General features: G+C 36.3%; 98 protein-coding genes and 4 tRNA genes (2 of these 102 cut by a window edge). 23 read left to right on the top strand and 79 right to left on the bottom strand.

The window, feature by feature from the left end; all coding sequences use genetic code 11:
- The 4 genes from LNQ34_RS00950 to LNQ34_RS00935 form a co-directional block, all read left to right on the top strand.
- Positions 1-364, top strand: partial view of a chorismate-binding protein gene (locus LNQ34_RS00950; protein WP_229998363.1) — the 3' portion only. 716 nt of this gene lie to the left of the window's left edge; 364 of the gene's 1,080 nt are visible here — the last part of the coding sequence; the start codon falls outside the window, past its left edge; the stop codon is at positions 362-364.
- Positions 365-586: 222 nt separating this feature from the next.
- On the top strand, positions 587-1,303 hold the full coding sequence (gene bshB1 / locus LNQ34_RS00945; RefSeq protein WP_017496065.1) for a bacillithiol biosynthesis deacetylase BshB1: 717 nt from the start codon (positions 587-589) through the stop codon (positions 1,301-1,303).
- An 84-nt stretch (positions 1,304-1,387) separates the two neighbouring features.
- Positions 1,388-1,461 (top strand) — tRNA-His (locus LNQ34_RS00940).
- 1,064 nt (positions 1,462-2,525) lie between these two features.
- Complete coding sequence (locus tag LNQ34_RS00935; RefSeq protein WP_202702047.1) at positions 2,526-2,696, top strand: hypothetical protein; 171 nt, start codon at positions 2,526-2,528, stop codon at positions 2,694-2,696.
- Positions 2,697-2,839: 143 nt separating this feature from the next.
- Here the strand turns inward: LNQ34_RS00935 and ypfJ are convergent, their stop codons facing one another.
- From ypfJ to LNQ34_RS00890, 9 genes are all read right to left on the bottom strand, one after another.
- The gene (gene ypfJ / locus LNQ34_RS00930) at positions 2,840-3,688 is read right to left on the bottom strand and encodes a KPN_02809 family neutral zinc metallopeptidase (protein ID WP_202702046.1); all 849 of its coding nucleotides are present in this window, start codon (positions 3,686-3,688) and stop codon (positions 2,840-2,842) included.
- A gap of 91 nt (positions 3,689-3,779) precedes the next feature.
- Positions 3,780-7,832, bottom strand: coding sequence for a PAS domain S-box protein (locus tag LNQ34_RS00925; RefSeq protein WP_229998362.1), 4,053 nt, complete (start codon positions 7,830-7,832; stop codon positions 3,780-3,782).
- 95 nt (positions 7,833-7,927) lie between these two features.
- Positions 7,928-8,716: a hypothetical protein gene (locus LNQ34_RS00920; RefSeq protein WP_202702044.1), complete on the bottom strand. Its 789-nt coding sequence runs from the start codon at positions 8,714-8,716 to the stop codon at positions 7,928-7,930.
- Between the two features lie 125 nt (positions 8,717-8,841).
- Entirely contained in the window at positions 8,842-10,170 is a 1,329-nt protein-coding gene (locus tag LNQ34_RS00915; RefSeq protein WP_202702043.1) for an aldehyde dehydrogenase, read from the bottom strand.
- A 77-nt stretch (positions 10,171-10,247) separates the two neighbouring features.
- A complete protein-coding gene (locus LNQ34_RS00910; protein WP_229998361.1) occupies positions 10,248-10,937 on the bottom strand; it encodes an RluA family pseudouridine synthase in 690 nt (229 codons plus the stop codon).
- A gap of 44 nt (positions 10,938-10,981) precedes the next feature.
- On the bottom strand, positions 10,982-11,332 hold the full coding sequence (locus LNQ34_RS00905; protein ID WP_202702041.1) for a four helix bundle protein: 351 nt from the start codon (positions 11,330-11,332) through the stop codon (positions 10,982-10,984).
- A 340-nt stretch (positions 11,333-11,672) separates the two neighbouring features.
- Positions 11,673-12,491 carry a 3-methyl-2-oxobutanoate hydroxymethyltransferase gene (panB, locus tag LNQ34_RS00900; RefSeq protein WP_202702040.1) on the bottom strand — a complete coding sequence of 273 codons (819 nt, stop codon included), beginning with the start codon at positions 12,489-12,491 and terminating at the stop codon, positions 11,673-11,675.
- 50 nt (positions 12,492-12,541) lie between these two features.
- A complete protein-coding gene (locus LNQ34_RS00895) occupies positions 12,542-13,741 on the bottom strand; it encodes an SH3 domain-containing protein (protein ID WP_229998360.1) in 1,200 nt (399 codons plus the stop codon).
- Between the two features lie 108 nt (positions 13,742-13,849).
- Positions 13,850-15,277: an L-serine ammonia-lyase gene (locus tag LNQ34_RS00890; protein ID WP_202702038.1), complete on the bottom strand. Its 1,428-nt coding sequence runs from the start codon at positions 15,275-15,277 to the stop codon at positions 13,850-13,852.
- Between the two features lie 317 nt (positions 15,278-15,594).
- On the opposite strand from LNQ34_RS00890, the gene LNQ34_RS00885 reads away from it, so the two are divergent.
- The 3 genes from LNQ34_RS00885 to LNQ34_RS00875 are packed head-to-tail and all read left to right on the top strand — an operon-like array spanning position 15,595 to position 18,908.
- The gene (locus tag LNQ34_RS00885) at positions 15,595-17,742 is read left to right on the top strand and encodes a cation:proton antiporter (RefSeq protein WP_202702037.1); all 2,148 of its coding nucleotides are present in this window, start codon (positions 15,595-15,597) and stop codon (positions 17,740-17,742) included.
- 25 nt (positions 17,743-17,767) lie between these two features.
- The gene (locus tag LNQ34_RS00880; protein WP_202702036.1) at positions 17,768-18,511 is read left to right on the top strand and encodes a DUF2625 domain-containing protein; all 744 of its coding nucleotides are present in this window, start codon (positions 17,768-17,770) and stop codon (positions 18,509-18,511) included.
- Between the two features lie 34 nt (positions 18,512-18,545).
- On the top strand, positions 18,546-18,908 hold the full coding sequence (locus tag LNQ34_RS00875; RefSeq protein WP_202702035.1) for a VOC family protein: 363 nt from the start codon (positions 18,546-18,548) through the stop codon (positions 18,906-18,908).
- A 27-nt stretch (positions 18,909-18,935) separates the two neighbouring features.
- Here the strand turns inward: LNQ34_RS00875 and LNQ34_RS00870 are convergent, their stop codons facing one another.
- From LNQ34_RS00870 to LNQ34_RS00810, 13 genes are all read right to left on the bottom strand, one after another.
- On the bottom strand, positions 18,936-19,304 hold the full coding sequence (locus LNQ34_RS00870; protein ID WP_229998358.1) for an iron chaperone: 369 nt from the start codon (positions 19,302-19,304) through the stop codon (positions 18,936-18,938).
- A 49-nt stretch (positions 19,305-19,353) separates the two neighbouring features.
- Positions 19,354-19,821, bottom strand: a complete 468-nt coding sequence (locus LNQ34_RS00865; protein WP_202702033.1) for an SRPBCC family protein — start codon at positions 19,819-19,821, stop codon at positions 19,354-19,356.
- Between the two features lie 85 nt (positions 19,822-19,906).
- Positions 19,907-20,413, bottom strand: coding sequence for an anthrone oxygenase family protein (locus LNQ34_RS00860; protein WP_229998357.1), 507 nt, complete (start codon positions 20,411-20,413; stop codon positions 19,907-19,909).
- Positions 20,414-20,526: 113 nt separating this feature from the next.
- On the bottom strand, positions 20,527-21,108 hold the full coding sequence (locus tag LNQ34_RS00855; RefSeq protein WP_229998356.1) for an LOG family protein: 582 nt from the start codon (positions 21,106-21,108) through the stop codon (positions 20,527-20,529).
- Positions 21,108-21,635 (bottom strand): GNAT family N-acetyltransferase, encoded by a 528-nt coding sequence (locus tag LNQ34_RS00850; protein ID WP_202702030.1) that lies wholly within the window; start codon positions 21,633-21,635, stop codon positions 21,108-21,110. Before LNQ34_RS00850 ends, LNQ34_RS00855 begins: the two co-directional genes overlap by 1 nt.
- 32 nt (positions 21,636-21,667) lie before the next feature.
- Entirely contained in the window at positions 21,668-22,198 is a 531-nt protein-coding gene (locus LNQ34_RS00845; protein WP_202702029.1) for a GNAT family N-acetyltransferase, read from the bottom strand.
- A 29-nt stretch (positions 22,199-22,227) separates the two neighbouring features.
- Positions 22,228-23,334, bottom strand: coding sequence for an MBL fold metallo-hydrolase (locus tag LNQ34_RS00840; protein ID WP_229998355.1), 1,107 nt, complete (start codon positions 23,332-23,334; stop codon positions 22,228-22,230).
- Between the two features lie 2 nt (positions 23,335-23,336).
- Positions 23,337-23,759 carry a DUF1801 domain-containing protein gene (locus LNQ34_RS00835; protein WP_202702027.1) on the bottom strand — a complete coding sequence of 141 codons (423 nt, stop codon included), beginning with the start codon at positions 23,757-23,759 and terminating at the stop codon, positions 23,337-23,339.
- A 71-nt stretch (positions 23,760-23,830) separates the two neighbouring features.
- On the bottom strand, positions 23,831-24,199 hold the full coding sequence (locus tag LNQ34_RS00830) for a nuclear transport factor 2 family protein (protein WP_202702026.1): 369 nt from the start codon (positions 24,197-24,199) through the stop codon (positions 23,831-23,833).
- 69 nt (positions 24,200-24,268) lie between these two features.
- Positions 24,269-24,949 (bottom strand): aspartate/glutamate racemase family protein, encoded by a 681-nt coding sequence (locus tag LNQ34_RS00825; RefSeq protein ID WP_229998354.1) that lies wholly within the window; start codon positions 24,947-24,949, stop codon positions 24,269-24,271.
- A 19-nt stretch (positions 24,950-24,968) separates the two neighbouring features.
- On the bottom strand, positions 24,969-25,391 hold the full coding sequence (locus LNQ34_RS00820) for a hypothetical protein (protein ID WP_229998353.1): 423 nt from the start codon (positions 25,389-25,391) through the stop codon (positions 24,969-24,971).
- Positions 25,392-25,468: 77 nt separating this feature from the next.
- Positions 25,469-25,957 (bottom strand): SRPBCC family protein, encoded by a 489-nt coding sequence (locus LNQ34_RS00815; RefSeq protein ID WP_229998352.1) that lies wholly within the window; start codon positions 25,955-25,957, stop codon positions 25,469-25,471.
- A 248-nt stretch (positions 25,958-26,205) separates the two neighbouring features.
- Positions 26,206-26,991, bottom strand: a complete 786-nt coding sequence (locus tag LNQ34_RS00810) for a hypothetical protein (protein WP_229998351.1) — start codon at positions 26,989-26,991, stop codon at positions 26,206-26,208.
- A gap of 376 nt (positions 26,992-27,367) precedes the next feature.
- On the opposite strand from LNQ34_RS00810, the gene LNQ34_RS00805 reads away from it, so the two are divergent.
- Complete coding sequence (locus LNQ34_RS00805; RefSeq protein WP_229998350.1) at positions 27,368-29,875, top strand: M14 family zinc carboxypeptidase; 2,508 nt, start codon at positions 27,368-27,370, stop codon at positions 29,873-29,875.
- A 102-nt stretch (positions 29,876-29,977) separates the two neighbouring features.
- On the opposite strand, the gene LNQ34_RS00800 is transcribed toward LNQ34_RS00805, so the two are convergent.
- The 6 genes from LNQ34_RS00800 to LNQ34_RS00775 form a co-directional block, all read right to left on the bottom strand.
- Positions 29,978-30,409 carry a GNAT family N-acetyltransferase gene (locus LNQ34_RS00800; RefSeq protein ID WP_229998349.1) on the bottom strand — a complete coding sequence of 144 codons (432 nt, stop codon included), beginning with the start codon at positions 30,407-30,409 and terminating at the stop codon, positions 29,978-29,980.
- A gap of 39 nt (positions 30,410-30,448) precedes the next feature.
- On the bottom strand, positions 30,449-31,351 hold the full coding sequence (locus LNQ34_RS00795; RefSeq protein WP_202702020.1) for a PhzF family isomerase: 903 nt from the start codon (positions 31,349-31,351) through the stop codon (positions 30,449-30,451).
- A gap of 65 nt (positions 31,352-31,416) precedes the next feature.
- The gene (locus LNQ34_RS00790; RefSeq protein WP_229998348.1) at positions 31,417-32,070 is read right to left on the bottom strand and encodes a DUF2306 domain-containing protein; all 654 of its coding nucleotides are present in this window, start codon (positions 32,068-32,070) and stop codon (positions 31,417-31,419) included.
- Between the two features lie 66 nt (positions 32,071-32,136).
- Entirely contained in the window at positions 32,137-32,526 is a 390-nt protein-coding gene (locus LNQ34_RS00785) for a DUF1801 domain-containing protein (RefSeq protein WP_229998347.1), read from the bottom strand.
- 62 nt (positions 32,527-32,588) lie between these two features.
- Positions 32,589-33,497, bottom strand: coding sequence for an arginase family protein (locus LNQ34_RS00780; RefSeq protein ID WP_229998346.1), 909 nt, complete (start codon positions 33,495-33,497; stop codon positions 32,589-32,591).
- Between the two features lie 136 nt (positions 33,498-33,633).
- Positions 33,634-33,819, bottom strand: a complete 186-nt coding sequence (locus tag LNQ34_RS00775) for a type I toxin-antitoxin system SymE family toxin (RefSeq protein WP_229998345.1) — start codon at positions 33,817-33,819, stop codon at positions 33,634-33,636.
- A 95-nt stretch (positions 33,820-33,914) separates the two neighbouring features.
- On the opposite strand from LNQ34_RS00775, the gene LNQ34_RS00770 reads away from it, so the two are divergent.
- Entirely contained in the window at positions 33,915-34,130 is a 216-nt protein-coding gene (locus LNQ34_RS00770) for a helix-turn-helix domain-containing protein (protein WP_173964979.1), read from the top strand.
- Positions 34,131-34,375: 245 nt separating this feature from the next.
- Here the strand turns inward: LNQ34_RS00770 and LNQ34_RS00765 are convergent, their stop codons facing one another.
- The 12 genes from LNQ34_RS00765 to truA form a co-directional block, all read right to left on the bottom strand.
- Positions 34,376-34,867, bottom strand: coding sequence for a TPM domain-containing protein (locus tag LNQ34_RS00765; protein ID WP_089076528.1), 492 nt, complete (start codon positions 34,865-34,867; stop codon positions 34,376-34,378).
- A 149-nt stretch (positions 34,868-35,016) separates the two neighbouring features.
- Entirely contained in the window at positions 35,017-35,763 is a 747-nt protein-coding gene (locus LNQ34_RS00760; RefSeq protein ID WP_229998344.1) for a DUF2314 domain-containing protein, read from the bottom strand.
- Positions 35,764-35,867: 104 nt separating this feature from the next.
- Entirely contained in the window at positions 35,868-36,827 is a 960-nt protein-coding gene (locus LNQ34_RS00755; RefSeq protein WP_202702013.1) for a DUF6620 family protein, read from the bottom strand.
- A gap of 27 nt (positions 36,828-36,854) precedes the next feature.
- Positions 36,855-37,787 carry a hypothetical protein gene (locus tag LNQ34_RS00750; RefSeq protein ID WP_202702012.1) on the bottom strand — a complete coding sequence of 311 codons (933 nt, stop codon included), beginning with the start codon at positions 37,785-37,787 and terminating at the stop codon, positions 36,855-36,857.
- Between the two features lie 12 nt (positions 37,788-37,799).
- Positions 37,800-38,042 carry an Rcat domain-containing protein gene (locus LNQ34_RS00745; RefSeq protein ID WP_202702011.1) on the bottom strand — a complete coding sequence of 81 codons (243 nt, stop codon included), beginning with the start codon at positions 38,040-38,042 and terminating at the stop codon, positions 37,800-37,802.
- Complete coding sequence (locus LNQ34_RS00740) at positions 38,042-38,995, bottom strand: SPFH domain-containing protein (protein ID WP_229998343.1); 954 nt, start codon at positions 38,993-38,995, stop codon at positions 38,042-38,044. The genes LNQ34_RS00745 and LNQ34_RS00740 overlap by 1 nt, the downstream gene beginning before the upstream one ends.
- Before the next feature lie 294 nt (positions 38,996-39,289).
- On the bottom strand, positions 39,290-40,270 hold the full coding sequence (locus LNQ34_RS00735) for a hypothetical protein (protein WP_229998342.1): 981 nt from the start codon (positions 40,268-40,270) through the stop codon (positions 39,290-39,292).
- A 178-nt stretch (positions 40,271-40,448) separates the two neighbouring features.
- Positions 40,449-41,837: a dihydrolipoyl dehydrogenase gene (gene lpdA / locus LNQ34_RS00730; protein ID WP_202704458.1), complete on the bottom strand. Its 1,389-nt coding sequence runs from the start codon at positions 41,835-41,837 to the stop codon at positions 40,449-40,451.
- 312 nt (positions 41,838-42,149) lie between these two features.
- Entirely contained in the window at positions 42,150-49,919 is a 7,770-nt protein-coding gene (locus LNQ34_RS00725) for a T9SS type A sorting domain-containing protein (RefSeq protein ID WP_229998341.1), read from the bottom strand.
- 217 nt (positions 49,920-50,136) lie between these two features.
- A complete protein-coding gene (locus tag LNQ34_RS00720) occupies positions 50,137-50,721 on the bottom strand; it encodes an NUMOD4 domain-containing protein (protein WP_229998340.1) in 585 nt (194 codons plus the stop codon).
- 143 nt (positions 50,722-50,864) lie between these two features.
- On the bottom strand, positions 50,865-52,619 hold the full coding sequence (locus tag LNQ34_RS00715; RefSeq protein WP_229998339.1) for an ABC transporter ATP-binding protein: 1,755 nt from the start codon (positions 52,617-52,619) through the stop codon (positions 50,865-50,867).
- A gap of 70 nt (positions 52,620-52,689) precedes the next feature.
- Positions 52,690-53,430, bottom strand: a complete 741-nt coding sequence (gene truA, locus LNQ34_RS00710; RefSeq protein WP_229998338.1) for a tRNA pseudouridine(38-40) synthase TruA — start codon at positions 53,428-53,430, stop codon at positions 52,690-52,692.
- Positions 53,431-53,784: 354 nt separating this feature from the next.
- On the opposite strand from truA, the gene LNQ34_RS00705 reads away from it, so the two are divergent.
- Complete coding sequence (locus tag LNQ34_RS00705; protein WP_202703302.1) at positions 53,785-54,279, top strand: metallophosphoesterase family protein; 495 nt, start codon at positions 53,785-53,787, stop codon at positions 54,277-54,279.
- Between the two features lie 5 nt (positions 54,280-54,284).
- Here the strand turns inward: LNQ34_RS00705 and LNQ34_RS00700 are convergent, their stop codons facing one another.
- The 3 genes from LNQ34_RS00700 to LNQ34_RS00690 all read right to left on the bottom strand — a co-directional run bounded on the left by LNQ34_RS00700 (position 54,285) and on the right by LNQ34_RS00690 (position 56,467).
- Positions 54,285-55,196 (bottom strand): sensor histidine kinase, encoded by a 912-nt coding sequence (locus tag LNQ34_RS00700; RefSeq protein ID WP_229998337.1) that lies wholly within the window; start codon positions 55,194-55,196, stop codon positions 54,285-54,287.
- A 25-nt stretch (positions 55,197-55,221) separates the two neighbouring features.
- Complete coding sequence (locus LNQ34_RS00695; protein ID WP_229998336.1) at positions 55,222-55,884, bottom strand: response regulator; 663 nt, start codon at positions 55,882-55,884, stop codon at positions 55,222-55,224.
- 166 nt (positions 55,885-56,050) lie between these two features.
- The gene (locus tag LNQ34_RS00690) at positions 56,051-56,467 is read right to left on the bottom strand and encodes a DUF4293 domain-containing protein (RefSeq protein WP_070907200.1); all 417 of its coding nucleotides are present in this window, start codon (positions 56,465-56,467) and stop codon (positions 56,051-56,053) included.
- A 183-nt stretch (positions 56,468-56,650) separates the two neighbouring features.
- Here LNQ34_RS00690 and rho point away from each other — a divergent pair, with 183 nt between their 5' ends.
- The 3 genes from rho to LNQ34_RS00675 all read left to right on the top strand — a co-directional run bounded on the left by rho (position 56,651) and on the right by LNQ34_RS00675 (position 59,910).
- Positions 56,651-58,561, top strand: a complete 1,911-nt coding sequence (rho, locus tag LNQ34_RS00685; protein ID WP_229998335.1) for a transcription termination factor Rho — start codon at positions 56,651-56,653, stop codon at positions 58,559-58,561.
- A 223-nt stretch (positions 58,562-58,784) separates the two neighbouring features.
- Complete coding sequence (locus tag LNQ34_RS00680; protein WP_229998334.1) at positions 58,785-59,366, top strand: TetR/AcrR family transcriptional regulator; 582 nt, start codon at positions 58,785-58,787, stop codon at positions 59,364-59,366.
- 52 nt (positions 59,367-59,418) lie between these two features.
- A complete protein-coding gene (locus LNQ34_RS00675; RefSeq protein ID WP_202703297.1) occupies positions 59,419-59,910 on the top strand; it encodes an acyl-CoA thioesterase in 492 nt (163 codons plus the stop codon).
- A 669-nt stretch (positions 59,911-60,579) separates the two neighbouring features.
- Here the strand turns inward: LNQ34_RS00675 and LNQ34_RS00670 are convergent.
- The 7 genes from LNQ34_RS00670 to LNQ34_RS00640 all read right to left on the bottom strand — a co-directional run bounded on the left by LNQ34_RS00670 (position 60,580) and on the right by LNQ34_RS00640 (position 68,721).
- A complete protein-coding gene (locus LNQ34_RS00670; protein ID WP_070907197.1) occupies positions 60,580-61,602 on the bottom strand; it encodes a M28 family peptidase in 1,023 nt (340 codons plus the stop codon).
- A 7-nt stretch (positions 61,603-61,609) separates the two neighbouring features.
- Positions 61,610-62,587 carry a DUF3667 domain-containing protein gene (locus tag LNQ34_RS00665; RefSeq protein WP_202703296.1) on the bottom strand — a complete coding sequence of 326 codons (978 nt, stop codon included), beginning with the start codon at positions 62,585-62,587 and terminating at the stop codon, positions 61,610-61,612.
- A 221-nt stretch (positions 62,588-62,808) separates the two neighbouring features.
- Positions 62,809-63,582, bottom strand: a complete 774-nt coding sequence (locus tag LNQ34_RS00660) for a dienelactone hydrolase family protein (protein ID WP_229998333.1) — start codon at positions 63,580-63,582, stop codon at positions 62,809-62,811.
- A gap of 102 nt (positions 63,583-63,684) precedes the next feature.
- Entirely contained in the window at positions 63,685-65,871 is a 2,187-nt protein-coding gene (locus LNQ34_RS00655; RefSeq protein ID WP_229998332.1) for a penicillin acylase family protein, read from the bottom strand.
- A 2-nt stretch (positions 65,872-65,873) separates the two neighbouring features.
- Positions 65,874-66,737: a cyanophycinase gene (locus LNQ34_RS00650; protein WP_202703293.1), complete on the bottom strand. Its 864-nt coding sequence runs from the start codon at positions 66,735-66,737 to the stop codon at positions 65,874-65,876.
- A 16-nt stretch (positions 66,738-66,753) separates the two neighbouring features.
- Positions 66,754-68,247: a M20/M25/M40 family metallo-hydrolase gene (locus tag LNQ34_RS00645; RefSeq protein WP_229998331.1), complete on the bottom strand. Its 1,494-nt coding sequence runs from the start codon at positions 68,245-68,247 to the stop codon at positions 66,754-66,756.
- A gap of 21 nt (positions 68,248-68,268) precedes the next feature.
- Entirely contained in the window at positions 68,269-68,721 is a 453-nt protein-coding gene (locus tag LNQ34_RS00640; protein WP_173964999.1) for an Lrp/AsnC family transcriptional regulator, read from the bottom strand.
- Positions 68,722-69,007: 286 nt separating this feature from the next.
- Between LNQ34_RS00640 and rocD the strand changes: the two genes are divergently transcribed.
- Positions 69,008-70,261 carry an ornithine--oxo-acid transaminase gene (gene rocD, locus LNQ34_RS00635; RefSeq protein ID WP_202703291.1) on the top strand — a complete coding sequence of 418 codons (1,254 nt, stop codon included), beginning with the start codon at positions 69,008-69,010 and terminating at the stop codon, positions 70,259-70,261.
- Between the two features lie 243 nt (positions 70,262-70,504).
- On the opposite strand, the gene LNQ34_RS00630 is transcribed toward rocD, so the two are convergent.
- The 12 genes from LNQ34_RS00630 to LNQ34_RS00575 form a co-directional block, all read right to left on the bottom strand.
- Positions 70,505-71,902 carry a RagB/SusD family nutrient uptake outer membrane protein gene (locus LNQ34_RS00630; protein ID WP_229998330.1) on the bottom strand — a complete coding sequence of 466 codons (1,398 nt, stop codon included), beginning with the start codon at positions 71,900-71,902 and terminating at the stop codon, positions 70,505-70,507.
- A 10-nt stretch (positions 71,903-71,912) separates the two neighbouring features.
- Positions 71,913-74,921: a SusC/RagA family TonB-linked outer membrane protein gene (locus LNQ34_RS00625; RefSeq protein ID WP_202703289.1), complete on the bottom strand. Its 3,009-nt coding sequence runs from the start codon at positions 74,919-74,921 to the stop codon at positions 71,913-71,915.
- Between the two features lie 394 nt (positions 74,922-75,315).
- Entirely contained in the window at positions 75,316-77,253 is a 1,938-nt protein-coding gene (locus LNQ34_RS00620; RefSeq protein WP_229998329.1) for a family 2A encapsulin nanocompartment cargo protein cysteine desulfurase, read from the bottom strand.
- Positions 77,237-78,157 (bottom strand): family 2A encapsulin nanocompartment shell protein, encoded by a 921-nt coding sequence (locus LNQ34_RS00615; protein ID WP_202703368.1) that lies wholly within the window; start codon positions 78,155-78,157, stop codon positions 77,237-77,239. Before LNQ34_RS00615 ends, LNQ34_RS00620 begins: the two co-directional genes overlap by 17 nt.
- A 655-nt stretch (positions 78,158-78,812) precedes the next feature.
- The gene (locus tag LNQ34_RS00610) at positions 78,813-80,468 is read right to left on the bottom strand and encodes an arylsulfatase (protein ID WP_229998328.1); all 1,656 of its coding nucleotides are present in this window, start codon (positions 80,466-80,468) and stop codon (positions 78,813-78,815) included.
- 188 nt (positions 80,469-80,656) lie between these two features.
- Complete coding sequence (locus LNQ34_RS00605) at positions 80,657-81,919, bottom strand: YeiH family protein (protein ID WP_202703366.1); 1,263 nt, start codon at positions 81,917-81,919, stop codon at positions 80,657-80,659.
- A gap of 33 nt (positions 81,920-81,952) precedes the next feature.
- The gene (locus LNQ34_RS00600) at positions 81,953-82,672 is read right to left on the bottom strand and encodes a thioredoxin domain-containing protein (protein ID WP_229998327.1); all 720 of its coding nucleotides are present in this window, start codon (positions 82,670-82,672) and stop codon (positions 81,953-81,955) included.
- A gap of 5 nt (positions 82,673-82,677) precedes the next feature.
- Positions 82,678-83,538 (bottom strand): sterol desaturase family protein, encoded by an 861-nt coding sequence (locus tag LNQ34_RS00595; RefSeq protein ID WP_229998326.1) that lies wholly within the window; start codon positions 83,536-83,538, stop codon positions 82,678-82,680.
- A 15-nt stretch (positions 83,539-83,553) separates the two neighbouring features.
- The gene (locus LNQ34_RS00590) at positions 83,554-83,748 is read right to left on the bottom strand and encodes a hypothetical protein (RefSeq protein WP_229998325.1); all 195 of its coding nucleotides are present in this window, start codon (positions 83,746-83,748) and stop codon (positions 83,554-83,556) included.
- A gap of 195 nt (positions 83,749-83,943) precedes the next feature.
- Positions 83,944-85,863: an arylsulfatase gene (locus LNQ34_RS00585; protein ID WP_229998324.1), complete on the bottom strand. Its 1,920-nt coding sequence runs from the start codon at positions 85,861-85,863 to the stop codon at positions 83,944-83,946.
- Between the two features lie 28 nt (positions 85,864-85,891).
- Positions 85,892-87,364, bottom strand: coding sequence for a RagB/SusD family nutrient uptake outer membrane protein (locus tag LNQ34_RS00580; protein ID WP_229998323.1), 1,473 nt, complete (start codon positions 87,362-87,364; stop codon positions 85,892-85,894).
- Between the two features lie 15 nt (positions 87,365-87,379).
- The gene (locus LNQ34_RS00575; protein WP_229998322.1) at positions 87,380-90,511 is read right to left on the bottom strand and encodes a SusC/RagA family TonB-linked outer membrane protein; all 3,132 of its coding nucleotides are present in this window, start codon (positions 90,509-90,511) and stop codon (positions 87,380-87,382) included.
- A gap of 1,169 nt (positions 90,512-91,680) precedes the next feature.
- On the opposite strand from LNQ34_RS00575, the gene LNQ34_RS00570 reads away from it, so the two are divergent.
- A complete protein-coding gene (locus LNQ34_RS00570; protein WP_202703360.1) occupies positions 91,681-92,253 on the top strand; it encodes a molybdenum cofactor guanylyltransferase in 573 nt (190 codons plus the stop codon).
- Positions 92,254-92,259: 6 nt separating this feature from the next.
- A complete protein-coding gene (gene cobA, locus LNQ34_RS00565; protein WP_202703359.1) occupies positions 92,260-93,048 on the top strand; it encodes a uroporphyrinogen-III C-methyltransferase in 789 nt (262 codons plus the stop codon).
- 527 nt (positions 93,049-93,575) lie between these two features.
- Here the strand turns inward: cobA and LNQ34_RS00560 are convergent.
- The 5 genes from LNQ34_RS00560 to LNQ34_RS00540 form a co-directional block, all read right to left on the bottom strand.
- Positions 93,576-94,235 (bottom strand): hypothetical protein, encoded by a 660-nt coding sequence (locus tag LNQ34_RS00560; RefSeq protein WP_229998321.1) that lies wholly within the window; start codon positions 94,233-94,235, stop codon positions 93,576-93,578.
- Between the two features lie 525 nt (positions 94,236-94,760).
- On the bottom strand, positions 94,761-95,384 hold the full coding sequence (locus LNQ34_RS00555) for a class I SAM-dependent methyltransferase (RefSeq protein ID WP_202703357.1): 624 nt from the start codon (positions 95,382-95,384) through the stop codon (positions 94,761-94,763).
- A gap of 3 nt (positions 95,385-95,387) precedes the next feature.
- Positions 95,388-96,101: an endonuclease/exonuclease/phosphatase family protein gene (locus LNQ34_RS00550; protein ID WP_229998320.1), complete on the bottom strand. Its 714-nt coding sequence runs from the start codon at positions 96,099-96,101 to the stop codon at positions 95,388-95,390.
- Positions 96,102-96,264: 163 nt separating this feature from the next.
- Positions 96,265-96,924: a response regulator transcription factor gene (locus LNQ34_RS00545; RefSeq protein ID WP_026109934.1), complete on the bottom strand. Its 660-nt coding sequence runs from the start codon at positions 96,922-96,924 to the stop codon at positions 96,265-96,267.
- Between the two features lie 127 nt (positions 96,925-97,051).
- Positions 97,052-97,636, bottom strand: coding sequence for a DUF4202 domain-containing protein (locus tag LNQ34_RS00540; RefSeq protein ID WP_202703355.1), 585 nt, complete (start codon positions 97,634-97,636; stop codon positions 97,052-97,054).
- A 268-nt stretch (positions 97,637-97,904) separates the two neighbouring features.
- Between LNQ34_RS00540 and LNQ34_RS00535 the strand changes: the two genes are divergently transcribed.
- Positions 97,905-98,669: an META domain-containing protein gene (locus LNQ34_RS00535; protein ID WP_229998319.1), complete on the top strand. Its 765-nt coding sequence runs from the start codon at positions 97,905-97,907 to the stop codon at positions 98,667-98,669.
- Between the two features lie 270 nt (positions 98,670-98,939).
- On the opposite strand, the gene LNQ34_RS00530 is transcribed toward LNQ34_RS00535, so the two are convergent.
- Complete coding sequence (locus LNQ34_RS00530) at positions 98,940-100,220, bottom strand: DUF2130 domain-containing protein (RefSeq protein ID WP_017495971.1); 1,281 nt, start codon at positions 100,218-100,220, stop codon at positions 98,940-98,942.
- 554 nt (positions 100,221-100,774) lie between these two features.
- Between LNQ34_RS00530 and LNQ34_RS00525 the strand changes: the two genes are divergently transcribed.
- The gene (locus LNQ34_RS00525) at positions 100,775-104,458 is read left to right on the top strand and encodes a PKD domain-containing protein (protein ID WP_229998318.1); all 3,684 of its coding nucleotides are present in this window, start codon (positions 100,775-100,777) and stop codon (positions 104,456-104,458) included.
- A 111-nt stretch (positions 104,459-104,569) separates the two neighbouring features.
- Here LNQ34_RS00525 and LNQ34_RS00520 read toward each other — a convergent pair whose 3' ends face one another.
- From LNQ34_RS00520 to LNQ34_RS00510, 3 genes are read right to left on the bottom strand one after another with little or no spacing between them, the layout of a single operon-like run.
- Positions 104,570-105,550, bottom strand: a complete 981-nt coding sequence (locus LNQ34_RS00520; protein ID WP_229998317.1) for a zinc-dependent alcohol dehydrogenase family protein — start codon at positions 105,548-105,550, stop codon at positions 104,570-104,572.
- A 12-nt stretch (positions 105,551-105,562) separates the two neighbouring features.
- Complete coding sequence (locus tag LNQ34_RS00515) at positions 105,563-105,841, bottom strand: putative quinol monooxygenase (RefSeq protein WP_202704474.1); 279 nt, start codon at positions 105,839-105,841, stop codon at positions 105,563-105,565.
- A 2-nt stretch (positions 105,842-105,843) separates the two neighbouring features.
- On the bottom strand, positions 105,844-106,449 hold the full coding sequence (locus LNQ34_RS00510) for an NAD(P)H-dependent oxidoreductase (protein WP_202704473.1): 606 nt from the start codon (positions 106,447-106,449) through the stop codon (positions 105,844-105,846).
- A gap of 189 nt (positions 106,450-106,638) precedes the next feature.
- Between LNQ34_RS00510 and LNQ34_RS00505 the strand changes: the two genes are divergently transcribed.
- Positions 106,639-107,484, top strand: coding sequence for an AraC family transcriptional regulator (locus LNQ34_RS00505; protein WP_202704472.1), 846 nt, complete (start codon positions 106,639-106,641; stop codon positions 107,482-107,484).
- Positions 107,485-108,426: 942 nt separating this feature from the next.
- Here the strand turns inward: LNQ34_RS00505 and LNQ34_RS00500 are convergent.
- The 4 genes from LNQ34_RS00500 to LNQ34_RS00485 form a co-directional block, all read right to left on the bottom strand.
- Complete coding sequence (locus tag LNQ34_RS00500; RefSeq protein WP_202704467.1) at positions 108,427-108,900, bottom strand: RES family NAD+ phosphorylase; 474 nt, start codon at positions 108,898-108,900, stop codon at positions 108,427-108,429.
- Positions 108,900-109,400, bottom strand: coding sequence for a type II RES/Xre toxin-antitoxin system antitoxin (parS, locus tag LNQ34_RS00495; RefSeq protein WP_017495965.1), 501 nt, complete (start codon positions 109,398-109,400; stop codon positions 108,900-108,902). Before parS ends, LNQ34_RS00500 begins: the two co-directional genes overlap by 1 nt.
- Positions 109,401-109,487: 87 nt before the next feature.
- Positions 109,488-110,249, bottom strand: coding sequence for a C40 family peptidase (locus tag LNQ34_RS00490; protein ID WP_202704469.1), 762 nt, complete (start codon positions 110,247-110,249; stop codon positions 109,488-109,490).
- Positions 110,250-110,316: 67 nt separating this feature from the next.
- On the bottom strand, positions 110,317-111,495 hold the full coding sequence (locus LNQ34_RS00485; protein ID WP_202704470.1) for an acetyl-CoA C-acyltransferase: 1,179 nt from the start codon (positions 111,493-111,495) through the stop codon (positions 110,317-110,319).
- A gap of 239 nt (positions 111,496-111,734) precedes the next feature.
- Between LNQ34_RS00485 and LNQ34_RS00480 the strand changes: the two genes are divergently transcribed.
- From LNQ34_RS00480 to LNQ34_RS00465, 4 genes are all read left to right on the top strand, one after another.
- Positions 111,735-111,818 (top strand) — tRNA-Ser (locus tag LNQ34_RS00480).
- Between the two features lie 14 nt (positions 111,819-111,832).
- A tRNA-Pro gene (locus LNQ34_RS00475) sits at positions 111,833-111,907 on the top strand.
- 30 nt (positions 111,908-111,937) lie between these two features.
- A tRNA-Arg gene (locus LNQ34_RS00470) sits at positions 111,938-112,011 on the top strand.
- Positions 112,012-112,964: 953 nt separating this feature from the next.
- Complete coding sequence (locus LNQ34_RS00465) at positions 112,965-113,405, top strand: DUF3592 domain-containing protein (protein ID WP_229998316.1); 441 nt, start codon at positions 112,965-112,967, stop codon at positions 113,403-113,405.
- Positions 113,406-113,490: 85 nt separating this feature from the next.
- Here LNQ34_RS00465 and LNQ34_RS00460 read toward each other — a convergent pair whose 3' ends face one another.
- The 4 genes from LNQ34_RS00460 to LNQ34_RS00445 form a co-directional block, all read right to left on the bottom strand.
- Complete coding sequence (locus LNQ34_RS00460; protein WP_229998315.1) at positions 113,491-113,907, bottom strand: hypothetical protein; 417 nt, start codon at positions 113,905-113,907, stop codon at positions 113,491-113,493.
- Positions 113,908-114,070: 163 nt separating this feature from the next.
- On the bottom strand, positions 114,071-114,625 hold the full coding sequence (locus tag LNQ34_RS00455; protein ID WP_229998314.1) for a YceI family protein: 555 nt from the start codon (positions 114,623-114,625) through the stop codon (positions 114,071-114,073).
- 5 nt (positions 114,626-114,630) lie between these two features.
- Complete coding sequence (locus LNQ34_RS00450) at positions 114,631-115,026, bottom strand: c-type cytochrome (RefSeq protein ID WP_229998313.1); 396 nt, start codon at positions 115,024-115,026, stop codon at positions 114,631-114,633.
- A 20-nt stretch (positions 115,027-115,046) separates the two neighbouring features.
- Positions 115,047-115,343 carry the final stretch of a DUF5777 family beta-barrel protein gene (locus LNQ34_RS00445; protein WP_229998312.1) on the bottom strand. The gene runs 546 nt beyond the window's last position, so 297 of the gene's 843 nt are visible here — the last part of the coding sequence; its start codon lies beyond the right edge, outside the window — the gene reads right to left on this strand; it ends in the stop codon at positions 115,047-115,049.

Genomic DNA, 115,343 nt, shown 5'->3' with positions numbered 1-115,343 from the left:
TATTTCGGGAGTATTGAATGAGAATTCGACGCTTGAGGAAGTAATCGATACATTGCATCCGACACCCGCAGTTTGCGGTCTGCCAAAGAAAAAGGCAAAGGCATTTATTATTGAAAATGAAAATTACGACAGGACTTTTTATACGGGATTTCTCGGGGAGTTAAACAGCAGTTTTGCTCATGATGAGATCAGTTCTGATTTCTACGTAAATTTACGCAGCATGCAAATTCAGGAGAATAAGGTGATTCTTTACATGGGGTGTGGTATTACAAGGGAAAGCGTTCCGGAAAAGGAGTGGGAGGAAAGCGTGAACAAGTCGATGACAATGAAAAGAGTGTTGAGAGTTATGAGTTATGAGTTATGAGTTATGAGTTTTCAGTCGCAGTCGCAGTTTTCAGTTACTGAGACTATATACTGCGACTGCGACTAAACTTGAAACTTGAAACCTGAAACCTGAAACTTCAAACCTGAAACTTGAAACTTGAAACAAAAAAAAAGAGAATAGAGTAAAGAGAATAGACAAAACATCAATTTTGATTTTCAGTATTGTAATTGAAATTGATTTTTGAAACAGATATTAAAAATTATGAAACTAGACATATTAGCATTTGGTGCACATCCTGATGATGTAGAATTGGGTTGCGCGGGAACAATTTTAAAAGAAGTATCACTGGGTAAAAAAGTGGGTATTGTCGATTTGACACGTGGAGAGTTAGGAACGCGTGGTACGGCGGAAATCAGAGATGAAGAAGCGAAAGAGGCAGCAAAGATATTAGGAGTTTTGGTTCGTGAAAATCTGGGCATGCGTGATGGCTTTTTTACGAATGATGAAAAACACCAGCTGGAGGTCATTAAAATGATTCGAAAGTACAAACCAGAGATTGTATTGTGTAATGCAATTGACGACCGCCATATTGATCACGGGAAAGGCAGTAAATTAGTTTCGGATGCCTGCTTCTTGTCTGGATTGGCAAAAATCGAAACCTCGATCGACGGAGAGCGTCAGGAAGCCTGGCGACCAAAGGTGGTGTACCATTATATACAGTGGAAAAACATCGTGCCGGACTTTGTAGTGGATATTACAGGTTTTGAAAAGAAAAAGGTTGAAGCGGTTTCGGCATATAAAACTCAGTTTTATGACCCAAATTCAAAAGAACCAGCTACACCAATTACGAGTAAAAACTTCTTTGAAAGTTTAGATTATCGTGCGAAGGATTTAGGAAGGCTTGTTGGTAAAGATTTTGCTGAAGGTTTTACTGTTGAAAGGTGTTTGGCTGTCAATAGTTTAGAAAATTTACTGTAAATTTTTCATTTTTTTCTTTGTAGAACTCAACATTAGTTATATATTTGCACTCGCTAAGCAGAAATGCAGAAGCAAAAAAAAATGGTGGTTGTAGCTCAGTTGGTTAGAGTAGCGGTTTGTGGTGCCGCGGGTCGCCGGTTCGAACCCGGTCAGCCACCCAGAAATCAAAGCCTTGAAGAAATTCAAGGCTTTTTTTGTGTTTATACAAAAACGAAGCCTTGAGGATTTGATAAATTCAGGTTTGAAGTTTCAGGTTTGAAGTTTCGGGTTCTAGGTTTCAAGTTTCAAGTTTCGGGTTTCAAGTTTCGGGTTTCAAGTTTCGAGTTTTGGGTTTTAAGTTTCAGGTTTCAGGTTTCAGGTTTCAAATTCCGAATTCCAAGTTTCAGGCTTCCGTTTCGAGCTTTGTGGGTAATATAGTAAGTAGTTGCTCTGAAAGAGCCTTAGCAACAGCATAGTGTAAAGCACTATGATTTAAGTTATAGGGTAGTATCGTCCAGAAGAGCAAAGAGCAGATCAGCTACAGAATTTCATGATCAAATAAAAAAAATAATCTCCTATGATTTTAATCATGTAATAGGTTGAAATTCAGTGCTACCTTTACAGTGTAAAAAAAAATAAGTACTTAACCTATAAGAGTATGGTTTAATAAAGTAAAAATGGTAGCACTGTAAGGTAGATCCTAGCATTTCTCCTGAATCGAATTTAAAATTTGGAATTTGAATAATTTGTAATAAACCCCAATAATTACAAAAAAATCTAAAGGACAATTTCGATTCAGGGGTTTTTATTTATATTCATTACTCTGAATGATAAAAGGATATTGTGTTATTTGTTATGTAGGTAATAGACCAGAACAGCAAGAAAATGTTTGTTTTGATCTTTATGGAGAACTCGCTAAGTATGCTACAACATTTAAGGTTTCAAAATAATCAACATAAGTTCGGATCGTTTTTAACCAAAAAAAGAATGATTGAGAAATCACGCTTTTTTTTGTTGTTGTAATTGGGTTTTCGATTTTTGTGTTTAAAATCTCAAGCTCAAAAATGGGTATTGATTTGAAATTTAACTTTTAAATATTAGTACTTATTTTTTTTAAGTAAAAACTTATTGTTATTGCATTGTTATAAGGATAAAGTCTTATATTTGAAACAGTAGTCTATCTGGTAAAGTCATAAGATGTTCTTGTTAGATTATTGATTTATTAATACTAAAAATTTAACCAATGAAAAAAACAATTAAAAAAATGGATTTGAGTTCTGTAAAAACTCTTTCTGGTAAGGAAATGAAAACTGTGGTAGGTGGTATGAAATGGAAAGGTAGAAGACAAAGCACAAATGTTATAGACTTAAGAGGGTTTCCTCATATAGACTCTCTTTATGAAAGTTTAACGTAAATTAAGATTATATAAAGTTTTACAGTTATAAATTAAAAAAAAATACTCTTGTCTTAATAAAAGTACTTTTTTTGATATTTTGAAAAAAAAGCATGATTCAAAAAAAATCATGCTTTTTTGTTTATTATAATTTAGTTTGTGAACTATCTTATTTCATCAAAGGTATTACCTTGTTTGATGTCTCCGGTTTGGAAACCTTTTTTGAACCAGAACATTCTCTGTGCGGATGTACCGTGAGTAAAGGAATCCGGAACCACTTGTCCCTGCATTTTGCTTTGAATGGCGTCGTCTCCAACGGCGTTGGCTGCACTTAAAGCTTCTTCGATATCGCCAGCTTCTATATATTGTTGGTTGTCATGAGCCCATACTCCGGCATAAAAGTCGGCTTGTAATTCCAGGGCTACAGACAGTTTATTGGCTTCTGCTTCACTTTTTCCTTCCTGTGCCTGTCGCATTTTTGCCGAGGTTCCCAGCAGTGTTTGTATGTGATGGCCTATTTCGTGTGCTATAACGTACGCAATAGCGAAATCCCCACCTTGGGCACCAAATTTAGTTTTTAGTTCTTCAAAGAAGCCTAAATCCATATATACTTTTTGGTCTCCCGGGCAATAAAACGGCCCGGATGCAGATGAAGCTCCACCACATGCAGTTTGTTCAGAGCCTTTAAAGAGAACCAATTTAGGTTTTTTATAAGTAAGTCCTTCTGCTGCGAATTTTTTCTCCCAGGTGTCTTCCGTTTTAGCCAGAACAGATCTTACGAAATGTCCCATTTCTTCATCTTCTTTACTCAATGGGGCAGCAGTTTCAGTGGTTTGTTGTCCGCCTTGCATTTGCTCTAATACATTACCTACAGTTTGGCCGGTTTCACCACCAAAAACATTTAATAATAGAATAATTATACCGATAACTCCACCGCCAATGGCAACTTTTCCGCCAGAAATTGATCTTCGGTCTTCAACATTATCGCTTTCTCGCGTTCCTTTCCATTTCATAGTAATTGAATTTTAGTTCGTAAAGGTTTGTGTTGTACGAATTTATATTTTTTTTAGGAATAATGACGTAATAGCCGAATTTAGTTTTGCGTTATTTTAACCATTTTACCAAAGCTTCTTCTACACTACCTTTCATTATGGGCTTAGAGATGTAGTCATTCATTCCCGCAGAAAGGCATTTGTTGCGTTCCTCTTTTTCGGCACCAGCTGTCACGGCAATGATCGGAATGTCTTTTCCTGTAATGGTATTTCTGATAGCTCTTGTGGTTTCATAACCGTTCATAATAGGCATCTGAATGTCCATGAAAACCAAATCAGGATTGATGTTTTCAAATTGACTTACGGCCTCGTAACCATTTTCGCATTCGTGTATGTAGGCACCGCTATACAAATTTTTGATGATGGTTTTTAAAAGCAGCATGTTGACCTTGTTGTCTTCAACAATCAAAAAGGTAATGTTTTTTTGATTTGAAACCGGGTCGTCAGAATTTAGTTCGAGACCGATAGTTTGAAGTTCGGTATTGTATTTCTCGCTAATGCTTTGATTGCTAGTTTTTAAGTTCAGGTCGAAATAAAAATTACTTCCTACGTCGATTTTACTTTCTAACTGTAAGCGGCTTTCCATTAAAGCGAGCAATTGATTTGAAATAGTGAGTCCTAATCCCGTACCTCCAAATTTTCTCGTCGTAGAGCTATCCTCCTGAGAAAAGGCTTTGAAGATTTTCTTCTGATTTTTTTCGAGAATTCCAATTCCGGTATCCACCACCGAAAATCGGATTATGCAATCGTTGTTGTTGCTTTTTTCCAGAACTGAAACATTAAGTTTGATAGAACCTTCGTTGGTAAACTTAACAGCATTTGAAAGCAGATTAATTAAGATTTGTTTGATACGCACAATATCTGTCCAGATGTATTTAGGGACATCGGGTGCGACATTTAATTCTAACTGCAGATTTTTTTGATTGGATTCGTAGACGATTAAATCAAAAACTTGTCCGAGTACTTTTTTGATGTCGTATAGATCGATAAAAAGTTCCAGTTTTCCCGCTTCGATTTTAGAAAAGTCAAGAATGTCATTGATGATATCCAGTAGTGAATGCGCCGATTGGTTGATCGTGGTCATGTATTTTTCCTGAATTTCTTCAAGGCCGGTATTCATCAGTAAATGTGTGAAACCAATAATACCATTCAAAGGAGTTCTGATTTCATGCGACATATTGGCCAGGAAATCTGATTTAGATTTATTGGCTGCCTCGGCAAGCTGTTTGGCTTTTATGGCATCTTCACTTTCTTTTTTGTTGGTAATGTCGAAATAAATTCCACCCACAAATTCAATTTCATCCCCTTTTTTAATCACGTCTCCAAATTCTTCTACCCAGATAAATTCACCGGTTTTCCGTCGGATGCGATATACATTGTGCAGTGGCATTCCACTTTGTAAATTATCGATTTGGTTGTTGACCACTTCGTCTTTGTCATCAGGATGAATAAGAGATAAAAAGGATAAATTATTCTCAATAAATTCTGATTTGGAATAACCGGTAAGGTTTAAAATTTCATCATTAAGAAATATCTTAGTGGAGAAAGCATCAAATTTGGACAAGTATACCGTGCCGGGAATGTTGTTGGCGATTAATTTGAATTTTTCCTCACTTTCGAGAATTTTGGTTTCGTTTCGGTTTCTTTCCAGTGCCGATGAGATGTTATTTGCCAGGACCTGAAAGATATAAATTTCTTCTTCAGACCATTTTCGTTCTTTGGTGCAATCGTCGAAGCCTATGAATCCGGTAAAAATATCGTTGATGTACAGCGGTAGTATCAGAATCGATTTGATTTCATTGGCAATCAGTAGTTGTTTAAAAAAAGTATCGTCGAGTTTGCGGGTAAGGGTGTTGACGATTTTTTTGTTCTGAGCAGCCTCATAAATTTCTTGCAATTGATCTTTTGTTAATCGTTGTAATTTTGTGATCTGATGCTCAATACCCTGTCTGGACCATTTGTATTTCTGGCTTACAGTATTTGTTGTGAAATCTTTTTCGTAGTAGTACATATGGTCTACTTTGGCTGCTTTTCCAATTAAATTGTAGGTTTCCTGAAACATTTCCTGAGTAGATTTACTCATCAGAAATTTCTCGGTACACAGGGAAAGTGCAGACAATAGCTGGCTTTTGAATTCTAATTTTTTTTCAGCTTCCAAACGCATTTGTGAGGAGATTGCCAATGAGATTACATCCGAAATGGTACGGGCGTAATTGATGTCCTCGTTGTCCCAGTTTCTTTTTTCTTCGGTGCTTTCAAAACAAACAACTCCAACAAGCTGTCCGTTTAAAAAGATAGGTACATCCAGCATCGATTTGATGTGGTTTTTGGTAAAGTACAATTTTTGAAATTCGGATGTTTCGAGTTTATTGAAAACATCTGGGGCATTTATGATTGCTTTGTTTTTAAGTGTTTCAAAGTAAATTGGATAAGATTGTTTGTCCAATATATTTTTGTCATTAAGATGTTGTTTGTCAATGCTGAAAAGATTCTTGCAGCTGATTAAGTCTTTATGACATTTCCAGAAGCTCACCCGATTGGTTTTGGTTACAATTGCGGCTTCTTTTATGATGTAATCAATAACCGTATTTAAATTGTTGTATTGACTAAAATCTGTAGTCGAGAGTTTGTTAATCGAATTGTTATACGACTCGATTTTCTTGAGACGTTTTCTTTTGTCGTTCTCAATATTTCTAATTTCAGTAATATCGCGGGCTATTCCGGCAAAGCCAATTGTTTGTCCTAGATCATTTTTTCGCACAATAATCTTTTGCGAAATCCAAAGCTTTTTTCCGTTTTTCTTCAGAATAGGAATCTCTATAGTTGGGAAATTATTTTCATTCATTTCCAGGTTTTCGTAGAAATCTACAGCATTACGCTGATAGTTTTCATGGATGAAATTAGAATAATGCTGTGCGATAATTTCGTTCTCAGCATATCCTAATATCGAAAATCCAAAGTCATTGATGAAAGTAAAATAACCATCAGAATCAATTTCAAAAATGATATCTGTGGCAGTCTGAATCAGATTTTTGTATTGATCGCGAACCGTGATTTGTTCCGTAACATCCTGGCCGATACTAATAATCAGACATTGAGAGAATCTTTTGTCTTTCCATTGTATGTATTTGTATTCCCCGTTTTTACTTTTTAGTTTCCGGATGTAGAGTTTGTCTTCCTCATGACTTATATTGCTGAGGTTTTCAGGATAGTCTGTTTCATTCGTTAATTTCCAAAATTTAGCCCCCATAACTTCGTCCGGTAAATATCCCAGAATAGAAGTGATCGTCTCACTGCAAAACAAGACTTCGTTTTTTTCGTTTGTAGCAATAGTCAGTGAGTTTCCTTTGTGTACAATTTCATTGGTGAATCTGAAATTATCACTGTTGTTTAGTAAAACGACATATTTAACCTGATTAAGAATGAAGATCAGTACGCAGTAGTTGATTAAGATAATGGATGATTTTACGGGAATTAACTGATAAACAACTGTTGTAATCAGAAAGGTAAAAACTAATCCAACAAAGAACCAGTATAATTTTATGGGTTTTAGGATGCTGTAGGAGAAGTAGAAGAAGATTAAAAAAGCAATTATAGGAATAATATCGTTGGTGCGATGGACGATGTTGTATCCAACATAAAAGAGATAAACAAAGAAGGATAAAATAAATATGGACTGTACCCGCTCTCTTAAAAATTCAATTTTTCCAATTATGAAATAAAACAAAAGCATCGCGAAGCCAATACTTACATTTACGAAAAGTAAACTCTTTGGCCTGATTTTAAAAATTTCATTGATGATTTCGATTACAATCAATGCAATACCAAAGAACAAAATATAGAGATGATACTCTCTGTTTACTGTTTCTGTTTCTGGTTTTCTTTCGATGAAGTAGCCAATTCTGCTCTTGATCCGGAAGAATTGGTATACGAGAAGGGTCAGAAAGGCAATCATCGACAAACCTAACATGATGAGTTTAGGATTGTTGTAAAATATGATGTCTGAATTGATGACATACCACTTCGTAATAATTGATTTCAGGGCATTACCAAGTATGGCAACTCCTGGGATCAACGAATTGAAGAGACTATAGTTTGCTACCATAGAATTCGGGGGTATGTTTGGTTTAGTAAATCTTTTATTTTGAAAAATTCAACAGAGCAGGTTAGACTCTTTTTTGGTTGAAATTTTATATTTTTTTAAAAATCAGACTGACCGATAGAGTCAATAGGATCTTCTTTATCCGTTTTTACAATAGCACAATATATGGCATAAGTCATGGAATAGCTAAAAGGGATCGTAAAAAGTACTCCAATACAAAATGCACAAAGGCCAACCAGTACAGCTCCAACTATAGTAATTATCAGTCCTAATAATATCAAAGGCTGTTTACTTATCAAGATAAGACTTGATTTAATAGCATCAACGGCTTTTAAGTTCCCAAATACGATAAGCGGAATGGTTAAGAAGGTAAAAAAAGATAATGTCAGTGAGAAAACTAATCCTAAGGCATTTAATTTTTGAACTTCTAAAAAGGTAGTAACGATAACACTAAACAATGAAATCAAAAAGGTTGCTGCAAAAATTTGTGCGAAATGGCGGCTTTTGTAATAGGAAAAAATTGTAGAGACATTAAATTCCTGATCTTTTTCTGCACAATCGGCCATTTTTAGAAATCCGGCAGTAAAAGGACTCATAATTGCCGATACTAAGGCTGTTCCAATAATATAAAGGACCAGATAAATTTGAGATAGATTTTGAGGCTGTATGTTCAGAAAGTTTGCATTGGTTAATTTGTCGATACCAAAAAATGCAACTAGTATGAGATAAGCAATAATGCCAAAGAATACCGAAAAAACCAACAGCATTAATCCGGCATAGACGGCTATTTTCTTGTAATTTTCAAAAGCATGATTGAAAACAGTTGAAAAATCTAAGGTATAGCCATGATTTTTAATGTCTTTGATCTGATCGGATGTAGATTTCATTTTTATTGGAGTAGAATTATTTTATATCGACGAAATTTTAAATAATTAATGTGCCGTAAATATAATATTTTTAATCAATTTGATATGAAAATCTTGAAAACATTGCGAAATTGTTTTTTTTAACCTTACAACCAGTTCAGTAAACGTTTTAGGGATATCAGTTTGTCTTTGTAGGGAGCGTAACGCATAGGTAAATCAAGCCAGTTTCCTTTTTTTACGACAGCTTTGTGATGTGAAAAAATATCAAAACTCAACTGTCCGTGATAAGCGCCAATCCCACTATGACCAACTCCTCCGAATGGTAATCTTTTGTTTGAGAAATGAACCACGGTATCATTGATACAGCCTCCTCCAAAAGAATGGGAAGTAATTAGTTTTTTAGCAAAATTTTTATTTTCACTGAAAACATAAAAGGCAAGAGGTTTTTCATAACGACTGATTACGTTGTGAATATCAGCCTCAGTTTCGTAAGTCAGAATGGGAAGGATAGGACCAAATATTTCCTCCTTCATGACGGGACTGTCCAAAGCAGGTTCTTCAATTAAAGTAGGAGAGATATAGTTTTTTTCAGCAGCTGTTTCTCCTCCAAAAATAACCTTTTCACGTTCGATCATACTGTCTAGTCGGACCCAGTTTTTGGTATTGATAATTCGGGCAAAATCAGGAGATTTGTCTATTTTTTTGCCGTAAGCTTTGAGAATTTCTTCTATCAGAAAAGATATAAAATTGACTTTCATATTTTTCTGTACCAGTATGTAATCCGGTGCAATGCAGGTTTGTCCGGCATTGATGAATTTTCCCCATACGATTCGTTTTGCCGCCAGTTTTAAATTGGCAGTTTCGTCAATAATACACGGGTTTTTTCCACCTAGTTCTAAAGTTACGGGAGTTAAATTTTCGGCAGCAGCTTTGGCTACAATTTTTCCAACAGCAACACTTCCGGTAAAGAAAATGTAATCCCAGCGCTGTGCCAGTAATTGGTTAGAAACTTCAACACCGCCTTCTATAACTTCTACATGTTTGACGTGAAAGGTCTTCTCAATAATTTTAGCAATCACTGCTGAGGTATGAGGTGTCAGTTCTGAAGGTTTTAAAACCACTCTGTTGCCTGCTGCTACAGCTGAAATTAAAGGACATAAAGCCAATTGAAACGGATAATTCCAGGGAGCAATTACCAAAACATTTCCGTAAGGTTCTTTAAAAATATAATCGGTAGAAGGGAAATTGAGCAGGGAAGGCAAAACACGTTTTGGTTTCGCCCATTTATTGATGTTTCTAATGGTATCTTTTAGATCCGAAATTACATAGTTGGTTTCGGTTAAAACAGCTTCAAATTCAGGCTTTTTAAAATCATCGTACAACGCTTTTACAATCAAATCTTCGCTTTTCTGAATGTTGTACAACAGTTTCTTTAACGTTTCTTTCCTGTAGGCAATGTTGTTTTTATAGTCCATAGTATATAATCCGATTGATTTTTTGCTTCTGCAAGTTAATCGATAAAACTTGAAATTTTAACAATTAAATCATAAAATCATAGCGCATTCCAGATCGTCTCGTCGGGAGTAGGAGCAATTATCGTGATATTTTCTTTAGAAACCGGATGTACAAAAACTAATTTTCGCGCATGAAGATGTATTCCGCCGTCAGGATTACTTCGGTCAAAACCATATTTTAAATCTCCTTTTATGGGAGAACCAATCGCTGCCAGCTGGGCACGAATCTGATGATGGCGGCCGGTATGCAAATTGATTTCGAGTGCCACATAATTTTGAAGCTCTTTGAAAACGGTATAATCCAGACTGGCCAGTTTACTGTCCGGAACTTCCTTTAAATGTGCTTTTGAAGTATTGTTTTTCTCGTTTCTTTTGAGATAATGAACGAGCTTCGCAGCGTTTTGTTGCGGTTTATTTTTAACAACAGCCCAATACGTCTTTTGAGTTTCACGATTACTGAACATTTCGTTCATTCGTGACAATGCTTTACTGGTTCTGGCAAAAACAACAATTCCTGTCGTAGGCCTGTCCAGACGATGAATGACGCCCAGAAAAACATCTCCGGGTTTATTGTATTTGTCTTTGATGTATTCTTTTACAATATCAGATAAAGGTTTATCCCCGGTTTTATCTCCTTGTACAATATCACCCACACGTTTGTTGACCACAATGATGTGATTGTCTTCGTGTAGGATTTGGAGGTTGTTTTTGTTGGAAACGACTTTCATTTTGGACTTTCTTAGACTTCTTAGATTTTAGACTTACTTAGATTTTATAATAAGGTAGTTCTAAATTTTGATGTCATTTTAATTATTTCTTCTAAAAGCAGTATTAATTCAGTTATGCCTTCTTCGTTTATAAAACCTAAATCTGATGAGATAAGAAGCTGTGTTTCTACTTCGTATGCTGAACCAATTGCGATTTCTAAAAATCGCGCAAATTCTTTATTAGAATTTCTTGAAGAACCTTCGGCTATATTTGAAGCAATAGAAACGGAAGCCCTTCGCAATTGATTTGTGATGCCAAATTTCTCTTCACTTGGAAAATCAGCAGTTACATTGTAAATTTTAGAACAGAATAACCTGCTTTTCTTCCAAATTAGCAGCTCTTTAAATTGATGCATCTTTTAGATTAATTAGATTTTTAGACTTGCTTAGACTTCTTAGACTTAGTTAGATTTGTTTTTTTTAAGACAAATAAAATCATAAATTCTACGAAGTCTACCATCTACGAAGTCTACCATCTAAGAATTCTAACGTCTAAGAAGTCTACCATCTAAGAAGTCTACCATCTAAGAAGTCTACCATCTAAGAAGTCTAACATCTAAGAAGTCTAACATCTAAGAAGTCTAACATCTAAGAAGTCTAACATCTACGAAGTCTACCATCTAAGAAGTCTACCATCTAAGAAGTCTACCATCTAAGAAGTCTAAGCAAGTCTAAGCAAGTCTAAGCAAGTCTAAATTAATACTGTTCCCCTGAATTCGGAAAATCCATTGATTTTACATCGGCGGCATATTGGCTGATAGCCTGAGTCATTTCTTCGTATAAATTTAAATAACGACGTAAGAAACGAGGGCTGAATTCGTTGTTCATTCCCAACATATCATGAATTACCAGAACCTGTCCGTCTACACCACCGCCGGCTCCGATTCCGATTACCGGAATGGAAATGCTTTTGGCAACCTGCTCGGCTAAATGTGCCGGGATTTTTTCTAAGACAATACCAAAACAGCCAATTTTTTCGAGAAGTTTAGCGTCTTCAATTAACTTTTCGGCTTCTTCCTCTTCTTTTGCACGAACGCTGTAGGTTCCGAATTTATAGATGGATTGAGGTGTTAAACCCAAATGTCCCATAACCGGAATTCCTGCGTTTAATATTTTTTTGATCGATTCTTTAATTTCTTTTCCTCCTTCAAGTTTTACAGCATGTCCGCCGCTTTCTTTCATGATTCTGATCGCAGAGCGCAAAGCTTCTTTTGGATCTGACTGGTAACTTCCGAAAGGTAAATCTACCACTACTAAGGCTCTGTCTACAGCGCGAACTACAGACGAGGCATGGTAAATCATTTGATCTAAAGTAATAGGCAATGTCGTTTCATGACCTGCCATAACGTTTGATGCAGAGTCGCCTACCAGAATGACATCGATTCCTGCGGTATCAACAATTTTTGCCATTGTAAAATCGTAAGCGGTAAGCATTGAGATTTTTTCTCCATTGCTTTTCATTTCGATTAATGACTTTGTGGTGATCTTTTTATAATCTTTTTTTGCTACTGACATTTTTGAGTTTTTTTGAATGTGTAAAAGTATTGAATAATTATAGATTGAAATCAGCAATAGAAGATTATTTCAATCGTAAATAATTTTCCGTCTCTGAATTCTATTCTAAATTCACTGTCTTCCAGCTGAATAGCATACAGATGCGGATTTTTCATGGAAGCACCGATATAAGTCCCGTATTTTTCAATAAATGCTTTTTCGGTCAGACTGTGATCGAGAGAAGCCGTCGGACTGAAAACAAGTTTGTTGTTTTCGTTGATAAAAACCTTTGTTATTTCAGCCTGATTTTGTTTTTCATCTACTGAAACTTCAAAATCCGGATAGTAGTAAAAAAGCTCGCTGAGGTAAATACCACATTCGTCGCTTACTGTTCCTTTTTTAGGAGGTTTACCAAAGTTTTTGACTAAATCTTTTTGCGAAAAAAAGAGTGATTTTGTTTTTACTCCTTTTAAAAGAAATTCGGCTTTTTTACTGAAAGCGGTAATTTCTTCCGGTTTTTTGGTTTTAGCTAATCCTTTGGCAATAGCGATATTCAGTTCAGTATCGGCCAGAAGTTTTGGGTCGTTTAATTGTTTTACAACTTCATAATATCTTTGATAAGCGGGTGCCAGTTTTGCATTTTCACTGTTCCAGGCCAATTCTACAATTCTTTCGCCAATCGTTTTGCGTTCTGTGATGGCATTGATATTCAGCTTATCAAAATCTTTGAGTAACGAATTAAAATCGGGTCTTTTTCCAAGGAATTTTCCAAGTGTAAATTGTGCGTATTCAGGATCACTATGACCTTGTATGTTTACCCATTCGCCCGGGTTTTTGGGAAGATAATTAACCGCTACGGGATCACCGGTGAAGAGAATGGCTCTGATTTTTGAGTTTTTATCCGGTAGTGCTCTTGCTTTTAAACCGGCGACTAAAACAAATAGATGGCTGCTGCCATAGTAATTGTCGTTACCTTCAATAATTGGATTTTCGGGATCCTTTGTTTGAACATCTTTTGCGTTTAACCTTTTTGCAATAAATTGCTCAGGCACATAACCTTCAGAGAAGTTGTCAGATCTTACTTTGTACCAGCCATTTTTACTTTCCGAAAGAAGCCGAACTTCTGCTCCATATTTAAAATAACCCAGAAAGTCGCCTGCGGTATTAGTTGAGGTATAGAGACGAGTATCAGAATTAAGAAAGTAACGTTCCTGTGAATGAATCAGAGCAGAGCAAAACAGTATTGCTATAAGTAAGAAGTGCTTTTTCATGAAGTGGTTTTTTCGCCACAGATTAAAAGGATTGAAAAAGAGCTTTAATAAGCTTAATTCAAACGTATTTAATCTGTGCAAATCTTTTTAATCTGTGGCAAATGTTCTTTAGCAATCCGCCATGTTTACGGCAATGGCCAATCCGCCTTCAGAGGTTTCTTTGTATTTGGAATTCATGTCTTTGGCTGTTTGCCACATGGTATTGATGACTTTGTCTAAAGGCACTTTTGCATTTTTAGAATCGGTTTCAAGCGCCAGTTCAGCCGCATTGATCGCTTTTATGGCTCCCATTGTATTTCTTTCGATACACGGAATCTGAACCAAACCGCCAATTGGGTCACAGGTAAGACCTAAGTGATGTTCCATGGCAATTTCGGCAGCCATTAAAACCTGAGCAGGAGATCCACCCATTAATTCACAAAGTGCTGCAGCAGCCATTGATGAGGATACACCAATTTCGGCCTGACAGCCTCCCATTGCAGCAGAAATGGTTGATCCTTTCTTGAAGATACTGCCAATCTCTCCGGCAACCATTAGGAATTGTTTGATTTCTTTTTCGCCTGCATTATGGTTTTCAATTACCAGATAATACATCAAAACAGCCGGGATTACACCTGCACTTCCGTTTGTAGGAGCAGTAACTACACGACCTAAAGAAGCATTTACCTCATTCACGGCAAGTGCAAAACAGCTTACCCATTTCAGGATTTGACGAAATTTAACCTCCGTTTTTCTGATTTCTTCCAGCCAGCTTTGCGGATCTGAATAGTTAGATAAACCGATTAAATTCTGATGCATGTCAAAAGCACGTCTGCGAACATTCAGACCGCCCGGCAGAATTCCTTCTGAATGGCAGCCAATGTACATGCATTCTAACATGGTATGCCAAATGCGCATTAATTCGGAGTGAATCTCGGCTTCCGGACGCATTGATTTTTCGTTTTCATAAACAATTTCAGAAATCGATTTGTTTTCGGTCACTGTATAATTTAAAAGCTCAACGGCATTTTGAATCGGGAAAGGGAAGGCACATTTGATCTCTTCTTTGATTTTAGCATTGGTGCGTTCTTCTTTAACGACAAAACCTCCGCCAATCGAATAAAAAGTAGATTCATATTCAGAATCGTCAGCTTTATACGCTGTGAATTTTAATCCATTAGCATGAAAAGGAAGGAAATTTTTATTGAAAACAATGTCCTGAAGAAAGTAAAACGGAATTTTATATTCATTAGCCAGAATAATTTCGTGCTGTTCTTCAATGTTTTTAATAATTCCGGCAATATTTTCAACCGGAATATACTCGGGATCCTGCCCGCTTAATCCCAGCATCACCGACAAATCAGTAGCATGACCTTTTCCGGTTAAGGAAAGAGATCCGTATAAATCGACTTTTACACGTTTAGTCTGGTCTAAAATTGATTCGTTTTTCAGCTCCTCCAAAAAACGTTCAGCGGCTCTCCATGGCCCTAAAGTGTGTGAACTTGAGGGACCAACGCCAATTTTAAGCATATCAAAAACAGAGATACATTCTTCCATTGTGCAATTTTTATGAAGACAAAGATAATTGAATAATGCAATCCCGCTCAATTTTCTATTGTTAATGTTGCAGTTTTGTTAAAATAAATATTAAATATTAATAATTTGGCAACGAAACAAAATTAATTGCTTAATATGCCATTTTCGTAGAAAGTTCGCATTTTTTTTAGGTATTTTTGTAATGAAACAATCACTAAAGAAGCCGTTTTTTCTGCTTTTCGAAGAAACGACAAATAATAACTTCTGAGATTTTATTTTGCTTTTGGCGCTTTTTTCTGCGGAAAATTAAAATACTGTTAAGAAGATAAAATTACATTATGATAGAATTTTTCAGGCATTTTTTACAAGAATTCGAATTACCACTCAGTAATCCGGTATTGATTTTTTCTTTGATCCTTTTCATCATCCTCTTGTCACCGATTTTACTAAAAAAAATTAATATCCCGGGAATTATCGGGCTTATCATTTCGGGAGTCATTATTGGACCGCACGGATTGAATATTCTGGCCAAGAACTCTGCTGTTGATTTGTTTTCGACAATCGGACTTTTGTATATCATGTTTATTGCGGGTCTGGAATTGGATATGAATGAGTTTAAAGCCAATAGAAATAAGAGTTTATTGTTTGGTTTTTTTACTTTTATTTTTCCATTAACGATTGGTTTTCCGGTTTGTTTTTATCTGCTGAAATATGATTTTAATGCGAGTTTTTTAACAGCCAGTATGTTTGCCACCCACACATTGGTGGCATATCCGATTGTGAGTAAACTGGGAATCGCAAAAAATCAGGCAGTGGCTATTACGGTTGGGGGAACTATTTTAACAGATACTGCCGTTTTGATTATTTTGGCGGTGATTATGGGAAGCAGTCAGGGAAGTTTGAATCAGGCTTTCTGGATTAAATTGACGGTTTCGCTGGCCATTTTCTCAGCCATCATGTTTTTGGTTATTCCAAGAATAGCGAAATGGTTCTTTAAAAAATTAGAAAGCGAGAAACACGCCCATTATATATTTGTACTTTCAGTGGTGTTTTTTGCTGCGTTTTTAGCAGAGGTAGCAGGAGTAGAGCCTATTATTGGAGCGTTCGTTGCCGGTTTAGCGCTAAACCCTTTAATTCCGCATTCATCAGCTTTGATGAACAGAATTGAGTTTATTGGGAATTCACTATTCATTCCTTTTTTCCTGATTTCAGTGGGAATGCTGGTAGACATCAGCGTGATCCTGAGCGGACCAACCGCTTTAATTGTAGCAGGAACTTTGAGTGTGGTGGCTATTTTTGGAAAATGGATCGCAGCCTTTTTTACGCAGATTGTATTTAGGTATACCAAAACCGAAAGACAGCTTATTTTTGGATTGAGCAGTGCGCATGCTGCGGCAACTTTAGCCGTTATTCTGGTTGGATTTAAAGCAAAAATTTTAGACGAAAATATCCTGAACGGAACAATTATTTTAATTCTGATTACTTGTATTGTGGCTTCTTTCGCGACAGAAAAAGCAGCTAAAAAGATTGCTATTTGTGAAGAAGAAGTTTCAAATGAAGATGCCAATGGTGATCAGATTCTGGACGAACATATCCTGATTCCGTTAGCCAAAACGTCGGCTACGGAAAGTTTACTGGATTTCGCACTTTTGATAAAAGATAAAAAATCATCTAATCCGGTGACGCTATTAACGATTGTACCGAATAACGATCAGGCTGAAATTAATATCTTAAAATACCGAAAAGCCGTTGATAAATTTGTTATTCAGGGGTCTGCTTCAGAAGTAAAAATCAATACGATTGCCAGAATCGACCATAATCCGGCAAGTGGAATTGCGAGAACGTCCAAAGAAATCATGTCCGATATTGTGATCGTGGGATGGCCTAGAAAAACCGGTTTTTTGGATAAAATTTTCGGTGAAAATGTAGACTCGATCATCAATAATGTAGACAAATGTTTGTTCATCTGCAGGTTTCAAAAAACATTTATTGAGGAAAAAAGACTGGTTTTCATCTGTCCGCCTTTCTCCGAAAGAGGTGTTGGATTTCACCTGCTGCTGCAAAAGATCTCTCGATTATCTCAGGAATTAAGTATTCCGATCGTCGTTTATGCTGAATACAAAACACATGAGGCCATTGTGCAGATTGCGACTAAATTAAAATTAAATGCCAAACTAGGTTTTAAAAGTATTATGAATTGGGATGATTTTGAATCGATCTCAGATGAAATTAAAGCTACAGATCTGATTGTTTTTAACTTCTCCAGAAAAGGATCCGTTTCGTACCAATCGATTTTTGACAGATTGCCGCAGAAATTTGAAAAATCATTTAGTGATAACAATCTGATTCTGGTTTATGGACAAGAAGACCGCAAAGAGACTGCAATGGATGCCTATGATGATTTCACTGCGACACCATTGACAAAAGGCCTGGAAGCAATAGAACAAATTGGTCGAGGTTTGGGTAATATTTTGAAAAAAGGCTAGAATAAATAATTTGTAATTTTCTAAGATGGTACTAAAATTTCCTTTAATTGTATTGACCTTTTTAACTCTTACAGCAACTGCGCAAAATAAAATGAAAAAAGCCGAAGAACTTATAGATAAAGTCGACCCGGGATGGACTCAGGTCGAAGAATGGATTAAGACAGCAAAAAATAAAGTAGAAATTTTGCCGGTTGACGCCTTAAAAGCAAAAGAGGTTTTGTACAAAATTCAGGTTAGCACCCGCTCGCCAATGGGAGCTATTGTATACCATACGGGAGGTCTTTTGATCGACGATGGCTGGATTAGAATTCTGGGTTCAGGAAATGCAAAATTCAATCGCACACTTCCGGATTGGAACAAAGGGAAATCGTTTAATGATTTTGGCGAAACAGCGCCTTTTTTATTAGTTGCCGACGATGCTATTGGAGGTTTCTACCTTCTAAACGGAGGAGGATTGGGAAGTGATGTTGGGAAAATGTATTATTTCTCTCCTGATAATCTGGAGTATGAACAGCTGGATATTACGTATTCGGAATTTTTAGGATTCTGTTTTGATAATGATCTGGATAAGTTTTATCAAGGCAACAGATGGAATGGATGGAGAGCCGAAGTATCAAAATTGAAAGGCGATGAAGTCTTTAACTTTTATCCTTTTTTATGGACTGCCGAAGGAAATGATATTAATAAAAATTCGCGAAAAATAATTTCGGTCCAGGAACAATACGGACTGAATTTAGATTTGCGAAAACAACTCGGTTTTGATAAATAGAAACCTGATTTATTAATTTCTAAAATGAATATTTATGAATCACAAAGCAATATCGATCCGACCTTTTATAGGAGCTAAAGATTTTGAGATTTCCAGAAGTTTCTATCGGGATTTAGGTTTTGAAGAAGGAGTTTTAGATCCAAAATTTTCTGTTTTTGAAGCGGGAGATTTGTCCTTTTATCTTCAGGATTATTACGATAAAAACTGGAATGAAAACACCATGATTTTTTTAGAAGTAGAAGATGTCGATTACTACTACAAGCAGCTTTTGGCGCTTAACTTAACGGAAAAATATGGAGTAAAATTAACACCTATCGTTCATCAGGATTGGGGAAGCGAGTGTTTTTTGCACGATCCTTCAGGTGTTTTGTGGCATTTTGGGAAGTTTAATAAGTAGTATATAAGTTGTCAGATTTGTGCCTCTTTATTTCTTTTTTATTTTTTCCAGATTTTCTTTTACTCTGAATTTTACAATTTCGGTAATTAAATCATAAGGTATAGGCTGATTTAAAGGAAATTGTACAGAGCCTTTTCCGGATTTGTATTTTGAAAGTTCTTCTTTAAAAGCATCATGTCCACTGGGCAAAGCATAAAGTCCAATATGATTTTTGAAAGCTGCAAAATACACTACGATTCCGTTTTGCTCAAAAGCCGGCATAGAATAACTAATTTTTTCTTTGGCATCAGGAGCTGCATTCTGAACAGTCATTCGAATCCTCTCTAAGATTTCCTGAACATCATTTGGAAAACTGCCGATATATTCATCAATGTTTTGAGGTTTCTTTGTTTCCATTTGATGGTTTTAAATTGTTTAAAGTTCCAGGTTTCAGGTTCTTGGTTGTTTATTCCAATCCTTTAGGGAATCGATCCAAAACTAAATTCAGCTGGATTTGATGTTCTAAATAAGCTTTTGCTCCGGCCAGAACCAAAGTAAAACCTTCGGTAGAATTTCGAACCTGATCGATGATTTTATCTGGATCTCCTTTTAAACCTGAATTGGTGATGCTGACAAAGGTGTCATTTTCGTTTAACGGACTAAATGTCCATTCGACTATGGTGGTTTCATTAGGATTTCCCCATTCGATTACGATTTTTTTATTTTCCTCTAAAATAAGAGTAGTTACCGTTAACGAGAATCCATACATTTCCCAAGTCCATTCGGTTGTAGTTCCGGCGATTAGTTTTCCTGAACTTTTTGTAAACCAAAATTTACTGGTGATTTCCGGATCTGTAAAGGCCTGAAAAACTTCTGAGACAGGTTTTCTGATCAGCATTTCGGCTTTTGCGAAGTGGTTGTTTTCTGTTTTCATGTTTTTTGATTGTGAAATGTGGAATGAGTTTTGTGAAAGCTGAAAATTTATATTTCATTTTTCCACGACCTCTAATGTATAAAATTTATGGCTTCGTTTTTACTAAACAGCTAATGATCAAAAGTAAAAAAGAAATTATAGAAGCTACGATTCGGAAAAGGTGGAGATTGTTCCATTTTGCTTCAAATTTACTTCGTAAAAGGGCTGCTTCCTGAATTGAGGGATGTACCAAATCTGTCTTATCAAGCATTTCGTTTAGCGGAATGTTTCCCAAAATAGTAACCAGAATAACACCTATAAGATAGATAATCGCAGCACTAACTGTCAGACTTAAAACAATTGTATTTGATTTATAAAAATAAGCCGCTGCAAAAGAAAACAGTAAGGAACCAAAAAAGACCAGAAAAAACAACGGATTCTGTATGGTGCGATTCATGTTTTGAAAAGCTCTGAGATAATTGATGTCATCCAATTTTCCAATTCCCGGAGTTACAGTGTTGCCCCAGGTTAAAAATATTCCGGCTAAAAGCCCTGTAAATAAGGTAGCCAGCAATAATGTAATGGTTTTAGTATCCACAATAAAAGTATCCATGATTTTAGTTTTTTGTTAATACTGTAAAATTAGAACTATTGATTGGCCGATACTTGTTCCGGAAGCATTATGATTTGTTTGAAAAGAATTTCTCTGTAACTATTTTTCAGATACTAGGATTGTGTGGTATCAATCCATTTTCCGGTGGCTGGCGGAACGTAATTTCTCATTTGATGTAATAAATCCTCAATGGTATCGCTCACTAGAAGCATTTCCTGATTGACAGGCTTTAATAAACCTTTCTCTACCATAACTTTGGTTAGTTCAATCAGCGAATCATAAAAGCCATTGATGTTCAGAATGCCGATTGGTTTTTTATGCAAACCTAATTGTCCCCAGGTCAGCATTTCAAAAAGTTCTTCCAAAGTTCCAAAACCACCCGGTAGTGCAATAACACCGTCGCATAAATCATTCATTTTGGTCTTTCTTTCGTGCATGCTTTCCACAACGATTAATTCGGTCAAACCTAGATGTGCAATTTCTTTTGACCTTAAAAAGTTGGGTAATACACCAATAGCTTTTCCACCTTCGTTCAGAACACCATCGGCGACAGCGCCCATCAGGCCTACATTTGCTCCGCCATAAACCAACTCTATATTTTGCTGGGCTAAAGTTTTTCCAAGCAGTGCTGCCTGCTCTTTGTAAATTTTGTCGGTCCCAAAACTGGAACCACAGAAAACAGTTATTCTTTTCATTATTTTTTTAATTCGTATACAAAATTATGACGGGATGGTTCATTGTAGTAAGCAACGTTTATTTCTTCTACTTTAACAGCACCCAGTTTTTCTATGGCTTTTTGTGAACGGTAATTTTCCGCTCCTATATGAAACTGGACTTTGTCAACTGCTTTAAACGCATAATCCAGCATCATTTTTTTCACCTGAGTATTAAATCCGGTGCCCCAAAATTTTCTTCCGTAAAATGTATATCCAATAAAAACAGTTTTGTTTTCAGGATTGTATTCATAAAATCGGGTGCTTCCTGCAATTTCTCCGGTTGCTTTATCGATGATCAGAAAAGCGCCTTTGCTTTCCATAGCACCTTCAAAGAAATTTTGAAAAACTTCTTTTTCATACCGATTTTTATTCGGGTGTTGCTCCCAAATCAAAGGATCTGAAGCCACTTTGTATAATTTTTCAAAATCATTTTCCTGAAGCGGCAGTAATTGAACCAGATCATCTTCCAGAATTTCAGGCTGCAGATTTAAAAGAGAGGTATTCATTATTTGAACTGTTTTTTAGTTGCACAATAGTTTTAGGAATTAAGCGGTAAACGAAAGCCAAATACGGCGAGTTCACCCTGCATAAAGTCTAAGTCTTCAGATCTTCTGAAGCCAATTTTTTCATACATTTCCCAGGCTGTTTTCATAGCTAAAGTCGAATGAATGATCAATTGAGTACGTTTGTTATCAGCCGCTTTTTGGATGCATTCCTGCGTTAGAAGTTTACCAATTCCTTTTCCGCGGGCAGTTGGTGCAACTCCCAGTAATCGAAACCCGGCTGAGTTTTGTTCCTGAGTAGCAATTCCGCCCGAACCGTAGTTTTTCATATCGTTAAAATAGACTACAGCACCAAGAATTGTATTGTTTTCGTCAGCAGCGACTAAAAGTTCGGTTTGCGGTTGATGGGTAAAATTACCAATATTGGCCAGCATTTTATAATAGTTGGGCTGCTCATTTTCTTTGGGAAAACCTTCTAATTGTGAATAAACACTAATGAGTAATTTTCCAATTTCTTCAAATTCGGAAGGGTGGGCATTGCGCAGAGTATAAGCTGAAGGAATCATTTTTTATTTTATTAATTGAAGAATGCGGGTTATTTTATGCCTTTCCACCATTGCCGGAATTGCTGTTTTTCATTTTTTAGTTCCACTAATTCTCCAATCATGGGAGTAATCAACGGAATTGGGTTTTGGGATAACTCATTTAATTCAGTTATTTTATTCAGTGGTTCATCCCAGGAATGCGGTGCCAATGAAAACTTAGAAGAATGCACCGGAAATACTCTTTTGGCATTCAGATCTTTCATAGCTTTGATAACATCTTCGGGTAAATTATGAATGTATTTCCAAGCAGGATTGTATTGACCGTTGTCGATAAGAGCGATGTCAAAAGGGCCAAATTGAGTGCCAATTTCTTTAAAGTGGGTGTCATAACCACTATCGCCGCCCAAATACATTTTAAAACCTTTGGTTTCTACTACAAACGACGTCCAAAGTGTGTTACATCGTTTAAAACTTCTGCCCGAAAAATGCCTTGAAGGAGTAGTATAAAGCGTTAAATTCTGATCGAGTTCTATTTTTTCAAACCAGTCTTTTTCAATGATATTTTCAGTTGGAAATCCCCAAAATTCAAAGTGAGAACCTACCCCAAGAGAACAGATTACCTGTTTGGTTTTGGGCTTTAATTGTAAAATGGTTTTATAATCGAGATGGTCATAATGATCGTGTGTGATCAGTAAATAATCAATTTCCGGAAGATCATCAACCGTGTAAATATCAGTTCCTTTGAATGCTTTTGTGGTACCGGGAATCGGGGAGGCATTGCCGCTGAAAACGGGGTCAATTAAAAAGCGTTTTCCTTCAAGCTGGATGAAATACGAAGAATGTCCAAACCAGATCAGCACCTCTTTTTCGGGAGAAAGTTCCAGTAAATTGGTTTTGATGGATGGGATTAAATCAGATGGAGTCTTCCTGTCTACTTTTTTAAGGAGAAAATCATACAATACTCTTGGATATCCGTAGCCTTCTACTAATTCCGGTGTATGGTTTTGATTTTCGAATTTGCCATTTTTAAATTGAGGTGATTTTTGAATCCATGCCAATCTCTCTCCTGAAGGTGCTTTACCAAACTTCGGGTGCTGTAAAAAGAAGTAAAGTGTAAGGCCTAAAATCAGAATTATAATTAGAAAAGGTGTAATCATTTTTATTGAGGGGGATATAGTTCTTGTAAGTGCTCAACTGATACGGAAATCATTTTTTTAAGAATTTCGAGGTCAATATCGCTTAATTTCTTGACATAGATACAGCCTTTTTCGGCTTTGTGTTTTCCAAATTTAGAGAGTAGCTCCTCTCTTTTTTCAGGTGATGCGTAAACATAAAGTGAAATTGCGGCTTTTCTTGGTGAAAAAGCCACCAATGGAGCATCGCCTTCGCGGCCGCTGGCATATTTGTAATGATAACTGCCGAAACCTATGATACTTGGTCCCCACATTTTGGCTTCGAAACCCGTTTGTTCCTGCATCAGTCTGACCAGTTCAAAAGCATCATTTCTTTTGGTTGTGTCTTCGACAGCATTGATAAATTCGGCAACACTGTTTTCTGTTTCTATGGTTTTATTTTGTGCCATTTTTTAAAGATTTAAAACATTACTTTTGATCTTTAGATTTTTGAATCTGAATTCGGAAGAATAAAGTTCTTTTAGAACATTCCATTTTCATTAATCATTTCGGTAGGAATGGATTGCCCTAAATCCCAAAATTCTACAATTTTATCCAATTCAAAACGAAGGATATGTACGACAGCAAAACCAATGTCAGCAGGAGTTTGTTTCAGGTGCGAATGTACGGCGACCAGATCTTTATCTTCCAGAATATGATGAATAGTTAAAGTTTTATTGGGATTTTTTCGGGTTGATTCTTCCATAGCCAGCATCAGTGTTTCGGCATCTCCTTTAAAATAAGCATTGTGATGCTTGAAATTCTCGCCGACATGTAGACGAAAAGCTTCGTGTGAATGTCCGTTTGCGGCGAGTTTTAAAAAGTCGCGGGCGATTTCTTTCTTAGTCATGAGAGTTAAGTTTAATGAGCTAACTAAGTTATGAAATTAATTGCACTAAACGGGCTTAAGTGTTTAATTTTAAGACAGTATAAAGTCTACAATTGCTTGAGAATGTATTTTTGTAGTGTCAAAAACAGGAACAGAAAAATCGGATTGACTTAGCAATAGTGGAATTTCAGTACATCCTAAAATGATACCTTCGACACCTTGTAGAATTAGTTCGTTTGCTATTTGGATATAATTTTGTCTCGAATCGGGATTGATAATTCCTCTTCCAAGTTCTTCTTTTAGAACATATTGTATGTAGTCGCGCGTTTCCTGTTTTTCGGGTATCAGGACATTCAGCCCAAAACTTTTAAGGCGATCTTTGTAAAAATCCATTTCCATCGAAAATGAAGTGCCTATAAGTCCAACGGTTGTGATTTTTTCTTTCACAATGACTTTTGCAGTCTCCGTTCCGATATGAATTAGGGGCAGTCCAATTTCATTTTCGATTTCACGAGCAAACATATGTGCCGTGTTTGCACACAAAACGACAGCATCAACACCGCTGTTTTTTAAACTTAAGCAGGCATTCCATAAAAGTTCATAGGAGTGAGCCCAAGTTTTTTCCTGTACATCACCAAAGTTTAATGAATAAATCAGACATTCCGCAAATTGAAGTCCGCCTAATTTTTTATTTACTCCTTCGTTAATAAATTTGTAGTAATCTATGGTAGAAACCCAGCTGATTCCTCCCACAAGCCCAATTTTCTTCATTATTTTATAAAGCGGAATTTTAGGATTTAGAATCTTTTTTTGCAAACCATTTTATAGCCAGATACGCTGTTGGTATATAGGCAAAGAAAAGGTCTGTGATCGTAAACCAAACCGGTGAAGGCAATGAGCACACATTCACAATTCCTCCAAGTAAAAAGAAAGCACCAATAACCAGCCCAAGTTTTGTTTTATTACTGATTGCAATTAAAACAGTTGTTCCCGCACCTGCAAACGTACCTATTGCGTGTGCCAGAAAGGGGAACAGAAAATGTTTGGGTTCAAACAAATGCATAGTAGCTTTTAGTCCTTCCATAGTTGTAACATCAGCACCATTGGGAGGTGGAATGACAGAACTGCTCATCAATATGATAGCCATATTGATAATACTTCCAACAAAAAGACCTGTTATAACTGCTAATGTATTTCTTAAAATAGGGTTCATAGTCATCGTTTTAGTAAAACGAATTTATGAAAATTATAGTTGGTATCGCAATTAAATGATTCTTTCGAGCTTATTTTTTATTCTTTTTCAGAAAGTTTTTTTTCGTTTTCTGTTTGTGGTTTTCCGGTTGCGTTTGGTTCTCCTTTTCCGGTTGTAATTAGTTTAAGCAAACTATTTCCAATATAATTGGTCCAGGCGCCTCTGCAAATTTCAAAACATTCATATTCCGGTACCAAACCCACATGAGTAAAACGAAGTTCCGTTTTGCCGTCTTTTTCCGAAATCTCAAAAGTAGGATGAGTTCCTGTCCATTCCGTTTTATCTTCTGTAAACTTGAAGTAATTTTTTTCCACCAACCAGACTATTTTCTGATTCGGAATCACTTCTGTGATTTTTACTTTACAACGATGGATATCTTCGTAATGATAGTCAAATTCATCGTTTAGTTTCGCACTATTGCCTTCGATTTCTTCCGACCACCAAGCACGTACATTCGTAACGGCATCAAAAACTTCCTGTGGGGATTCATCTACGATTATAACTGTGGTAAAATTTGGTGCACTCATTTAGTAAGGTTTTAAAAGTTACAACACAAATTTAGGTTTTAATTATCAGGGTGTTAGGGGCGTAAAGAGACAAAGTTGAGGGGTGAATCAGACAATTAGACAATCAGACAATTAGACAATTAGATAATTAGATAATTAGATAATTAGATAATTAGATTGTTAGATTGTTGAGTTTTCGACTTGCATCTTACATTTTATAGATCACATTTCATATCCCAAAGCGAGAGCAGTCCAGGAGCGCCTTAGGTCTACTCAATTCTTTTGACCACATTGTCGAGATCATTCACTACAAGTTTCAGAATGATTTTATGGTGTGGGAAATATTTTTGTATATCGTTTCTTAATACAACAAAAGGCTCAACGGTCGACGGGTCGTCTTTAACCGATTCGTTGCATGAAATAGAGATTTCGTAGTTGTTATTGATTTTTTCTAAGTAAACATACTTGGTTATGGCATCATCAAAAAAGGTTGTTTTTTGAAGGGCCTCAGCAATTTTATCGGCTTCGTTTTCATTAATATTGCTTTGATAGGCAATTTCATGATTCATAATGCCATATTTTTTAGTTGACTCTGTGAGGCCTCCGTTTGCTGTTTCGGTTAAAAAGGCAATACTGAATATTCCGCCAAGAAGAACCGAAATACCAATAACCGAAATGAGAATGATTCTCGGCCAGGCAAAATGTTCGCCGCCATTTTCGAGGTGTTTGCTAATTTGTTTTTCCTGATATTCTTTGGTGAAATAAGTGGCAATTGCCATATAAATTAAAGGGAAAACGATATTTGGAATCTTAGCACTGATGTGTTCCGGAATTAAGAATATCAGGGCAAAGATAAAAATAGTTGCAAGTATGGTTATAATCCAGGTTCTTTTAGCTTTGCCGGAATCACCAAAAACCTTAAAATTCTCCGCTAAAAAATACCCCGCAACCAAAGGTCCTCCTAAGAAAGTGCCAACACGGATTGCGTTGTCGGTATAGATTTTTTCGGTTGGTACTTCTTCAAAAACTGATTTTTCAATTGCTGTTTCTTCCATAATAGAGTTTTGGGGTATTTGTCTTTTTTAATTTGGTTTTGATGGAGTAAAAATAGGAATTACAAAGAGAATCTTGTTTAGTTGAAAAGTCTTTTATACTTTATATTCGGGTATTGTTTATCGTATGAGTTTCTATTTTCATTTCATCAGATGTATTTTTGCAGTTTGCTGCGGACTGTTCTTTTAAATTGTAACAGGCTGTTTTTTTGATGAACAAAAATACAGATTTAATCCCGAAAGAAAAGAAGCAGAACAATTTTTAATAGTAAGCTAAATTGCGAAATAGCTTCTGTAAAATGATAATATTCCTGGTGATTTTAGAAAAGGGATTAAGTTAATTGTTATTTTTAACCAACCATCTAAAACCAAATTATTTATGAAGAAAATATTCTTTGTAGCAGTTCTGCTGTTAACCATTACTTTTTCTGCCTTTGCACAATTAAAAGCACCTTCAGAATTTATTCCGAATTACGGAAAACAAATTAGTTATTACCATCAGGTCGAAGAGTATTTTAAATACCTGACGGAACAATCGCAGTCGATCAAAAAACAAAAATACGGCGCAACCAACGAACAGCGGGATCTGAATGTTTATTATATTTCGACTCCCGAAAATTTGGCAAATCTGGAACAAATCAGAAACAATAATTTAGCTGCCATTGGACTATCAGATAAAAAAACAAGTGGAGTTGAAAATAAAATTATTGTCTGGCTGAGTTTTAATGTTCACGGAAACGAATTTGCCGGAACCGAAAGTGCCTTAACCGTGGCCTACGAACTTTTGAATCCTTCAAATGAAGCCACAAAACAATGGCTCAAAAATACCATTGTAATTCTCGATCCGTGCATCAATCCCGATGGTTATTCGCGATATGGAAACTGGCTGCGAGAAATCTCCGGAAAAAAAACACATCCGGGTTTGTATGACAGAGAGCATATGGAAGTCTGGCCGGGTGGAAGATACAATCATTATCTTTTTGATTTGAACCGCGACTGGGCCTGGCAGACACAAATTGAATCGCAGCAGCGCATTAAATTGTACAATCAATGGATGCCACAGGTACATACCGATGTGCATGAAATGAGTTACAATTCACCTTATTTTTTCCCCCCGGCGGCAGAACCTCTGCATGAATTTATTGAACAATATCAGAAGGATTTTTATACGGTTTTAGGTAAAAATATCTCGCAGAAGTTTGACAAGGAAAACTGGATGTACAATACCAGAGAACGATTTGATTTGTTTTATCCGAGTTACGGGGATACCTATCCAACCTATAATGGTGCCGTAGGTCTTACGCTGGAAAAAGGCGGAATAGGTGCAGGACGTGAAGTAACCATGGAAAACGGCTCTAATGTTACCATAAAAGATCGTTTAACGCAACATGCAGCTGCAGTTTTGACCGTGGTAGAAAGTGCCGCCTCGCAAAAAGAAGTATTGCTGAAAGGTTTTAGAGATTTCCATATCAATGCCCGTAAAAAAGCCAAAGGGGTTTACAATACGTATGTTTTGAAAAATAATCCTAAACTGGAACAGCTGGTGGGGCTGCTTCAAAAGAATGATGTTGAATTTAGTTACGCGGATACTTCCGGAAGCGCCTCCGGATTTCATTATCAAACGAAGAAGAACGAGAGTTTTAAAATTGAGCCTAATGATTTGATTATTAAAGCAGATCAGCCAAGATCGGTTTTAACACAGGTATTGTTTGAACCCAATCAAAAATTAAATGACAGTTTATCGTATGACATTACCGCCTGGGCACTTCCTTTAGCTTATGGTGTTGACGGTTATGCGGTTAAAAATAGTGTTCCGATTAAAACAAAGAATAAAATCGAGTCTGCAGAAAAAAACATCCCGGAATCCGTTTACGCTTTTTATGTTCCGTGGAATAACAGAACGTCGGCACAGGTTGTTTCTTTGCTGCATCAGGCGGGAATTAAAGTTCGTTCGGCCATGAAAAAAGCAGTTTTCGGAACTGTTACGGTCGAGCCGGGAGGACTAATTATCAGCAAAGCCGATAATCCAAAAATTGCTGATTTTGAAAAGACAGTCAGCAATATTATCAAAGTCAAAACCGATTTTAGTTTTATCAGTACAGGATTTTCGACTAATTCTAAAGATATTGGAGGGGAGAATTTTACGCTACTTAAAGCGCCAAAAATACTAATGTTGTCCGGAAAAGGAGTAGTTTCAACCGAGTTTGGAGCGACATGGTTTTATCTGGATGAAACCGTTGCTTATCCGGTGAGTATTGTAGAAACGGCAAATTTAAACAGGGTTAAATTGTACAACTATAATACTTTGATTCTTTCAGATGGTAGCTATGACCTGGCGGAAGATCAGAAAAAACAAATTGATGAATGGGTGAAAAATGGCGGAAAAGTTATTGCCATGGCCAATGCAATTTCATTGTTTCAGGACCGTGACGGGTATGCTCTGAGTTTGTTTGCAAGTAAAGAAGATAAAGAAAAATCGGAAAAAGAAGAGAAAGAGATCGAACTTAAAAAGCGTTTTCTAGACTTTGAAGGTTCTGAGCGAAGAGAAATTTCGGGTTCGATTCCCGGTGCCATCATCGAAAATAAACTCGACAAAACCTATCCAATGGCTTTCGGCTTAGGAAATACGTATTTCAGTCTTAAAAGTAACGAAAGATCGTTCTCATTACTAAAAAAGGCCATCAATGTGGCGTACATTCCGAAAGATTATTTGAGCTATGGATTTGTAGGCAACGATATTAGAAAAAAATTGAACGAAACGGTAAGTTTTGCGGTAGACAAAAGAGGGGACGGGACCGTAATTTATATGATGGATAACCCGCTTTTCAGAGGTTTTTGGGAAAATGGAATTTTGTTATTCAGCAATGCTCTTTTCTTAGTTCGTTAAGAAACTAAAAGCTTTATTTCCGCTCTTCAAATCTTTTTGAAGAGCGGATTTTTTTTTTGATGGATTTCAAAAAAGGGTCAGGTAACTATTTTCTTTCACGTTTTATTTTATACTCCCTGTCAGTTCAAACAAAATGTAGGGGCCGTGTCCTGATTGTCCTCTTTCGATGGAAAAAAAGCCTTTTTTGAGATAGAAAGCGACGGCTTTGGAGTTGTTTTCTAAACATTTTAAAGTGATGGGCAGTTTTGTTTTTTGGATTGCCGCTTTCAATAATTCGGTCCCTATACTTTCGCCCTGATGCTGTTCGTCAACATACAAATGGTGAACGAAATAGTTCTTCATCCAGATCGAAATAAACCCAATTGGAACTTCATGATGTCTTGCGACCAAAATCAGTTCTCCTCTGGTATCGCGGTCAAAATCTTTTAATTGAAATTCAGAAGGGTCAAGCCACGAAAAAGTACGCCGTCTTTCGTTTAAGAATAAAGTTCTTAAAGGTTCGTAGTCGCTTTTTCGGAAGGCTGTTATTTCCATCGTAATTTTGGAGTGAATTAAGGAGTTGAAAAGGTATTGTTAAATTTCTATTTCAGTCCTGAAAGCGGCAACGGCATCACCTTTTATCTGAATCAATTGTGGGGTATTATCGGCAATTGTAACTTTAACCTGTAGGACTCCCAATCGATCTATTTTTTCACCTTGTCTTCCGTTAAATTGAAATTCAGTACCAGTAAAAGGAACAATTTTGTTTTGAATCAAATAGCCGCCCAAAGGTCCGTTTGCGTTTCCGGTAACAGGATCTTCGTTTATGCCAATTCCGGGGGCAAACATACGACCATAGGTCAAAATAGTTGTATCATCCGAATCAAAGGTAAAAACAAAATAACCATTGCAGTTGATCTCTTTACTTAAGCTGGCCAGAGCAGTATAGTTAGGCGTTAAAGCGTTTAGTGTTGCTCTGCTTTTGATGCCGATCATTACTTTAGAATGGCCTGTAGAAGCAATTTGAATGGGGCATTTTTCATCGATTTCCCATTTTTCAAGACCTAAAGCAGTTATCATTTTTTGCGCGATCGTTTCATTAAAAGGGGCGCTAAGTTCAAAACTTCCCTGCGTCATCACAACTTGATAATCATCATTTTTCCGAATGATTTCAAATGGGAGAATGCCAATTTTGGTTTTGTATCTTAAAATACAGGAGTCTAACTTTTCTTCGATGGCTTTTGCATACATTGCTGCAATTGTAGCGTGTCCGCAAATAGGAACTTCTGTATTTGGGGTAAAGTAGCGTATAATGCCATCACAGTCAGGACCATCAGGAGCGAAAAGAAATGCTGTTTCGGAGTTGTTTAATTCCCTGGCAATTTGTTGCATCTCGTAGTCACTCATTCCGTCTGCATTTACGACAACTCCTGCCGGGTTTCCTTTGAATTTTTCTTTTGTAAAAGAATCAATTTGATATGTTATGCGTTTTTTCATCTTAGTTTAAGGAGTAAATTATCTTTCTTCTTTCTTCTTTCCTCTTTCCTCTTTCGACAATAATTCTATTCTATTCTTATTGCGGTTTGTTTTTTATCGACATTTCTCATCCAGTACACAATATAAAATGCTCCTATTGTTCCGGGGATAAACCAACCGTAAAAACCAGGAAAAAATTCATTTACAACCACAAAAGCGGTGGTGGCGGAGATATAACCGCCAAGCATTTTTCCTAAATGCAATTTTAGCCACACACTTTTTAGTCTGGTTTTATTTTTAAAAAGCATTAAATCCCTGCTTGAAAAAACCAGTCCAACGAGGCCAAAAGCGGTTAAAACAATATTGATAGATTGATTTACTAACGGATTGTACAGAATCATTACAAGCCCCGTAACGAGCATAATTCCCGAAATGATTTTATCGTTTTTAAGGTTTACATCACTTTTTTTAAATCGCAAAGCCCTGTAGCCGGTTAGTACAAAATAGGAACTAAAAATTCCGATTGAAAATAAAAACGGACTTTGATGTTGGGGCAGTACCGAAATAATCATGGCGCTTATGGCCGACAGAAGCATGGTGTAATAAAAGAGCTTTCCCAGTTTTTTATGCGTGTTTTTCCCTTTTTGAGAGACTAACGAGATGAATCCCGAAACAAGTGCAATAGCGCCAAGCAGGGCGTGGAAATAGATTAGTATCTGTATTAGTTGTTCTTTCTCCATTTAAAAATTTAAAAAGTTTTTAGGATTGCTTTTCAATTCAAAGATTGAATATAATACTTTTTTAAATTATTTCAGACGTATTAAAACTCCCTTACGCTTGACAATGTTTTTATAGTCCCACTGAATTTTTCTTGCTTTTGCAAGCCAGCGTTTTAAGTCGGATGGGTTAATTTGGTCGACTGAGGTATAGCGAAATTCTGCCGCTTTGAAAGAGCCTTCATTGGCAAGTTGTTCTTCATCAAAAGACTGACCGCTCCAAAACAATAACCGAACATCATTTTTTAGTTTGCTGTAGCCTACAATAGGATTACCCTCTAAAAACCAAACCGGATGTGCGTGCCAGATTTTATTCTCGGCCTCCGGCAGATTTTCGTCGATTAGTACCGCCAGTTGGTGGCAGATTTCCTGATCAGAGCTGTTTTGTGCATTGTTATAATCTTGTACGGCTGTATTCATTATGATAAGAGGTTTTAAGTTTTATCGATGTAATGAGCTAAAATACGTTTTTTTAAGTTTGATTAGGAGCCTAAGTAGATGTGTTGATTAAAAGTAGTCGAAAAGTGATTTACAAATTCTTTGGTGTATTGTCCGGTAGGATCGAGATCAGGATCTAAAATGGTAATTTCAAGTCCGGTTAACAAATTACTTTGAAAAAGCATTGAAGTTAGTTCGTTAAATTCGGCATAAGTAAGTCCGTCGGGTGTTCTGCTGTCGACGCAAGGCATTATGGTGTCATTTAAAACATCGACATCGATATGCAGCCAGAAACCATCGAGATTCTTATTTTCTATTTCCGAAAGAAATAATTGTACACTTTTTTGAATCCCCTGGTTTCGCAAGTGATCCAAACTAAGGTAGGTAGCAGAGGAGTTGCGAATTTCATTTTCATAGGCATCATCATATTCACGATTTCCCACACACCAGAGATTTTCTTCTTTGATATAAGGACGCAGATTTAGAATATTGGTTAGTTTTTCAGTTCCGTTTCCGGTAACTATCGAGGCGGCCATTCCGCCAACACCTCCAGTTTCGGATAACGCGATATCCATAAAATCGGTATGTCCGTCGAGATAAAACAGTCCGTAATTTCCTTTTTGCTTTAATGCTATAGCAGTTCCTAAAAGTATACTGCAGTCTCCGCCTAAGATAAACGGAAATTTGTTCTGAGAAAGTATATTGTTTAACAGATAAGCTTGCTCTCTGGCATAATCGATTAGTGAAGTGCTATTGAGAATTTGAGTTTCAGGATCCCGCTTATTTGAATATTTTGGAGGATCAAGTCTTATACTATTTTTAGGGCGAATGAGTTTATGAAGATGGTGTTTCCATAACCAGTCAGGTAAGTTTTTTACGCCCGGTTCTTTTCCGGGTTGAGGTTCTTTCAAACCCAGATTCGACGGAAATTCAACAATGCATATTTCTTTCATGACCCTTTTTATTTAGTGATAAAGTTATGAAAAATAATCGCGTGTAAATGTTTGAAACCGCCAAGTTTGTACCGTCTTTTTTTGAAGGAAAATAGTGCTTTGAAATGTATCTGATTGAAGAGTTTTATTCGCAAAATCATCCCTTGTGAACGGTAATTATCAATTTGTTTTTCCTTTGTTCTACATTTACCATCAGTCCTGCCATGAAGCCAAGACGACCAAGCCATTTGCCTTCAAGTATTATTTGTGGAATCATTATGGTTTTTCTGTAAGCCCGTGCTTGATGCTTTCTATGAATTTTCAGTTTTCTTGAATTTTTCATTTGTCATATAATTATATGACAAATATAAATTATTTTTTCGATCTGTCAATCTTTAGTATGACAATTTTGTAAGCAAATTGTATGACATTTGATAAATGACACGAGATATATTAAAAAAGAAAATTGGTCAAAGGATTGTCGAACTTCGAGAAAAAAGAGGTTGGAGTCAATCTGACTTGGCAAGGGCTTGTAGTAAAGACCGCCAAGCTATTGAAAAACTTGAAAACGGAAAAGTTAATCCGACGATTTACACTTTGCTTGAAATTGCAAATGTTTTAGGAATTTCTTTGTCAAAGTTACTTGACTTTTAATTATTGCTTTTGATAAAACATACGCTACCATAATTTTTCGTTATTAGGTGTTGCAAATGATTTGTGTCATTCCGACCGGAGGGAGGAATCACATCCTAAATTCGACAAAGATTGGAGATTCTAGCAACGGAGTTTCTAGTGCGATTTCTCCCTTCGGTCGAAATGACAAAAAAATCCAACCTATTTTCATAGGTCGGATTTACTATTTTCTTGATTAATCAGTAATCAATAAACGGGTTACTTTTTTACTCCAGTTTTTTAATAAGCTGAATCGAACCTTCCTGTAAGGCTTTATAATAATCGCCTTTTTTCAATTCCGGTAATACATAAGCTGATACGATGTCTTTAATTTCCTGATCGCTCATTTTTGGACGTAGTTTATTGACGCCCTGAATCTGAATTTGTCTCAGTTGCTTGCTTAAAACGATTAAAATAGAGGAGTCTATTTTTAGTTTAGAAACCAGATACTGTTCAAGGTCTGAAGAATAATCGGTAAGATTAGTGTATGGTGCTATTGAGGAGAGGGTTACAATAGTAATTTTAGTTTTAGTTTTAGTTTCGCCGGCTTTCAAAAAGTCGCTCAGATTTTTGGTTTGGCTTGAAGTAAGGATTTTTTCAAAATCATTTACATAATTAGTAGATTTTGCAAAAACATCAGGCGTTTCAGTTTTGGTTTGCGCAATAACCATTGCAGGTAAAAGAAGAGCGAATGTTACTACGAGCACTATTTTTTTCATGGCAGATTTGTTTTGGGTGCCGCAAAATTAGTGCTTTATTATTAAAAAAAGGTCTCTTAATGGTTACTATAAATTAATATTTATTTTCATAGAAATTTCAAAAAAAAAGTCCGATTTGCTGAGACAAATCGGACTTTAGATACTAAAAACTACAACAAAGGAATTAAATGTTCCCAGTTTAGTTGTTTTGCAAAGTCAAGGGCGGTCTTGCCATTGTTGGTCTTAACTTTTGTGTCTGCTCCCGATTCCAGTAAAACTTCAACAGAGGTTTTATTTCCTGCAATGGTTTCGCGATGTAAAAAAGTATAACCAAGTTCATCTGTCGCGCTAAGTTCTTCGGGATTATTTTTGACAAAATCAATAAGGCTTTCTTTTATGTTTTTGCTCATTGGGTGTTCTATGAGGTTTTCAGGTTTTTCTTTTTGATCTGAAACAACCAGAATATCGTTGTAATCTCCAAATTCTAAGCCCCAGGCTTCATCATGATCTTCTCTTTCCTCTTCACTCATTTCTGAACGCATCGCATGTATTGTAAAGGCTCCGTAGGTTTTACCCTGAGACGCATATAGCCAATCGCTTATTTGATTTACGGGAATTTGTACTTCGTCGCCATTGTTAACATTGGTTAAATCGTTAGGCTGATTTACTAAGATGCCGTAAATGGTATCACCGTCAAAATTGATATCGTTGATCCACATGTGTTCGACTACAGTTTCACCATCAATTTCCTGAGTAAAGGCTAGTTTTACGCAGGCAACGTCAAGTCCCGGAACAATTCGGCGGTATTCCCAGGATAATTCTCTCCAAAAATATTTAAAGGTTTCTTGTGCTTTTTGATAGGCTTCGATCATTTTTGGATTTTCTCCGTCGGCAAAGAAGGTAGGTGTGTTTTCCATTAGGTATTATTTTATAGCTTTTAAAGAATTTTAAGAAATTTTAAAACGAATAAAAAACCGATTTGTTTTGCAAATCGGTTTTTTTATCATCAAAAAAGGTCAATTTAGAAATTGATATCGTCTGCGATGTTTCCACCTTGTTCTGCGGCAAATTTAGCGGCATACTCTTTTTGTTTTTCCTGTTGGTAATTGAAGAATTCGTTAATGTCTTCAGAGTTCCAGTTTTGATTTTGCTCGGTCATCCATTGCATGGCAACAGATTGGAAATCCGCTAAATTAATTCCGAAGTTTTCCAGAATCCACTGAGCACCATCAATTCCGTATTCATAAGCTGCCTGTCTGGCTCCGGCAAGTTCTTCGTAGAAGTAACGATCTGTTCTGATTTTTTCAAGATTAGCGGCTCCTTCTTCTGAAGTTTCGGCTTTCAGATTCTCTAATTGTGGTACGGTTACATTTTCGGCATAATATTGACCAAATAAAGTAGTAACCGTAAACGAAGTATCTTCACCCATACGCTGTGGCCAGATCGTATTTAGTTCTTCCCAAACTGCCGGTTCAAATCCCATTGCTTTGCATACTTCAAGATAATCTATCCCGGCGCTTATTTTAAGACACATTGCAGTATAAGTTCTTAAATCTACTCCATGTACGGGCTCCAAAAACGGATTGTTGTCCTCTACTTTTACAAATCCTGAAACCTGAACTCCGCTGTATTTTAAAGAATTGGCGTGCTCAAAACGAATCATCTGATCTGAATCACAGTTGTTCCATTCCTTATATACTTCTCTTCTGTAATTAAAGTAGATATTTTGAACGTCTTTTTCGTCAAGATTTTCTCCACTTGCGCGTTCGTCTGTGATCCATGCTTCAGATCTTTCTGCTACTTCATTGTCGAAATCTTCTACAGAATAATGTGTGCCGTGTAAAGTTTCGGGATCATATTCTGTTTCCTGATCGTTATCTTCATAATCATTTTCATAATTATTGTTTGAAGTTTGAGTTTCATAATTTTGATTTTCCTGTTTGTTGTCTCCGGTTAAGGCTCCAAAAAGTTTTTTAAACATTTTTCCGTTTGTTTAGGGGTTAATAAATTATAAATATTGTAATTGGTTTTGATACATTTTTTCGTTGTGTTCTTTCAAATCGGGCGTGATTTTATTCCATTCGTCATACATGGCACGCAAATAGGCCTGATGCAGTTTTGGGGCATTTTGAATCACAAACTGTCTTTGTTCTTCAAGTTCCTCCATTTTTGCCAGAATCTGACTCAGTACTTTTTTATCAGATTCGTGAATTTTACTCAAACTCAATTCATGACGCTGATGGTATAATTCACGCTCTTTGTTATTTTCGATTTCAAAAGCTTTGTACAGATGTGCTGTTCTTTGCTCTGCCAGACCTCTGGCAATATTTTGCAGATTTCTGGCCTGTGTGCTGGGAGCAAACGTGTTTTGGGTATTGCAATACGGACACTGAATATAAGTTTCGATTAAAAAGATTTTTTCGATCTCAATATTTCCTCCACATTGTGTGCAGTTGAATTTATTTTTGATTGCTTCAAATTCGTCCAGTATTTTTTGGTACTCAATTTCAAGATCACGCTCCTGTGTTTTTTCGATTTGGGTTCTCCAATATTCGTATTGATCTTCAAAGTCATTATGACGATCAGAACAGACGCTTCTGAAATCTGATACTAAATTGTGATGTTTGCTTAAAACAGAAATCTGGGAATTGTAATGATTGTAAACGTCGATAATTTTTTCTTCATAAGTATCTCTCGCTTTTTCTCTGATATTGGATAATTGACCATTTACACCGGAATATACTCTGTGAAAAGCTCTTTTGTATAAATCATCATCACTTTGAAGAATCTCTTTCAATTCCGGAATTGCGGCAGTTGCAAATTCTTCCAGTTTGGCTTCCAGTTTTTCTAAAAAGTTAAACCATCTTTCCTGTGATTGCTGAAGCTCCGAATACCATTCCGGAAGAGCTTCGTCTTTTTGTTTATTAAATAATCCGAACATTACTTTAAAGGTTTAAATTGAATTGTCTTCTTTTTTAAGGTAAACGCCATCTGTGAGATTTACACTCAAAAACTCAAATCCGCAGTAGGCACAATGTGTTAGTCCGTCTTGTTTGGCTCTTCCTGCGCCACAATTTGGACAGTCTTTAGCATTCATCTTGGCTTCAGTCATTTCTGTTTCTCCGCCATAATTCGTTTGTTTTTGTGCCTTTTCTTTGAGCCTGCTCAAAAATGAATTTACTTTTTTCTCTTCCATTATAACTGACTTAGTAATTCTGTTTTCTTCGATTTAAATTCCTCTTCATCAATTAAACCGGCATCAAACAAAGATTTTAGTTTTTGAAGTTTTGAGGTTAGATCGTCTTTTATTTCTTCTTTTGAAGTCTCTTTATTCTGCTGTAGTTGATTTAAAAGAATCCCCATGCTTAAAGCATTTTGCGTTGCCTCGTGAAGTGCTGTTCCCTTATCGCCGATGGCAGTTGCGGTATTGAATTTGGTAAATTTATCCATATCGGTTACCATATTCATGTTGGTGATTTTGTCGTAATGTGCTGTTACTTCTTCCGGTAAGGTTACGCTGGTAATAACGAACTGAGTCAGCTCAATTCCAAATTGCTCGAAATAGGGTTTGAGATAAGGCTCTATTTTTTTGCCCAATTGCGTTATGTTTCCGGCAACATCCGTAACAGTTATGTTTTCGTTTGCTAAAACTTCACCAAATTTTGGAGCGACAAAATCTCTTAATTGATTTTGCAGTTCGAAAATGGTAAGCTGCTTGTAAGTTCCGGCATATTGGCGAAAGAATTTGGCAACATCTGTAATTTTAATATCAAAACTTCCAAAAGCCCGTATCCTGATTTGTCCAAATTGAGGATCGTTTAGGAGAATTGGGGCAGGAGTTCCCCATTTGTTATTGATAAACTGATGCGTATTGAAAAAGTAAACATCGACTTTAAACGGACTTTCAAATCCGTATTTCCAGCCTTTGAGTTTGCTTAGGACAGGAATGTTTTCTGTAGACAAAGTGTGAAGTCCGGGTAAATAAACATCCGCAAGCTGACCTTCATTTAAAAGCATGACCTGTTGACTTTCTCGGACGGTTAGTTTTGCGCCGTTTTTGATTTCTTTGTCTTCATCAGCAAATTTCCACATTAGCAAATTAGGATCACTGGTAGTGGCTTCTATTATTTCTATGAAAGGTAATGTCATGAATCTCTTATTTATAAGTAATAAAAATAAGAATTATAAGACGACTACAATGCTTTTTTTTGTCAAGTTTTTAACATTTTTTCGTTTGTTAAATTTTAGGACTCTGTATTGTCCTTTCGACTGAAAGGCAAAATCAAGCAAGAAATTACGCCTGGTAAAGTCCGGATGGTTGTAGATATTAGGAGTGCAATTTGCTTCTCCTATTCATTATCGCCTGAGTCTCCCTTCGATCAAAAGGACAACGAATAGACGAAGCAAATCCGATCTACTTTCGCAAATCGGATTTTATAAAGTTTAACTTAATTTCCATTTTGTTAGAATTTCTAAAAAATCATTTTGCATGCTTTCAAAATCATAACTGATTTTTTTCTTCTTAAGCTTTTCAATTGTTGCATTTAAAGAAATCAAAATATGTTTGGCTATGGCCTGTTTTTGTTTGATATAACTCAAATCACTTAATTCTTTTTCGAAATTTATTTCATTTACTATCTTCCCTTTTTGAGAATTAAAATTACCATATTCATATCGATTTCTTAGGAAATACCCGTTGCTTTCGATTTCTTGTTTTGAAAATATTTTGAGTAGTTCCGGATAAAAATCTTTTTGTTTTAATTTCAAACTTTCATCAGCGATTATATAATTTGTTTTACACGAATTATTATCATAAAAGCTATAAGAGCATGAAAATACTATTTGATTTATGGCTGTACCATATTTTTCAGGTTTCATTTTTAAATCTAATTCCGGCTGAAGTTCTTTATCTATGCTCTCAATGACCGATTTAGAATTTTCATAGCAATTACTAATTGTCCGTGTAATCAAAATAGGGTTTTTAGGAATCCAGTTTCGTTGATTGGCTAAAGCCAAATCTTGTATATCTTCTTGAATATAATATTCGTTTAAAATGGTTTTTTTTTCAGATAACATTGGGCTTTCAAAATAAGAAGTTCTACCTTTTTCCATTGTAAAGCCATCTTTTCTTTTAGACCATATTGCATCCACAAATCTTGGTTCACGAAATTTGTTTATGAAACAGGTTTCTGGATTTCCATTAAAAAACATTCCTTTTACCGCTTGTAATGGTTCATGTTTCCCCCATCCAACTATGGCAAGGCTTTCACAAATTTTTACTGCATTGTTCCAATCACTTGCATTCTTATATTCCGCAAATTTTAAAAACTCATTAATTAATTCTTCTCTTAATAATTTTTGATCTTGTTTTTCTAGATATTCTTTGAGTTCTTGAAGAGTATCTAAATGGTATATTGAATTCATAAATAAATGGGTGTTTTATAAAAAAAAACTAAGTTTTTACTACAAGTTTAGAATAGGTTATTAAGATGAAGGAATTCATTTTCATAAAAAATCCGATTTACTTTAAGCAAATCGGATTTTATAAATTGAAAATTATATATAACTCTGTATAGACATTACATCTTTACATTGTATATTTTTACAAGTGAATTACTTCGCCGTAAGCATCAGCAACAGCTTCCATAACAGCCTCACTCATGGTTGGGTGAGGGTGGATCGATTTAAGAATTTCATGACCTGTAGTTTCAAGTTTACGGGCTACAACTGCTTCTGCAATCATATCGGTAACACCTGCACCAATCATGTGGCATCCTAACCATTCTCCGTATTTCGCATCAAAGATTACTTTTACGAATCCGTCCGGAGTTCCGGCAGCTTTAGCTTTTCCAGAAGCTGAGAAAGGGAATTTACCAATTTTTAATTCGTAACCTTTTTCTTTTGCTTGTTTTTCAGTTAAACCTACAGAAGCGATTTCTGGAGTTGCATAAGTACAACCCGGAACGTTTCCGTAATCGATTGGGTCTACGTGTAAACCTGCAATTTTTTCTACACAGTTAATTCCTTCAGCAGAAGCTACGTGAGCCAAAGCTTGTCCTGGAGTAACGTCTCCAATAGCGTAGTATCCAGGAATATTAGTGGCGTTGTAAGCGTTTACTAGGATTTTATCTCTGTCAACAGCGATTCCAACTTCTTCCAAACCGATGTTTTCAATGTTAGTTTTGATTCCAACTGCAGAAAGTACAATGTCAGCTTCAAGAACTTCTTCTCCTTTTGCTGTTTTAACAAAAGCTTTTACTCCTGCACCTGTTGTGTCAATACGCTCAACAGATGAGTTGGTCATTACTTTAATTCCGGCTTTTTTCAAAGAACGCTCAAATTGTTTTGAGATGTCTTCGTCTTCTACAGGAACTACATTTGGCATAAATTCTACAATAGTAACTTCTGTTCCCATTGAGTTGTAGAAATGAGCGAATTCAACTCCAATTGCTCCTGAACCTACAATAATCATAGATTTTGGCTGAGTTGGTAAGGTCATTGCCTGACGGTAACCAATTACTTTTACGCCGTCTTGTGGTAAGTTTGGTAACTCACGAGAGCGAGCACCGGTTGCGATGATAATATGATCAGCGCTATATTCGGTAACTTTATTGTCTTTGTCTGTAACGTCAAGTTTTTTACCTGGTTTTAGTTTTCCAAAACCTTCAATAACGTCAATTTTGTTTTTTTTCATTAAGAATTGAACTCCTTTGCTCATTCCTTCAGCAACACCACGGCTGCGTTGAACCACTGCAGGGAAATCTTTGTCGAACTCAGAAACTTTCAATCCGTAGTCAGAAGCATGTTTTAGATAATCAAAAACCTGAGCTGATTTTAATAATGCTTTTGTTGGGATACATCCCCAGTTTAAACATACACCACCTAAGTTTTCTTTTTCAATTACCGCTACTTTAAAGCCTAATTGTGAAGCTCTAATAGCTGTTACATATCCACCGGGACCACTTCCTAAAACAATAACGTCGTATTTCATTTTTTTGGTTTTTAGTATTTATTATCGAAAATGAAGTTTAATTCCGAAACTCATTTATCGATTTATTCTTTTGTTATTTGTGCTTGCGAATTTAAGGATTTATTTTAAAAAATACTTTAAAATTTCTTTTCACCCTTGCCGATTTTGATCTTTTCACACAGATATTGAGAAAAGTTATAGAAAAGAATAAAGTTTAATTGGTATTTTATTTTTTTTTAATAACAAAGTAGCGAAAGATGGATCATTAATTTGGGATAAAAAAAAACACATTTTATTTTTTAAAATGTGTTTTTTAGTGAAATAGGAGAATACTTATTTAAGGATGATTTTTTTAACGGTGTGTGCTTCAGGGTTTTCGATAAAGATGTAGTAAACTCCTTTGGCTATTCCTTTTAAATCGATGTAATTTTCCTGAGTATCTGCTTTTAAGGATATTACTTTTACAATTTTACCCAAACTATCATAGATCGTTGCTTTTGTTACTGACACGTTTGTAATGTATAACTCGCCCTGAGATGGATTTGGATAAATATTGATGTGGTTAAAAACCTGCTCATTTGTTTCTAAAGTACGGCAAGTTGTCGAATATTTTGCGATTTCATCTTTTGCATCTGTCCAGGTAGCAGTTGAGAAAGAAGGATTGTCAACTTTTATACAAGTTAACTGAGCATTGTTTTTTAAATTTAAGTTGACTAAGATACCGTTGTTTCCATTTTGTAAATTCAAATCGGTTAGAAGGTTATTAGAACAGTTTACTTCTATTAAATTAGTGTTTTTTGATAAATCAAGACTTGACAGCTGATTGTTCGAACAGTTAAATTTTGTTAACAAAGTATTGTTCGATAGATCTAAAGTTGTTAACCTGCTAGGGGTCGAAGTCGATTTTTTAAGAATAATTTGTATTCCATTACAATAAAATTCTTTTAATAATTTATTTTTAGAAACATTAATACTAGTCAGCGGATTGTTTGAGACGTCCAGATAGTTTAACTGAGTGTTATTCGACATGTCAACTGTAGTAATTAAATTTCCTTTACAGATAAATTTCTCTAAAGCGGTGAAGTTTTCAATTCCTTTTAAATCCGAGATGTTTGAATTTGAAATGTCCAGAATTTTAATATTAGCAATACTGGAGGTGGCAACTTTTCCATTTTTTCCGTCAGTGTCAATACCTGCAGCAATAAGAAAATCTTCAAAATTAGAATCTGTTATCAAAGTACTATTGTTGCAATCTTCGCTAAATTTTGCCTTTGGATCTTTTCTTGTGGACCATTTCTCGTTTGAATAATAAGCATCATCAACCTGAATACAAGTTAAATCAGGGTTGTTTCTAAAATCTATTCTATATAAAATAAAATTAGGATCAGAGCCTGGAAGTGGATCAAACCTATAATTATTACCATTTTTTAGGTTTAGACTTACCAGTTTGTTGGATTCACATTCAAGCGACCTTAAATTTTTGTTATTAGAAACATCCAGGTTAGTGAGCAGGTTGTTAGCACAATCGAATGTGCCAAGCTTAGTATTTGCAGAGACATCTAAGGTGGTTAATTTATTCTTGTCACAGTATAAAAATTGCAAATCTATATTTTTTGAGACATTAAGATTGGTGATTAAATTCGTACCACAATCAAAAGAGCTTAATAGAGTATTGTTTGAAATGTCTATACTTGCTATCTTATTTTGGTAGACTAACAATCTTGTCAATGCAGTATTTTTGGAAACGTCTATTGATGTTAATTGATTTGTATTACATATTAGCGATTTCAAAGCAGTATTATTTGAAACATCTAACGAAGAGTACAGGTTGTTTCCAGCCCACAGTTCAGTTAATTTTGTATTCGAACGGATGTTTAAGTCTGAAATTTGATTTGAGGTGCAATCTAAAGACTCTAACAGGATATTTTGCGATACATCTAAACTTGAAATCTGGTTGTATCCAAGAGTTAGTTTAGTTAAGGCTTTATTATTTGTAACCTCTAAGCTTGTTAACTTATTGGACCCACATTGTAGAGAGGTTAAGTTTGTATTTGAGCTTACATCTAAAGTGCTCAGTTTATTGTAATAACAATTTAAATCAACTAAAGCCGTATTTTTTGATACATCTAATGTTGTTATAAGATAATTATTGCTACAGTCCAATGTAGTTAAATGGATATTTTTTGTAACATCCAGAGCTTTTAAAGTATAATTTGCTTGACATTTTAATGATGTCAAAGAGGTAAAGTCTTCTAGGCCTGTCAAGTCTGTAATATTGCTTAGGGAGACATCTAAAGACGTTACGGTGTTAACACTAGAGGTTAATACTCTTCCGTCAGGAGTTCCGGAATCAATTCCCAATTTAATCAATTTGTTTTCGAAATTGCTGTCAGGAATAAGCGTGTATAAATCATTCTGGCATTCGTTTGAGTAATTTGCTGTAGCATCTTTTGCGCTGCTCCAATTAATAGTAGAATATGAAGCGTTATCAACCTGAATACAACTAAGCTTTGGATTATTTTTAAGATCAAAATTGTAATTGCTCATAATCGTATTTTTTCCATTCTTCATATTTAAAGTTGTTAACGCATTAGAAGAACAGTTTAAATAGGTTAGACCAATATTATTTGAAAGATCTAAATTTTCTAATCTATTAGAAGTACAAAATAATTCCATCAATTTTAGATTTTTTGACAGATCAAGATTTGTTATTTGGTTAGAGTAACATTGAAAAAATTTCAATTCAGTATTTTTAGAAACATCTACCGTTTTTAATTGATTAAAATAGCAATGTATCGAAGATAAATTGGGATTCTGGGTTACGTCTAAGTTTGTTAGTTGATTATTAGAACAATTAAGATAGCCTAATCCAGTATTTTTTGAAATATCAATATTTGTTAATTGATTTTTTTGGCAACCTAAGGCCTTTAAATTTAAGTTTTTAGTAACGTCTATAGTCTTCAATAAATTTTCACCGCAGTATACCGTCTCTAATAATTGGTTTTTTGAGACATCTAAAGCTGCCAATTGATTGGTATGACAAGACAAAAGGCCCAAATTAGTATTTGCTGATACATTGAGGGTTTGCAGAAGATTATAATCGCAATTTAAGGTAATTAACTTAGGGTTATTAGAAAAATCTAAAGTGGTCAATTCATTTTTAAGGCAGAATACAATTTCTAAGGAGCTGTTTTTACTAATGTCTAGGTTAGTTAATTTGTTTTCGCCACAATCTAAAAGCCTTAAATTTGAATTGTTAGAAACGTCTAAAGTTGTTAATGAATTTCTGTTGCATGTAAATTCGTTCAAGGCAGTATTTTTAGAGATATCTATATTTGACAATTTATTCAATTGGCAGGTTACGATTTCTAATGCCGTATTTTGGGATAAGTTTAAAGTGGTTAATTGATTGTTGAAACAGTCTAATTTTTTCAAGGCGACAAAACCTTCAATTCCTGTCAGATTTGATAAGTTTGACGATGAAACATCTAAAGTTGTTACGGTATTAATCTTTGTAGTTAAAACTTTTCCATCGGCTACCCCTGAATCAATTCCTAGTGAAATTAATCTATTTTCAAAGTTAATATCCGGAATAAGAGTATATAAAGTGGTTGACGGACAATCGTTAGCATAATTTACCAATGCATCTTTTGCGGCACCCCAGTAGGCATTTGAGTAAGCGACATTATCAACCTGTATGCAGGCTAAATTTGGATTTCCTTTAAATCTAATGCTTTGCGATCCAATTAATTGGTTTTGTCCATTTTTTAGATTTAAACTTGTCAAAGCCGAATTGTAACAAAGTATTCCAGTTAACGCTGGGTTAGAGGAAAGATCTAATGTCGTAAGTTTTGTGTAGTTAGCACTCAGGACACTTAAAGTTGGAATTTCTGAGACATTAAGGGCTGTAATGTTATTACTGTCTATATTAAATTCATTTAGTTTTGTGTTTTTGGAAACATCAATTTTGGTTAGTTTATTTACACGGCAAATTAATGAACGTAATAAAGGATTATGAGTTACATCTAAACTTGTAAGTTGGTTACTAGAGCAATCAAGAACCGTTAGGTTGATGTTTTTTGAAACATCGAGTGTTTTTAGTTTTCCGTTTCCTCCAGCACTTGCATTACCAGAATCCCCATGACAAATTAGGTGTCTTAGTGCAGTAAAATTCTGTATTCCGGTTAGATCTGTAATGGTTGTATTGGTTCCTAAATCTAATTTTGTTACAGAAGAAACGTTTGAAGTCAAAACTTTTCCGTCAGGAATTCCTGAATCAATCCCTAAAGTAATAAGAGCTTTTTCGAAATTACTGTCAGGAATTAGTGTATACAGATTAGTAGGACATTCGTTTGAATAATTGACAATAGTATCTTTGGCGGCAGACCAGTTTGCAGTAGAGAATACCGCATCATCAACCTGAATACAAGTTAAATCCGGATTTCCCTTAAAGTTTATGCTTTGCGCTGCAATTAATTGGTTTTGTCCATTTTTTAGATTCAAACTTATCAAAGCCGAATTATTACATAGTAATCCAACTAACGCTGGGTTAGAGGAAAGATCTAATGCCATAAGTTTTGTATAGTCAGTATTTAGATAGCGTAAAGTTGGAATTTTAGAAATATCAAGCTGTGAAATATGATTACTACTAATGTCAAGATTATCCAATTTTATAGTTTGCGAAACGTCAATTTTGGTTAGTTTATTTACGCTGCATTTTAATGAAATTAGTAAGGGATTATTAGATACATCTAAATCAGTAATTTTATTGTACGAGATATCAAGAACAGTCAATTTTGTGTTTTTAGAAACATCAACAGTAGTCAATTTTCCGTTTCCTCCATTACCTGCACCGCCAAAATTCCCACGACAAATTAACCGTTGAAGTGCTGTAAAGCTTTGTATTCCGGTTAGATCTGTAATAGTAGTATTGGTTCCTAAATCTAATTTTGTCACCGAAGAAACGTTTGAAGTCAGTACTTTTCCGTCCGGAACACCTGAATCAATTCCTAAGGAAATAAGAGCACTTTCGAAACTGCTGTCAGGAATAAGAGTGTACGGACCAGTCTGACATTCATTTGAGTAATTGGCAGAAGCATCTTTTGCAGCAGACCAGTTTGCAGTAGCATTTACGGCATTATCAACCTGAATACAAGTTAAGTTTGGATTTTCCTTAAAGTTTATGCTTTGCGCTGCAATCAATTGATTTTGTCCATTTTTTAGATTTAAACTTGTTAAAGTCGAATTGTTACAAGATAGCCCAACCATTACCGGATTAGAGGAAATATCCAGTGATGTAAGTTTTGTGTAATCAGCGCTTAGGTAACGTAAAGTTGGAATTTTCGAAATGTCAAGCTGTGTAATATAATTATTGCTGATGTCAAGATTATCCAGTTTTATATTTTGAGAAACGTCGATTTTGGTTAGTTTATTTACGCTGCACTTTAATGAAATCAATAACGGATTCTTAGATACATCTAAAGCTGTAATTTTATTGTACGAGATGTCAAGAACAGTTAGTTTTGTGTTTTTAGTAACGTCAATAGTAGTCAAATTTCCATTTCCACCTGTATCCATGTGTCCAAAATTCCCATGACAAATTAACCGTTGAAGCGCTGTAAAATCTTGAATTCCGGTTAGATCAGTAATGGTTGCATTGGTTCCTAAATCTAATTTTGTCACCGAAGAAACGTTTGAAGTCAGTACTTTTCCGTCCGGAACACCTGAATCAATTCCTAAGGAAATAAGGGCACTTTCGAAATTACTGTCAGGAATTAGTGTAAATAAACCATTCGAACAGTTGGTTGAATAGTTTGCTGCCGGATCTTTTGCGGCAGACCAGTTTGCAGTAGAAAATGCTGCATCATCAACCTGTATACAAGTTAAATTTGGATTTCCGGTAAAGGTTATACTCTGCGGTACAATTAATTGGTTTTTACCATTTCTTAGATTTAAACTTGTCAAATCGGAACTTCTGCAAAATAATCCAACCAGTGCCGGATTAGAGGAAAGATCTAATGTGGTAAGTTTAGTAGATTCGGCAGTCAGAAAACGTAAAGTTGGAATTTTTGAGACATCAAGCGTAGTAATTTGATTACTGCCTACATCAAGATCATCCAGTTTTGTGTTTTGAGAAACATCAATTGCTGTTAATTTATTTACACTACATCTTAAGGAACGCAGTAATGGGTTATGCGTTACATCTAAATTGGTAAGTTGATTAAAAGAGCATTCAAGAATCGTTAGATTTGTATTTTTGGAGACGTCAAGTGTTTTTAGTTTTCCGTTTCCACCATCACCTGCGCGACCAGTATTTCCTTTGCAAACCAGCCACTCAAGGGCTTTGAAATCTTGTATTCCGGTCAGATCTGTAATAGTTGTATTGGTTCCTAAATCTAATTTCGTGACAGAAGAAACTTTTGAAGTCAGGATTTTTCCATCCGGAACTCCAGCATCGATTCCTAAAGTTATAAGTGCATTTTCAAAGTTGCTGTCGGGAATCAATGTAAATGAATCATTTAGACATTCGGTTGAATAATTTGTAGCGGCATCTTTGGAAGCAGACCAGTTTGCAGTAGCATTTACGGCATTGTCGACCTGAATACAGTTTAAATTTGGGTTTCCCTTAAAGTTTATATCTTGTGCTGAAATTAATTGGTTATTTCCATTTTTTAAGTTCAAACTTCTTAAATCCGAATTGTTACAAAATAATCCAACCATTGCGGGATTAGAGGAAACATCTAGTGAGGTAAGTTTGGTGTTGTCAGCTCTCAGGTAACGCAAAGTTGGAATTTTGGAAACGTCAAGTTGAAAAATAGAATTACTGCTTACATCAAGATAGTCCAGATTGACATTTTTAGTAATATCAATTTTATCAAATCTATTGATGTTACATTTTAACGAAACCAGTAAAGGATTTTTGGTGACATCTAAATTTATAAGCTGGTTATAGGAGCAATCCAGAGTGGTCAGGTTTGCGTTTTTAGAAATATCAAGAATTTTTAATTTTCCATTCCCTCCGTTGATTACCTGACCTGTATTTCCACGACAAATTAGAGTCTGAAGTGCTGTAAAGTCTTGTATTCCGGTTAGATCTGTAATAGTTGTATTAATCCCTAAATCTAGTGTAGTTACAGTAGAAACGTTTGAAGTTAAAACTTTTCTGTCGGGAGTTCCTGAATCAATTCCTAAAGCAATAAGAGCATTTTCGAAATTAGTATCAGGTATTACAGTATAAGTAGGGCAGTCGGTAGAATAACTTGTTTGAAGATCCTTTACGTATTCCCAATTCATACTGGAGTACATTACATTATCAACTTGTATGCATAACAACTGTGAATTGTGTGCTAAATTTAGATTATTGACATTTAAGGATGTATTGTTGCCGTTTTTTATATTGAGATTTACAAGATCGTTAGACTTCAAATTAACATTTTTAAGCTCTTTCTGTTTAGAAAGATCCAAAGTAGTTATTCGGTTGTTTTCGCAATATAAATCTATTAAACCCGTGTTATCGGAAATAGTAAGACTTTTAATCCTGTTAGTATTGCAGTTAAGTTCAGTAAGTAAGGTATTGCCGCTAAGGTTTAAAGAATTCAGTATGTTATCTGAACAATACAGTCCCTTAAGTCTTAAATTTTTAGAAGTGTTTAAAGAACTCAGTTTATTTTTAGAACAATTTAACTGTGTTAGAAAAGTATTTTGGGATATATCCAAATAATTTATTTCATTGGATTGGCAGTCTAAATTTTGCAGGCGGGGGTTTTTACTAACATCTAAACTTTGTATTTTATTGGAATGACAAATCAAAGTAGAAAGTTTAGGATTATTAGGAAAGTCTAAACCGATTATTTCATTGTTGGAACAAATTAAAGTCTCAAGATTAGTAAAAGCATGAAGGCCTCTAAGACTTTTAATAGAACTGGAACTTATATCCAAAGAAGTAACAGAGGAAATGTTTGAAGTTAGCACTTTTCCATCAAGAACGGTATCCAATCCGAGAGAGATTAGTTTTTGTTCGAAATTTTGATCAGGGATTAAAGTAGTTTGTGCAAAAGCAGATAAACTGAGTAAACACAGTAAGATAAGTAGTTTTTTCTTCATAAAATTATCTTTGAATTTGGTATGCAAGTTTACAATTAATAAAAGTATTAATCCTATTATTCTGCCTTTTTTGATTCTGAATTTTAATGTTTTGTAGTGAAGATATTCTAAATACTTAAAAATGAGAGATTTGTTTGGTGGTAGTTATGCAAAAAAAATGGAGCCCCTTTTAAGAAGCTCCAGATAATGATGGTAATAGAATGAATTTTTGTAGGTATCAGACCTTTATATGGCCCCAGTTTTCACCGCTGGCGATACGTCGTATTTGCATTTCGCTAACGCCAAATTGTTTGGCAATCATTTTCAGACGTGTTTTTTGTTCCGGGCGTGCGAGGATTTTTTTAATTAACATCACTTTGGTGGTCGTTAATTTTCGTCCATCGGCTTTTAAATTGTGTTCGATCAGATTCTTTTTTGCCTGAATCACATGCGGACTCTTACGGCTGTGCGCCATCATTTCGGTTTTTGTTGCCCAGCATAAATTTTTTACATCATCGTTGCTGCGGTTGTAATCCAGATGGAGTACATAAGTTTGTTCTTCTGATTCTTTAGGAATGAAATAATGAGCGACTAATTTGTACAGAAAAAGATATTTGTTGACAATTTTGTCATCATCTTTAACCTTAAATCTAAAAGTAGGATAACCATCGCTTAAACCGCCTTTTAGAATACGTCCGTTTTGAATTTCATCTGTAAAACTAATTAATCGGCCTTTGTTTGAAATAGCATATTTAAGTTGTAGTGAGGCGTTTATTTCTATTTCTTTGAATTCTTCGTTTGGATAAAATCTATTTTGTGGCATTTTCTTTTGCATTTGAATTTTGTCTCTCAAAGATAAATAATTCAAAAAAGAAGAGTGCTATCCTAAAGTCTGTGAATCAGCAGATTTATGATTCTTATAACGCTATTTTAACTTTTTTAAGAACTTTTTTAGCATTTCAAAATCTAGTTCGCTACAGCAAATTGAGAGTCGTACAGGTTTTTGTAATAACCGTCGGTTTTAAGGAGTAGTTCCTGATGCGTTCCTTGTTCTACAATTAAGCCTTTATCCATCACAACAATTTTGTCGGCATTTACAATTGTAGCCAATCGGTGTGCGATGATGATCGAAGTTCTCCCTTTGGTAATCGTTTCGGTAGCACGCTGAATAAGTTCTTCAGAATAGGTATCTATTGAAGACGTTGCTTCATCCAGAATTAAAATACTCGGATTACTGACATATGATCTTAAAAAAGCAATTAACTGACGCTGTCCTGACGAAAGCATAACCCCTCGTTCTTTTACATCAAAATCATAATTATCCGGCAGACTCATGATGAAATCGTGCACGCCAATTTTCTTAGCAGCCTCTAAAACCTGATCACGTGTAATTTCGGGATTGTGTAAAGTAATATTGTTGTAGATGGTATCAGCAAACAGAAAGACATCCTGCAAAACCACTGCAATTTGTTTTCGCAGCGAGGCCAGCGTATAATTTTCGATATTATGACCGTCAATGCAAATCGTACCGCTGTTGATTTCGTAAAAGCGATTCAGTAAATTAATTATAGTCGATTTTCCTGCTCCGGTGGAGCCTACAATAGCGACAGTTTGCCCTGAAGCGACAGATAAATCAATTCCTTTTATAACTTCTTCTTCCGGAATATAGCTGAAACGGACGTCTTTAAATTCAATACTTCCTTCAAAAATTGGAGCTTCAATTGTTCCGGTATCCTGAATATGATCCTGAGTATCGATGATGTCAAAAACACGATTGGCAGCAATCATTCCTAATTGCATCTCGTTGAATTTATCTGCAATCTGGCGTAATGGATTGAACAGCATTCCGATAAACATCGTATAGGAAAACAAATCCCCGAAAGTTGTAAAATGATCTCCGTTCAGGATTTTGAATCCGCCATAAACGACAACTACTCCTAGCGTAATAGAAGAGATAATATCGGCAATTGGGAAAAATATAGAGTTGTATAAAATAGTTTTAATCCAGGCAACTCTGTGTTTGTTATTGATCTCTTTAAAATTATCAGCTTCAATTTGTTCGCGATTGAAAAGCTGTACGATTTTCATTCCTGTAACACGTTCCTGTACAAAAGAGTTCATATTGGCAATTTGCGTGCGGACTTCTTCGAAAGCGACCTGCATTTTACGTTGGAATATTCGGGTGATGTAAACCAGAATCGGCATGGCAACGACTACGATCCACGTTAATTTCCAGTTCATGTAAAACATGAAAATAAGGACAACAAGCATTTTCATTAAATCACTAATGATCATAAAAAGTCCCTGGCTAAAAATACGGGCAATCGATTCAATATCTGAAACGGATCTTGTGACCAATTGTCCCACCGGAACGAGGTCAAAGTACTTCATTCTAAAACTTAATATGTGTTTAAAAAGTTTGGTACGAATGTCTTTTACGATATCCTGTCCAAGCCAATTGGCCCAATAGACGAAATAGAACTGAGAGAAAACTTCCATTAAAAGAACCGCTCCCATTAAAAGGATATAAAGAAGTAAACCTTCTTTGTCGTGTGTCTTGATATAGCCGTCGACCGTTTGTTTTAGCAAATAGGGGCGAAGGGCTGCAAAAATAGAAAGAGATACAGCAAAAATAATAACGCCGTAGTAGCGCCATTTATAGGGTTTGGTATATTTTAAGATTCGTTTGAATAATCCAGTATCAAATGCTTTTGCTTTCATTTATTTTTTTTAAGCTTTAAGCTTTAGGCAATAAGCTTTAGGCAAAAGCCTACAGCTTACGGCTTATGGCCTACAGCGATAAGTAATCGTAGTCAATTTCGGTTAAATACAATCCATGTGCCGGTACCGAAAATCCGGCTTTTTCTCTGCTTTTGCTGGCGATGATTGTTTCAAAATCAGTTAGAGAAATTTTATACAAGCCGATATTTACTAGTGTTCCAACAATTGAGCGAACCATATTTCTAAGAAAACGATTGGCCGAGATGGTAAAAATTAGTTTATTGTTTTCTTGTTTCCAATACGCCTCAAAAATCGTGCAATCAAAAGTATTGACATCGGTATTTACTTTTGAAAAGCATTGGAAGTCGGTATGATTCAGTAGAATTTTTGCAGCTTCATTCATTAAATCTACATCTAATTTTTGATTGAAATACCAGCTCAATTCCTGTAAAAAAGGGTTTTTAACCGTGTTGATGTGGTATTCGTAGGTTCTTTTAGTAGCATCAAATCGGCAATGAGCGTCATTGTGAACGAGAAGAATATTAAAAACAGCAATGTCTTTGGGTAAATAGGAGTTGAGTTTGTGTATTAAATTTGGAATATCCAGCGGGCTTTCAATATCAAAATGTCCATACATCTCTTCCGCATGAACTCCGGTATCCGTTCTTCCGGCACCCATAACGTTTATGGGAGTGTTCAATAAAATGGATAGTGCTTTGTTTAAAGTTTCCTGAACAGAAGAAGCATTGGGCTGAAATTGCCAGCCATGATAATTAGTTCCGTTATAAGCAAATTGAATAAAATATCTCAAGGTAAAGGTGCAAAGGTTTTTTTAAGGGACAAAGGCTCTAAGGGACAAAGGTACAAAGGTTTTTTAAAAAAAGATGTTAAGGTTCTGAGATACTAAGATGTTAAGTTTTTTAAAGGTGCTAAGGTTCTGAGATACTAAGGTGCTAAGTTTTTTTGTTTAGGAGGTACAAAGGTACAAAGGTACAAAGGAGCAGAGGTTTCTAAGTGTCTCAGTATTTCAGCATCTCAGCATCTCAGTATCTCAGTATCTCAGCATCTCAGCATCTCAGTATCTCAGCATCTCAGAACCGTAGCACCTTAGTCCCTTTAAAAAAAACCTTTGTATCTTTGCTTCTTTGAACCTTTGAACCTTCGAATGAAAAAAATTCTTCTCCTTTCCGATACGCACAGTCATATTGACGATACTATTTTAAAATATGTAGCTCAGGCCGATGAAGTCTGGCATGCTGGAGACATTGGTGATCTGAATGTTACGGATACAATTAAAAAGTTAAAGCCGCTGCGATGTGTATATGGTAATATTGACGATGCGCAGGCGAGATTAGAATTTCCTTTACACAATCGGTTTTTATGTGAGGATGTTTCCGTGTGGATTACACATATTGGCGGATATCCGGGAAAGTATAATCCCAATATAAGAGAAGAGATGGCGTCGGATCCGCCTAAATTATTTATCTGTGGGCATTCACATATACTAAAAGTTATGTTTGATAAAAAAAATAATCTGCTGCATATGAATCCCGGAGCGGCCGGAAAAAGCGGATTTCATCAGGTTCGAACAATGTTGCGATTTGTAATTGACGGTGATAAAATAAAGGATCTGGAAATAGTTGAAATGGGTAAAAAGTAACAGATTTAAAATGGTAGTGGAACCTTGATTTTTATAGAGGTTCCTTCGTTTGCCTTTGAAGTGATTGAGATACTTCCTTTGTATTTTTTGATTCTTGCCCTGATTCGGTTAAGTCCAAAACCTTCAACATTATTTAATCTTTCGGTTTCAAAACCCTTTCCGTTGTCCTGAATTACAATGATAAACTGATTGTTTTTTTCGGATAGGAAAATCTTGGCTTTTTGGGCATCACTGTGTTTTATAATGTTATTGAAAAGTTCCGAAACAATAAAATAAAGCTTCATCTCAAATTTTTCGATGTATCTTTTTTCAGTTGAAATGGCGCTCGAAAATTTAAAACTTATGTGAGAATTCGAGTTTCTTTCGCATAGATCTTCCAAAGCATAAATTAACCCAAAACGAACCAGAAGTGTAGGGACCAAGTCGTGTGACATATCTCGTAAAAGATCGTGTGCTTCCTGTAGAATAGATTTTGCTTTCTGAATTTCGTCCGATTTTATATCGTTTTGTGTTGTGAAAGTTTTTAAATGCAGTCCAACAGAAGATAATAAAGAATTAATGTTGTCATGTAAAAATGAGGCGATTTTTTTACGTTCAACTTCCTGGCTGTCAATGCCGGCATTAATTACATTTAGTAATATTTTTTGCTTGGCATCTTTCCGTTTAATTTTTTGTCTTAGTTTGTTGTTTTGGTAGAAAAAATAAAATAAAAAGAACAAGAGGATTATCATCACGATTGATAAACTTATTATTTGTTTGTTTCTTATTTTTTCAGGAAGATAAGTATTGTTTTTTTTTGTGTTGCCGACAATTGCATCAGTGTTGTTTTCTGTAACTGTTTTTTTCTGAGCAACAGTAGGATAGCTATTAAAAGTGGTTAAAAGAAGGAAAAATATAAAGTATCTGAAAAAGGACATAGTAACAGGTGTTTTCTGAGAATGATCAGGAATTTATCAAATTATTTTTCAGGGCATATTTTACCAAGCCAATAGAGCCTTTTATCTGCAGTTTCTTCATGATGTTTTTTCGGTGTGTTTCGACCGTGTTTGTACTGATAAAGAGCTGTTCGCCAATTTCTTTTCCACTGTATTCCAATGCAATTAAAGTGATGATTTCGATTTCACGGGCGCTTAGAATTGGGTTGTCTACTTTGATATTTTTATTGAGCTTTGGATTGTTATGAGAGAAAATATTAAAGATTTTTTCTCTAACGGCATCACAATAATATTCTTGTCCCTGATAAACGGCTTCTACAGCTTCTATAATATTTTCTCCCGCGCATTTTTTTGTGAGATAGCCTTTTACCCCCAGTTTCATCACTTCTTTAATAATTTTCAGATCGTCGTAGCTGGAGAGAATGATGATTTTACAGGGTACATTTTTTTGCTGAAGTTCTTTAACTACCTCGATCCCGTCTTTTTTAGGCATACTAATGTCCAGAATCAGGATATCGGGATTGTTTAGTGTAATATCGTCATAAACAGTATTGCCATCGTATGATTTGCCTACTACTTCAAAATTTTCAACCGTCTGCAATAAGTTGCTAAGGCCATCAATAAGTACCTGATGATCATCGGCCAGGTGTATTCTTATTTTATCTTTCATAATTATTCGGGGAACTGATATGCAAATAAATGAAAAAATATCTTACAAAGTTTTTTTTTAGGTTTGTTTTGACTGTCATGCAGGAAATTACAGAAAATTTAGAGCACAAAAAAACCCGAATTTAAAATTCGGGTTCTCTTCGCACAAAAAATTTAAGTTTATAGGTTTACCTCAAACGGTCTACAGATTTTACAAGATCTTCATCCTTTTTGATGGCCTTATTAGCTAATACTAATAATACGATAGCAACAATAGGTAGAAACATCCCAATACCTTTCTCTGATACAATGGTAGTAGTATCTCCAGATAAATTTAGAGAACGATATACAAATAATCCCAATAAAATTAAATTTAATATTATGTTCAGCCTGCCCATTACAAACTGATTTTGTCTTTTTTTGTATGAAATGATACTAATGATCGTAAGCATTGTACTCAGACCTAATAATATCGTGTAAAACTTATCCTGCATAAAGTAAAAAGGCTTACCATTATTTAAGGTCCAAAGCGGAGTAAAAAACAGTAATACCCCCGTGATTAAAAAGGTAAGAATTAAATATACAGTCTGAATTCGTTGTATCATGGTCTAAAATTGTTTTACAAAAATATATTTTCTTTTTTTAAAATACTATTGTATGATTAAATTTTATTCGTATTATTGCATCATAATACCGTAAGCACTTCATACTGCGGTCAATCGAAAAAAAATATCTACCTATTCTTTTTACAATATTTCCGTTAAAATAATTAAATTCATAGAACATTCATGTTTGATATTTCTGCATTAAAAGAAATGAAGCTTTCTGAGCTTCAAGAAATAGCTAAGTTAGCTAAAACTATAAAGTTTAATGGCGTTAAAAAAGAGACTTTAATAAGTCAGATTTTAGCACATCAGGAAGCGACTGTAGCGCCGCCGGTTAGTCCTGTGGCAGAAGCGGAAATAGTTGATGAAAAACCGAAAAGAGCAAGAATTGTTCCGGCAAAAAAGACAGCAGCAAATAAGAATGCACCGGTTCTGGAATTTGATAAAGCAGAGGAAACTCCTGAAAAAGAGGAAGCTCTGATAGCAGTAACTAAAACTCCGGCTATTAAAGCAAATCCTAAAACAAATCCGAAGATAAAAGGAAATGCAGCAGCAAAAGAAACAGCAGAAGTAAAAAGCGTTGAAACAACACCGGAAGTTCAGGAAAATATTGAGAATACCGAAAGTACTGAGAATACTGAAGATGCAGCAATAGAGAAAAAAGGACCAAAAATTGTAAAGTTTAGTAAATCGGCTTACGAGAAAAAGGTTGCTTTGAAAAAAGAAAAGGAGGCTACGAAAGATGTAGTTCCGGAAAATGAAGTTACAGCAGAAGTTGCTGCTGCTGAAAAAACAGAAGCACCGGTTCAGACCAAGAAGATTAATCCGAACCAGAATAAAAATCAAAATCCGAATCAGAATCCCAACCAAAACCCAAATCAGAATCCAAATTCTAACCAAAACGGGAACGGAAACAACGGGAATCAAAATCCAAATCATAAAAATAAAAAGAATAATTTCAGAGATTCAGACTTTGAGTTTGACGGAATTATTGAAAGTGAAGGTGTTCTTGAAATGATGCCGGATGGTTACGGATTTTTACGTTCATCAGATTATAATTATTTAGCCTCTCCCGATGATATTTATTTATCAACGTCACAAATCAGATTGTTCGGTCTTAAAACCGGAGATACTGTAAAAGGAGTAGTTCGTCCTCCAAAAGAAGGCGAAAAATTTTTCCCTCTCGTTCGTGTACTTAAAATTAATGGTCATGATCCACAAGTTGTTCGTGACAGAGTTTCTTTCGAACATCTTACCCCGGTTTTCCCTTCTGAAAAATTTAAATTAGCCGAAAAAGGCAGTTCAGTTTCAACCCGTATTATCGATTTGTTTTCTCCAATAGGAAAAGGACAGCGTGGTATGATTGTCGCTCAGCCTAAAACGGGGAAAACAATGTTGCTAAAAGACATTGCAAACGCAATCGCAGCCAACCATCCCGAAGTTTATCTTATCGTTCTTTTGATTGATGAGCGTCCTGAGGAGGTTACGGATATGCAGCGTAGTGTAAGAGGAGAAGTTATTGCTTCTACTTTTGACAGAGAACCACAAGAACACGTGAAGATTGCGAATATCGTTCTTGAAAAAGCAAAGCGTTTGGTAGAATGCGGACACGATGTGGTTATTTTACTTGATTCGATTACTCGTTTAGCGAGAGCTTACAATACTGTTCAACCTGCTTCAGGTAAAGTTTTAAGCGGTGGTGTTGATGCTAATGCATTGCAAAAACCAAAACGTTTCTTTGGAGCTGCCAGAAATGTAGAAAATGGCGGTTCACTAAGTATTATTGCAACCGCATTGACCGAAACAGGTTCTAAAATGGATGAAGTTATCTTTGAAGAATTTAAAGGTACCGGTAATATGGAACTGCAATTGGATCGTAAAATCGCTAACAAACGTATCTTCCCGGCTATCGATCTTACTTCGTCAAGCACACGTCGTGATGATTTATTACTGGATGAGAAAACATTACAAAGAATGTGGATCATGCGTAAGTACCTGTCTGATATGAATCCGGTAGAATCTATGGATTTTGTAAACGATCGTTTCAAGAAAACCAGAAACAACGAAGAGTTTTTGATTTCTATGAATGACTAGAAAAAGGGGCTAAGATTCTGAGGAGCTGAGATGCTAAGTTTTTTTACTACCGTTAAATTTCTTGGTTACTAATCTTTTAAGATGATAAAATATATAAAGGGGTGAATTCTTTGAATTCACCCCTTTCTTTTTATGTTTAGAAGAAAAAAAGCTCTAACATGAAATACCGATCGGTATTTGTGTTATATTTGTTTGAAGAACGATTGTTGAAAACTGGAAAATAATGAACACTTCTGAATTTATATTGGACAAAGTAGCACCTGTTTTTAACAGACAGGGATATGTGGGTACCAGTCTTTCGGATATTACCAAGGCTACGGGACTTACCAAAGGGGCTATTTACTGCAATTTTGCCAATAAAGAAGAGTTAGCTTTAAAGTCTTTTCAATTGAATGTAGAGGTAGCGATAACGCCTTTATTCAAAATACTGGCTTCTACTACAGGAAGTTTAGAGAAACTTTACACGATAACGAAATATCAACGGAGCTATTATGATGTAGTCAAAGACAGAGGTGGTTGTCCAATGCTGCGTGTAGGAGTAGATACTAAATTTATCAATCCACTGTTGTTTAAGAGTGCTCAGAGTTTGTCTCAGAAATTTATCACCGGACTTTCCAATATCATTAGTGAAGGTATTATAAGTGGAGAAATTCAGGAGAATATTGATCCGCTGCAATATGCAAAGCTATTATTGACTTTAATTGAAGGAAGCTCCCTTTTGGCCTTTACGCATAATGATGGGACATACATCACCACCGCTATGGATTTTATAGACCATGCGATAATTGATAAAATGAGGAAATAAAAATTTTTTAACCCTTCAGATACCGATTGGTATTTGATAAAAAAAGCAGAAAATGGAAAAAGTATTAAAAACAAAAAAGAAAATCAGATTTCAGGATTGTGATCCTTTTAATCATTTAAACAACGCAAAGTATCTGGAGTATTTTATTAATACAAGAGAAGATCAGATTGCAGAACATTACGATCTGGATATTTTTAAATATCTGAAAGAAACTGGTTTGAGCTGGGTAGTAGCATCCAGTCAGATTAGTTATATACGTCCGGCTTTTACGATGGAAACGACCCTGATTGAATCGCAATTGATTGAGTATCGCGATAATGCTTTGTTGGTTGAAATGAAAATGTGGAATGAAAATGAAACGGAATTAAAAGCAATTTTATGGATCAGGTTTATTCATTATAATATTGCGACAAAAAAATCAGCAAATCATTCGGATGATTTAATGCAATTATTTCAATCGGTTGTTGTGCCAGTTGAGCAGTCAATTTTTGAAAATAGATGTTTGGAAGTTGTACAGAAATTAAAATCAGGAGTACCCGCATAAAAAAGAAATCATTGGGATGGCTTATTTAAAAGTTGCTCTATGATGCAAGAATAATCTTTAAGTAATAGGAGAAATAAGTGAGGCTGTCTTTTTAGACAGCCTCCTATTTATAGAATAAAGTGGTAACTTAGTTTCTCAGCACTTAAAAAATCTTAGAGCCTTAGCATCTTAGCATCTTAGTATCTCAGTACCTTATTTAATCGGTTTATCCACTACTGGGCGATCAGACCTATTCGTTAATTAAAAGGTACAAAGGTTCAGAGTTGCAAAGGTTCAAAGGTTTTAGTTGGATTTCAAGCTTAAAGAATGATTAGGAAGTATAAAAAAACGAGGAGTTTAAGCTCCTCGTTTTTTGTTTGTTATTTTTAAAAGCCTTTGTAACTCTGAACCTTTGTTGCTTAGAGCCTTAGCATCTTAGTATCTCAGTACCTTATTTAATCAGTTTATCCACTACTGGGCGATCAGATCTATTCGTTAATTAAAAGGTACAAAGGTTCAGAGTTGCAAAGGTTCAAAGGTTTTAGCTGGATTTCAAGCTTAAAGAATGATTAGGAAGTATAAAAAAAACGAGGAGTTTTAGCTCCTCGTTTTTTGTTTGTTATTTTTAAAAGCCTTTGAACCTTTGAACCTTTGTTGCTTAGAGCCTTAGTATCTTAGTGCCTTAGCGCCTTATTTAATCGGTTTATCCACTACTGGGCGATCAGATCTATTCGCTAATTCCCAGGCAATGGAGAAAGCTAATTTTGTTCTTTTAGTCAAAGCATCGTATTCGATTTTCTGAGGTTCGTCACCTTTTCTGTGGTAGTCTTCGTGAACTCCGTTAAAGAAGAAAACCGATGGAATTCCAAATTTTGCAAAGTTATAATGATCAGAACGCTCGTAAAAATGATTTGGATCTTTCGGGTCGTTGAATTTAAAATCTAAGTCAATTTTAGTGTATTTTTCATTTTGTGCCACAACAATATTGTGTAAATCAGTGGAGAGTCTGTCGGCTCCAATTACGTACACATAATTGTTTGTTTTTTCGTGTTCCACATCACGACGGCCAATCATATCGATATTAATGTCGGCAATGGTATTAGCGATTGGGAATAAAGGATTTTCAGAATAATAGCGAGAACCATGCAGACCGTGTTCTTCTCCGGTAACGTGCAGGAACAGTATAGAGCGTTTTGGACCGTGTCCGTCTTTTTTGGCTTTTGCAAATGCTTTTGCCATTTCCATTACAGCAACAGTTCCGGAACCATCATCATCAGCACCATTATAAACGTCGCCATTTTTTACTCCTACGTGATCGTAATGTGCGGAAATAACCAAAACTTCATCCGGTTTTTCAGATCCTTCAATATAAGCCCAGATGTTTTCTGAATCCGGTAAGTTTTCATTTCGTCTGGCATTTAAAAATGAGGCAGGAATATGCTGGTAATAATCGGTTGCACCTTTAGGGAACGAAATTCCATGTTTTTTGTATTGCCCGATCATGTAAAGACCTGCTTTCTTTTGCCCTTTCGATCCGGTTTCACGCCCCTCCATTTCGTCAGAGGCTACTACATAAAGCATTGTTTTTAGATCTTTTTCAGAAATAAAGTCGATGTATTTAGAGGGATCTGAATTGTCTTTTAAGGTAACTGATTGTGTGTTTTTACACGAAAATGCAGTACCAATTAATAACAGGATTATGATTTTTTTCATAGGTTGTTTAGTGTAAATTGATAAAGGTATAGAAAATATAGAAAATCAGTAAGAATAAGATAAAAATTGAATTTATAAACAGCAATGCGATGCTTTTAAAGAAGGAAACCCATCTTGTTTCTCCGTAAAAACGGTGGTGTGCCGGAAAGAAATAGTAGAACATCCAGAGACCTCCAAAAAAGTCGGTTACACCTGAAATAAAAGATAGTGGACTGTCTTCTCCAAATAACCCAACCAATCTTCTAATTATAAATAGGAAGAAGATTACCAGAAGCAAAAACGAAAAGTAATGTAAAGTGAATATCCCATGATCAAAATAATACCATCTTTTTTTGTTATGAACGAGCCATAAAAAGAAAGCAAATAATGGCATTATAATGAACAGTACTTTGGGAATGTTATGTACAAAAGACTCTGTGAACTTGTTAATGAGTTCTTTTTTGGTATTGTGTTCTTTTACATATTTTACTTTTTGAATCATCCAGTAACTAAACGAATCTAATTTTTCCTTTTCAGGTGCATATTTTTGAACGGAATCGATCTCTTTGGTAAAATCATCAAAACCGTCTCCGGGTTTTAAATCGTTAAGATCTCCTGTAAAAATATTTTTTGGAACTTCTTTTTCGTTGCTTATGTCGAGATTAAAATCAGCGGTGGTTTCTTTTGAATGGCCCGGAAATAAGGCGATCATTAAGAAAGTGACAAAACTGATAAAGATGTACAAACGAACAGGAGCTAAGTAGGATAAACGTTTTCCTGAAAGGTATTCTTTGGTTAATGCCGATGGTTTAAACAAAAGGTTTTTGATCGTACGCCAAAAAGCATTTTCATAATGTGTCAAATCTTCAAAAAAGTGAACGAACAAATGATGGAATGTTTTTCGGGAATCGGTATTTTCCTGCCCGCAATTGGGGCAAAATTTTTGTTCAACAACGTGTCTGCAGTTTAAGCAGGTTTTGTCTTTTCTAATCGGACTGTGTGACATTGATTGTAAATGGTATTGGTTTGGTTTTCTTGGTTTGTTTTTTCTTGCAGCGAATAACGCGAATTTCCGTAAATTTTAAAAATAATTATCTGGCTTAATGCTGATACTTTTTTTTGTCACAGATGAAAAAGATTTTTTTGCTGCGAATTTCACTTATTGTCTGAATTTTAAAACCATATAGTTGAAGTCAGTTTTATTCTTTGAAATTGCAGTTTTAAAGCTTATTTTTTCAATACTTCGTTCAGGAAAAGCTGCAAATGTTCAAAAGCTCTTTTTGCTGCAACGGCATTATAGGCTGCTCCTTTTGAGTTGTCATTTCCTGCTTCAGGATTGGTGAAAGAATGTACGGCATTGGCATAATAAATCATTTGCCAATCGGCTTTTGAATCTCTCATTTCCTGTTGGAAAGCTGTTATTTCTTCTTTTGATTCATAGGGATCGTCGGCCCCGTGACAAATTAATACTTTAGTTGTGATGGGTTCAATTTTACGGGCGGCATCTCTGGCTAAACTTCCGTGAAAAGAAACTACTCCCTTTAGATTTAAATGTCCGCGTGCAGCTTCAAGAACACCGGTTCCTCCAAAGCAGTACCCAATGGCTACAATATTGTCGGCGTTGGCTCCTGATTTGATCAATTCCTGTAATGCGGCATTGATGCGTTTTTGATATATTTCAAAGTTATTTTTGTAGTAACTGGATTGCTTTGCCGCTTCTGAGGTATTGGCAGGTTTGTTTCCTTCTCCATAAATATCAGCAATGAAAACGTGATAGCCTAATTTGGATAAGTTTTCTGCAATATCTTTAGAGGCTTTGTCAATGCCAAGCCAGGCCGGAATCAATAAAATCCCCGGATTTTGAGTGCTTTTTTTAGCAGATTTTGCAAATAATCCACTTAGAGCCTGAGAACCGTCAGTGTATTTTACAGCTTTTAGTTGTGCATTTATACCGTTGGAAAACAATATGGTAGCAAATAAGAGAAAGGCCGAATTTTTCATAAGAGTACAATTTTTAACAAATATCAGAAATATTACGTTACGAAAAAACCTCAGAATGTATTTCTTCCGGGGTTTTTAAACGTTATTTTCTTACAATGAAAATCATTCACCGGGATGATAGGTTTTCTCGGCATTTTTGATCACATCATCTTTGTAAAACAAGACTTCTTTAAAGTTTCCTTTTCGATACATTTCACTTTGATCGTTGAAATGTTTGGAGTCAGGATTTCCGCTATTACCTCCGGCTAACAATGATTTTGCTTTTATTTTTGGACCAAATTCTACAGCACATACAAAGCTGTTGCCATTGTAGCCGTATCGTTTTCTGGAGTCTTTTTGATAACTGCTTTTAAAGGAAGGTAAACTTCCCCAGGAGCCCGGTCCAAAAGCGATCGGTAAACTCGGCTGAGCATCATCATATTTTAAATCGATGTCGCCGTTTGAACGTTGAAAACGATTTATTTCTCCCCAGGCTACTTTCCAGGTTCCCCATTTTGAGTTCAGTTCTTTTAAAACTAACTGTAATTGCGGAAGCATTTGAACAGCGGTGGCATTCGTGGCAAATTTTCGGGTATTCTCTACCTGATCCGGTTCTCCTTCATCGACATATGCTTTCAGTATAATCGGATCTAATTTGTACGCCCATTCGACTGCCAGAGTGGTGGCTACTGAATTTTCTTTGGCGTAATAATCCCAGTTTTTGAGTATCGAAATGACTTCATTTAATTCAGAATATGCTGTTTTGTTTTTTTCGTAAATCGAAATCAGGCTTGGAATTAAAATTTCAAAAATCGATAATTTAGTATCATATCCGTCAGCAATTACTTTGTCTAAAGTATACTGACTGCCTTTGCTGAAAATTCGAACGGCATTTATTCCTCTAAAATTTTCTCCGTCAGGTGCCATATAAGGCAGGTAGTTTTCTCTTTTCGGACTGTTTTCTCCCGCAACAGTGTAAGGTGTTGAGTTACAGTTTTGCAGCCATCCGTTTGTTGGATTATACAAATGAACGGTTTCGTTTACATTATGCAGGCCTTTCCATTGCGTAGCCGAGACCGATCCGTCAATGACTTTAGACCAATTGAGGCTTTTATCTCTGATTGGGATAAAATTTCCATGCCAATAAGCGATATTTCCTTTGTTGTCTGCGTAAACGGTATTGTTTGAAGTATTGGCTTTTAAGTCCATCGCTTTTTTGTAATCTTCAAAACTGGTTGATTTGGTTCTGACCCAACTCTGAATTAAACTGGTCATCGAGCGATTATTTGATTTTAAACTGATCCATTTTCCGTCACGTTTGGCCATAATCGGACCATTATTGGTGTAGTAGGTTTTGAATTTTTTAGGGATTAATTTCCCGTTTTCGGTGTAATGTAGTATAATTTCTTTTTCGATAACCGGGATTAGTTTTTTGTCGAATTCATAAAATAGTTTGCCTTTTTTATCGACAATTTTTTCGGCATACATATCGGCAACATCAACGTTGGAGGAGGTGTGCATCCATCCGCAATATTCATTGAAACCCTGATAGACGAAAAATTGCCCCCAGGTTACTGCTCCGTAAACGTTTAGGCCTTCTTCGCTGGTGACTTGTACTTCGGGTCTGAAATAAAAGGTGGTATGTGGATTGATGTATAAAATAGCATTTCCGTCGGCTGTTTTTGAGGGGGCAAATGCAAAACCATTAGAACCTGTTTGTACATTTTTCTCTCTTTCAACATACGCCACTTTATCACCATTACCGGAATAGAAAGCTTTTAATTCTCCTGTTGTTAAATCGGCAGTACTGATGGCTCCGATACTTCCATCGGTCCAAAGCAAAGGAAACCAGGGTTCGAAATGAGTTAAAAGCGCCGGTTTTACTTCGGGATGTTTGTAGAGGTAAAAGTTAATAGCATCGGCATAACTGTTTAATAATTTTTGGAGCCATAAGGGAGCTTTTTTATAATCGGCTTTGGCTTCTTCGGTGTCAATTAATAATTTAATTTCTAAATCATTGTATAAAACGGCTTGTCCTTTTATTTCTGAGAGGCGCCCCAACTTTTCAATATAGTTCATTTCAATGCGTTTAAAATCATCTTCGCATTGGGCGTAGAGTAATCCAAAAACAGCATCAGCATCCGTTTTTCCATAAACATGGGGAATACCCCAGTGGTCTCTGATAATACGAACCTGTTGGGCTAAATTTTCGAGACGTGCGGCTTCTTTTGAATTGATTTTTTGTGCACAAAGAGGAAGACTTGCGCAACAAAGTACAAAGGCTAATTTTATAGTTTTGGTGGTAAACATGTTTATTGGATGTTAAATTTTTGTCCGGCAGTATAAATGCTCATTTGTAGATTTTCAATCGAAATGAGATTATTCTTTTTAGATTTCAGAATTCCTTTTGGTTTTTTCACTACGATCACTTCACTTTCACCCGCAACTTCAATCTGATTGTTTCGGACAATGATGGCGGTGCTTTCGTCGATTCCAATTCCGGTTAAAGAAGGGAATTCCACTAATGCGGAAAGCAATCGGTTGTAACGATTTCTCTTTAAAAAATGCTGATCGATAATTGCGGTTTGGAGTAGTCCAAGACCTTCGGCAGTTTCGAGATTGTCGTAACGGATGTTGTCAAAAGTTCCGGAATATTCTTTTTGTAGTTTCTGATTTCCGGTAATCATTTTTTCAGACATCACAGCGGCACCGGCGCTAGTTCCGGAAATGGTGCTTCCGTTTTGGTAAGCTTTTTGAATCGCCGTTTGAATTGGAGTATTTTGCACCACGCTCATAAAACGGGTCTGGTCTCCACCGCTTATAAAAATCAGTTTTGCTTTTTGAAGTGAATCGGTCAGTTTTTTGTTTTGAGCAGTTTCTTTATTGAAATTAAGCATCACAATTGGATTGGGAGTTAATTTTACCATTTGTGTTTTGAAAAAAATAAAGGAGCTGTCCGGTTCTTCGCTTGACATGGGCAAAACAGCGATGAAATCATTTTTTGTCAATTCAGAAACACTTAAAACCTGTTTCATCAGGGCATCAGACCGATCGCCGCCGCCGATGATAAAAAGTTTGCCTTTGGGACTTTGTGCCTGAAGCAGACTAGCTGTAAAAAGTAGCATAAGGATCAGGATTTTTTGATAGAAAAAATGGAAGGAAAGTTGGTTTTTCATCGTTTTTTGAATGGAGTTAATGCAACTGGTTTATAAAATTTAAAAGAGAGGTATTGACGATAAAGAGAACATCTTTTATTTTATCTAAATCTACTTTTGTAGCGATATCTCTGGTGGAATGATAATCGTCGTGAAAACCACTAAAAAAAGTCATGATGGGAATTTCTTTAGCAGTAAACGAAGCATAATCACTTCCGGTATGTCCATTGGTTTCCCAAAGATCGAGTGTAAAAGGTTTCGAAAGTTTTGTATTGCTTAGGCTGGCAATTTCTTTTAAAGAAACATTTTCCTTTTGTGTTCCGATACTTAGGATTCGATGTAATTTGTCCTCGGGAGCACTTCTCGAAATCATATCCATGTTAATGGCGAGCAGTATTTTTTGTTTTTCGGAATCCAAATGCTGAACGAAGTATTCACTTCCCAAAAGCCCCATTTCTTCGGCCGTCCACGAAGCAAATAATATAGTGCAGGGAGGTTTTGTTTTGGTTTCGGACCATTTTTTGGCCAGTGCCAGCATTCCGGAAACTCCTGATGCATTGTCGTCGGCTCCATTGTAAATAGAATCGTTTAGGATGCCTAAATGATCGTAATGTGCTCCCACAATAATAGTTTTGGTAGTGTCTTTCCCCGGAATCATTCCTAAAACATTGCGAACCGGAAAGGTTTGGGATTGCAATTCTATAGAGAAATTAATTTTCGTATTTTTTAGCGGAACAGCAGCAAAGAATAATTTTCGTGCCGCTTTTTCTTCAAAATGTTCTAACGAGATAGTACTTCCTGTAAAAAGTTTTTCGGCAGCTGATTTACTAAGTTCAAAAATGGGAATCGAAGTGATGTTTGAATTTTCGAGGGAATGGAAGGTGGTTTCTTTTTTAAATTTGACCCATTTTTTGCCATCAATAAGAATCAATGCGCTGGCTCCTTTACTGATCGCGGTTTGAAGTTTAATTTCTTCGAGGTTGTTTTCTTCGGGATAGTACTTTTTGAATTTCTGATAGGATACTGATGTGCTGTCCAAATGTCCCGGGAAGCCTTTTAGAACGACGACAATTTTATCTTTTGTATTCAGGTTTTTATAGTCATCATAGTTTTCTTTCGGTAGATTTAATCCGTAACCGGCAAAAACGACTTCGGTTTCTTTTTGTAACGATTGTGCGACAGGGGTAACCTGAAAATCGGTATTTGGAGAAAGGGGAAAAGTTTCTTTACTGTTTTTTTTTATTTCAAGTGCAGCCTTTTTTACGGTGTGTTCTTCAATTTTGAAATTCTGATAGTATCCTGATTTTGTGTCGTACGGAACTAATTGGTAAAGTTCCATCATTGAAGCAATATATTCAGAGGCCAGAAAAGCTCCTTTTTGAGTAGTTCCGCGACCCTGCATCCAATCGGAAGCTAAAAAAGAAAGTGTCGGGGAGAAATCACTTTTTGACGGACCAGGAACAACGATTTGCGAAAACAGGGCTGACTTACAGCAAAACAAAGTAAGTAAAAGCAGTTTTCGTAACATCATGGTTTAAAATTTAAAAAGTAATTATAAAGAGATATTTCGTTTGAACGCACAGCCTAATTCAATAATCGAATCGGTTTTGGCAATACCCGGAATACCATCGATTTTTTCATAAAGGATTCGGCGCATGTGTTCATGATTTTTGGCTATGATTTTGATGTAAAGCGTAAAGGATCCTGTCACGTAATAGCATTCTGTAATTTCCGGAATTTCTTTTAATTCTTCAATAATCCGGTCTGAATCAGAATCTTTATTCAGGGTTATTCCCGTAAAAGACGCCCAGTCATAACCAATGTTTTTTTCCTGGATGATAGGTTTGATTCCACCAATTACACCTTGTTCGATCATTCTGTTTATACGCTGATGCACCATGGTGTTTGATATTTTCAAATTAGCAGCGATTGCAGAAAAAGCCATTCTTCCGTCTTTTTCTAATTCTTTAATGATGCTAATATCAAATTCGTCTAATATATCCATTCTTATAATTTGTGTTTAATCTTAATGCTTATGTTATTGCAGCTGTTCTAAAAAAGAACTCTAAATAGGCGACAATAATTTCGCATTCATAAAAGTAACTATTTTTTTTAATTAACAAGGGATTGAAGGGGATTATAAGATGTCTAAAATTGATTTTTTTAACCTCTAAAACCTTTGTTTTTGACTTTAAAAGTCTTTTTTAAAGTCAAAACTAGTAGTTATGGAGGTTTTAATGAGAAATTTTTAATACTTTTGGCTTTTAGAAAATTTTAAATAAAATAAGATCATGATTCATACTGAAAATGCCCTGTCGTCAAAATCAGAGGTTTTGATTGAAAAAGAAAATAAATACGGAGCACATAATTACCATCCACTTCCTGTTGTTCTGGAAAGAGGAGAAGGGGTTTATGTATGGGATGTAGACGGAAAAAAATACTTTGATTTTTTATCTGCTTATTCTGCCGTTAATCAAGGACACTGTCATCCAAAGATTGTGAAGGCTATGGTCGATCAGGCTCAGAAACTTACGCTGACTTCACGTGCTTTTTACAATGACAAATTAGGTAATTATGAAGAATTTGTAACAAAGTATTTTGGCTTCGATAAAGTATTACCTATGAATACTGGTGCTGAAGCAGTTGAAACGGCTCTTAAAGTGTGTAGAAAATGGGCTTATGAAGTAAAAGGAATTCCGGAAAATCAGGCACAGGTAATCGTGTGCGAAAATAACTTTCACGGAAGAACGACTACCATTATTTCGTTTTCAAATGATGAAGTAGCACGCAAAAATTTTGGACCTTTTACAGAAGGATTTATAAAAATTGAATACGATAATCTGGCTGCTCTTGAAAAAGCATTGGAGTCGTCAAAAAATATTGCAGGGTTTTTAGTAGAGCCAATTCAGGGAGAAGCAGGGGTTTATGTTCCTTCTGAAGGATATTTGGCGAAAGCCAAAGCATTGTGTGAAAAACATAATGTTTTGTTCATTGCAGATGAGGTTCAGACAGGAATCGCACGTACCGGAAAATTATTAGCCGTACAGCATGAAAATGTACAACCTGATATTTTAATTTTAGGAAAAGCAATTTCAGGCGGGGTGTATCCGGTATCAGCAGTTTTGTGTAATGATGAAATTATGAATGTAATCAAACCGGGACAACATGGATCTACTTTTGGAGGAAATCCGGTTGCAGCTGCAGTTGCAATAGCAGCTCTTGAAGTAATCAAAGAAGAGAATCTTGCCGAAAATGCAGAACGTCTGGGGATTATTTTAAGAAAAGGGCTAAATGAAATTGCAGAACGCAATAATCTGATCACGCTGGTTCGCGGTAAAGGATTATTAAATGCAATTGTGATTAATTGTGGTGAAGATTCTGATTTGGCTTGGGAAATTTGTTTGAAATTCAGAGATAACGGATTATTGGCTAAACCAACTCATGGAAATAAAATTAGACTGGCACCGCCTTTGGTGATGACCGAATCTCAAATTCAGGAGTGTCTTGAAATTATCGAGAAATCACTGAATGCTTTTAAGAATTAATTTTTTTTAAGTTCTGAGGTACTAAGATGCTGAGATACTAAGATTTTTAGGTTTTTTTTTAGAACTTTAGAACTTTCAAACTTTGTCAAAGTTTTAAACTTTGACGAAAAAACACAAAACAACAAAGGTGTAAAGTTTCATTACAAAACTTTACACCTTTTATTTTTAAGGAACTTTTTAAAGCACTCCGGAAAAAAAAATCTTAGTATCTCAGCATCTTAGTCCCTGAGAATCTAGGTAATTTTACTTGCTGTAACCCGGATTCTGGGTGATTTTTTTGTTGGCATCCATTTCCAAGATCGGAATAGGAAATACCAGTACATTGGCATCATAAGATAATAATTCAGATCCGTCACCGTCGCCACTTACATCAATAGAGCCTTTTGTTCTTCGGATGTCGTGAATTGAAAAGCCTTCCATCGCTAATTCGAATTGGCGCTCCAGTAAAATAGCATCAAGTGTTACTGCGGTCAGTTTTTGTGCATTGGCTCTTGTTCGGAGGATGTTGATATCGTCAAGCGGAGTGTTGCCCACAGCTGTTCCGGCCTGAAAATTGGCTTCTGCTCTGATGAGGTACATTTCAGCCAGACGAATGATCCCTACATTACCAAACTGATTGGTAAATTTTAAAGTCAGTAATCTGTCATTGGCAGGGTTTATATAATTGAAATTTGCACGATCGTCGTTAGGATCGGTAAATTTTTCCAGATAAGGATCTCTGATCGAAATATCACCTCCGCGTCCTCCATTATTCTCGGCTGCATAAAAGGTATTGGCATCATTTGTTCCGGTTTGTTTCGTAATTTGGATGGCAAAAACGTCTTCAACCTGATCGGTGTCATGATTAAAGGCATCTGCATATTTTGTAGACAAAGAGTGTCCGCTATTTTTGATGACATCATCGGCTGCGTCTCTTGCCAAAGCGTAATTGCCCTGTTGAAGATATACTCTTGCCAATAGAGCTTTTGCGGCATATTTGTCAGCATAAAAACTATTGTCTTTTGGAAGATTGGTGTAAGCGAGATTTAATCCGTCAATGATGACTTTGTAGACTTCAGCAACCGTACTTCTTTCTTTTGATAAATCGACGTTGAAATCATAAATGGCTTTGTCTCTTATTACAATTCCCAATTGATTATTGGGCTGACCGCTAACGTATGGTTTTGCAAAAAAGCGCACTAAATCAAAATAAGCAAGTGATCTTAAAAAATTAGCTTCACCGATCATTCGGGCTTGTTTAGCCGGATCCTTCACCTTGCTGATATTGTCAATAACGGTATTGGCTGCGTTTATGATTTCGTAACATCTCGAGTAAGTTCCGGTGATGATTACGTTATCGGCAAGCATTTTTTTAATATACATTTGTCTTAATTCGCCAAAAGTTCCTCTGAACCTAAAATCAGTAGTGGCGGTTACACCTGTTGCTCCCAGTAAATCGGCATAAACTAAGATTCTTCCTCCGTAAGCATTTCCGTTTGCGGCAAGAGCATAGGTTCCGGTAAGTACATTGGTAACTCCTTCTTCTGTACTCAAGGTAATAGAAGCATCTTCTCTTTGTCTTGGTTCTACGTTTAATTCGTCTTGGCAGCTTGTAAAAAAGACTGCAAAAAGCATAAATAATAGTATCGTATTTGATTTCATTTTGATCGATTTAAAAATTGATATTTACTCCCATAGCGATTGTTCTCGCTGGTGGAGCCGAATAAAATTCCTGTCCAATATTAGGATTCGCTCTTGAGATGTCATCTCTTCGTGACTCAGGATCAGAACCTTTGTAATTGGTAAAAGTCAATAGATTTACAGCCGTCATGTAAATTCTTAAATTGCTCATTCCCATGTCGCTTACGGTCTTTTTAGGTAATGAATATCCTAATGTCAGGTTTCTTAAACGTATGAAATCTGATTTACCAAGATAACGGCTCGAATTTTGGGTACCGTTTGAACCTCCAAATCTTGCTTGTGGTACATTAGTAATGTCACCCGGTTTTTGCCAACGGTCTAGCTGATCCAGTGTCTGATTATCAAAATAATCGGCTGCTGTAGACTGATAGATTCCCGCAGTGTTATAAATACTGGCACCCCATTCTCCTTGGAAAGTAAATGAAAAGTCAACACCTTTGTATAAAATCGTATTGGTAAGTCCTGACATTAAGGTTGGAAACGGATTTCCAAGAATGGTTCTCTGTGCTTCGCTATAGTCGTTGGTCGTACTTCTGTCAATACTTCCGTCGGCATTTTTTGTGTTTTTTACAAAAAGTGCATCTCCGTTTGCCGGGTCAACTCCTGCGTATTCTACCAAATAGAAGGATGAAATGTTTTCGCCAACTCTATTAATAGTATAACTGCTAATTACATCTGCATTGTTGTTAGGAAGCGTTTTTACTTTTGATTGATTTGTGGTTAAGTTGAAACTTGTAGTCCAGGTAAAATTTTCGGTGGTGATATTTTTAGTATTTAACGTAAATTCGAAACCACTGCTTCTGATTTTTCCGATATTTTTACTGATAGTTCCATCAGGACCGGCACCTGCACTTTTTGGAAGTGGAGCATCAAAGAGTAGTCCATCGGTATCTTTTTGATAGTAGTCGGCTTCAAAAGTAATTTTATCTAAAAAGCCCAGTTCGGCACCAAAATCGATTTGAGTAGATTTTTCCCAGGTTAAGTTATTATTTCCAGGTTGAAAGAATGTTAATCCGGATTTTAAATTATAAGGATTCGGACGGTACAATTGGCGGGAGGCAAAGTTTCCAATTTCGGCATTTCCTAATTTACCCCAGCTTCCTTTTATTTTCAAATAGGTTAAAACCGGATTTTCTTTTAAGAAATTTTCCTGAGAAATTACCCAACCGGCAGAAAGTGCCGGGAAAACACCAAAGCGTTCGTTTTTCCCAAAACGGGAAGAACCGTCACGACGAATACTGGCTTTGAACAGATATTTACCGTCAAAAGCATAATTAAATCTCCCAAATTGAGAAACAAAGGCATAATCAGTTTCGTTTCCGGCCCCGGCATTAACTTCTGCTCCTCCGTCAATTGTCTGGAAGCCATCATTAGGGAAATAGATGCTGTTTACATCTTGATACCTGCGGTTGTATTTGTTAAGTTCCATACCCGCAACGACATTTAGAACGTGTTTTTCTGCAAACGTTTTGTCGTAAGTAAAGTAGTTACTAAAAACATAATTTTCAGTATTAACAGAGGTTGCAAATACCTCACCGTCTGTCGCCATAAACGGAGCATTTTTTCCTTGCCAGGAGTCTTCGGTCTGTGTTAGATAATCATAAGAGAAATCAGAATTGAATTTTAAACCTTTTACTATTTTAAGTTCGCCAAAAACCTTTCCGGTAAGTCTGCGCATGTTCGTTTTCCAGAAAGTATTGTCTTTTGCTAATAAATAGTTAGCATATTCTGTGTTCGGATTTGCTGTTCCGTCTGCCAGTCTTGCTTGTGATATTGGAGCCTGCGCTACGGATTGTAGAGGTGATGTAAAAGAGTTATCGTCCTGAACTCTGTTGATGATGGCTCTTGAAAAACCAATGTTCATTCCCACAGTAAAACGATCTGATACTTTATGAGATAAGTTAGATCTTCCGGTTATTCTCTCCAGACTATTGCTGTCGATAATTCCGGTAGTGTTGTTGTAAGCTCCTGAAAAGAAGTATCTGGTTTTGTCGTCTCCGCCGGAAACCGAAAAATCAGCATCGGTGGTATATCCCGTTTGAAAGGCGATATCCTGCCAGTCTGTATCAATTTCTCCATTTCTCCAGTCAGTTCCCTGAGCCAGACGATCTAATTCTTCTTCTACCGAGGCTAAATCGTCAACATTTTTTCCTGCCTCACGTATTAATTCAACATATTGTTTTGCATTAAGCCACTTTCTCTTGTGTGTAGCTTCACTAACACCTTGTGAGAAATTAAGAGAGAAAGTTCCTTTTCCGTCTTTTCCTTTTTTGGTAGTGATGATTACCACTCCATTAGCTCCACGGGCACCATAAATTGCTGCAGAAGAAGCATCTTTTAAGACGTCAATAGACTCGATTTCATTCGGGCTCAAAGTCAGTAATGGATTTGTCGGCGCTCCGTTGCTGGATTCGTTGTCTGTAATCAAGGGGATTCCATCTAAAACGTAGAGAGGCTGTGTTCCTGCACTAATACTGGCAGCACCACGAACCCTAACATTAATACCACCTTCAACTTTACCGTTGGTCTGAGTGATTTGTACACCGGCAAGTTTACCCACCAGCGCATTTTGAACGTTTGAAACAGGTATTTGCTGGATATCTTTAGCCGTAACGCGGGCAATATTGTCCGTTAAATTCTTTTTGGTCTGTGTTCCGTAACCTACAACCAAAACGGCTTCCAGTTCATTTTGTGTTTCGACCAGTTGAACGGTCATTAAATTAGAAGCAGGGACATGTACAGTTGCAAAGCTGACATAACTTACGGTTAGAATGTCTCCTTTTTTTGCTGTTATTTTAAAATTTCCGTCAAAATCAGTTTGAGTACTGATTTTTGTTCCTTTTACAAGAATGTTAACTCCCGGAAGAGGAATTCGTTTTGAGTCAGTAACTTTCCCTGTAATCGATCCTTCTTGTGCATTGGCTATTTGCATAAATAATGCGATCAATAACCCCAAAAAAAACTTAAAGTTGATTTTCATTTGTAAATATTTTTGGTTAGTTTTCCCAAATATCTTAATTTTCTGTTAATAAGTAGTCTTTATTTAACATTTAAAATAACTAAAATACTTGTTTTTGTGATATTTGTAACAATTTGGTTTTAATTTAATATTTTTAGAAAAAAACAAAACGCTTTGTTGTTTATTGTGCAATTAAAATAGTTTTTGAATGTTTTAAATCTTAATATTTAGATAAAATTGTAATTTTATGTTTGATATTTAAGGTTTTGTTTGATTATTGTTTAAAATTTAATTTTTTAAACAAAAAAAGCGATTATCCGAAAACAATCGCCTTTGGTTATAATTACTCAAAATATTAAAAAAAGTAATTATTCTTTTTGAATAGGTCTAACTTATTAGTTTTTAGCATTGTTTTTTAAAATCTAACTTTTTTAAGTTCCCACAAGGTTTTGATAAAAGTATCAACATCTTCAGTGGTATTGTAAAAAGCCAGAGACGGACGAACAGTAGTTTCGACTCCCATTCTTCGCAAAATAGGCTGGGCACAATGATGTCCGGTTCGTACTGCAACACCTTCTTTATTTAAGGCTTGTCCCACCTGATCGTTTGTGTAACCTTGCAGATTAAAAGAAAGTACGCTTGCCTTATTTGCTGCTGTACCAATCAGTCGAACGCCCGGAATTTCTTTTAGCAGTTTTGTCGCGTAGTCTAACAATTGATGTTCGTACTGGCCTATTGCATCTATTCCTAATTTTGTCACATAATCTATTGCTGCCCCAAGGCCAATTGCATCGGCAATATTTCCCGTTCCGGCTTCGAAGCGATTGGGTGCTTTGTGGTATTTTATTTCCTCAAAAGTGACATCCTGAATCATGTTGCCACCAGATTGGTAAGGATGCATTTCATTCAGTAATTCTTCCTTTCCGTATAAAGCGCCAATTCCTGTAGGTCCAAAAAGTTTGTGTCCGGAGAAAACCAGCCAGTCCGGATTTAAATTTTGAACATCAACTTTCATGTGTGAAACCGATTGTGCGCCATCAATTAGAACTTTTGCTCCAACGGCATGAGCCATTTCGACAATCTTTTTGGCCGGGGTTACAGTTCCCAGTGCATTTGATACCTGAGTAAAAGCAACCAGACGTGTTTTTGAATTCAGCAATTTAGCATATTCATCCAGTAAAAGTTGACCATCATCGTCAACCGGAATTACACGAAGTTTTAATCCTTTTTTATCTGCCAGACGTTTCCACGGAACAATATTCGCGTGATGTTCTAAATTACTGACAATGATTTCGTCACCAGCAACTAAATTAGAATCGCCCCAACTCTGTGCCACAAGGTTAATACCTTCAGTAGCACCACGAACAAATACAATTTCGTTTACGGAGCCGGCATTGAGGAACGTTTTTACTTTTTCGCGGGCAGCTTCATAAGCATCCGATGCGCGGGCAGCCAATTCGTGAGCAGCACGATGGATATTCGAATTTTCATGTTCGTAGAAATAGGCAATACGATCAATAACCGACTGCGGTTTTTGCGTCGTAGCAGCATTATCAAACCAAACCAAAGGTTTTCCGTTTACGGTTTCTCTTAGGATAGGAAAATCTTTTTTGATTCGTTTAGCATCAAAATGAGAACCGGAAATACCACCAAAATCTTGTTTTTCAAAAGTATTTCCAACGATTAAATTCGAATTTCTCTGATCAAAAGCAAACGGATTTTGCTCTAAAAAGTAGTACGAATTTGACATCTCATTTCCGTTTAACGGAAGATTGGCACGTTTTGTAAATTGTGTATCCACAAAAGCCAATGCTGCTTTTAATTCTGTTTCAAACGAAGAACCTTGGTTTTGAAAAGGCAGGTATTCATTATTTAAAAGCAATTTCGAAAAAATACTTTCTTCATTTAGCTGAGCGGTTCCGTTATTCCCAAAATTTTCGTCATAAAAACCGGTTTGCGGATTGTTGACATTTACATTATTTCCGTGTGAAATTCCCAATGGAGAAGTTTCACTTTGAGGATCAAATCCGGCTCCGGCATTTGGATATAAAGCCGAAGCTCCTGAGCCATAATTAGCAACAGTTGGCGTTGCTCCAAATCCACTAAATGCTGGTAAAGCAGTTGGTGAAGCTGGTGCATCCTGCAAGGGCAGGGCTGCCGGGCTGTGGCCACTGAAGTTCCCCGTATTCAGGAAGGTTTCTGCAATTTTTGTGGCACGGGGATGTTCGCTACGATCAGGACTTAACGAAATCTCTTTGGGAAATTCGTTAGGTAACGTACTGAACAATTCGTTAGCCAAAAGCTGCAAATCCTCAATGTTGGGTAAGCCGTTGTTGTTAGTATTTATACTCATGGTACTTTCCAATTTCTACATCTTCAAGAACGGCGATGGCATCGTCTACCAATACTGCCAGTGAGCAATATAGCGATACCAGATAAGATGCAATTGCTTTTTCATTTATTCCCATAAAACGAACAGATAATCCCGGCGACTGTTCGCCTTGCAATCCTGGCTGAATTAATCCGATAACACCCTGACGGCTTTCTCCTGTACGCAATAAAATGATTTTTGATTTTCCGTCTTTGATAGGCAATTTGTCGGATGGAATAAGCGGAATTCCTCTCCAGGTTAAAAATTGAGATCCAAACAAAGAGGTCGTAGGAGGAGGAACACCACGACGTGTACATTCACGGCCAAAAGCTGCAATTGCCAAAGGATGTAGTAAAAAGAATCCCGGTTCTTTCCACACTTTTGTTAGTAGTTCGTCTAAATCATCTGGCGTTGGTGCACCGGTTCTGGTTTTAATAATTTGCGAAGGCGCAACATTGCTGAGCAAACCATAATCTTTATTGTTGATTAATTCGCTTTCCTGGCGCTCTTTAATGGTTTCGATCGCCAATCTAAGTTGTTCCGAAATCTGATTGTACGGTTTACTGTACAAATCTGAAACTCTGGTATGTACTTCAACAATCGTTTGAACTGCTGCCAGATTATATTCTCTTGGATTATCGATGTAGTCGACAAAAGTATTGGGTAAAACTCTTTCGTCTCTTGCAGAACAATCTACTTCGATATGACTTCCGTCTTTTACTTTATTCAAACGGAATACACCCGATTCTACTGGTGTCCAATGCAAAAGATGCGTTAACCAACGTGGTGTAATTGTTCCAATTTGAGGAACGGTACGGGTTGCAATTGCTAATTGTCTTGCTGCAACATCTCCTAATGCTGTTTGTTGTTGTTTTGTTTCAGCCATGGCTTAATGGTTTAATGGTTAATTTATTCTTTGCTGTCGTATTTTAAGAACTTTCATTCGTAAAAAAAACAATTTTATCGTACTAGTAAATTTAGTTTAAAACTAAAAACCCCCGCAATAAAAACCGTTTAATTTACAGTATAATAATGTCTAAATTGTTGAATCCTAAGGTTTATCAAAGTAGATCGAATTGCTCTTCAGACGAAAGACATCTTTGCGTGATAGTATAACCCGGTTTAAGGACCAACAATAAAATGATTGTGTAGTTGTACTCGGGGTGAATTTCGATTTTAGGTATAAAATCGATTTCAAATGAAAAGATTTTGAGGATTAATGGCAGAAGCACATATAACAAAAAGTGTTATAGGTATATTTTTTTGGAAGAATGTAATTGGATTGGCTTGCTGTTGTGTTCAAAATGTAGTTCTTTAAATTTTAATCTCTACTAATTCTATAGACAAAGTTAAATTTAAAATAATAAAATCCAAGAGTTTTTTTAAAATTTATTCAGATAAGTGAAAGAAAACAGGTAATGTGTTGATTTTTAATTAGTTATTTTTTTTGGATAAAAAAAAGACAGAAAAAGAAGTAAGAGTTGTTATTACTTCTTTTTCTGTCTTTAAAATGCTTTATAAAATGTAAAAAGAAGCTTCAATTATTTTTTTAAGGCAGCGCCGCCTGGCATCACTTCTTGTTTTAGTTTGAATTTACTGTATTCTACAACTCCGGTCTGATCGGCCCAATCAAAATAGGCAGCCGATAGTTTATTCACAATACCGAGGTTCTGTTTGGCTACATTATTAGTTTCACCACGATCTGTTTCGATATCATAGAGCTCCCACTCGTAAGAGGGGTAAATCGATACCAGTTTCCATTTTCCATCTCGTACGGCTCTGTTTCCGGCTCTTTCCCAAAATAACGGAGCTCCTCTGTCGACTTCGGAAGCATTGTCAAATAATAGAGGAAGGAGACTTTTTCCTGGTAACGGGTTCGATTTGGCACCATTGTATTCTTTTGGATATTCAATTCCGGCCAATTCATAGAAAGTAGGAGCAAGGTCAATAATGTGTCCGGTACCTTTATCGATTCGGCCTCCTTTTATTTTGGATGGAAACCAGGCAATAAATGGAGAGCTGAAACCGCCTTCGTGCATATTGTTTTTGTATTGTTGTAAAGGAGTATTCGATAAATAGGCCCAGTTTTGTTCCTGATAATCGAATGAACCTGAAGTTCCAATTGGACCATCATTTCGGACTAAACCTCTGCCTAACGGATTGTAGGTGTTGAAACCGCCCTGCGCACCATTGTCTGAGATAAAGATAATGAGGGTGTTTTTATCTTTTTTTAGCGCTTTTAATTTATTCATAACCTTACCCACATTCTGATCCATATTGTCTACCATTGCGGCATAAACTTCCATTTTGGCTTTCCAGAATTGTTTTTCGTCATAAGTAAGTTTATTCCATTCCGGCACTTCCGGATCTCTTGGTGATACAGTTTGATTGGGGGATAAAATGCCATTTGTTTTTAGCTTTTCGATTCTTTTTTCTCTTAAAACATCCCAGCCTTCGTCAAATTTTCCTTTGTATTTGGCAATGTCTACCGGTTTTGCCTGTAGCGGCCAATGTGGAGCGGTAAAAGCTAAATACAGAAAGAACGGCTTATTTTCTTTGTTTTGTTCGTCGAGAAAAGTCACTGCGTTGTTTCCGATTTCATCGGTAAAATAATAAGAATCGTCTTTAGGATGGAGTTCTTCATTGTTTCGAAGTAATTTTACCGGATAAGGTGTTTTTCCAAAAGGCAAAGGTTTGCTGTCGAAATAACTGGAAGCTCCTTTTAAGATGCCATAAAATTTATCAAAACCTCTCTGGTTAGGCCATTGCGACTGATCTTCGGAACCCACGTGCCATTTTCCTGAAAGTAAAGTACTGTAACCACCAGAACGAAAAACTTCTCCCAATGTCAAAGATTCTTTGTTGAGGTATCCCTGATAAGCCGGCAGGCCAAGGTTGATATCAAAAAATCCCATCCCCGCCTTGTGTTGATATTGTCCCGTTAATAAAGAGGCTCTGGTTGGTGCGCAAATCGAGTTGTTGTAGAATTCGCGAAGACGTAAACCTTCACTAGCCAGTTTGTCGAGATTTGGTGTTTTAATTTCGGAACCATAATTACCTAAATCAGAATAGCCCATATCGTCGACCAGAATCAGGATGATATTTGGTTTTGAATTAGGGGTAGTGGTTTTGTTTTGTGCGAAAACGAAAAGTACTGTCGAAAATAAGAGGTGGAGAGTGAGAAGTGTTTTTTTCATTTTAATTCATGTTGTGAGTTGCTGAAACGGGTTTATCTTTTATTGAATTGGTTTGTGGCCTGGAAACATAGCTTAAAAAAGTAGAGTAAATTATGATTTTTTAGAACAACTCTGTGATTTATTTTTAATGAAATGTGTTTTAGTACAATTAGTTACGTTTTAAAGTGTTCAAAAAATGATTCAGATTGTTATTCTTTAAAAAGTAAAAAAGCAATGATCAGCGTGACAACGATATTGAACAATTGTGCTATTAAAAAGGCATATAAAGGTTTTCGGCTGGTATTACCCAGTAAATCTTTAAATTTGGTTTCCAGTCCAATACTGGTAAAGGCCAGGGCAAACCAAATGCCTTGTAGATTTTTTAAGCTGTCTTTTACTTCGTCTCTCACTTCGGCAGTCAAAAAAAAGGAAAAGAAGAGTGAAGCGGCAATAAATCCAATGACAAATTTTGGAAAACGTTCCCATATAACAGCTAAAGTTGGTTTGGCTGCCACAGCTTCTTCCGATTGGTTCTGAGTATAAGTCCAGTATACGGATATGGCAAACGCAGCTAATCCTAAGAGTACATTTTGAGAGAATTTGACAATTGTACTAATTTTTAAAGCAGTTTCGCCTACCAAGGAGCCTGATGCCACAACGGCTCCCGAAGTATCAATACTGCCGCCCAGCCAGGCTCCGGTTACTTCTTCGGGAAAGTTGAAATGTTTAGCTATTATAGGCATGAAAATCATCATAGGTATTGCGGTGACCAAAACAATAGAAATCACGTAAGACAGTTTTTTTGAGTCGCCTTTGATGGCACCTGAAGTCGCAATTGCCGCCGAAACTCCGCAAATCGAAACCGCGCTGGAAATCATCATGGTTAATTCATCGTCGACTTTTAATTTTTTGCACAGCCAGAAGGCAAAGTACCAAACGGACAGTACAACTACTAATGCCTGAATAAGCCCTAATGAGCCGGCTTTTAGAATGTCTGAGAAAATAACAGTGGTTCCCAGTAATACCAAGCCAATTTTGACAAATACCTCTGTCGAAAGTGAGGAACGAAACCACCGTGGAAGGATGAAAAAATTACCTAAACAGAGACCTATGATTAAACTAAAAATCACCGCTTCGAGATTTAGACCTTTGATGGTGGTATTTCCGGAGATCACCAAGGCAAAAATGGTTAAGAGATAAACAATTGGAAAACCCAGTAAAAAGTTTTTGACTGATTTTCCAATCAAAAAAGTCCCTAAGGTTCCCACGGAAACCAGATAAATAAATTGCAATCCGAGGATTTTAAGGTTTCTGAAATTAAGTACATCCACTACTAAATCTGATCCCGTTGACCATTTGAAAACAGGGATTTCAGGAAGAAATAGAAAAAGAGAAATTCCGATGATGATAAAACCAAGAACTACGACAGTCCAGTCTTCGTGAAGGGTAAATTGTTTGGTTTGAGTTGACATTTTTAAGGGTTGTATGCGATTATTTAGCGGTTTTTATTTGGAAGCCAAAGCGACATCTACATCATTTTTTAAATCTCCGAGACCTTCTTTTTTGAAAACAATTTTGCCTTTTTGGTATAAAATTAAAGTAGGAAAAACTTTTACCGTTTTTAAGTCGGCGATTACCTGAGGGCTGTCTTCCAAATCGATTTCCACGATTTTTAAATTGCTTCCGTATTGTGCTCTGATGGTTTCTAAAACAGGTTTTACTTTTTTGCAGGCACCGCAGTAAACAGAACCAATATCAACGAGAACATCATTATTTTCTGCAATGATTTTATTGTATTCGGCTAAGGTTAGTTTGCTTTTTGAATTGGCATAAAAGGGTTTCCCGTTTCCAATCCAGTTGGCAATTCCGCCTTCTAAACTATAAGCTTCTTTGAAACCATTTTTAAGTAATTCATCTGCGAGCCAGACACTTCTGCCTGCACCAATTGAGTAGGTAAAAACCGGTCTTTTTTTATCTAAGGCAGCAATGCGTTTGGCATAGTCTTTCGATTCCAAATTAAAATTTTGTGCTCCATTGATATGATTAAGAGCGAATTCTTCAGGACCGCGTGCGTCAATGATCTGTGGTTTTTTTTCGCTTTGAATTTTAGCATAAAAAACGTCTAATGAGACGGTGTTGGATGCTTTTTGCTGTGCAAAACTAATTCCGGATAAAAACAGTATCACAATAGCGATACTGTTTTGGATTGTTTTATTTTTTATCATGATTTTCAAGATTGAACCTGCTCGTAGTAAGCCGGATGGGGTACTGTTTTTTCTACTTTTTGGCGTATTGGAACTGCTAATACCCCCTCAGCCAAAGCACTTCCTTCTTTTTTGGATTTGAAGATAGGCCAAAGAAACTGTGCGTACCATTCTTCTTGTTTGTAGGACTTCATTCCGTACGATTTTGGAAATTTTCTGGTGATTAAACCTGTTCCGAAAATGATATCCCAAATAAAGAACATATTACCAAAGTTGCCTTTAAAATGTCCTACACCATCACCGCTGGTATCCGCATGATGTGCGTGATGAGTTGCAGGAGTCGAAATTAAACGTTCCAGAACCCACGCAATCGGATGTAAAACTTTGTATTTGTAAAAGGGTTTGTCCCAAGCAATACTGGAGTGAGCGCCTAAAGTGATAAAACTTTTGATCACTAATACAAACAATGCAGGTAATCCTAAACCTAAAAAAGTTAAAGTTGCCGTTAAGTAAATCTGCGAAAAGAAAATTGTATAAATAAAGTTTTGTCTGGAAGCCATGGCCATACCCATGTACGGAGCGGAGTGGTGTGTGCGGTGAAAACGCCATAAAAAAGGAACCTGATGGTGTAAGCGATGGTACCAATACTGCGTTAAATCATCGGCTACTGCGATAAGGAAAAAACCTCCCCAAAACGGAACCCACGAAAGCGAGTTGGCGAGATTGGGAATTAAATACGGCAATGCAGTAAGACTGAAAAAAGCAATTACCGGAGGCAAAAGCAATTTAGGAGCCAGAAAACAAATGATATCTACTTTGCGTTCCTGACCCGTCCATTGATCGTCGTATAAACCTGCTGTAAATTCGATAATACCCAGAATCACCATAAAAGCGGTTAATCCTCAGGTTCTGATGTTTTCGAAAGCCGGTTTGATAAATTCTAAAAAGGATGGTAAGGCAATATGTGATTGTGCGATCACACCATTTGTTAATTTGAAATACAGAAAGATTGCCAGAACAGGCAGTGCATAAAGGAAGAGACTAATACTTAGATCTCTGGTTAGTTTACTTTTTGAATTATAAGCTGTTGCTGCCATGATTTTTATTTTAAAAAGTTGCTAATTAAAGTTAAACCTCCCGCCAGAATGAGTAGCGGAACTAAAAAAACAATCGCACCCACGAGTATTTTTTTTCCTATAATTTCATAATCTGTTTTTTTCATGTGGATTGGAATTGAAAGGGATTCAGGTCTTTAATACATTGACAAAAGACCTGAATCTTTATTGGGTTAATTATTTTGAATTTCCGGGTCTGGTCGCCTGTTGGATGAGATCCTGTAATGTTTTTCCTTTGTCGGCTGTGGTGTTGTGTATTCTTCTGTTGTACACATCCTGCCAGTCAATCAATGGATAAACATTGTTTTCTTTGGCTTGTTCATCAAACAGTTTTTTAAGTTCGGCTAATTTTTCAGGATATTTTTTAGCCAGATCGTTACGTTCGTTGAAATCTTCGTTCAGGTTGTACAATTCCCATACGTCTGCGTCAAAATTACTTTCGGCCGGTTTTTCGTTTTTACCCAATGATTTTTTTACCGCAAAAGAGTCCGGCAGGTGAGCTGCTCCCGCTTTCCAGCCATCTTTGTAGATGGCTCTGTTTCCGAAAATATAGTAGTACTGAACGGTATGCAAAGAAGGTGCTTTGGCATCGTTTAGCGAAGCATAAAAGGTAGAGCCCTGAATAGCATCTTGTTTTATTTCTCTGATATATTCCGGAGCTTTAATTCCGGCAATGTCTAAAGTTGTCGGCAGCAGATCGGTTACGTGGCTGTATTGATTTCTGATTCCGCCTTTGTCTTTAATTCCTTTTGGATAAAAAACGATCAACGGATTGCGCGTTCCTCCTTCCGATTGTGCATCTTGTTTCCAGTTTTTAAACGGAACATTGGTGGCCTGAGCCCATCCCAACGGATAATTGGTATTGAGTCCTTTTGCCGTTCCGATTTCACCAATGTTGTTTAAGTTTTTCTGAAGGTTTTCTTCATCAGATCCGCCCTGAGCAAACAGACTTTGGTTGATGGTTCCTTGTGTAGTACCTTCTTTACTGGCACCATTGTCGCCAATTGCCACAAAAATTAAAGTATTATCGAGTTGATTGGTTTGTTTTAAATGTTCGACGATACGTCCAATTTCATGATCGGTATAGGTAAGATATCCGGCATAGACTTCCATGAATCTGGCGTACACTTTCTTTTGATCGGGTGTTAGTTTTTTCCAGTCGGTAATCAACGGGTTACGCTCCGGCAATACAGCGTTAGCAGGAACTACACCTAATTTTTTCTGGTTGGCCAGTACTTTTTCGCGATAAGCATCCCAGCCTTCATCAAATTTTCCTTTGTAAGGTTCGCTCCAGGATTCTGCCACCTGATGAGGTGCGTGAACAGCGCCAGGTGCATAGTACAAAAAGAAAGGTTTGTCTGGTGCAGCCTTGTGCTGTTTGGTGATATAGCTAATGGCTTTGTCTGTAATCTGGTCGGTTAAATGTCTTCCGTCAGGAGTAACGTGTGCATTGTCTTCCACCAAATCCGGTTTGTACTGATCGGTTTGTGACCCTAAGAAACCGTAGAAGTGTTCGAAGCCTTTTCCGGTAGGCCATCTGTCAAATGGTCCGGCATCAGTTGCTTCTTCATCAGGAGTCAAACCGTATTTTCCTACGGCAAAAGTATTGTATCCTTTGTCTCTCAGGATTTCGGCAATCGTACCTTTATCAGATGGAATTCTTCCGTCCCAACCAGGGAAACCAGCCGATAAAACGGTGTGAGAGAATCCGCTTACGTGTACTTTTCCCGAATTTCTTCCCGTTAAAATAGCAGAACGGGTAGGAGCACAAATGGCTGTAGTGTGAAAATTCGTGTAGCGTAAACCATTATTCGCCAGATTGTCAAAAGTGGGCGTTTGAATAAGGCCTCCAAAAGCACTAGAGGCACCAAATCCAACATCATCCAGCAAGATCCAGACAATATTTGGGGCACCCGTTGGTGCTTTTACAGGCTCAGGCCAATATTCTTTCGAATCGGCTAAAGTTTTACCTATAACGCCTTTAAAATCAGCATTGGGATTGTTTTGCGCAAAATTAAATTGTGCTGCAAGCAAGGCAGTAAATAAAAGCCCTTTTTGCGGACTTTTAATTTTACTATTGGGTTTAAAATTTTTCATAATCTATTAGTTTTTAGGGTTGTGTTAATTAATATCCGGGGTTTTGTGGTAATCCGATTGGATCGATGTTTCTTTCGCTTTGTGGAATCGGGTATAAATTATTTCGTTCGGAAACAGAATTTTTGGCCAGTACTTTTTTGACTTCGGTAACCAAAGTTCCCCAGCGAACCAAATCAAACCAGCGTTGTCCTTCCTGAACAAATTCTTTTTTGCGCTCTTCCTGTAGGGCAGCCCTGAAAGACGTTTGTGTTAATCCGGTTAAGTCCACCGTAACATCTGTTGTGTTAATTGGTTTCCCGAAAGCCCTTCTTCTTACCTGATTGATTAACTCGTAGGCTTCGGGCGTTGGTGCTCCCTGTTCGTTTATGGCTTCCGCTAAAGACAATAAAATGTCGGCATAACGAATTATCGGAAAATTGATTGAGACGTTAGACGGAGTGGCCAGATTTGTTAAATCCAGATACTTTTTGAAGATCGGTTTCGGAAAAGTATATACGTTTGCGGTACCAGGAATTGGTAATTGTTTGGCATAACTTACATCTCTTCTGGTATCTCCGGCAGCATAAATATCATAAAACAAAGCAACATCCGAAATAATATCGGCAGGTTCTGTAGCCGTGAATCCGGTAAAAGAAGTGGCCTGAAAAGTACTTCCGCTAGAGCCGTTTCCAGCTTGATTGGGTTCAAACTGAACGGAGAAAATGTGTTCTTTCCCGTTCTTTTTGGTTTTGGTAAAAATATCCTGGAAATTTTCAAAAAGCGCATATCCATAACCGCCATTGATGACTTCTCTGGCTTTTAAAATAGCATTCGGATAGTCTTTTCTTGTGAGATAAACTTTGGTCAGAATGGCTTTTGCTGCTCCCGCTGTAGCACGTCCGGCATCTGTTGCAGGATAAGTGGATGGTAATGCTTCAGCATCTTTTAAATCTGAAATAATTTGGGTATAAACTTCCGCTACAGTGGCTCTTTTCGATTTTAAACTTTCCAATTGAATAGAAGTAGGCTCATGCAATACAATTGGAACTCCGCCCCAAAGGCGTACTGCCTGAAAATACAATAAACCCCGGATGAATTTAGCCTCGAGAATCAATCTGTTTTTAACAGCGTCTGAACCGGCTACTTTTGGTATATTATCGATAGCAACATTGGCTCTGTTTATTCCGGCGTAGATTTGACGCCAGGCCACCTGAACACGATCAGAAGTGGCATCATGAGTCAGGCTGCTTAAAGCTCTCACCTGCGGATTGGTTGCCGAAACTCCCGCTGCGGCATAATCAGATGCCATGTCGGTCAGGAAATATAAATTTCGGCCAAATAAACTCTGTTCTCCCGGATCAAGGCTCAATGAAGCATAAACAGCAGTTACACTCGCAATGGCATCGTCCTGAGTTTTAAAGTAGTTGTCTTCGGTTACAAATGAGGTAGGGGTGACCTCTAAATCGGTGCACGATGCCAATAGTCCGGCACTCAATAGGAATGTTATAAAAATCTTTTTCATTTTGTATTTTTTTACTTAAAAAGTTACGTTCAGGCCTGAGATGAATGTTTTTGAATTGGGATAAGCGCCAAAATCAATTCCCGGGTATAAGTTGTTTTGTTCGTAGGAGCTTACTTCAGGATCGTATCCGGTGTATTTGGTCCATGTAATTAAGTTTTCGGCAGAGACATAAAATTTAACGCTCTTAGCACCCAGTCTTTTGGAAAGGCTTTTCGGTAAAGTATAGCCTAAGGTGATTAGTTTTAATCTTAAGAAAGAAGCATCTTCTATATAACGTTCTGAAACAATCCCCAATGGAGAACTGGTGGCTCTTGGAACTTCGTTGCTCGGATTTGCTGGTGTCCAGCGGTCTTCTAAAGTTACATTCGCATTGGTACCCAGGGTCGAAATTTCCAATTGCTGATTTAAAGCATTGAATACTTTACCGCCATAAGATCCCTGAAAAGAAAAGTTAAGATCAAAGTCATGATAAGAAATGGTGTTGCTAAAACTTCCGACAAATTTTGGTTGTGAACTTCCAAGATTTCCTTTGTCCAAAGCTGTAATTACACCATCTCCGTTAGTATCTACATATCTTCGGTCTCCAATTTTTGTATTGGCTAAACTGTTTATTTTAGGCTGAGTGTTGACTTCTTCCTGCGTTTGGAAAATGCCATTGGTTTTGTATCCCCAGAAAGTTCCCAGTGGCAATCCTACTTTTACGGTTACGGGTTGCTGCTGTAATAAAGATCCGTTTGGTACTACAGGAAAAAATTGATCGACTCCGTTTCCGATAGCCACTACTTTGTTTTTATTGGCTGAGAAAACAAAGTTAGAATTCCATGAAAAGTGTTCTGTTTTTAGATTTTCCGTGATCAGACCAATCTCGATACCTTTATTTTCAACACCACCAATGTTTTGTAATACAGTTGCATATCCTGAAATCAGCGGAACAGGTACATTGATTAGTAAATCGTTTGTTTTTTTGTAATATACATCAAAAACAAAATTGATTTTGCGGTCTAATAAAGACAAATCTAATCCTACATTATATTGATTTGTTTTCTCCCATTTCAAATCTGAATTGGCCAGTCGGGTAGGAGCTAAACCGGTTTGCAGTGTTCCTCCGTAAGCATAATTTACAGAACCCATCTGAGCCAGAGAAAGGTAATTTCCAATTTCCTGATTACCGGTAGTTCCGGCTGTTATTCTTAGTTTAGCTTCCGTTAAACCCTTGATATTATTGGCGAAAGATTCCTCTGTGATATTCCAGGAAAAACCTGCTGATGGGAAATAACCCCAAAGCGATTTTGAACCAAATCTTGAAGATCCGTCTGCGCGGCCGGAAAGTGTAAAGTTGTATTTTCCTTTATACGAATAATTCACCCTGGTCAGCCAGGATTTTAAGACACTTTCGAAAGCATCCGTGGAGGGTTTTACCGGAACTCCGTCTTGCAAAGCATTGTAAGTATTGGCATCGTTTACAAAGAATTGAGCTCCTGCATTCACCACTTCCCCTTGCGTGTACTGAAGCGTATACCCGCCTAAGGCTGAAAATTTATGATTGTCGCCAAAATTAGTGTTATAGTTCAAAGTGTTTTCATTCAGTACAGAGCTCACCAATCGGTCTCCAACAGAACCAAAGCCTTTCGTTCCGGCACCGGTAGCGGTGGTTGCCGGAGCATAGTAATTTTGTTTGGTATTGATGACATCACCGCTAACAGCAACTTTTGCAGTCAGTTTTTTGGTGATTTTATATTCACCGAATAAACTGGTCAGAATTCGGTTGATTTTAGTTTCATTGGTGGTGCTCACCAGATCATTTATCGGATTGGCAATTATCCCGTTAACAGCCGTTGCATAGGGATTATTGGTCAGATTATAGCTTCCGTCAGGATTTTTGATCGGAACTACGGGTGGCTGATACAAAGCAACCACTAACGGATTAGGCTGTCTTCCGGCAGAAGAACCGCCATTGGTACCAATACCATTGGCAACAGAATTGCTGTAGTTGGCATTTACACCAAATTTAAAGTTCTGAGAATAGTTTCTTTCGTAATTGACGCGCAACGAAATACGTTTAAAATCGGAGGCAATTACAATTCCGTCCTGTTGAAAATACCCCGCTGAAATGGCATACCTTGAGCGATCATCACCTCCTGAAAAGGACAATTGATGATTTTGAATCGGTGCCGCAGTTCTAAAAACCGCCGATTGCCAGTCGTATCCTCCTGAAGTTTTTAAAGCTTCGATCTGGGCAGCAGAAAAAGAAGGCGCCTGACCAATACTGGCCTGAACATCATTGCGTAAGCTTGCCCATTGGCTGGCATTCATTAAGTTCAGCTTTTTCGGCACATTTTGGAATCCAATATAGCCCTGATAGGAAATGTTATCCTGACCTTTTGTTCCCTTTTTAGTAGTGATAATCACCACGCCGTTTGCCCCGCGTGATCCATAAATAGCCGTTGCAGATGCATCTTTTAGTACTTCAATAGATTCGATATCACCCGGATTAATCGTCGAAAGTACATTGACAGTAGCTCCTGCATTGGCAACTCCGGCCGTACTGTTGTTATTGTCGTTATAAATTAAAATTCCATCCACCACATAAAGCGGTTCGTTACCGGCTGTAATTGAGTTTCCACCTCTAATCCGAACACTGGATGAAGCACCGGGACGACCCGAACTTTGTGTAACTACCACTCCCGGTATAGCCCCTCGAAGTAAGTTATCTGCCGATGAGGTCACCTGACTTAAATTGGCTTTTGGAACTGAAGCGACTGAACCTGTAATGTCTTTTCTTTTTTGAGATCCGTACCCAACAACTACCAGTTCATCCAGCTCCTGACGTTCTTCTTTTAAATGAATCGTGATCGGATTTTTTTCGACTATAATCTCTGATTTTTTGTATCCGATGTAGGTTATAATTAAGGTGTAAGGGAATTTCTGTCCGGTTTGAAAATAAAATTTCCCTTCGGCATCCGTCTGAACGCCGTGTGTAGTTCCTTTAATTACTACCGAAGCGCCAATAATGGGTTGGTTGGTGATATCATCTACAACCGTTCCGTCGAGTTTCGATTGAATAAGAGGTGTTGTGTTTTGGGCATTAATTCCCGCCGATAGGAGCAGGAGAAATAAGAATGAGTATATTTTTAATTTTTTTTTCATTTCTTTGTACTGGTTTAATTAATGAACAAGAAGCCCTGAAAGTTGAATTTTCAACTCTCTGATCATATTCTTGGTTTAGTGATAAATATTCTTTAAGCCTTGCCATTTCTGTTGCCGCAGAAATGGCTTTTTTTATTTACAGCAACAGCTGTGCATGTTTTTCATTTTGTTTTTTTTTAATGGTTAGTCATTTTTTTTAAGATATAGGTATAGTTTCAGTGCTCATTTTGACACAAACAAATGTGTCAAACCGACTTTGAAATTTCAATATGGAATCTTGTGTATATTTAAAAATTCGTTTTTTAAACGATTCGATGTAAAAGAGAAATCGAAGGCAAACGAAAAAAAGGGCAGAGGTTTAGCAACAGATGCACATATAACAAAAAGTGTTATATGTATATTTTTTAGGAAGAATGTAATACGATCTGTTTTCGGTTGTTTTCAAAATATGATTTTTTTGGTTTCAAATATTATTTTAAACTCTACTAATCCTATAGACAAAGTTAATTTTAATATAATAAAAACCAAAAATTTGTTTATTTTTTTTTGAGAAAGTACAAATCAGGGAGTTTTTTGTATGATTTTTAAGTTTATAATATGTTGATTATGAGTGGTTTGATTGTTTTGTTTGAAGAAGTTTAAAAATAATAGCTTGTCTTTTTTTATGTTAAAAAATGTAGTACTTTATACTTAGTTTTCTAGTTTTTAATGCCTTACCTAATTTTAAAATAATGCAAAAACGTCTGATAAAGTGTTTTTTGGTCTAAGAAGTTTCATAATAGATTAATAAGAGAGACCATTTCGAACCAGTCAAAATCTTTAAAATTTAGAAGTAAATCAGTTCATTTTAAGTGCTAATCATCAAACCAAATTGATTTTTGAAGGACTATTCCAAAGAATTAAGCTAAATTTATAGGGTGAAAGAAGAGGTAGTTATTAGTTATGAGTTATTAGTTATGAGTTTTCGATCTTAGTGATTAGACTAGGAGCAAACTTGAAACCTGAAACTTGAAACCTGAAACTTGAAATCTGAAACTTGAAATCTGAAACTTGAAACCTGAAACCTGAAACTTTAAACCTGAAACTTTAAACCTGAAACCTGAAACTTGAAACTTTAAACCTGAAACTTTAAACTTGAAACTTGAAACCTGAAACAAAATAATAAAATCATGGAAACACTTACAGCATTTATTCTTTGTGGAGGAAAAAGTTCTCAGCTGCAGTCGGAGAAAGGATTGGTTTTGTTTCGGAAAAAGCCGTTTATAGAGCACATTATCGGAGCCATTTTACCCGTAACTCAAAAGATTGTATTAATCACAGAATCTAAAGAATATGATTATCTCACTTATCCAAAAATACCGGATGTTATTGCAGATAAAGGTCCGCTAGGAGGAATTTATACAGCCTTACTACAATCTGAAACCGAATTTAATCTGATTTTGAGTTGTGATATTCCGTTAATTTCAACAGAATTATTGCAGGAACTTCTTTCTAAACATACAGAAGAAGCCGGAATTACAGTTTTTGCTTCAGAAAGCCGCATGCATCCGCTAATAGGAATTTATTCCAGAATAATGATTCCTTTTATTAAAAAAGCCATTGATGGTAATGAATTAAAAGTGATGGATTTGCTGGAAAGAATACCACACCAGATTATTAATCTGGAAGAAAGTGAAGTTTTTCACCTAAGCAGAATTAATTCGGCTGACGAATTAGACGATTTGAATGTCAATCTAAGTTAAACCGTTATGCAAAGTTTGAAAATACCAAAGTTAACGATTGTTGGAGCAGGACCGGGTGATGCCGAACTGATTACCATTAAAGCGATAAAAGTTTTAAAAAGCGCCAAAGTCGTTTTGTATGATGCATTAGTCAATGAAGAATTATTAACATACGCCTCAAATGCCGAAATTATTTTTGTTGGAAAACGATTGGGCTGTCATGCTTACACACAGGATCAGATTAACGAATTGATTGTTTCGATGGCAAGACGGTACGGGCATGTGGTTCGCTTAAAAGGAGGTGATCCGTTTGTTTTTGGAAGAGGAAGTGAAGAAATTGAATTTGCAGAACAGTTTGGAATTGAAACAGACATTGTTCCCGGAATCTCATCTGCTTTAGGAGTTCCGGCTTCGGCTGGAATTAGCATAACGCAGCGTAAGGTAGCTGAAAGTTTTTGGGTCATTACAGGAACGACTTCTGATCATAAATTATCTAAGGATATTCATTTGGCTTCTCAATCGGCGGCGACCGTAATTATTTTGATGGGAATGCATAAACTAACTGAAATCATATCGATTTATCAGGAGAATAGGAAAGACAATCTGCCTATTGCCATTATCCAAAACGGTACAAAAGAATCGGAACAGAAAGTAGTCGGAACGATTGATACCATTGTAAAATTGGCTTCCGAAAAAAGTATGACATCACCTGCTATTATTGTAATTGGTGAAGTAGTAAGAAACACTTCAGACTGGATCTCCTATTTTCAGGAACATTTTGACGATGAATTTATTTTTCAGAATTTAAACTTGTAAGGGTGACGAGAGTTAGGTAAGATCAAGATAAAAAGTTGCTTTGAAAGAGCCTTAGCCGTAGCATGGCGCGAAGCGCTATGTATGAATGGTGAAAAGATGTTTTACGCCCTGAAAGGGCAAAAGCCTGAACAGAATGAAAGAATAGTTATCCAGATTGCTCTTGCCCCTTCAGGGCAATATTCTCTTTTCACTTAGATCATAGTGCGTTGCACTATACTTGTGCTATTGGGCTTTCAGCCCTTTATTTACTTATTGTTGTATAAAAAAAGTTGCTCTGAAAGAGCCTTAGCCGTAGCATGGCGCGAAGCGCTATGTATGAATGGTGAAAAGATGTTTTAGGCCCTGAAAGGGCAAAAGCCTAAACACAATGTAAAAGTTGTTCTTGCTTTTTCAGGGCAATATTCTCTCTTAACTTAGATTATAGTGCGCTGCACAATATTTATACTATTGGTTTTTCAACCTTTTTATTCACTCCTTAGTTATATAAAAAAAGGTTCAACTTTTATAAAGTCAAACCTTTTTTAGTATTATTTTTTCTTTTTAGCTTTTGCCTTTTTTTTAGCCTTTGCTTTCTTTTTTGCAATTTTTTTGGCTTTAGCCTTTTCCTTTGCTTTTTTTGCTTTTTCTTTTTTCTTGGCTGCAGCTTTTAGTTTTGCCTTTTTAGCTTTTTCTTTCTGTTTATCTTTTTTAGCTTTCTCTTTTTTCTTAGCCAGTTTCTTTTTGGCTTTTTCTTTTTCTTTGTCTTTCACTTTTTTGGCTTTTTTAGCAGCTTTATCTTCGATTTTAACCGCCTGGTTAGTATTTTCTTCTTTTGGTTTAGAAACAGTTGTTTCAGTAGCCGATTTTTCTACTGGCTTAGCAGCTGGTGCAGCTGCGGTTTTTGCTGGTGTTTTCTGTGCGGCTGGTTTAGGTGTAGTCACTGCTGCCGGTTTTATAACCGCTTTGGCAGGGCCTTTTGCTGTGGTCGTCGTTGCAGCTTTTGCAACAGAAGCTGCCGGAGCTTTTACCGTTGCCGGTTTAGTTGCTGCTGGCTTTGCTGCTGTTGTTCTGGTAGCTGGTGCTTTACGAACGGGTGCTTTTTTAACAGGAGCGGTAACAGGTTTTACATTATCAGTAACAGGTTGAATGGTTTCAGTTTTTGGTGAATCGATCTTCTCAGGATTCGTTTCTTCGGTTTTGTTTTCCATATTTAATACGCTTTTAGATAAGGTTAATTACTGGCAATGTAATCAAATGGTTAATTTATAGTTAAGTAAAGATAATGATAAAACAAGTCTTGTAATGTTAAGTTTTCGGATAAATTTTGATATTAAGTATTTGAAAGTGAATTGTTTGTATGGGTTGTCAAAATTGTATGTCAAAATTCCTTAACAATTCTACATGGAAAATGGGAGGAGTTGATTGTTAATTGTTAATTACTAATTGTGAAATGTGAAATGTGAAATGCAAACTGTGCACTGTAAACTGTACACTGTAAACTGTAAACTGTGCACTGTACACTGAGCTCACTAGCCCAGATGGTAGTGACATCCTTTTGTACCGGGGTTCGGGACAAAAGATACAACGAACAGCTGGAAACAGCTTCTTATTCGGAATATTGTTTTAGATATTTTTCAGTTGTGATCGGAGAGGGCAGAACACATTTGGTTGAGGGTGGAGAGGTGTGGTGTAGAGACGCATTGCAGCGTCTCTACAAATGTTTGTATAACGAATTACTTTTTCTTTCCGATAAATCGGATTACGGAACCTTTTCCGTTATGAAAAAGGCCCTCATTGAGTTCAATTTCTTTTTCTTCCAGTGTGACGATCTCATAATTGGGAAAATCAGATTGGATTTCTTCCATTGAAAACAGAGAAGCAATATCTTTTGGTCCGCCAACTTTATCATTTATGGCGAGATAGTCTAAATGTTTTTTACTGAAAGCTTCAAAAATGATACAGCCGCCTTTGCGCAGGTATTGATCAAGTGTTTTATGAATTGACGATTTAATTTCTGCGGGAAAGTGTGCATAAATTAAAGCAATAGCATCGAATTGCCCCGGCTGATATTCTAAGGTTTCGAGTTCTCCAACCTGATAATCCAGAATGACATTTTCGGATTCGGCAAGTTTAAGGGCTTTGTTTTTGCCTTCCGAACTAATATCAAATGCTGAAACTGTCCAGCCCAGTTTAGCTGCATAAACGGCATTTCGACCTTCTCCCTCAGCGGGAAAAAGAATCGTTCCGGGGTCTTGTTTTTCTAATGATTCTTTTAAATAATTGTTGGGTGCGGTGCCGTAAGCAAATTCTTCGGCGCTGTAACGGTCGTTCCACCGTTCGGTCCAGGTGTTGGTCATGATTTATATATTGAAATTAATGATTAAAGGAATATGATCGCTGTACATCATCCAATCGCGATAAGTGCCCACTTCCACACTTTTTAAAACTTTCATGAAATCTTGTGAGGCAAAGCAGTAGTCAAGGTGGTAGGGTTTGTTTTCATGCCGGTAAAGATATAAAGTAGGATGCTCTTCTTTACCTTGTATTTGATTGAAGTATTTGTGATAGGCACTAAAAATTTGTTGTTCGCCCAGTTTATTTACAACGGAGGTATGATTGGCTTCTCTTCGGGGTTTATCCCAAATCGTGTTGCTGTTGAAATCTCCCGTTAAAATGGTTCTATTTTCGGTGATCAGATCTTCATAATAATGAATCGCTTTCCATACCTGAGTTACATATTGTCCGTCTTTGTCCTGAGGATTATTGGCCCAAATGGCAAACAAAGTAAAATCGATCTCCCCGTCGGTTACTGCTATGGGTAAAATGTTTTTGAAAAGAGGATTATGACAGTCTAATAATTTAAACCTGTAATTACTATAGGAGAAAACACCAAGTCCCTTGTGCGGATTGGTTCCGTACCAAAGCATGTCGTTTGGTAATATTGTTCCGGGACTGAACTTTAGATTTTCAGGATTTTCACATTCTGAAATAACAGCAATATCAGCTTTGTAAGCGTCAAGGAATGCTGCTTTTTTTCTGAATGCCATATTACAATTCCACGCTATAATTTTCATAAGCTGATTTTCCTGTCTTGGAAAAGACCCTCTCAAATATACTAATTAAAAAGGTGTGATTGGGAAGTTTGAATAGCAAAAAAAAAGCCCACTTTCATTTCGAAAGAGGGCCGATTGCATATCACGATTTTTAGCAAATAGATTACGTAATTGTACGTAATTTTTATAGCAAAGAATACTCTGTTGCTTTGTTTGAAAGCTCCATCAGGTTTTTTACTTTTAGTTTTTTCATCAAATTAAAGCGATGAACTTCGGCAGTACGCTTACTGATTTTAAGGGTTTCGCCAATTTCCTTATTTCCTTTTCCGGATAATAAAAGAGACAGAATTTCTTTTTCTCTCTTGGTAATCGTGATTTCTTCGGCTAAAGCTTGTTTACGCCCTAATGAAACAGTACAATGCACAAAGTGATGAATCAAAATTCCGGAAACATCACCGCTGTAATATTTTCCTCCGTTTAAAACGGTATGTAAGGCTTTTAAAAATTCTTCTTTGCTGGAATCTTTTAGTAAATATCCTTCGGCACCTGCTTTCAATGCACCTAGTACATATTCTTCAGATTCATGTGTGGTAAGTATAATAATCTTAACCTTATTATTTTCACTTCTAAGTTTTTCTACTACTTCAATACCGGTTAAATGCGGCATGCGTATGTCTAGTATAAGTAAGTCTGGCTCACTTGCTGCAACAGCTTCGAGCGTATCGATCCCATCTGTAGCTTCGCCTACAACTTCTATGTTTACTTCGTTTTCCAACAAAGATTTTATTCCGTCCCTTACAAAAACATGATTATCCGCGAGGACTACCCGAATCGTTTTACTCATTATTTATTTAATTGTTACTTCAAGACCCTACGTATATTGGTCTAAATTGACTAAGCAAATATACGTAATAGGAATGAAGAATTATGCAGAAGATACCGAAAGGAATTTACCTTAATTTAAAATGAAGTTAAAGACCTAAAGAGGCTTTTATCAGATTTAAGTTTTCTTCAGTATAACTAATCTTCAAGGCTTCCTGATGTCCTTTGTCAGACATTTTATCCCAGGTCTTCTTAATGATGTTTTTGAGTTTCTCTTCATCGTGTTTGTGCACAAACGGATCCAGATAATATTCTAAGAAAACCAAACAAATTACATCTTCCAACAGTTGTGTTTCGGCATCTTTTTTTAGAAGCTTCTTTTCAATTAAAAAGGAAACCCGATCGATAAATTCAGAATTATAGCCTGCTTTTTCCAGAATTGCGGCTGTGGTTTTTGCGTGAAATTTTTTAAGTTCTTCCCGCCATTTCAAATATCCGACACGATCCATTGGATACGATTCGCGTGCCACTTTCCATCGGCAGATGTGTTGTGCTTTTGAGGCAATTTGAACAGCTTCTGAAGCTTCAGGTTTAAACTGCATCAATCGTTTATACATTCGATCAGAATACAATAATTCTTTTGGATACTCTCTATTTTGATCGATTTCGATATTAGGATCCTGAGCGTTCTCAGCATCAATCAACTGGCCGGCTTTTTGAAAAGGTGTATTCATTTTTTTAGTAAAATAATAGAGTTCAAAGATACAGAAATTAGTTGTTTGGTAAATTTTTTCGACAATGCGAGAGGTGTATTTGTTTTACTTCGCATTATAAAGGGGTAGTGTTTGGCAGTATTTTTAGTTTTTAAGTTTATTTTAGTAATTGTATTATTTGTCTTAATTTTAATACTGGGTTCTGCTTAAAAAAATCATAAAAAACGGGCAGTATTGATTTTTGGCTCGGTTTTTTCTAGTGTGAAGTCATAATAAAAAATTTAATGATATGAAAAAAGTACTTTTACTATGCGCCCTAATGTCTGTGATCTTAAGTTGTAAGTCGGTTGCAGTTAAAAAAACAAACACGAAAGAAACCACTTCTCAAACCACTTCAGAAGAAGAAGAACTAAATGTTTATTTTAAAGCTACTGGAAATGAACCATTTTGGGGATTGAAATTTGGAAAAGATAAAATTGTTTTTACATCATTGATAGAAGGAATGGAGTCCATTAGTTTTGATGCCGTTGAACCAATAAAAGCAATGGATGCTAATGTAAAAATGTATAGAGTAAAAAGCGGAAAAACAGAGGCTACTATTACTGTTCAGCAATTCGAATGTACGGATTCAATGTCAGGTGCCGTTTCGCCTTACACGGTTAAAGTAGAAATGAATGGTAAAACATTAAACGGTTGTGGTCAGTATATTACGGATTATCGCTTGCACGATATCTGGGTATTAGAGGAGTTGAATGGAAGAAAATTGACTTCTTCTGACTTTCAAAAAGAAATGCCACGTATTGAAATTTACTCAGCCGAAAATAGATTTTCAGGATTTGGAGGCTGTAATAATATTGGAGGAAAAATTTTCTTCGAAAAAGGATTGTTGAGATTCTCTGATGTAATTTCGACTTTGATGGCTTGTATGCCGGCGAATAAAGAAGGTGAATTTGTAGAAACATTGCAAAAAACAACTACTTATTCAATTGAAAATTTACGATTGACACTTTCTAATCCTGATGGGAAATTATTGGTTTTTAGAAAAGTAGACTAAATTCTGTTTTATAAATAAAAATTAAATTTGCCATTCCGATTGCGATGAATTTCCAAAGATTAATGCTGATATAAACAGTATTGTTCAGGAAAATTCGCTGATTGGAATGGCAAATTGTTTTTATATAATATCCGAAAAGGGTAAAAAATACACAGGCTGTGTAATTATATCGATTTTACTTCTATTTCAGTCCGATTTTTTCTGATATAATGCCGATGTAATAGGAAAACAGCACAATGCAATTGGATTATATTGTATATACAATCGGTATTATTCCAGTTCTTTTGTTTTCGGTTCTTCTTCGTCTTCAATAAAATCAAGTTCTAAAGCTCGTACAGTCTGAACTGCATTTCCGGCAATACCACGAATCGAGCCGTACATTCCCAGCGTATTGTGCACTACTTTTTCAATTTGCTTTTCGCGTTGTTTCCAAATACGCTGCATGGCTCTTTTTTCAGATTCCAAATCACTTTGCATTTGCGTAAAACCCTCTACAATTCCTTCTACCTGTAAGCGGAATTCATTGCTGGTTAAAAAATCATAGAGCATCGACATTTTATCTCCTTTGTTCTCCTGTGCCTGAACGGCCTGGCTAACTTGTATGAGAGATTGACGTAAAACAGCACTTAGTCCTTTAAATTCTTCATAAGTACAAATCCATATCCCATCGCGCATACCCATACGATCCATTCCGGCAGGCATCACCTCAGTGACCAAAACACCAATATTGGCCTTTTTGGTTCGGATATCATTCTTGAATTTCTCAATCCATGCAGGCTGGAAAGCTTTAGTACGCTTACTTTCATAATAAATAGAACCACAATTTTGTACTTCTCGGGTATTTACAACCTGAAGACAGTCGGCTCCATTGGCTCCCTTTTTTACTTCGTCGATAGTGTCTAACGGAAAATTACTGGCCAGCCATTCCTCAATCGCAAGTTCCATGACTTCACCCTGCAATTGCATGGAGCCTTGTTCCTGCTTGCGTTTCATTTCCTCAATCAGCTTTTTCTGATCATCAGACTGTTTTTGGTATTCTTTTATTTTTAGTTCGTTTTTTTCCTCTTCTTGTTTTCGGATTTTGTCACGTTCCAGAATCAAAGTAGCGTTAAGCTGTTTTTGCGCTTCCGTTTCGATAGCCTCCTTCATTTCGAGTTTTTCACGTTGAAGTTTCGCAATTTCACCTTCCATTTTGTTCAGTTCGCGAAGTTTCTCTGATTTCTCCGAAAGCTCTTTTTCCATTAGAAGCAAACGATCTTTGTTTTCTTCTTCGAGTTTGGTTTTTAATTTCTGAGAAATTTCTTTTTCGGCTATTTTTCTCTCGCGTTCCAGTCTTTCGGCAAAAAGTTCATTTTCCTGTTTTTTCTTGGCCTCAAATTCAGCTTTTGCTTTTTCGAATTGCTCGTTTTTAAGTTCCAGCTCTTTGGACTGAGCACTGGCTTTTTGTTGAAATTCTTTACGGATACTATCTTCCAATTGATGTTTCAAAACATCATTTACATCGATTGGTGTGCCGCAATTGGGGCACTGGATTGAAGATTGCTCAGCCATTTTTTGTTGATTTTATTTAGGATGGTAATATTCTGCTAAGATATTTAAAATGGAGGTTTTTTTTGCTACTAAATTTTATGAATTTTCAGGAAGAATATATTTAAAAAAAACAAAGAAATTAAGATATTAGGAATCTTTGTTTTGGAGATTAGAGTGATTTTGTGTCTAAAGTAGCATAAATCTGGCTCATTCAGGCGATTCTAAATTCAGTACTGCAATAGTAGTTTTTTTCTTAGTTTTTAAGATAATGTATTCGGATGCTGAAAGAGTTCTTTTACTTCTTTTTCAAAATAGTTCTGAATTGTGTGAAAAACACATTTTTAGAATGATGTTTTTTCTTTTTTGGATTGGTCGAAACAATAAAAACTAGATAACATACAATTATTTTACAATAAGATAATATCTTTTTTTCAGTTGTTAATTAAATAATTTTATAAAAAAAAAACTATCAAATATGAATAATTAAAGATTTATTTGTTTTAAAAATTAATCTTTTTAACAAATTATCTGTTGATTTTATATTTGGAATAACAATTAACAAAAAGACCATTATTTTGAAAAAAAACTACTTTATTGCTGCAGTTTTTCTGCTTCAATGCTGCATTTCTTTTGGGCAAAACCAGAACCCAATTGGTTGTGGAACCCAATTATCCCAAAAGGAAGAGACCGCATTTATGAAATCGCTTTCTAAAATTAAAACCTGGAAAAAAGGGAATACAAAGAAAGCCGCTACTGTTCCTTATATGGTTCCGGTCGTGTTTCACATTCTGGCCGACGGAACTAATATTAATAATGTTTTTACCAAAGAGCAGATGAAATGCCGAATAGACGATGCGCTGCTAACGGTAAATAAGGATTTTAATGGTTTGTTTCCGGAGTATGCTACAACCGATCCTCGTTTTGACGCTGTTAAAAGTAAACTGAACATTCAGTTTGTCTTGGCAACCGTAGATCCGGAGGGCAATCCTTTAGAAATTCCGGGTTTAGACTGGCATCCCGAGGCACATGTTTCAGACGGCTATGATGCTAAAATTTATGACTACATCTGGTATGGTAAAAACAACAGGTATTATCTGGATGTTTTGGTGGTGGATGAACCCAATACGGGGCAGGGGCCTACTGGTTCAGGACATGCTTTTTTACCCATTCAGGATGCCATACCGCGTGTGGCTTTCAATCACAGATACATTGGGAGTACCTGCGGATCTCACGCGAGTGCTACTTTTGCAAAGGTAATGACACATGAGTTTGGCCATTATTTTGGATTGAAACACACTTTTCAGGACGATTGTGATCCGGTAAACGACGGGATGGCCGATACTCCTCCTACGAAAGTTGCCGAAGGCTGTACCAGAAACGTACTAAACAGCTGTGGAGTTTATGCCAATGCCGAAAATCACATGGACTATAATACCAATTGTCAGAATATGTATACCCGCGATCAGACGAATGCAATGACCTATTGGTTAGAAGACAAAACGGTTGCTAAATATCCAAGAGGGGTATTATGGGAGCCCGCTAATCTTAGTGCAGTAGGGGTTATTGAAAGCAATCCGACGGCTAATTTTAACAGTAGTACCACCGCTATTTGTGCAGGTAAAAGTATTGTTTTTAAAGATGTTTCTTTAGGATTGCCCAATTCAAGAGTTTGGACATTCGAAGGAGGAACTCCGGCAACCTCTACAGATCAAAATCCGGTGGTGACTTATAACACATCGGGAAAGTATAAAGTAACTTTAAAAGTAGCCAACTCACAAGGAACAAATACGAAAGAAGTATCCAATTATATCGAAGTAGATCAAAAATCAAATGCAAATTATACGGAAAGTTTTGCAGGTGCTTTTCCGCCTTCGGGGTGGGAAATTACAAATCCGGACAAAGGGCTTGGTTGGGAAAAGCGTAAAGGAGTGGGGCATTATGACAGTTCGTGCATGATCATGAACAATGCTGATAATTCGGTATTGGGAACTTTGGATTATATCAGATTGCCTTATTTTGATTTTACGGCCGGACAAAACAGTCAAATGTATTTTGATGTGGCTTATACCAAGTTTGATGATGTAAGCCCTGATGTTTTAAAAGTACAGGTCTCGACAGATTGCGGACAGACCTGGAATGATGTTTATTCGAAAACACACACATTATTAGAAACCACATCCGTTCCTACCGCACAGGCCAATAATTGGATACCGGTTACAGATGCCAATTGGCGAAAAGAAGTAGTCGATCTTACTGCTTATATCGGGAACAGCAATGTTTCTATTCGTTTTGTGAACGTATCAGGTTATGGAACGCGAATTTGGATCGATAATGTAAATGTTGCTGTTAATCAGGTCGCTACTCCGGTTTCTGATTTTGCATCCAGTATGAGAGATACACGCTGTACCAGTATCACAGCTCCATTTGTAGATGTTTCAACAGGAAATCCTACCTCATGGAATTGGTCGTTTCCCGGAGGGACACCTTCAAGTTCTACAGATCAGAATCCAACAGTAGTCTATGAGGTGTCGGGATCTTATGCTGTAACACTGACTACTAAAAATGCAAAAGGCATAGGGACAACACTTACCAGAAACAATTTTATAACTATTGTTGATCCTTATAAAACTTCTTTTATTGAAGGTTTTGAAGGTTCTTTTCCGCCTGCAGACTGGGAAATTATTAACCCCGATAACAAATTAGCCTGGGAACAGCGTACAGGAGTAGGGCATAATTCTACATCTTGTATGGTAATGAATAATGCTGATAATGAGAAAGTAGATGAAGTAGATGAAATCATTCTGAAACCGGCAGATCTATCGGTTGGAATAACCGATTTTTCATTTGATGTTGCTTATGCCAAGTTTGATGCTGTGAGTCCGGACGTTCTTGAAGTCCTGGTTTCAAAAGATTGTGGTGTAACCTGGGAAAGTGTTTATAAAAAAACGCACACTGAATTGGAAACATTTGTCAGCAACGATGCAAACAACTGGATTCCAACTTCAGATTCACATTGGAGAACCGAACGAGTGATTCTTTCTGATTTTAAAGGAGAACCAAATGTTTTATTTAAATTTAAAAATACTTCCGGGTATGGAGCGAGAATTTGGATTGATAATTTGAAATTCAATTTTGATAGCAAAGAAACTCCGTTTTCAGAATTTTTGATTAAAAATGAAAGGCAGTGCAGTGATCTTCCGATTGCATTTAAAGACAACTCAACCGGAGAACCTACTGCCTGGGTATGGTCATTCCCGGGAGGGACACCTTCTTTTTCAACAAGCAAACATCCTGCTGTAGTTTATGATAGTCCGGGAACTTACAATGTGACTTTGACAGCTTCTAATGCAAATGGAACGGGATCTACGGTGACAAAAACCGGTGTTGTAGTGGTCAAAAGTAAAAACAGTCTTCCATTCTTGGAAAATTTTGAGGAAAGTTTTCCGATTCAGGATTGGGAAATCATTAATCCGGGTGAGGATGCCATTACATGGGAAAAACGTTCGGATGTGGGCAAAGGAGATCTGTCCTGTCTGGTAATTAATAATGCCGATAACCCAACCGCTAAGGTTGATGAACTAATTTTAAAAGCAGTTGATTTTTCTTCCGCAGCAACACCTTACTTGTATTTTGATCTGGCTTATACGCAGTATTTAAGCGTATATGACCCTGAGCCAGCGCCCGACAAGATTGATATTCTTGTATCTTCAGATTGTGGAGTTACCTGGACGAATGTATATTCTAAAAATCAAATACAGTTGCAAACGGTTTCACCTCCAATTCAGGACAATCCTGCAACAACCGAAACAAATGAAACGAACGATTGGATTCCAACCAAAGATTCCGATTGGAGAGCCGAAAAAATTGATCTGAGTATCGTAAAACAGCAAAAAAATGTTTTAATTAAATTTAAAAACACTTCAGGTTTTGGAACCAGAATCTGGTTTGATAATTTAAAAATTGATAACGGCCCTAATTTGGCGGTAACGAAACCAAGAGAAATAAACAATCTGAAAGGGGTTCAGGTATATCCAAATCCTTCCACTAATGTTTTTCATGTGGTAACACCATCTACGGCCGACAATTATACGGTTACCGTTCATAGCGCAGAAGGAAAAATGATTCATACCGAAACTTTTGCCGGAGGAAACAACACTGAAAAAACAATTAATTTATCGGGGAAAACAAGAGGAGTATATTTTCTTAATGTAACTTCTTCAGCGAAGAAAACTTTCACCCAAAAAATCATAAAACAGTAATTTAGGCTGCTATAAAAAGAGAGAGACTGTGTCCGTTGGGATACAGTCTCTTTTTTATTTAATGATTTATCAGAAAACTGACCCGCACCTAAAAAGGATCAGATTTTGAAACTAAGCGATATCCACTACAATTTTTCCAACAGAAGTATTATCACTAACCGCTTTATGAGCTTCCATAGCAGTATCTAAAGTAAAGCTTCTGGGATCGATAAGAGGTTTTAATTTCCCTTCTTCGATAAATTTTGCAGCTTCTTTTAAAATATCTCCATGATGTTTTCTGCCTTCACCACTAATCATCGGGTGTAAAACAAAAACACCATGTAAACTTGCAGATCGAAGTGATCCTGTCGCCAGCGCATGTGTTCCAAAAGCATAACAACTGGCAATCTGGCCGTAATGGCGGATAGCAGCAAAAGAATCATCCAAAGATTGACCTCCAACCGTATCGTAAATAATGTCAAAACCTTTTCCGCCTGTAAATTGCTTTACATAATCTTCAGCTTTTACTGTCTTATAATCAATTGGAGTTGCTCCGTATGATTCAACGATGGCTGCTTTTTGAGGAGAAACAGTCGCATAAACATCAGCACCAAAAATGCGGGCAAGCTGTATCACCATGTGCCCAACACCTCCGGCTCCGGCATGAACCAAAACCTGATCTCCTTTTTTTACTTTTGCTCTGTCAATTAAACCTTCCCAAGCCGTAAGCAGTACCAATGGAACTGCTGCTGCCTCTTTCATAGTCAGGTTTTTTGGTTTTATGGCCAGTAAATCGGCGTCAACAGCAGTGTATTCTGCTAATGTTCCCTGAAGTCCCAAAACACCTCCGGCGAGCCCGTAGACTTCATCACCAACTTTAAAATCGGTAACATTCTTTCCAACTGCTTCAACAACACCGGCAAGATCAGTTCCTAATACCGCTGGCAAAACAGGTGAGGCATAGGGTGAAACCCCAATACGAATTTTGTTATCGATAGGATTAACACCACTTGCATGAATTTTGATTAAAACCTCTCCTTCTTTTGGAGTCGGTTTTTCTATTTCAGTACTTACAAAATCAGATTCGTAAGTAGTCGTTAAAAGTGCTCTCATTGCTAACTTTGATTATAATATTTGTACTGTTTTGTAAACCTGAATGGGCGAGGAGATTAAACCTTCACTTTGTTTAATAAAATCCTGCAGATACTGCTGATTGTTATGAATATCAAGGCCTGGCTGGTCTTTCCATTCTTCCCAAATAATAAAAACATTCTCGCTGTGATGCAGATCATATCGAATGCAAGCCTCTTCTTTTCTGGTCTCAGTAACCAAATGGTTTAACATGTTTTTGATTTGAGCTGTATTTTCCGGTTTACTTTTTAAAATAGCAGTGATTGAAATCATAATCATATAGTTTTAAAGATTTGTTTTAAATGGTTGGTATAGTTTTGTTTAAAGATACCAATATTTTCTTCAGTAGCGCCTTTTTCTACATCATGAAAATGAAAACCATCCAGTTTTTCCATTCCTACAAATTGATTCATTTTATGGAAACCAAACATAACCCCTTCGTCTACCGTAGTTTCTTCGAAAAATTCTCCCGGAAGCGTGAAGGCCGCTGCAGGAGCATTCCAGGTAGTGGTAAGCATGTATTTTCGCCCGTGCAAAAGTCCGCCTGTACCATAATTAAGATCGGGATTTGTTCTTGTTCTGCCGTCATTTTGGTAAATTCCTTTCTCGTGACCTTCACTAAAAACATCATCAATATATTTTTTAAAAAGATTGGGTAGGTGAAACCACCAAATTGGCGTATGGTAAATCACTAAATCAGCCCATACGAATTTTTCGACTTCTTCTTCAAGATCAATTTCGTCCTGAACGTGAGTGGTTCTTACTTCATATTTATTGCTGGTTGTAAAATATTCTATAGTCCAGTCTGTAATGGTTTGATTGAGTTTTCCACCTGAATGCGCAAAGTTTTGCCCGCCGTTGATAATAAAAATTTTCTTCATTTTGTAAATATTCTTGTAAATTTTGTTTGTGTATAAATTATGGTAATAGATTGAAGCATGTTTTTTTTTAACTTCTTAGAAAAGATGCTAAAAAATCACTTGACAAAATTATACCATTTTTAATTGTTTTAAGTGGTATATATTTGTGTTTTTCAGGTATATTTGCAACCGCAATAAATAACAGACAAAATGAAAAAAGAAAATTTATACGAACCGTTTAGTGTTTCTTTTGAGACTTTAGATGTATATCCGGATGTGGGAGATCGTCATAACTTTTTTGAATTGGTTTATGTTTTGAAAGGAACTGGTTTGCAATGCATCAATAAAAATGTTTTTGAATACGATGAGGGACATTTATTTTTGCTGACACCTGAAGACTGTCATAATTTTACCATTGAGACCAAAACAAATTTTTTCTTTTTGAGGTTTAATGATATTTATCTAAAAAACTCTAGTCTGCAGAACGAAAACATTCAGCGTTTAGAATATATTCTGCAAAATGCGAATCATCAGCCGGGCTGTATTTTAAAAAATGTTGCCGATAAATGTCTCGTAAAAGTTATGGTAGAGGCAATCATTCGAGAGTATGAAGATAAAGATGTTTACAATCAGGAATTGATTCAGCAATTGGTAAACACTCTTATTATTGTCGTTGCCCGTAACATTGCGAAGTATCTGCCGGAGCAGGTGAACATAGGCTGCGAAGCTAAAGCGATGGATATCTTGCAGTACATCCAAAACAATATTTATTATCCTGAGAAAATCAAGGCAGAATCGATTAGTGATTTTTTCGGAATTTCAAGTACCTATTTAGGACGTTACTTCAAGAAGCATGCAAATGAAACCATGCAGCAGTATATTAGTAATTATAAAACAAAATTGATTGAACATCGTTTGCAATTCAGTGATAAACGAATCAATGAAATAGCGTATGAATTTGGTTTTACAGATGAAAGCCATTTCAATAAATTCTTTAAGAAACAAAAAGGAAATAGCCCTTCCGAGTTTAGAAAAACAATCAGGATCAGTGCCTAAACACGAATTACACTAATTGTCACTAATTTTTTGCCACAGATTGGAACGATTAAATAGATTTTTACTTCGTGCTACTTCGTGAAATTGGTGCTTCAATAGGAATTACACTAATTGGTACTAATTTTTTGCCACAGATTAGATGGATTAGAAAGATTTTAATTCGTGTGAATTCGTGAAATTAGTGTTTCAATAGGAATTACACTAATTGGTACTAATTTTTTTGCCACAGATTAGATGGATTAGAAAGATTTTACTTCGTGTGAATTCGTGAAATTGGTGCTTCAATAGGAATTACACTAGTTTGTGCTAATTTTTTTGCCACAGATTGGAGCGATTAAATAGATTTTTACTTCGTGCTAATTCGTGAAATTGGTGTTTCAATAGGAATTACACTAATTGGTACTAATTTTTTGCCACAGATTAGATGGATTAGAAAGATTTTACTTCGTGTGAATTCGTGAAATTGGTGCTTCAATAGGAATTACACTAGTTTGTGCTAATTTTTTTGCCACAGATTGGAGCGATTAAATAGATTTTTATTTCGTGCTACTTCGTGAAATTGGTGTTTCAATAGGAATTACACTAATTGGTACTAATTTTTTGCCACAGATTGGAGCGATTAAATAGATTTTTACTTCGTGCTACTTCGTGAAATTGGTGCTTCAATAGGAATTACACTAGTTTGTACTAATTTTTTTGCCACAGATTGGAACGATTAAATAGATTTTCACTTCGTGCTACTTCGTGAAATTGGTGTTTCAATAGGAATTACGCTAGTTTGTGCTAATTTTTTTGCCACAGATTGGAGCGATTAAATAGATTTTTACTTCGTGCTAATTCGTGAAATTGGTGTTTCAATAGGAATTACACTAATTGGTACTAATTTTTTTTGCCACAGATTAGATGGATTAGAAAGATTTTAATTCGTGTGAATTCGTGAAATTAGTGTTTGTTTTGAAATCTAGAATCAAAATTCATTTTGGTAGTGCTGACAACCTTAATTTTCTTACTGTCCGGATGAGCCGGATTTATGAGGTAATTGAATTCCTGCGGTACTATACAGCTAGGAACTTTTAAAATAGCAGCTTCATTGTAATCAATAAAATCGTCGCCAATCGTTTGTGTTATCAGGATTGGAGGTTTGGAATTCCAGTCTTCCGGTAAATCTTCCAGTCGAACTTCCTGAATGGTGATTTCATCCGGGATTTCGATCTCCACATAAAATCGATCCAAAGGTAAATCTTCGCTTAAATCTAAATGAACTGATACTTCAAGCGTAGCTAATGCACGACTTTCGGCTGTGTAAACCATACGGGTGTTGAGGCTGTTCCATCGGAAACCTTCAGACATCGAGGCTCCGATTCCTGCTAAAGTAGAGGACAGGTATTTTTCTCTTTCGATTCTAAAAACCTTCATTAAGCTAAGTTTCCGTACTCTAATCGGTTTAAACTAAATTTCACCTCGTTAATTCCGGTTACAGTGTCCAGCATGTTCTCAGGAGTGCTTCCGCCAATAGATAAATTAGGCTTTTTAAGCCACCTTTGGAATTTTTCTTCTTCATTATTGAAAACTTCCAGGCCGTAATCGATCAGTTCATTGATTAAAATAACCAATTCACTGTCTCTGCTGTCTAAAAGTAAATGCTCGCTTTTTTTCTTATTGTAAGTGGTTTGAGGAATTCCCACAATTGCCAGCATAGATTTTACAGGGTTGTTTAGTCGCCTGCTAATGACTTCAATGGAATCATAAGGAATACCGGATCGGATAACTCCAACGCGTTCCATTTTGTTGCTCCAGCTGTATTCTTTCCCGTCAGAACTTAGAGTTGATCTTTTAATAGAAATTACTTTCCCGGAAGCATTTCGAATGCTTCTCTTAGTATCAAAAGGTTCTGTATTTTGTTTTATCTTTTCCATGATACAACTATTTTGCTATAAAGATACAACAATTTTGTTGTTCATATCAAAGTTCGAAGAAAAAAATCCCGATTTGCAAGGGTAGAGTTAGATGATCTTCTTAATTACACGCAATTTGTGAGTGTGTTTGTTTGTTTCGGGATTGTAGATTCCTAAGTGATCCAAACGATCAATGCGAACTTTACCGCTGGCATGAATGATGTAATTATTGTCCATGATAATACCAACATGTGTAATGTTTCCTTCGTCGTTATCAAAAAAGGCCAGGTCGCCGGCTTCGCTTTCTTCGATAAAACTCAGGGGTTCTCCGTCAAGAGCCTGTTGTGAGGCGTCACGATGAATTTTATAGCCGTTTAATTTGTAAACCATTTGAGTGAAACCCGAACAGTCAATTCCAAAAGGAGTTTTACCTCCCCAAAGATAAGGGGCGTTCAAATACATAAATGCAGTACTTATGATAGCGCTCTTAGGTTTGATACCGCTGGTTTTGGTTCCTTCAAAATCAAAATTGGAGATATTGATTTCACTGTTATTTAAAAAAGACAAAGAAGCGCCAAGCGGAATGGGTAGTAATAAATTGTTGGCAGAAGTGATGTAATCAATCAAGTCAGCATTTAAGATGATAGCATCATTGCTTAATTGTTTAAAATTTGCTTCCGAAATAACCTGGTATTGTTTCGAATCTACCCAGCCTTCATAGTCGTCATACTGAATTCTTATTCGGGCCCATTGATTTTGACGTTCCAAAATCTCGATATGTTCACCAAACAAAAGTTGAGTAACGATTTCACTTCTGTCACTTGGCTCAGCTCGTACGGGTACTATGGCTAAATTGCAAATTCCGAACATTTAAGGTAATTTATAAGTTAAAAATTAGGAGTTATCTGGAAAACAAATAACTCCTAACAGAATAGTATTAAGCTCTCTCGATAACAATTGCCGAAGCACCTCCACCGCCGTTGCAAATTGCTGCAGCTCCGGTTTTGGCATTGTTTTGCTCTAAAACACTTAGCAAAGTTACGATGATTCTTGCTCCCGAGCATCCTAGAGGATGGCCTAAGGAAACAGCTCCACCGTTTACGTTTACTTTATCGTTGTCAAGATTAAGAATTTTTGAATTGGCTAATCCAACCACTGCAAATGCTTCGTTGAATTCAAAATAATCAACATCACTTACTGAGATTCCGGCTTTGTCTAAAGCTTTCGGTAATGCTTTTGCCGGGCTGGTGGTAAACCATTTTGGCTCCTGAGCAGCATCAGCGTATCCTTTTATGTAAGCCAAAGGTTTTAATCCTAAGGAAGCTGCTTTTTCTTCAGACATTAAAACCAAAGCAGCTGCTCCGTCGTTTATGGTAGAAGCATTGGCAGCAGTAACTGTCCCGTCTTTAGTGAAAACAGCTCCCAGTGTAGGGATCTTATCCAGTTTTACATTGGTGTATTCCTCGTCTTTTGAAACGATAATAGGTTCACCACGTCTTTGTGGAACCTCTACTGGTACAATTTCATTATCAAATTTTCCGGCATCCCAGGCTTTTGCACTTCTTTCGTAAGACTGAATCGCAAAATTATCCTGTTCTTCACGGCTGATGTTGTATTCAGATGCACATAAATCAGCGCAAACTCCCATTGCGTTGTTATCGTAAGCATCTGTCAAACCATCTTTCTGCATTCCGTCAAGCATAGAAGCCGGACCAAATTTAGTTCCGTTACGCATCTGTACATAATGTGGAATCAAGCTCATGTTTTCCATTCCTCCGGCTACTACGATTTCGGCATCACCACAAGCGATAGCCTGTGCGGCGAACATAACAGCTTTCATTCCTGAAGCACAAACTTTGTTTACAGTGGTAGCAGCAACCTCTTCAGATAAGCCTGCAAAAAGTGCAGCCTGACGTGCTGGTGCCTGACCAACTCCGGCCTGTACCACATTACCCATAAATACTTCATCAACTAATTTTGGGTCAAGGTTAATTTTTTGAAGTGCGCCTTTTATTGCGGCAGCACCTAATTTAGGGGCAGGTACAGTAGATAAACCTCCCATGAAACTTCCGATAGGTGTTCTAACGGCAGAAACGATAACAACTCTTTTGTTCATTTTCTGTTAATATTAGTTAATCAAGCAAATTTACTCTTTATTTAAATAAATTCAAATTTTGTCTCAATTCGATTGAATTTTAAATTTAATGTGAATTTTTAGTTAATTCTATTTATTTGATTGTGAAGTGTTTTGAAAAAAAGATTGAAAAAACTTAAAAAAAAGCTTCAAAATAGTTGTGAGATATGGAATGTTGTTATACCTTTGCAACCGCAAAACAGAACACGTTTCTTGAGCTTGGAGAGGTGCCAGAGCGGTAATGGAGCAGATTGCTAATCTGTCGACGGGTAACCGTCGCCAGGGTTCGAGTCCCTGTCTCTCCGCTTAGATTTTGCCTCGGGGTGTAGCGTAGCCCGGTTATCGCGCCTGCTTTGGGAGCAGGAGGCCGCAGGTTCGAATCCTGCCACCCCGACAAGAACTTTGTCGGAAGTTTAATGAAAATGGACGCATAGCTCAGCTGGATAGAGCACCTGCCTTCTAAGCAGGCGGTCGAAGGTTCGAATCCTTCTGCGTTCACAAAAAGCCACTCTAATCGAGTGGCTTTTTTGTTTTTATACAGTTTTCGTGGATAACTGAGCTTGATAGTGCATCCCGATTTTTATCGGGACGGTCGAAGGTTCGAATCCTTCTGCGTTCACAAAAAGCCACTCTAATCGAGTGGTTTTTTTGTTTTATATAGTTTTCGTGGATAGCTGAGCTTGATAGTGCATCCCGATTTTTATCGGGACGGTCGAAGGTTCGAATCCTTTTTTTATGATGTGTTAGATTGGTTTTTTTCTCGATCTGCATGGGATCAAGGGGTAATCTAAAAATGATGAAACTTAAATATTTAAAATGTTTAAAAAGGGCTGAAAGCCTAAAAGCATAAAAATAGTGCAACGCACTATAAATTTAGATAATGAATCATAATGCCCTGAAGGGGCATAAGCAGTCATAAATAAAGCATAAGATCTTGATTAAAAGTTGCTAACTTTCGGAAATGTCATAAAATAAGATAGGTGCTTTTGGGGTATGCTTTCGCTCTTACAGAGCTTAAAGAAGCACTCATTAGTATTCATGGCACTTCGTACCATGTTATTGCTAAAGCTCTTTCAGAGCAACAGATTCTAAATACTTGTCTATTATGGGGTAAGCTGTAAATTATTATTTTTGCAATTAAGAAATTTTAGAAAAATGTAAATTTTTAAAAAATTGCAAAAGGCTGCTACTTTCATTCCTAAAGTGATTTACAGTAAAGAGAATACTATTTTTATCACTCCACAGCTTTTGAACCTGATTCTTTTTAGACTTACTAATACGTATGCCTAATTTTATAAATCCACAGGTTTTCTTGTTGATCCATATTGGTGGTATACAAATAAGATGTTGAATTAGTGAGAATGAATCTATGGTCATTTCTGATAAAACAATTAGTAATAACCTTCAGGGCAATGTGACATAACCATTAATTTTAATAACAAAAATAAATTATGAATAAAAGACTAATTCGTGCTGTTATTTATGTGTGTTTTATACCCGGTTTGACTCTATTAGTGGGGGCATTTTGTCTTTTTCAACAGAAATTAAATTTTATTGAAAAGGCAAGTATTGTTTACGGTACAGTTATCGAATCGATACCTCTTGCTGGCAACAAGAATGGATCACTCTATTATCCCCATGTTTCATTTGTTACAAAATCAGGGGAGCCAATAGATTTCACTTCTACTGTAGGGTCTTCTCTTCCGAATTACATGGAAGGAAGTTCTGTTAAGGTTTTGTATGATCCAACTAATCCGAATAAAGCGGAGATTGATGGGATTCACGGTTACATTGTAGACCCAATGCTTTTGGGTGGTCTTGGCGTATTTTTCTTTTTAATGGGTTTAGGTGTTGTTTTAAACGAGTATCAAAAAAGTAGAAAAACGGACTGATATTGAGTTTTCAAGCCTTTGATTTTTAAATTCATATAATATTAAAAGCAGAATAATAGCGACTCAGAAGTAATGAGCCAGATTTTTATGGATTCCGGAATTTTACGGGGTTACTCGCATTAAAATGCTTTAGAATCTTTTTGGGTGCAGTGATGACTTCTTTACGAATAGAATCAAACCATTCTACTTCTTTAATGAGCTCAGCGCAGCATTCGTTTTTAGAATTAAAAAAGGAACTTTTAATATTGATTTTGTCATTCATGAAGCAATATTTCATCTCAACAAAAAAATGTTCCGTAAACATTAGGTTTTTATAACAGACCAGTGCATATTTTCCTTCTTGTAAATCGAGTTGTAAAGAATTTAGCTTTTCTCTTGAAAATCCATTTTGAAATAAAAAACGGTAGAGTAATCGTTGTGTATAGGAGTTGTATGCGGTCTTCTCCATGACCATGAGATCGTTTACGTCCTCGCCTGTAACAATATAATTTTTGCAGATCATTTGAAATTTTTTAGGTTAATAGAAGAAGAGGCCAGCTAAGTATGAAACTGACCTCTAATCAATAGTCATGTTTAATAATCTTTTAAAGTAAAAAGTGATTGGGCTGGTTAATGTTGAATTGGGGAATTCTACTTACCAATTAAGCCTGATCTTTTACAATGGATTATTTAACTAATAAAAAATTGTAACTAATCTTAATTTTGTCGGCAATTTTCTTTCTGACTAGATTTGGTATTTCGATATCAAAATCTTCAGGTTTGACTTCAAATGAACCTACGGTACTAAGACCATTGGCTGCTTTGGATATTTTGATGCTTACTGTTATAGGTTTTGTTTTTCCATGAATGGTAAGATCGCCTTTTAGGGTAAAATTTTTAGGGGTATTGGTAATTTTAGAACTGTCAAAATCTTCTAATTTGCCTTTTAAAGTTGCTTTTGAAAACTTTTCAGACTCCATATAATTTTCGTTGAAATGTTCCTCCATTAAAGCAACCTTAAATCGGAAACCTTTTATCAGAGCCAGAGCTGCGAAATCTCCTGTAGATTGATCCAAAATTGCAGACACGCTTTTATTTTCAGCAGCAACTTCTTCATAGGTAGGCATAGTAGCCTGAAATTTTATAGTACCTGTTTTTGTGATTACTTTTTGTGCAAATCCATCTGTGTTTATCAAAATAGTCAACAGTACTATAAAGAAATTAAGAAACGATTTTTTCATAATAATTAATTTTCTTTTAGTCCGTCTGTATTCCATTTCACAATCAAATCGATATTGGTCTGAGACATTCTTCCTGCCTGAGGCATAATTCCTTGCTGACCGTTTTGTAGTTGAATTCGGTTCAGTAAACCGGCACCTTCAGTGGCTGTTTTTACTTCGGCATAAGTGGTCAATGGTCTGAAACCTGCAGATCTTCCGCTTTGATGACAGCCTACGCAATTGGCATCAATAATTGCTTTTACATTTTTAGAATAACTAATTGCAGTGGTTGGTGTTTCAGGTCCCGGAGTAGGATTATCTGTAACCGGAGGAGTTTCTATATCTTGGTAAGTATCAGAATCACTGCAGCTTGTAAATGTTAGTGCAGCTGCTAAAATTGTAAATGCTAATGTTTTTTTCATGGTTTGCTTGTTTATAGTTATTAAAATACTCTGTATAAGTTAAATCCGAAAAAGAAATCTCCTTTCCCCCAGTTTCCGGCGGCATTAGTAAGGTATCCGCTTTCGCTCATAGCTTGTGAATTGGTGAAAATTAATTGAAATACATGCCCTCCGGTTTCGACATCGAGACCAACGGACAGTGGGTTTTCATAAAAATTAGGTTTATTAAAATTGTGCATGTATTCTAAATTGACAGACAATCTTTTAGTGATTTTGTAACGTCCGCCACCGCCAAAAGAAAATTGGTTGTCTCTTTCTAAGTCTGGATTGTAAAGATT

This window comes from Flavobacterium lipolyticum (assembly GCF_020905335.1).
In the GTDB taxonomy this organism is placed as follows: domain Bacteria; phylum Bacteroidota; class Bacteroidia; order Flavobacteriales; family Flavobacteriaceae; genus Flavobacterium; species Flavobacterium lipolyticum.
Note: the sequence above shows the minus strand (reverse complement) of the source record. Positions and strands in the feature narration are given on the sequence as shown.

What these genes read in the sequence shown, in the direction of transcription:
- LNQ34_RS00655 (WP_229998332.1), bottom strand. Translation starts at nt 65,871, where the DNA reads ATGTTTACCACCAAAACTATAAAATTAGCCTTTGTACTTTGTTGCGCA.
- LNQ34_RS00750 (WP_202702012.1), bottom strand. Translation starts at nt 37,787, where the DNA reads ATGTTCGGATTATTTAATAAACAAAAAGACGAAGCTCTTCCGGAATGG.
- LNQ34_RS00455 (WP_229998314.1), bottom strand. Translation starts at nt 114,625, where the DNA reads ATGAAAAAATCGTTTCTTAATTTCTTTATAGTACTGTTGACTATTTTG.
- LNQ34_RS00720 (WP_229998340.1), bottom strand. Translation starts at nt 50,721, where the DNA reads ATGCCACAAAATAGATTTTATCCAAACGAAGAATTCAAAGAAATAGAA.
- LNQ34_RS00515 (WP_202704474.1), bottom strand. Translation starts at nt 105,841, where the DNA reads ATGATTTCAATCACTGCTATTTTAAAAAGTAAACCGGAAAATACAGCT.
- LNQ34_RS00735 (WP_229998342.1), bottom strand. Translation starts at nt 40,270, where the DNA reads ATGAATTCAATATACCATTTAGATACTCTTCAAGAACTCAAAGAATAT.
- LNQ34_RS00875 (WP_202702035.1), top strand. Translation starts at nt 18,546, where the DNA reads ATGAATCACAAAGCAATATCGATCCGACCTTTTATAGGAGCTAAAGAT.
- LNQ34_RS00825 (WP_229998354.1), bottom strand. Translation starts at nt 24,949, where the DNA reads ATGAAGAAAATTGGGCTTGTGGGAGGAATCAGCTGGGTTTCTACCATA.
- LNQ34_RS00835 (WP_202702027.1), bottom strand. Translation starts at nt 23,759, where the DNA reads ATGGCACAAAATAAAACCATAGAAACAGAAAACAGTGTTGCCGAATTT.
- LNQ34_RS00790 (WP_229998348.1), bottom strand. Translation starts at nt 32,070, where the DNA reads ATGGAGAAAGAACAACTAATACAGATACTAATCTATTTCCACGCCCTG.
- LNQ34_RS00510 (WP_202704473.1), bottom strand. Translation starts at nt 106,449, where the DNA reads ATGAAGAAAATTTTTATTATCAACGGCGGGCAAAACTTTGCGCATTCA.
- LNQ34_RS00755 (WP_202702013.1), bottom strand. Translation starts at nt 36,827, where the DNA reads ATGTTTAAAAAACTTTTTGGAGCCTTAACCGGAGACAACAAACAGGAA.
- LNQ34_RS00855 (WP_229998356.1), bottom strand. Translation starts at nt 21,108, where the DNA reads ATGAAAAGAATAACTGTTTTCTGTGGTTCCAGTTTTGGGACCGACAAA.
- LNQ34_RS00725 (WP_229998341.1), bottom strand. Translation starts at nt 49,919, where the DNA reads ATGAAGAAAAAACTACTTATCTTACTGTGTTTACTCAGTTTATCTGCT.
- LNQ34_RS00740 (WP_229998343.1), bottom strand. Translation starts at nt 38,995, where the DNA reads ATGACATTACCTTTCATAGAAATAATAGAAGCCACTACCAGTGATCCT.
- LNQ34_RS00905 (WP_202702041.1), bottom strand. Translation starts at nt 11,332, where the DNA reads ATGCATCAATTTAAAGAGCTGCTAATTTGGAAGAAAAGCAGGTTATTC.
- LNQ34_RS00585 (WP_229998324.1), bottom strand. Translation starts at nt 85,863, where the DNA reads ATGAAAAATTTTAAACCCAATAGTAAAATTAAAAGTCCGCAAAAAGGG.
- LNQ34_RS00540 (WP_202703355.1), bottom strand. Translation starts at nt 97,636, where the DNA reads ATGAATACACCTTTTCAAAAAGCCGGCCAGTTGATTGATGCTGAGAAC.
- LNQ34_RS00915 (WP_202702043.1), bottom strand. Translation starts at nt 10,170, where the DNA reads ATGGACTATAAAAACAACATTGCCTACAGGAAAGAAACGTTAAAGAAA.
- LNQ34_RS00815 (WP_229998352.1), bottom strand. Translation starts at nt 25,957, where the DNA reads ATGAGTGCACCAAATTTTACCACAGTTATAATCGTAGATGAATCCCCA.
- LNQ34_RS00520 (WP_229998317.1), bottom strand. Translation starts at nt 105,550, where the DNA reads ATGAGAGCACTTTTAACGACTACTTACGAATCTGATTTTGTAAGTACT.
- bshB1 (WP_017496065.1), top strand. Translation starts at nt 587, where the DNA reads ATGAAACTAGACATATTAGCATTTGGTGCACATCCTGATGATGTAGAA.
- LNQ34_RS00555 (WP_202703357.1), bottom strand. Translation starts at nt 95,384, where the DNA reads ATGACCAACACCTGGACCGAACGGTGGAACGACCGTTACAGCGCCGAA.
- LNQ34_RS00910 (WP_229998361.1), bottom strand. Translation starts at nt 10,937, where the DNA reads ATGAAAGTCGTTTCCAACAAAAACAACCTCCAAATCCTACACGAAGAC.
- LNQ34_RS00795 (WP_202702020.1), bottom strand. Translation starts at nt 31,351, where the DNA reads ATGAAAAAACGCATAACATATCAAATTGATTCTTTTACAAAAGAAAAA.
- LNQ34_RS00670 (WP_070907197.1), bottom strand. Translation starts at nt 61,602, where the DNA reads ATGAAAAAAATCATAATCCTGTTATTAATTGGTACTGCATTTTCGTGT.
- LNQ34_RS00690 (WP_070907200.1), bottom strand. Translation starts at nt 56,467, where the DNA reads ATGATACAACGAATTCAGACTGTATATTTAATTCTTACCTTTTTAATC.
- LNQ34_RS00630 (WP_229998330.1), bottom strand. Translation starts at nt 71,902, where the DNA reads ATGAAATCAAATACGATACTATTATTTATGCTTTTTGCAGTCTTTTTT.
- LNQ34_RS00895 (WP_229998360.1), bottom strand. Translation starts at nt 13,741, where the DNA reads ATGAAAAAGCACTTCTTACTTATAGCAATACTGTTTTGCTCTGCTCTG.
- LNQ34_RS00640 (WP_173964999.1), bottom strand. Translation starts at nt 68,721, where the DNA reads ATGGATATATTAGACGAATTTGATATTAGCATCATTAAAGAATTAGAA.
- LNQ34_RS00500 (WP_202704467.1), bottom strand. Translation starts at nt 108,900, where the DNA reads ATGAAGGTTTTTAGAATCGAAAGAGAAAAATACCTGTCCTCTACTTTA.
- parS (WP_017495965.1), bottom strand. Translation starts at nt 109,400, where the DNA reads ATGGAAAAGATAAAACAAAATACAGAACCTTTTGATACTAAGAGAAGC.
- LNQ34_RS00485 (WP_202704470.1), bottom strand. Translation starts at nt 111,495, where the DNA reads ATGAACAAAAGAGTTGTTATCGTTTCTGCCGTTAGAACACCTATCGGA.
- LNQ34_RS00700 (WP_229998337.1), bottom strand. Translation starts at nt 55,196, where the DNA reads ATGTCCTTTTTCAGATACTTTATATTTTTCCTTCTTTTAACCACTTTT.
- ypfJ (WP_202702046.1), bottom strand. Translation starts at nt 3,688, where the DNA reads ATGAAATGGAAAGGAACGCGAGAAAGCGATAATGTTGAAGACCGAAGA.
- LNQ34_RS00560 (WP_229998321.1), bottom strand. Translation starts at nt 94,235, where the DNA reads ATGGAAAACAAAACCGAAGAAACGAATCCTGAGAAGATCGATTCACCA.
- LNQ34_RS00665 (WP_202703296.1), bottom strand. Translation starts at nt 62,587, where the DNA reads ATGTCACACAGTCCGATTAGAAAAGACAAAACCTGCTTAAACTGCAGA.
- LNQ34_RS00465 (WP_229998316.1), top strand. Translation starts at nt 112,965, where the DNA reads ATGAATAAAAGACTAATTCGTGCTGTTATTTATGTGTGTTTTATACCC.
- rho (WP_229998335.1), top strand. Translation starts at nt 56,651, where the DNA reads ATGTTTGATATTTCTGCATTAAAAGAAATGAAGCTTTCTGAGCTTCAA.
- LNQ34_RS00785 (WP_229998347.1), bottom strand. Translation starts at nt 32,526, where the DNA reads ATGAATACAGCCGTACAAGATTATAACAATGCACAAAACAGCTCTGAT.
- LNQ34_RS00625 (WP_202703289.1), bottom strand. Translation starts at nt 74,921, where the DNA reads ATGAAAATCAACTTTAAGTTTTTTTTGGGGTTATTGATCGCATTATTT.
- LNQ34_RS00580 (WP_229998323.1), bottom strand. Translation starts at nt 87,364, where the DNA reads ATGAAAAAGATTTTTATAACATTCCTATTGAGTGCCGGACTATTGGCA.
- LNQ34_RS00530 (WP_017495971.1), bottom strand. Translation starts at nt 100,220, where the DNA reads ATGGCTGAGCAATCTTCAATCCAGTGCCCCAATTGCGGCACACCAATC.
- LNQ34_RS00450 (WP_229998313.1), bottom strand. Translation starts at nt 115,026, where the DNA reads ATGAAAAAAACATTAGCATTTACAATTTTAGCAGCTGCACTAACATTT.
- LNQ34_RS00570 (WP_202703360.1), top strand. Translation starts at nt 91,681, where the DNA reads ATGGAAACACTTACAGCATTTATTCTTTGTGGAGGAAAAAGTTCTCAG.
- LNQ34_RS00505 (WP_202704472.1), top strand. Translation starts at nt 106,639, where the DNA reads ATGAAAAAAGAAAATTTATACGAACCGTTTAGTGTTTCTTTTGAGACT.
- LNQ34_RS00870 (WP_229998358.1), bottom strand. Translation starts at nt 19,304, where the DNA reads ATGGAAACAAAGAAACCTCAAAACATTGATGAATATATCGGCAGTTTT.
- LNQ34_RS00645 (WP_229998331.1), bottom strand. Translation starts at nt 68,247, where the DNA reads ATGATGTTACGAAAACTGCTTTTACTTACTTTGTTTTGCTGTAAGTCA.
- LNQ34_RS00805 (WP_229998350.1), top strand. Translation starts at nt 27,368, where the DNA reads ATGAAGAAAATATTCTTTGTAGCAGTTCTGCTGTTAACCATTACTTTT.
- LNQ34_RS00770 (WP_173964979.1), top strand. Translation starts at nt 33,915, where the DNA reads ATGACACGAGATATATTAAAAAAGAAAATTGGTCAAAGGATTGTCGAA.
- LNQ34_RS00860 (WP_229998357.1), bottom strand. Translation starts at nt 20,413, where the DNA reads ATGGATACTTTTATTGTGGATACTAAAACCATTACATTATTGCTGGCT.
- cobA (WP_202703359.1), top strand. Translation starts at nt 92,260, where the DNA reads ATGCAAAGTTTGAAAATACCAAAGTTAACGATTGTTGGAGCAGGACCG.
- lpdA (WP_202704458.1), bottom strand. Translation starts at nt 41,837, where the DNA reads ATGAAATACGACGTTATTGTTTTAGGAAGTGGTCCCGGTGGATATGTA.
- LNQ34_RS00760 (WP_229998344.1), bottom strand. Translation starts at nt 35,763, where the DNA reads ATGGAAAACACACCTACCTTCTTTGCCGACGGAGAAAATCCAAAAATG.
- LNQ34_RS00935 (WP_202702047.1), top strand. Translation starts at nt 2,526, where the DNA reads ATGAAAAAAACAATTAAAAAAATGGATTTGAGTTCTGTAAAAACTCTT.
- LNQ34_RS00850 (WP_202702030.1), bottom strand. Translation starts at nt 21,635, where the DNA reads ATGAATACCTCTCTTTTAAATCTGCAGCCTGAAATTCTGGAAGATGAT.
- LNQ34_RS00490 (WP_202704469.1), bottom strand. Translation starts at nt 110,249, where the DNA reads ATGTTCGGAATTTGCAATTTAGCCATAGTACCCGTACGAGCTGAGCCA.
- LNQ34_RS00920 (WP_202702044.1), bottom strand. Translation starts at nt 8,716, where the DNA reads ATGAAATCTACATCCGATCAGATCAAAGACATTAAAAATCATGGCTAT.
- LNQ34_RS00820 (WP_229998353.1), bottom strand. Translation starts at nt 25,391, where the DNA reads ATGAACCCTATTTTAAGAAATACATTAGCAGTTATAACAGGTCTTTTT.
- LNQ34_RS00695 (WP_229998336.1), bottom strand. Translation starts at nt 55,884, where the DNA reads ATGAAAGATAAAATAAGAATACACCTGGCCGATGATCATCAGGTACTT.
- LNQ34_RS00605 (WP_202703366.1), bottom strand. Translation starts at nt 81,919, where the DNA reads ATGTCAACTCAAACCAAACAATTTACCCTTCACGAAGACTGGACTGTC.
- rocD (WP_202703291.1), top strand. Translation starts at nt 69,008, where the DNA reads ATGATTCATACTGAAAATGCCCTGTCGTCAAAATCAGAGGTTTTGATT.
- LNQ34_RS00885 (WP_202702037.1), top strand. Translation starts at nt 15,595, where the DNA reads ATGATAGAATTTTTCAGGCATTTTTTACAAGAATTCGAATTACCACTC.
- LNQ34_RS00845 (WP_202702029.1), bottom strand. Translation starts at nt 22,198, where the DNA reads ATGATTCCTTCAGCTTATACTCTGCGCAATGCCCACCCTTCCGAATTT.
- LNQ34_RS00590 (WP_229998325.1), bottom strand. Translation starts at nt 83,748, where the DNA reads ATGGCAGCAACAGCTTATAATTCAAAAAGTAAACTAACCAGAGATCTA.
- LNQ34_RS00680 (WP_229998334.1), top strand. Translation starts at nt 58,785, where the DNA reads ATGAACACTTCTGAATTTATATTGGACAAAGTAGCACCTGTTTTTAAC.
- LNQ34_RS00600 (WP_229998327.1), bottom strand. Translation starts at nt 82,672, where the DNA reads ATGATAAAAAATAAAACAATCCAAAACAGTATCGCTATTGTGATACTG.
- LNQ34_RS00545 (WP_026109934.1), bottom strand. Translation starts at nt 96,924, where the DNA reads ATGAGTAAAACGATTCGGGTAGTCCTCGCGGATAATCATGTTTTTGTA.
- LNQ34_RS00765 (WP_089076528.1), bottom strand. Translation starts at nt 34,867, where the DNA reads ATGAAAAAAATAGTGCTCGTAGTAACATTCGCTCTTCTTTTACCTGCA.
- LNQ34_RS00775 (WP_229998345.1), bottom strand. Translation starts at nt 33,819, where the DNA reads ATGAAAAATTCAAGAAAACTGAAAATTCATAGAAAGCATCAAGCACGG.
- panB (WP_202702040.1), bottom strand. Translation starts at nt 12,491, where the DNA reads ATGTCAGTAGCAAAAAAAGATTATAAAAAGATCACCACAAAGTCATTA.
- LNQ34_RS00575 (WP_229998322.1), bottom strand. Translation starts at nt 90,511, where the DNA reads ATGAAAAAAAAATTAAAAATATACTCATTCTTATTTCTCCTGCTCCTA.
- LNQ34_RS00550 (WP_229998320.1), bottom strand. Translation starts at nt 96,101, where the DNA reads ATGAAAATTATAGCGTGGAATTGTAATATGGCATTCAGAAAAAAAGCA.
- LNQ34_RS00660 (WP_229998333.1), bottom strand. Translation starts at nt 63,582, where the DNA reads ATGAAAAATTCGGCCTTTCTCTTATTTGCTACCATATTGTTTTCCAAC.
- LNQ34_RS00595 (WP_229998326.1), bottom strand. Translation starts at nt 83,538, where the DNA reads ATGGTGATTCTGGGTATTATCGAATTTACAGCAGGTTTATACGACGAT.
- LNQ34_RS00610 (WP_229998328.1), bottom strand. Translation starts at nt 80,468, where the DNA reads ATGAAAAAAACACTTCTCACTCTCCACCTCTTATTTTCGACAGTACTT.
- LNQ34_RS00890 (WP_202702038.1), bottom strand. Translation starts at nt 15,277, where the DNA reads ATGGAAGAATGTATCTCTGTTTTTGATATGCTTAAAATTGGCGTTGGT.
- LNQ34_RS00880 (WP_202702036.1), top strand. Translation starts at nt 17,768, where the DNA reads ATGGTACTAAAATTTCCTTTAATTGTATTGACCTTTTTAACTCTTACA.
- LNQ34_RS00865 (WP_202702033.1), bottom strand. Translation starts at nt 19,821, where the DNA reads ATGAAAACAGAAAACAACCACTTCGCAAAAGCCGAAATGCTGATCAGA.
- LNQ34_RS00705 (WP_202703302.1), top strand. Translation starts at nt 53,785, where the DNA reads ATGAAAAAAATTCTTCTCCTTTCCGATACGCACAGTCATATTGACGAT.
- LNQ34_RS00675 (WP_202703297.1), top strand. Translation starts at nt 59,419, where the DNA reads ATGGAAAAAGTATTAAAAACAAAAAAGAAAATCAGATTTCAGGATTGT.
- LNQ34_RS00925 (WP_229998362.1), bottom strand. Translation starts at nt 7,832, where the DNA reads ATGGTAGCAAACTATAGTCTCTTCAATTCGTTGATCCCAGGAGTTGCC.
- LNQ34_RS00830 (WP_202702026.1), bottom strand. Translation starts at nt 24,199, where the DNA reads ATGACTAAGAAAGAAATCGCCCGCGACTTTTTAAAACTCGCCGCAAAC.
- LNQ34_RS00615 (WP_202703368.1), bottom strand. Translation starts at nt 78,157, where the DNA reads ATGGCTGAAACAAAACAACAACAAACAGCATTAGGAGATGTTGCAGCA.
- LNQ34_RS00650 (WP_202703293.1), bottom strand. Translation starts at nt 66,737, where the DNA reads ATGAAAAACCAACTTTCCTTCCATTTTTTCTATCAAAAAATCCTGATC.
- LNQ34_RS00800 (WP_229998349.1), bottom strand. Translation starts at nt 30,409, where the DNA reads ATGGAAATAACAGCCTTCCGAAAAAGCGACTACGAACCTTTAAGAACT.
- LNQ34_RS00535 (WP_229998319.1), top strand. Translation starts at nt 97,905, where the DNA reads ATGAAAAAAGTACTTTTACTATGCGCCCTAATGTCTGTGATCTTAAGT.
- LNQ34_RS00460 (WP_229998315.1), bottom strand. Translation starts at nt 113,907, where the DNA reads ATGATCTGCAAAAATTATATTGTTACAGGCGAGGACGTAAACGATCTC.
- LNQ34_RS00715 (WP_229998339.1), bottom strand. Translation starts at nt 52,619, where the DNA reads ATGAAAGCAAAAGCATTTGATACTGGATTATTCAAACGAATCTTAAAA.
- LNQ34_RS00780 (WP_229998346.1), bottom strand. Translation starts at nt 33,497, where the DNA reads ATGAAAGAAATATGCATTGTTGAATTTCCGTCGAATCTGGGTTTGAAA.
- LNQ34_RS00745 (WP_202702011.1), bottom strand. Translation starts at nt 38,042, where the DNA reads ATGGAAGAGAAAAAAGTAAATTCATTTTTGAGCAGGCTCAAAGAAAAG.
- LNQ34_RS00620 (WP_229998329.1), bottom strand. Translation starts at nt 77,253, where the DNA reads ATGAGTATAAATACTAACAACAACGGCTTACCCAACATTGAGGATTTG.
- LNQ34_RS00840 (WP_229998355.1), bottom strand. Translation starts at nt 23,334, where the DNA reads ATGATTACACCTTTTCTAATTATAATTCTGATTTTAGGCCTTACACTT.
- LNQ34_RS00810 (WP_229998351.1), bottom strand. Translation starts at nt 26,991, where the DNA reads ATGGAAGAAACAGCAATTGAAAAATCAGTTTTTGAAGAAGTACCAACC.